Source organism: Streptomyces sp. NPDC005533 (assembly GCF_042871845.1).
Classification (GTDB): Bacteria; Actinomycetota; Actinomycetes; order Streptomycetales; family Streptomycetaceae; genus Streptomyces.
This window is the reverse complement of sequence record NZ_JBIAJH010000001.1, coordinates 81,235-195,866: the sequence shown is the minus strand read 5'-3', so window position 1 is coordinate 195,866 and position 114,632 is coordinate 81,235. Positions and strand designations below refer to the sequence as shown.

97 protein-coding genes and 1 riboswitch are annotated in these 114,632 nt (G+C 71.7%); of the genes, 39 read left to right on the top strand and 58 right to left on the bottom strand.

Translation table 11 applies throughout. The features are described from left to right. Positions 1–181: 181 nt before the first annotated feature. From ligA to ACFYP3_RS00860, 6 genes are all read right to left on the bottom strand, one after another. Positions 182–2,383: an NAD-dependent DNA ligase LigA gene (gene ligA / locus ACFYP3_RS00885; protein ID WP_388824676.1), complete on the bottom strand. Its 2,202-nt coding sequence runs from the start codon at positions 2,381–2,383 to the stop codon at positions 182–184. 30 nt (positions 2,384–2,413) lie between these two features. Continuing rightward, positions 2,414–3,397, bottom strand: coding sequence for a methionine synthase (locus ACFYP3_RS00880; protein ID WP_388824673.1), 984 nt, complete (start codon positions 3,395–3,397; stop codon positions 2,414–2,416). Then, a complete protein-coding gene (locus ACFYP3_RS00875) occupies positions 3,394–4,083 on the bottom strand; it encodes an SDR family oxidoreductase (RefSeq protein ID WP_388824670.1) in 690 nt (229 codons plus the stop codon). Before ACFYP3_RS00875 ends, ACFYP3_RS00880 begins: the two co-directional genes overlap by 4 nt. A 49-nt stretch (positions 4,084–4,132) precedes the next feature. After that, on the bottom strand, positions 4,133–5,083 hold the full coding sequence (locus tag ACFYP3_RS00870; protein ID WP_388824667.1) for a hypothetical protein: 951 nt from the start codon (positions 5,081–5,083) through the stop codon (positions 4,133–4,135). A gap of 2 nt (positions 5,084–5,085) precedes the next feature. Then, positions 5,086–5,430, bottom strand: coding sequence for a DUF1330 domain-containing protein (locus tag ACFYP3_RS00865; protein ID WP_388824664.1), 345 nt, complete (start codon positions 5,428–5,430; stop codon positions 5,086–5,088). A gap of 88 nt (positions 5,431–5,518) precedes the next feature. Beyond that, complete coding sequence (locus ACFYP3_RS00860) at positions 5,519–6,547, bottom strand: GlxA family transcriptional regulator (protein ID WP_388824662.1); 1,029 nt, start codon at positions 6,545–6,547, stop codon at positions 5,519–5,521. 136 nt (positions 6,548–6,683) lie between these two features. On the opposite strand from ACFYP3_RS00860, the gene ACFYP3_RS00855 reads away from it, so the two are divergent. Next, on the top strand, positions 6,684–7,607 hold the full coding sequence (locus tag ACFYP3_RS00855; protein WP_388824659.1) for an NADP-dependent oxidoreductase: 924 nt from the start codon (positions 6,684–6,686) through the stop codon (positions 7,605–7,607). Positions 7,608–7,643: 36 nt separating this feature from the next. Here the strand turns inward: ACFYP3_RS00855 and ACFYP3_RS00850 are convergent, their stop codons facing one another. Beyond that, positions 7,644–10,160 (bottom strand): helix-turn-helix domain-containing protein, encoded by a 2,517-nt coding sequence (locus tag ACFYP3_RS00850; protein ID WP_388824656.1) that lies wholly within the window; start codon positions 10,158–10,160, stop codon positions 7,644–7,646. 199 nt (positions 10,161–10,359) lie between these two features. On the opposite strand from ACFYP3_RS00850, the gene ACFYP3_RS00845 reads away from it, so the two are divergent. Beyond that, positions 10,360–11,133 (top strand): PE-PPE domain-containing protein, encoded by a 774-nt coding sequence (locus ACFYP3_RS00845; protein ID WP_388824653.1) that lies wholly within the window; start codon positions 10,360–10,362, stop codon positions 11,131–11,133. A 67-nt stretch (positions 11,134–11,200) separates the two neighbouring features. Here ACFYP3_RS00845 and mnmA read toward each other — a convergent pair whose 3' ends face one another. Beyond that, on the bottom strand, positions 11,201–12,334 hold the full coding sequence (gene mnmA / locus ACFYP3_RS00840) for a tRNA 2-thiouridine(34) synthase MnmA (RefSeq protein ID WP_388824650.1): 1,134 nt from the start codon (positions 12,332–12,334) through the stop codon (positions 11,201–11,203). Between the two features lie 69 nt (positions 12,335–12,403). Between mnmA and ACFYP3_RS00835 the strand changes: the two genes are divergently transcribed. Further along, positions 12,404–13,081 (top strand): N-acetylmuramoyl-L-alanine amidase, encoded by a 678-nt coding sequence (locus ACFYP3_RS00835; RefSeq protein ID WP_388824647.1) that lies wholly within the window; start codon positions 12,404–12,406, stop codon positions 13,079–13,081. On the opposite strand, the gene ACFYP3_RS00830 is transcribed toward ACFYP3_RS00835, so the two are convergent. From ACFYP3_RS00830 to ACFYP3_RS00780, 11 genes are all read right to left on the bottom strand, one after another. Continuing rightward, complete coding sequence (locus ACFYP3_RS00830) at positions 13,074–14,237, bottom strand: cysteine desulfurase family protein (RefSeq protein WP_388824644.1); 1,164 nt, start codon at positions 14,235–14,237, stop codon at positions 13,074–13,076. The genes ACFYP3_RS00835 and ACFYP3_RS00830 overlap by 8 nt on opposite strands. 161 nt (positions 14,238–14,398) lie before the next feature. Further along, the gene (locus tag ACFYP3_RS00825; protein WP_030708321.1) at positions 14,399–15,253 is read right to left on the bottom strand and encodes a thioesterase family protein; all 855 of its coding nucleotides are present in this window, start codon (positions 15,251–15,253) and stop codon (positions 14,399–14,401) included. A gap of 47 nt (positions 15,254–15,300) precedes the next feature. After that, positions 15,301–15,957, bottom strand: a complete 657-nt coding sequence (locus ACFYP3_RS00820) for a trimeric intracellular cation channel family protein (RefSeq protein ID WP_388824641.1) — start codon at positions 15,955–15,957, stop codon at positions 15,301–15,303. Positions 15,958–16,111: 154 nt separating this feature from the next. After that, positions 16,112–17,206, bottom strand: a complete 1,095-nt coding sequence (locus ACFYP3_RS00815) for an ABC transporter ATP-binding protein (RefSeq protein ID WP_388825217.1) — start codon at positions 17,204–17,206, stop codon at positions 16,112–16,114. Positions 17,207–17,214: 8 nt separating this feature from the next. Continuing rightward, positions 17,215–18,357: an ABC transporter ATP-binding protein gene (locus ACFYP3_RS00810; protein WP_388824638.1), complete on the bottom strand. Its 1,143-nt coding sequence runs from the start codon at positions 18,355–18,357 to the stop codon at positions 17,215–17,217. After that, positions 18,354–19,361 (bottom strand): ABC transporter permease, encoded by a 1,008-nt coding sequence (locus ACFYP3_RS00805; protein WP_388824635.1) that lies wholly within the window; start codon positions 19,359–19,361, stop codon positions 18,354–18,356. The genes ACFYP3_RS00810 and ACFYP3_RS00805 overlap by 4 nt, the downstream gene beginning before the upstream one ends. Before the next feature lie 141 nt (positions 19,362–19,502). After that, positions 19,503–21,200 carry an ABC transporter substrate-binding protein gene (locus ACFYP3_RS00800; protein ID WP_388825215.1) on the bottom strand — a complete coding sequence of 566 codons (1,698 nt, stop codon included), beginning with the start codon at positions 21,198–21,200 and terminating at the stop codon, positions 19,503–19,505. 131 nt (positions 21,201–21,331) lie between these two features. Beyond that, entirely contained in the window at positions 21,332–22,330 is a 999-nt protein-coding gene (locus tag ACFYP3_RS00795) for an ABC transporter permease (RefSeq protein WP_388824632.1), read from the bottom strand. Between the two features lie 436 nt (positions 22,331–22,766). Further along, entirely contained in the window at positions 22,767–23,507 is a 741-nt protein-coding gene (locus ACFYP3_RS00790; RefSeq protein WP_388824629.1) for an enhanced serine sensitivity protein SseB C-terminal domain-containing protein, read from the bottom strand. A 56-nt stretch (positions 23,508–23,563) separates the two neighbouring features. After that, complete coding sequence (locus tag ACFYP3_RS00785; RefSeq protein WP_388824626.1) at positions 23,564–24,298, bottom strand: enhanced serine sensitivity protein SseB; 735 nt, start codon at positions 24,296–24,298, stop codon at positions 23,564–23,566. Positions 24,299–24,427: 129 nt separating this feature from the next. Continuing rightward, complete coding sequence (locus tag ACFYP3_RS00780; RefSeq protein ID WP_388824623.1) at positions 24,428–25,096, bottom strand: AAA family ATPase; 669 nt, start codon at positions 25,094–25,096, stop codon at positions 24,428–24,430. Positions 25,097–25,301: 205 nt separating this feature from the next. Further along, positions 25,302–25,405: riboswitch (glycine riboswitch) on the top strand. Between the two features lie 140 nt (positions 25,406–25,545). Here ACFYP3_RS00780 and gcvT point away from each other — a divergent pair. The 5 genes from gcvT to ACFYP3_RS00755 all read left to right on the top strand — a co-directional run bounded on the left by gcvT (position 25,546) and on the right by ACFYP3_RS00755 (position 30,843). Continuing rightward, a complete protein-coding gene (gene gcvT, locus ACFYP3_RS00775; RefSeq protein WP_388824620.1) occupies positions 25,546–26,661 on the top strand; it encodes a glycine cleavage system aminomethyltransferase GcvT in 1,116 nt (371 codons plus the stop codon). A gap of 112 nt (positions 26,662–26,773) precedes the next feature. Next, positions 26,774–27,154 (top strand): glycine cleavage system protein GcvH, encoded by a 381-nt coding sequence (gene gcvH, locus ACFYP3_RS00770; protein ID WP_388824617.1) that lies wholly within the window; start codon positions 26,774–26,776, stop codon positions 27,152–27,154. Positions 27,155–27,169: 15 nt separating this feature from the next. Continuing rightward, on the top strand, positions 27,170–28,426 hold the full coding sequence (gene glyA / locus ACFYP3_RS00765; protein ID WP_388824614.1) for a serine hydroxymethyltransferase: 1,257 nt from the start codon (positions 27,170–27,172) through the stop codon (positions 28,424–28,426). 287 nt (positions 28,427–28,713) lie between these two features. Beyond that, the gene (locus tag ACFYP3_RS00760; RefSeq protein ID WP_388824611.1) at positions 28,714–30,096 is read left to right on the top strand and encodes an L-serine ammonia-lyase; all 1,383 of its coding nucleotides are present in this window, start codon (positions 28,714–28,716) and stop codon (positions 30,094–30,096) included. A 201-nt stretch (positions 30,097–30,297) separates the two neighbouring features. After that, entirely contained in the window at positions 30,298–30,843 is a 546-nt protein-coding gene (locus ACFYP3_RS00755; RefSeq protein WP_388824609.1) for a hypothetical protein, read from the top strand. 40 nt (positions 30,844–30,883) lie between these two features. Here the strand turns inward: ACFYP3_RS00755 and ACFYP3_RS00750 are convergent, their stop codons facing one another. After that, complete coding sequence (locus ACFYP3_RS00750; protein ID WP_388824606.1) at positions 30,884–31,528, bottom strand: dihydrofolate reductase family protein; 645 nt, start codon at positions 31,526–31,528, stop codon at positions 30,884–30,886. Between the two features lie 44 nt (positions 31,529–31,572). Beyond that, entirely contained in the window at positions 31,573–32,286 is a 714-nt protein-coding gene (locus tag ACFYP3_RS00745; protein ID WP_388824603.1) for a flavodoxin family protein, read from the bottom strand. An 81-nt stretch (positions 32,287–32,367) separates the two neighbouring features. Between ACFYP3_RS00745 and ACFYP3_RS00740 the strand changes: the two genes are divergently transcribed. Next, the gene (locus ACFYP3_RS00740) at positions 32,368–32,919 is read left to right on the top strand and encodes a PadR family transcriptional regulator (protein WP_388824600.1); all 552 of its coding nucleotides are present in this window, start codon (positions 32,368–32,370) and stop codon (positions 32,917–32,919) included. Positions 32,920–32,992: 73 nt separating this feature from the next. On the opposite strand, the gene ACFYP3_RS00735 is transcribed toward ACFYP3_RS00740, so the two are convergent. Next, positions 32,993–33,205: an EF-hand domain-containing protein gene (locus ACFYP3_RS00735; protein ID WP_365470001.1), complete on the bottom strand. Its 213-nt coding sequence runs from the start codon at positions 33,203–33,205 to the stop codon at positions 32,993–32,995. Between the two features lie 254 nt (positions 33,206–33,459). On the opposite strand from ACFYP3_RS00735, the gene ACFYP3_RS00730 reads away from it, so the two are divergent. Both ACFYP3_RS00730 and ACFYP3_RS00725 read left to right on the top strand, forming a co-directional pair. Next, positions 33,460–34,218 (top strand): tRNA-dependent cyclodipeptide synthase, encoded by a 759-nt coding sequence (locus ACFYP3_RS00730; RefSeq protein WP_388824597.1) that lies wholly within the window; start codon positions 33,460–33,462, stop codon positions 34,216–34,218. 148 nt (positions 34,219–34,366) lie between these two features. Next, complete coding sequence (locus ACFYP3_RS00725) at positions 34,367–34,750, top strand: hypothetical protein (RefSeq protein WP_388824594.1); 384 nt, start codon at positions 34,367–34,369, stop codon at positions 34,748–34,750. Between the two features lie 92 nt (positions 34,751–34,842). On the opposite strand, the gene ACFYP3_RS00720 is transcribed toward ACFYP3_RS00725, so the two are convergent. From ACFYP3_RS00720 to ACFYP3_RS00685, 8 genes are all read right to left on the bottom strand, one after another. Continuing rightward, positions 34,843–36,030 (bottom strand): YncE family protein, encoded by a 1,188-nt coding sequence (locus ACFYP3_RS00720; protein ID WP_388824591.1) that lies wholly within the window; start codon positions 36,028–36,030, stop codon positions 34,843–34,845. Next, positions 36,027–36,836, bottom strand: a complete 810-nt coding sequence (locus tag ACFYP3_RS00715) for a polysaccharide deacetylase family protein (protein WP_388824588.1) — start codon at positions 36,834–36,836, stop codon at positions 36,027–36,029. The genes ACFYP3_RS00720 and ACFYP3_RS00715 overlap by 4 nt, the downstream gene beginning before the upstream one ends. Before the next feature lie 409 nt (positions 36,837–37,245). After that, positions 37,246–37,758: an ATP-binding protein gene (locus ACFYP3_RS00710; protein ID WP_319723615.1), complete on the bottom strand. Its 513-nt coding sequence runs from the start codon at positions 37,756–37,758 to the stop codon at positions 37,246–37,248. A gap of 241 nt (positions 37,759–37,999) precedes the next feature. Continuing rightward, entirely contained in the window at positions 38,000–38,767 is a 768-nt protein-coding gene (locus tag ACFYP3_RS00705; protein ID WP_351294952.1) for an enoyl-CoA hydratase-related protein, read from the bottom strand. A gap of 86 nt (positions 38,768–38,853) precedes the next feature. Further along, positions 38,854–40,080 (bottom strand): Ig-like domain-containing protein, encoded by a 1,227-nt coding sequence (locus ACFYP3_RS00700; protein WP_388824584.1) that lies wholly within the window; start codon positions 40,078–40,080, stop codon positions 38,854–38,856. Positions 40,081–40,245: 165 nt separating this feature from the next. Beyond that, complete coding sequence (locus ACFYP3_RS00695; protein ID WP_388824581.1) at positions 40,246–40,953, bottom strand: L,D-transpeptidase family protein; 708 nt, start codon at positions 40,951–40,953, stop codon at positions 40,246–40,248. A 140-nt stretch (positions 40,954–41,093) separates the two neighbouring features. Next, positions 41,094–43,355, bottom strand: a complete 2,262-nt coding sequence (locus ACFYP3_RS00690) for a choice-of-anchor A family protein (RefSeq protein ID WP_388824578.1) — start codon at positions 43,353–43,355, stop codon at positions 41,094–41,096. A 135-nt stretch (positions 43,356–43,490) separates the two neighbouring features. Then, positions 43,491–44,711 carry an Ig-like domain-containing protein gene (locus tag ACFYP3_RS00685; RefSeq protein ID WP_388825212.1) on the bottom strand — a complete coding sequence of 407 codons (1,221 nt, stop codon included), beginning with the start codon at positions 44,709–44,711 and terminating at the stop codon, positions 43,491–43,493. 366 nt (positions 44,712–45,077) lie between these two features. Here ACFYP3_RS00685 and glgX point away from each other — a divergent pair, with 366 nt between their 5' ends. Beyond that, positions 45,078–47,291 (top strand): glycogen debranching protein GlgX, encoded by a 2,214-nt coding sequence (glgX, locus tag ACFYP3_RS00680; RefSeq protein ID WP_388825209.1) that lies wholly within the window; start codon positions 45,078–45,080, stop codon positions 47,289–47,291. A gap of 117 nt (positions 47,292–47,408) precedes the next feature. Beyond that, on the top strand, positions 47,409–48,131 hold the full coding sequence (locus ACFYP3_RS00675) for a CDP-alcohol phosphatidyltransferase family protein (RefSeq protein ID WP_388824575.1): 723 nt from the start codon (positions 47,409–47,411) through the stop codon (positions 48,129–48,131). On the opposite strand, the gene ACFYP3_RS00670 is transcribed toward ACFYP3_RS00675, so the two are convergent. Further along, positions 48,112–48,600: an adenylyltransferase/cytidyltransferase family protein gene (locus ACFYP3_RS00670; RefSeq protein ID WP_388824572.1), complete on the bottom strand. Its 489-nt coding sequence runs from the start codon at positions 48,598–48,600 to the stop codon at positions 48,112–48,114. The two genes, ACFYP3_RS00675 and ACFYP3_RS00670, sit on opposite strands and share 20 nt — an antisense overlap. A 165-nt stretch (positions 48,601–48,765) precedes the next feature. Between ACFYP3_RS00670 and ACFYP3_RS00665 the strand changes: the two genes are divergently transcribed. Genes ACFYP3_RS00665 through ACFYP3_RS00655 form a run of 3 tightly spaced genes read left to right on the top strand, consistent with a single transcriptional unit; the run spans position 48,766 to position 52,954 of the window. Further along, positions 48,766–49,977: a glycosyltransferase gene (locus tag ACFYP3_RS00665; protein ID WP_388825205.1), complete on the top strand. Its 1,212-nt coding sequence runs from the start codon at positions 48,766–48,768 to the stop codon at positions 49,975–49,977. Next, positions 49,974–51,719: a lipopolysaccharide biosynthesis protein gene (locus tag ACFYP3_RS00660; protein ID WP_388824569.1), complete on the top strand. Its 1,746-nt coding sequence runs from the start codon at positions 49,974–49,976 to the stop codon at positions 51,717–51,719. Before ACFYP3_RS00665 ends, ACFYP3_RS00660 begins: the two co-directional genes overlap by 4 nt. Beyond that, on the top strand, positions 51,716–52,954 hold the full coding sequence (locus ACFYP3_RS00655) for a hypothetical protein (protein WP_388824566.1): 1,239 nt from the start codon (positions 51,716–51,718) through the stop codon (positions 52,952–52,954). The genes ACFYP3_RS00660 and ACFYP3_RS00655 overlap by 4 nt, the downstream gene beginning before the upstream one ends. 92 nt (positions 52,955–53,046) lie before the next feature. Here the strand turns inward: ACFYP3_RS00655 and ACFYP3_RS00650 are convergent, their stop codons facing one another. Continuing rightward, a complete protein-coding gene (locus ACFYP3_RS00650; RefSeq protein WP_388824563.1) occupies positions 53,047–53,787 on the bottom strand; it encodes a hypothetical protein in 741 nt (246 codons plus the stop codon). 414 nt (positions 53,788–54,201) lie between these two features. Here ACFYP3_RS00650 and ACFYP3_RS00645 point away from each other — a divergent pair, with 414 nt between their 5' ends. After that, positions 54,202–55,059 carry a hypothetical protein gene (locus ACFYP3_RS00645; protein WP_388824560.1) on the top strand — a complete coding sequence of 286 codons (858 nt, stop codon included), beginning with the start codon at positions 54,202–54,204 and terminating at the stop codon, positions 55,057–55,059. On the opposite strand, the gene ACFYP3_RS00640 is transcribed toward ACFYP3_RS00645, so the two are convergent. The 3 genes from ACFYP3_RS00640 to ACFYP3_RS00630 form a co-directional block, all read right to left on the bottom strand. Then, positions 55,050–55,895, bottom strand: a complete 846-nt coding sequence (locus ACFYP3_RS00640; protein ID WP_388824557.1) for an aldo/keto reductase — start codon at positions 55,893–55,895, stop codon at positions 55,050–55,052. The two genes, ACFYP3_RS00645 and ACFYP3_RS00640, sit on opposite strands and share 10 nt — an antisense overlap. Beyond that, complete coding sequence (locus tag ACFYP3_RS00635; protein ID WP_388824554.1) at positions 55,829–57,040, bottom strand: JmjC domain-containing protein; 1,212 nt, start codon at positions 57,038–57,040, stop codon at positions 55,829–55,831. Before ACFYP3_RS00635 ends, ACFYP3_RS00640 begins: the two co-directional genes overlap by 67 nt. An 89-nt stretch (positions 57,041–57,129) precedes the next feature. After that, positions 57,130–57,285, bottom strand: a complete 156-nt coding sequence (locus ACFYP3_RS00630) for a hypothetical protein (protein ID WP_266782122.1) — start codon at positions 57,283–57,285, stop codon at positions 57,130–57,132. Positions 57,286–57,888: 603 nt separating this feature from the next. Here ACFYP3_RS00630 and ACFYP3_RS00625 point away from each other — a divergent pair. Beyond that, positions 57,889–59,247, top strand: a complete 1,359-nt coding sequence (locus ACFYP3_RS00625; RefSeq protein ID WP_388824551.1) for a hypothetical protein — start codon at positions 57,889–57,891, stop codon at positions 59,245–59,247. Here the strand turns inward: ACFYP3_RS00625 and ACFYP3_RS00620 are convergent. Together ACFYP3_RS00620 and ACFYP3_RS00615 are read right to left on the bottom strand one after the other, a co-directional pair. Beyond that, entirely contained in the window at positions 59,217–59,750 is a 534-nt protein-coding gene (locus ACFYP3_RS00620) for an NUDIX hydrolase (protein WP_388824549.1), read from the bottom strand. The two genes, ACFYP3_RS00625 and ACFYP3_RS00620, sit on opposite strands and share 31 nt — an antisense overlap. Before the next feature lie 145 nt (positions 59,751–59,895). Next, a complete protein-coding gene (locus ACFYP3_RS00615) occupies positions 59,896–61,419 on the bottom strand; it encodes a hypothetical protein (RefSeq protein ID WP_388824546.1) in 1,524 nt (507 codons plus the stop codon). 119 nt (positions 61,420–61,538) lie between these two features. Between ACFYP3_RS00615 and ACFYP3_RS00610 the strand changes: the two genes are divergently transcribed. Both ACFYP3_RS00610 and ACFYP3_RS00605 read left to right on the top strand, forming a co-directional pair. Beyond that, entirely contained in the window at positions 61,539–62,078 is a 540-nt protein-coding gene (locus tag ACFYP3_RS00610) for a WcaF family extracellular polysaccharide biosynthesis acetyltransferase (protein WP_388824543.1), read from the top strand. An 8-nt stretch (positions 62,079–62,086) separates the two neighbouring features. Continuing rightward, positions 62,087–63,202 (top strand): glycosyltransferase, encoded by a 1,116-nt coding sequence (locus ACFYP3_RS00605; RefSeq protein ID WP_388825202.1) that lies wholly within the window; start codon positions 62,087–62,089, stop codon positions 63,200–63,202. Between the two features lie 20 nt (positions 63,203–63,222). Here the strand turns inward: ACFYP3_RS00605 and ACFYP3_RS00600 are convergent, their stop codons facing one another. The 4 genes from ACFYP3_RS00600 to gmd all read right to left on the bottom strand — a co-directional run bounded on the left by ACFYP3_RS00600 (position 63,223) and on the right by gmd (position 68,369). Beyond that, positions 63,223–63,438 (bottom strand): DUF6458 family protein, encoded by a 216-nt coding sequence (locus ACFYP3_RS00600; RefSeq protein WP_030026053.1) that lies wholly within the window; start codon positions 63,436–63,438, stop codon positions 63,223–63,225. Positions 63,439–63,563: 125 nt separating this feature from the next. After that, positions 63,564–64,232 (bottom strand): hypothetical protein, encoded by a 669-nt coding sequence (locus ACFYP3_RS00595; protein ID WP_388824540.1) that lies wholly within the window; start codon positions 64,230–64,232, stop codon positions 63,564–63,566. Between the two features lie 101 nt (positions 64,233–64,333). After that, a complete protein-coding gene (locus ACFYP3_RS00590; RefSeq protein ID WP_388824537.1) occupies positions 64,334–67,111 on the bottom strand; it encodes a LamG-like jellyroll fold domain-containing protein in 2,778 nt (925 codons plus the stop codon). 244 nt (positions 67,112–67,355) lie between these two features. Beyond that, positions 67,356–68,369, bottom strand: coding sequence for a GDP-mannose 4,6-dehydratase (gmd, locus tag ACFYP3_RS00585; protein WP_388824534.1), 1,014 nt, complete (start codon positions 68,367–68,369; stop codon positions 67,356–67,358). Between the two features lie 251 nt (positions 68,370–68,620). Here gmd and ACFYP3_RS00580 point away from each other — a divergent pair, with 251 nt between their 5' ends. After that, positions 68,621–69,565: a GDP-L-fucose synthase family protein gene (locus ACFYP3_RS00580; protein WP_388824531.1), complete on the top strand. Its 945-nt coding sequence runs from the start codon at positions 68,621–68,623 to the stop codon at positions 69,563–69,565. Positions 69,566–69,595: 30 nt separating this feature from the next. Here ACFYP3_RS00580 and ACFYP3_RS00575 read toward each other — a convergent pair whose 3' ends face one another. After that, positions 69,596–71,071, bottom strand: coding sequence for a sugar transferase (locus tag ACFYP3_RS00575; protein WP_388824529.1), 1,476 nt, complete (start codon positions 71,069–71,071; stop codon positions 69,596–69,598). Between the two features lie 382 nt (positions 71,072–71,453). On the opposite strand from ACFYP3_RS00575, the gene ACFYP3_RS00570 reads away from it, so the two are divergent. Then, positions 71,454–73,727, top strand: a complete 2,274-nt coding sequence (locus ACFYP3_RS00570; RefSeq protein ID WP_388824526.1) for a M4 family metallopeptidase — start codon at positions 71,454–71,456, stop codon at positions 73,725–73,727. A gap of 128 nt (positions 73,728–73,855) precedes the next feature. Here the strand turns inward: ACFYP3_RS00570 and ACFYP3_RS00565 are convergent, their stop codons facing one another. Both ACFYP3_RS00565 and ACFYP3_RS00560 read right to left on the bottom strand, forming a co-directional pair. Then, complete coding sequence (locus ACFYP3_RS00565) at positions 73,856–74,500, bottom strand: hypothetical protein (RefSeq protein ID WP_388824523.1); 645 nt, start codon at positions 74,498–74,500, stop codon at positions 73,856–73,858. A 171-nt stretch (positions 74,501–74,671) separates the two neighbouring features. Then, entirely contained in the window at positions 74,672–76,222 is a 1,551-nt protein-coding gene (locus tag ACFYP3_RS00560; protein WP_388824520.1) for a DHA2 family efflux MFS transporter permease subunit, read from the bottom strand. A gap of 145 nt (positions 76,223–76,367) precedes the next feature. On the opposite strand from ACFYP3_RS00560, the gene ACFYP3_RS00555 reads away from it, so the two are divergent. Then, complete coding sequence (locus tag ACFYP3_RS00555) at positions 76,368–77,369, top strand: Lrp/AsnC family transcriptional regulator (RefSeq protein ID WP_388824517.1); 1,002 nt, start codon at positions 76,368–76,370, stop codon at positions 77,367–77,369. Positions 77,370–77,388: 19 nt separating this feature from the next. Here the strand turns inward: ACFYP3_RS00555 and glgP are convergent, their stop codons facing one another. Continuing rightward, entirely contained in the window at positions 77,389–80,025 is a 2,637-nt protein-coding gene (gene glgP, locus ACFYP3_RS00550) for an alpha-glucan family phosphorylase (RefSeq protein WP_388824514.1), read from the bottom strand. A gap of 636 nt (positions 80,026–80,661) precedes the next feature. Between glgP and ACFYP3_RS00545 the strand changes: the two genes are divergently transcribed. From ACFYP3_RS00545 to ACFYP3_RS00525, 5 genes are all read left to right on the top strand, one after another. Continuing rightward, the gene (locus tag ACFYP3_RS00545; RefSeq protein ID WP_388824511.1) at positions 80,662–82,656 is read left to right on the top strand and encodes a maltotransferase domain-containing protein; all 1,995 of its coding nucleotides are present in this window, start codon (positions 80,662–80,664) and stop codon (positions 82,654–82,656) included. Continuing rightward, a complete protein-coding gene (treS, locus tag ACFYP3_RS00540; RefSeq protein ID WP_388824508.1) occupies positions 82,653–84,383 on the top strand; it encodes a maltose alpha-D-glucosyltransferase in 1,731 nt (576 codons plus the stop codon). Before ACFYP3_RS00545 ends, treS begins: the two co-directional genes overlap by 4 nt. A gap of 155 nt (positions 84,384–84,538) precedes the next feature. Continuing rightward, positions 84,539–85,990 carry a phosphotransferase gene (locus tag ACFYP3_RS00535; protein WP_388824505.1) on the top strand — a complete coding sequence of 484 codons (1,452 nt, stop codon included), beginning with the start codon at positions 84,539–84,541 and terminating at the stop codon, positions 85,988–85,990. After that, positions 85,987–88,275 carry a 1,4-alpha-glucan branching enzyme gene (glgB, locus tag ACFYP3_RS00530; protein WP_388824502.1) on the top strand — a complete coding sequence of 763 codons (2,289 nt, stop codon included), beginning with the start codon at positions 85,987–85,989 and terminating at the stop codon, positions 88,273–88,275. Before ACFYP3_RS00535 ends, glgB begins: the two co-directional genes overlap by 4 nt. A 302-nt stretch (positions 88,276–88,577) precedes the next feature. Then, entirely contained in the window at positions 88,578–89,261 is a 684-nt protein-coding gene (locus ACFYP3_RS00525; protein WP_388824499.1) for a helix-turn-helix domain-containing protein, read from the top strand. A gap of 4 nt (positions 89,262–89,265) precedes the next feature. On the opposite strand, the gene ACFYP3_RS00520 is transcribed toward ACFYP3_RS00525, so the two are convergent. Both ACFYP3_RS00520 and ACFYP3_RS00515 read right to left on the bottom strand, forming a co-directional pair. Beyond that, positions 89,266–91,287, bottom strand: coding sequence for a hypothetical protein (locus ACFYP3_RS00520; RefSeq protein ID WP_388824496.1), 2,022 nt, complete (start codon positions 91,285–91,287; stop codon positions 89,266–89,268). Positions 91,288–91,518: 231 nt separating this feature from the next. After that, complete coding sequence (locus ACFYP3_RS00515) at positions 91,519–92,544, bottom strand: ATP-dependent 6-phosphofructokinase (protein WP_388824493.1); 1,026 nt, start codon at positions 92,542–92,544, stop codon at positions 91,519–91,521. A 224-nt stretch (positions 92,545–92,768) separates the two neighbouring features. On the opposite strand from ACFYP3_RS00515, the gene pta reads away from it, so the two are divergent. From pta to pyk, 3 genes are all read left to right on the top strand, one after another. Further along, positions 92,769–94,859 (top strand): phosphate acetyltransferase, encoded by a 2,091-nt coding sequence (gene pta, locus ACFYP3_RS00510; RefSeq protein WP_388824490.1) that lies wholly within the window; start codon positions 92,769–92,771, stop codon positions 94,857–94,859. Positions 94,860–94,904: 45 nt separating this feature from the next. Continuing rightward, positions 94,905–96,119 carry an acetate kinase gene (locus ACFYP3_RS00505; RefSeq protein ID WP_388824487.1) on the top strand — a complete coding sequence of 405 codons (1,215 nt, stop codon included), beginning with the start codon at positions 94,905–94,907 and terminating at the stop codon, positions 96,117–96,119. A 61-nt stretch (positions 96,120–96,180) separates the two neighbouring features. Further along, on the top strand, positions 96,181–97,614 hold the full coding sequence (gene pyk, locus ACFYP3_RS00500) for a pyruvate kinase (RefSeq protein WP_388824484.1): 1,434 nt from the start codon (positions 96,181–96,183) through the stop codon (positions 97,612–97,614). 175 nt (positions 97,615–97,789) lie between these two features. On the opposite strand, the gene ACFYP3_RS00495 is transcribed toward pyk, so the two are convergent. The 4 genes from ACFYP3_RS00495 to ACFYP3_RS00480 form a co-directional block, all read right to left on the bottom strand. Continuing rightward, entirely contained in the window at positions 97,790–99,073 is a 1,284-nt protein-coding gene (locus ACFYP3_RS00495) for a hypothetical protein (protein ID WP_388824481.1), read from the bottom strand. After that, on the bottom strand, positions 99,063–99,641 hold the full coding sequence (locus tag ACFYP3_RS00490; protein WP_388824478.1) for a DUF6114 domain-containing protein: 579 nt from the start codon (positions 99,639–99,641) through the stop codon (positions 99,063–99,065). The genes ACFYP3_RS00495 and ACFYP3_RS00490 overlap by 11 nt, the downstream gene beginning before the upstream one ends. Before the next feature lie 106 nt (positions 99,642–99,747). Further along, positions 99,748–100,395, bottom strand: coding sequence for a DUF6230 family protein (locus ACFYP3_RS00485; protein WP_388824475.1), 648 nt, complete (start codon positions 100,393–100,395; stop codon positions 99,748–99,750). A gap of 594 nt (positions 100,396–100,989) precedes the next feature. Continuing rightward, positions 100,990–101,994 (bottom strand): tetratricopeptide repeat protein, encoded by a 1,005-nt coding sequence (locus tag ACFYP3_RS00480; protein ID WP_388824472.1) that lies wholly within the window; start codon positions 101,992–101,994, stop codon positions 100,990–100,992. A 273-nt stretch (positions 101,995–102,267) separates the two neighbouring features. Here ACFYP3_RS00480 and ACFYP3_RS00475 point away from each other — a divergent pair, with 273 nt between their 5' ends. Further along, positions 102,268–102,888, top strand: a complete 621-nt coding sequence (locus tag ACFYP3_RS00475; RefSeq protein ID WP_388824469.1) for a TetR/AcrR family transcriptional regulator — start codon at positions 102,268–102,270, stop codon at positions 102,886–102,888. A gap of 73 nt (positions 102,889–102,961) precedes the next feature. Here the strand turns inward: ACFYP3_RS00475 and ACFYP3_RS00470 are convergent, their stop codons facing one another. The 4 genes from ACFYP3_RS00470 to ACFYP3_RS00455 all read right to left on the bottom strand — a co-directional run bounded on the left by ACFYP3_RS00470 (position 102,962) and on the right by ACFYP3_RS00455 (position 106,936). Beyond that, complete coding sequence (locus ACFYP3_RS00470) at positions 102,962–104,662, bottom strand: methylmalonyl-CoA mutase (RefSeq protein ID WP_388824466.1); 1,701 nt, start codon at positions 104,660–104,662, stop codon at positions 102,962–102,964. An 87-nt stretch (positions 104,663–104,749) separates the two neighbouring features. Continuing rightward, positions 104,750–105,079, bottom strand: coding sequence for a DUF3817 domain-containing protein (locus ACFYP3_RS00465; protein ID WP_030708204.1), 330 nt, complete (start codon positions 105,077–105,079; stop codon positions 104,750–104,752). Between the two features lie 75 nt (positions 105,080–105,154). After that, positions 105,155–105,664, bottom strand: coding sequence for a MarR family winged helix-turn-helix transcriptional regulator (locus tag ACFYP3_RS00460; RefSeq protein ID WP_388824463.1), 510 nt, complete (start codon positions 105,662–105,664; stop codon positions 105,155–105,157). 21 nt (positions 105,665–105,685) lie between these two features. Beyond that, positions 105,686–106,936 (bottom strand): MFS transporter, encoded by a 1,251-nt coding sequence (locus ACFYP3_RS00455; RefSeq protein WP_388824460.1) that lies wholly within the window; start codon positions 106,934–106,936, stop codon positions 105,686–105,688. Between the two features lie 94 nt (positions 106,937–107,030). On the opposite strand from ACFYP3_RS00455, the gene ACFYP3_RS00450 reads away from it, so the two are divergent. Beyond that, positions 107,031–108,029: a DUF5937 family protein gene (locus ACFYP3_RS00450; protein ID WP_388824457.1), complete on the top strand. Its 999-nt coding sequence runs from the start codon at positions 107,031–107,033 to the stop codon at positions 108,027–108,029. A 94-nt stretch (positions 108,030–108,123) separates the two neighbouring features. Next, a complete protein-coding gene (locus ACFYP3_RS00445; RefSeq protein WP_388824454.1) occupies positions 108,124–109,143 on the top strand; it encodes a glycoside hydrolase family 6 protein in 1,020 nt (339 codons plus the stop codon). Positions 109,144–109,226: 83 nt separating this feature from the next. Here the strand turns inward: ACFYP3_RS00445 and ACFYP3_RS00440 are convergent, their stop codons facing one another. Both ACFYP3_RS00440 and ACFYP3_RS00435 read right to left on the bottom strand, forming a co-directional pair. Further along, entirely contained in the window at positions 109,227–109,523 is a 297-nt protein-coding gene (locus ACFYP3_RS00440; protein ID WP_362800938.1) for an MTH1187 family thiamine-binding protein, read from the bottom strand. Then, positions 109,520–109,864 carry a DUF3817 domain-containing protein gene (locus ACFYP3_RS00435; RefSeq protein WP_388824451.1) on the bottom strand — a complete coding sequence of 115 codons (345 nt, stop codon included), beginning with the start codon at positions 109,862–109,864 and terminating at the stop codon, positions 109,520–109,522. The genes ACFYP3_RS00440 and ACFYP3_RS00435 overlap by 4 nt, the downstream gene beginning before the upstream one ends. Positions 109,865–110,052: 188 nt before the next feature. Between ACFYP3_RS00435 and ACFYP3_RS00430 the strand changes: the two genes are divergently transcribed. The 5 genes from ACFYP3_RS00430 (at position 110,053) to ACFYP3_RS00410 (ending at position 113,431) form a co-directional block, all read left to right on the top strand. Further along, a complete protein-coding gene (locus tag ACFYP3_RS00430; protein ID WP_030009698.1) occupies positions 110,053–110,691 on the top strand; it encodes an AIM24 family protein in 639 nt (212 codons plus the stop codon). Then, complete coding sequence (locus ACFYP3_RS00425; RefSeq protein WP_388824448.1) at positions 110,691–111,341, top strand: AIM24 family protein; 651 nt, start codon at positions 110,691–110,693, stop codon at positions 111,339–111,341. Before ACFYP3_RS00430 ends, ACFYP3_RS00425 begins: the two co-directional genes overlap by 1 nt. 11 nt (positions 111,342–111,352) lie before the next feature. Beyond that, positions 111,353–112,156, top strand: coding sequence for an AIM24 family protein (locus ACFYP3_RS00420; protein ID WP_365481062.1), 804 nt, complete (start codon positions 111,353–111,355; stop codon positions 112,154–112,156). Between the two features lie 64 nt (positions 112,157–112,220). Further along, on the top strand, positions 112,221–112,724 hold the full coding sequence (locus ACFYP3_RS00415) for a MarR family transcriptional regulator (RefSeq protein WP_362854713.1): 504 nt from the start codon (positions 112,221–112,223) through the stop codon (positions 112,722–112,724). 125 nt (positions 112,725–112,849) lie between these two features. Next, entirely contained in the window at positions 112,850–113,431 is a 582-nt protein-coding gene (locus ACFYP3_RS00410) for a PepSY domain-containing protein (protein ID WP_388824445.1), read from the top strand. Positions 113,432–113,495: 64 nt separating this feature from the next. On the opposite strand, the gene meaB is transcribed toward ACFYP3_RS00410, so the two are convergent. After that, complete coding sequence (gene meaB, locus ACFYP3_RS00405; protein ID WP_030708186.1) at positions 113,496–114,458, bottom strand: methylmalonyl Co-A mutase-associated GTPase MeaB; 963 nt, start codon at positions 114,456–114,458, stop codon at positions 113,496–113,498. Positions 114,459–114,632 lie beyond the last annotated feature (174 nt).

Sequence of the window (114,632 nt, the reverse complement as noted above, 5' to 3'; positions counted from 1 at the left end):
CGTCACCCATCCGATGATCCGACAGGTCACCGCCCTGCGACCAGCCTTGTACCAGCCGTTTACCACCGGCCTCCGCGCCTGGCGTACGCCCGCCCGTACGGCCGCACGCCACGCATCCGTTCGCCTTCGCTACTCCCCCTCGGCGATTCCCTTCTCGGGTATTTCCCGGTACCAGCCGGTACTACTCCCCTTCGCCCTCGCCGTCCAGCGGGAGCGCGGCCTCCCGCGCCGCGTCCGGGCCCTGCTCCAGCAGCACCGCGAAACCGGCGTCGTCGAGGATGGCCAGCTTCAACTGCACGGCCTTGTCGTACTTGGAGCCCGGGTTGTCGCCGACGACGACGAAGGAGGTCTTCTTCGACACGGAGCCGGTGACCTTGGCGCCGCGGCTCTGCAGGGCCTCTTTCGCGCCGTCCCGCGTGTGGCTCTGCAAAGTGCCGGTGACGACGACGGTCAGCCCCTCCAGCGGGCGGGGCCCCTCCTCCTCGGCGGAACCCTCCTCCTCCATCCGGACCCCGGCCGCCCGCCACTTGCGCAGGATCTCCTGGTGCCAGTCGACGGCGAACCACTCCTTGAGGGAGGCGGCGATGATCGCCCCGACCCCGTCGGTGGCGGTCAGCTCCTCCTCGGTGGCCTGCTCGATGCGCTCGATGGAGCGGAACTCCCGGGCGAGGGCCTCGGCGGCGACCGGGCCGACGTGACGGATCGACAGTCCGTTGATCACGCGGGCGAGCGGGCGCTCCTTGGCGGCCGCGATGTTCTCCAGCATCGCCAGGGCGTTCTTCTTCGGCTCGCCCTTCTGGTTGGCGAAGACTCTGACGATCTTCTCCTCACCCGTCTTCGGGTCCCGCTTGGGCAGACCGCTGTCCTGGTCCAGGACGTACGCCTTGATGGGCAGCAGCTGCTCGATCGTCAGGTCGAAGAGGTCGCCCTCGTCGAGCAGGGGCGGCTGCGCCGGCTCCAGCGGGCCGGTCAGCGCGGCCGCCGCGACGATGCCGAAGTTCTCGATGTCCAGGGCCTGCCGGCCGGCGAGGTAGTAGATCCTCTCGCGCAGCTGGGCGGGGCAGGTCTGGGCGTTGGGGCACCGGACGTCGATGTCCCCCTCCTTCATGGGCCGCAGCGCCGTCCCGCACGCGGGGCACTCGGCGGGCATCACGAACTCCCGCTCGCTGCCGTCGCGCAGGTCCACCACCGGCCCGAGGATCTCGGGGATGACGTCGCCCGCCTTGCGCAGGACGACCGTGTCCCCGATGAGCACGCCCTTGGCCTTGACGACCTCCTGGTTGTGCAGGGTCGCGAACTCGACCTCGGAGCCCGCCACCGTCACCGGCTCCACCTGCGCGTACGGGGTGACGCGCCCGGTGCGGCCGACGCCGACCTTGACGTCGATCAGCTTGGTGTTGACCTCTTCGGGGGCGTACTTCCAGGCGATGGCCCAGCGCGGTGCGCGCGCCGTGGAGCCGAGCCGCCCCTGGAGGGCGATCTCGTCGAGCTTGACGACGACGCCGTCGATCTCGTGCTCCACCGAGTGCCGGTTCTCGCCGAACTCCGTGATGAACGCGCGGACGTCGGCGAGGGAGGTGACCACCCTGTTGTGCCGGGCGGTCGGCAGGCCCCACTCGCGCAGCAGCTCGTACGCCTGCGACTGGCGCTCGATCTCGAAGCCCTCGCGGGCGCCGATGCCATGGACGACCATGTGCAGCGGGCGGCTGGCGGTGACCTTGGGATCCTTCTGCCGCAGCGAACCGGCCGCGGCGTTGCGCGGGTTGGCGAAGGGCTTGCCCTCCGCCTCCACGAGCCGCGCGTTGAGCTCCTCGAACTTCTCCATCGGGAAGTAGACCTCGCCGCGGATCTCGACGAGGGCCGGGATCCGGTCGCCCTTGAGGCGGTCCGGGATCTCGGCGATGGTGCGGACGTTGGGCGTGATGTCCTCACCGGTGCGGCCGTCACCGCGGGTGGCGGCACGGGTGAGCCGGCCGTTCTCGTAGGTGAGGTTGACGGCGAGGCCGTCCACCTTCAGCTCGCACAGGTAGTGGTAGTCCGAGGTGTTCACGTCCCGGGCCACCCGCTCGGCCCAGGCGGCCAGTTCCTCGTCGTCGAAGGCGTTGTCGAGGGAGAGCATGCGCTCCCGGTGCTCGACGGAGGCGAAGTCCGTCTCGTACGCCCCGGCCACCTTCTGGGTGGGCGAGTCGGGCGTGCGCAGCTCCGGGTACTGCTCCTCCAGCGCCTCCAGCGAGCGCAGCAGCGTGTCGAACTCGGCGTCGCTGACGACCGGCTGGTCGTTCACGTAGTACCGGAAGCGGTGCTCCTCGATCTGCTCGGCGAGCAGCTGGTGCTGCTCGCGCACCGCCGCCGGTACTGCCGTGTCCTGCTGTTCGGCTGCCATGCCGTGTCCTCCCGTGCCCCGTCTCGACCGTCACTCAGGGTTGTCGGCGAGCGACCTCGCCGCCCTGACGCAATGCGCCTGCACCGCGCGGGCGTAGGCGGGCGAGGCGCCCGCCAGACCGCACGAGGGAGTGACCACGACGGACTCCGCCAGAGTCCCCGGGGCCAGCCCCAGCCTGCGCCAAAGCTTCCTGACACCCATGACGCTACCGGCAGGGTCCGACAACGGGCCGTCCGTGCCCGGCACCACTCCGGCGAAGAGTTGCGCACCGCCTTCGACGGCCTCCCCGATGGCGTCATCCTCGCGCTCGGTGAGCAGCGAGAAATCGAACGACACGCCCGTGGCCCCGGCCCGCCGGAGCAGGCCGAAGGGGACCTCGGGCGCGCAGGAGTGCACGATCACGTCCCCGGCGTGGACGGCGAAGAGCTCGCGCAGGGTGCCCTCGACGACCTGCCGGTCGACGGCGCGGTAGGTGCGGTAGCCGCTCGCGGAGCGGACCCGGCCGAGCAGTACGGCCGTCAGGGACGGCTCGTCGAACTGCAGCACGATGTCGGCGCCGGGGATCCGCTTGCGCACGTCGGCCAGGTGGTCGCGCAGCCCCTCGGCCAGCGATCCGGCCAGGTCGCGGCAGGCGCCCGCGTCCTGGAGCATCGCCTCGCCGCCGTGCAGCTCCAGGGCGGCGGCCAGCGTCCACGGGCCGACCGCCTGGACCTTGAGCTTCCCGGTGTAGCCCTGGGTGAACTCCTCCAGGGCGTCGAGGTCCTCGCCGAGCCAGGACCGGGCCCGCTTGGAGTCCCGTCCGGGGCGGTCGCTGATCCGCCAGCCGCTGGGCTCGACGTGCGCGTACATGTCGACGAGCAGTCCGAGGGACCGGCCGATCATGTCGGCGCCGGGCCCGCGGGCGGGCAGCTCGGGGAGGTACGGGAACTCCTCGAAGGATCCGGTGACGGTCTTGGCGGCCTCGCGGGCGTCGCCGCCGGGCAGCGAACCGATGCCGGTGGCGCCGGCGGTCATCGGCCCGGCCTGACGCTCAGGTCGTTGACCTCGGCGTCGCGCGGCAGGTCGACGGCCATGACGATGGTGGTCGCCACCGACTCGGGGTCGATCCAGGCGGCCGGGTCGTAGGCCTTGCCCTCCTGGGAGTGCACCTTGGCCTGCATGGGGCTGGCGGTCCGGCCGGGGTACACGGAGGTGACGCGGATCCCGTGGGGCCTCTCCTCCGCGCGCAGCGCGTCGGCGAGGGCCTTCAGCCCGTGCTTGGAGGCGGCGTACGCGCTCCAGTCCGCGTGGGCGGTCAGGCCGGCGCCGGAGTTCACGAAGACGACGGTGGCCTTGGAGGCGCGCAGGGTGGGCAGGAGCAGCCGGGTGACCTCGGCGGGCGCGACGAGGTTGACGTTGAGCTGCTGGTGCCAGGTCTTGGGGCGCAGCTCCCCGACCGGTCCGAGGTCCACGATCCCGGCGACGTGCAGCAGGGAGTCGATCCGCTCGGGGATCGGCTGCTTGGAGAAGGCCCAGGAGAGCCGGTCGGGGTCGGCGAGGTCGCCCACGAGGGCGCGCGCCCCCGGGTACCGCTCGACGAGCTGCTTGCCGCGGGCGGCGTCGCGGGCGAGGAGGACGAGGTCGTCGCCGCGGGCGTGCAGGCGGGCCGCGACGGCCGCGCCGATGCCGGATCCGGCACCGGTGATCATGTGAGTAGCCATACCGCCCATGCTCGCACCCCTGGGCGTGCCCGGTGCCCGAAGCCCGAGGTCAGCTGCCGACGGCCGCCGCGTAGGCGCGTTCCACGGCGACGCGGGCGGCGGCCGCCTGCTCCTCCGTGACGGCGGGGGCGAAACCCCGGCCGATCACAGCGTGCGGGAGCGCCGCGGTGAGCCGGCCCCGCACGTCACCCCGCGGCCCGGCCCACCGCGCCAGCACCCGCTCGCGCACTTCGGCCAGCGCGTTCGCGCGGTCCGGCGCGGGCGGGGCGAAGCGGCCACCACAGGCCCTCTCGTGGTCGGCCCAGCGGTCCTCCCAGAACTCCACCGACCAGCCGGGCCAACGGGCGGCGAGGGTACGGCCGTGGGCCCGGGCCGTGTTCAGCCACCAGCCGACCCGGCGCCGCTCGGGATCCACGTGGATGCCGGCGTCCGCGCGCAGCCGGTGGCTCCCGTGGTCCGGGGCGTCCCGGAGCCGGTCCAGCAGGGCGGGCCCCTCCTCGACGGGGTGGGCGTCGATGTCGGCGAGCACATGGCAGCGGTCCGGGCCGATGGTGACCACGGCGACCAGCGGGTCGGGGTCCGCCAACTCCTCGTCGTCCGCTTCCAGCGCGGGGCCGGGGCACACGGCGGTGTCCGCCTCCTGCGGGTCGAGCCCGAGGTGGGCGCGCAGCCCGCTCTGGCCGTCGTAGAGCCAGTTCACCTCCCAGCCCGGCCAGGCGCACCGCAGCAGCTCCAGGGCGGCCGCCCGGGTGCGGTGGGGGGCGAGGGGCCCCTCGCCCGCGAAGAGCAGCAGGAGCCGGCGGTCCTCATCGGCGAGGACGCCGGCCTCGACCATGGCGTCGGGGTACCACCCCTCCTCCCTGGCGTGGCCGCGCAGGAACGGGAGGACCGCACCGGGCCCGGCCGCCAGGTCGAGTCCCAGGTCCACCGCGCCGTAGGAGGAGCGGTGGCGGGTGTGGCCCAAGGGGCCGGAGAGGACGAAGACGGCGCGGTTGCCCATGGTCAGAGGCCGGCTTCTGCGCGGAGGCGGGCCGCCGTCCTGGAGGCGTCGTAGTCGGCGGGGACGCCCTCCACCAGGACGACCTCGCCCGCGATGTGGCGGGTGCGCAGCGGGAGGATGGCCCGGTAGGCGTCGGAGGCGTACCAGGCGCGGGCCCGCTCGATGTCCGGGAAGCCGATCACGACGACGGTGCCGGGGAAGGGGCCCTCCACCACCTCGACCTGCTTGCCGTGCACGAGGAAGCGGCCCTCGAAGGGGTCCATGGTCGACTGGATCCGCTCGATGTACTCGAGGACGTCCTCGTTCATGGTCTCGGGGCGTATGTGGGCGATGGCGTACGCGGTCACGGTCTGCTCCCCTGTCGATCGGCCCGCCGGTCCGGGCCGTTGGTCCGATCCTGTCAGGGGCGGCCCGGGGCGGCGATTACCTCCGGGGTCATGCCGCCGCGGGCTGGAAGGTGCGCCGGTAGGCGATCGGGGAGATGCCGAGGGCGGCCCGCATGTGCTGGCGCAGGGAGCCCGCGGAGCCGAAGCCGGCGCGGTGGGCGACCAGGTCGACCGGCAGGTCGCTGGACTCCAGCAACTGGCGGGCCACTTCGAGGCGTTGGGCGGTGAGCCACTGCACCGGGGTCATGCCGACCTCGTCGCGGAAGCGCCGGGTGAAGGTGCGCAGGCTCATTTGGGCGTGGGCGGCCAGTTCGGCGAGGGTGACCGGTTCGGCGAGGCGTTCCAGGGCCCAGGCGCGGGTGGCGGTGGTGGTGGCCACGGTGGGTTCGGGCACCGGCCGGTCGATGTACTGGGCCTGCCCGCCGTCGCGCCAGGGCGGTACGACGCACATCCGGGCGGTGCGGTTGGTGATGGCCGCGCCGTGGTCTCGGCGGATCAGGTGCAGGCACAGGTCGACGCCGGCGGCGACCCCGGCGGAGGTCAGGACGTCGCCGTCGTCGACGAACAGGACGTCCTCGTCGACCCGGACGCGGGGGTAGGCCCGGCGGAACTCCGGCGCGAGGTTCCAGTGGGTGGTGGCGGGGCGCCCGTCGAGGAGGCCCGCGGCGGCCAGCACGTAGGAGCCGGAGCAGATGGAGACCAGGCGGGTGCCGGGGCGGATGCCGGCGATGGCGTCGGCGACGGCGGCCGGCAGCGGACCGCCGAGCGCCAGCTCGGGCATTGCGTGGGTGGGCGGGACGATCACGGTGTCGGCGGCGGCCAGGGCCTCGCCGCCGGCGGCGGGCTGGAGGGTGAAGCCGGAGTCGCTGAGCACGGGCCGGCCGTCGGCGGTGCAGACGACCACCTCGTACAGGGGCTCGCCCGCGTCGTCCACGGCCTGGCCGAAGACGCGGGAGGGGATGCCGAGCTCGAAGGGCGGGAAGCCCGGCAGGGCGAGCACCGCGACCAGGTGCCTGCCGTCCGGACCGCTCCCGGTCCGCCGGGTGGGTTCCGTGGGTTCCGCGCGTTCCTCGCTCATGGCCAGATCCTGTCACATGGTGGCCGTACGGCCAATACCGTGCGGGCGCTCGATGCCCGAATCTGGACCACGTCGCCGGGAAACGGCCCGGAAAACGACGCACTGACCGTAATGACATGGAATGAGGCAGACAGATATGCGCGCGATCGTCGTGAACGGGTGGGGCGGCCCCGAGACCCTGGTCGAGCGGGAGATCGAGCGGCCGGAGCCCGGCCTGGGCGAGGTCCTGGTCCGCGTCCACGCCGCGGGCGTCAACCCGGTCGACTGGAAGACCCGGGCCAGCGGCGCGCTGATCGCGTGGGGCGAGACCCCCGTCGTCGGCTGGGACGTCTCGGGCACCGTCGAGGCGGTCGGCCCCGGCACGACCCTCTACGCGCCGGGCGACGAGGTCTACGGGATGCCCCTGTTCCCGCGGCAGGCCGGCGGATACGCCGAGTACGTGACCGCCCCCGCCCGGCACTTCGCCCGCAAGCCCGCCACCCTCGACCACGTGCAGGCGGCCGCGCTGCCGCTGGCGGCGCTGACCGCCTGGCATGCGCTGGTGGACACGGCCGGGGTCACGGCCGGACAGCGGGTGCTCGTGCACGCGGCGGCCGGCGGCGTCGGCCACTTGGCGGTGCAGATCGCCAAGGCACGCGGCGCGTACGTGATCGGCACGGCGAGCGCGGGCAAGCACGCGCTGCTGCGCGAGCTCGGCGCCGACGAGGTGATCGACTACCGCACCACGGACTTCGAGGACGTCGTCTCCGGCGTGGACGTCGTGGTCGACGCCGTCGGCGGGGAGTACACGGGGCGCTCCCTGAAGGTGCTGAGGCCGGGCGGACACCTGGTGACCCTGCCGGGCCCGGACGGCATCCCCGCGGACACGGAGGGCGTGCACGCCTCCTGGGTCCTGGTGGAGCCCGACCTGCAAGGCCTGCGGGAGATCGCCGCCCTGGCCGAGCAGGGCCTGCTGAAGCCGCTCGTCGACACGGTGCTGCCGCTGGAGCAGGCCGCGAAGGCGCACGAGATCGGCGAGCTGGGCCGCACCACCGGCAAGATCGTCCTCACGGTCGCCTGAGCGGCGCGGTCCACCGCGGGACGGCCCGGGGCCGGGTCAAGGCCTCGGCCGTCCGCGCAGGTGCCGCTGGAGCCGGGCGTGGCGGAACTGGTAGACGGCGCCGACCTGGCGCAGCACGCCGCGCCGGTAGGCGTCCTCCAGGAAGGCGACGGTCGCCCAGGGCAGGCGACCGGTCAGCGGCAGCCAGACGCGGGCCAGCAGCACCCACTGGCCCCAGGCGGTGAACGCCAGGACGTAGGAGAGGGAGCCGGCCACCCCGCCCACCGCGCCGAGCGCGAGCCCGTCGGCCATCGGCCAGGTCAGGGGGCCGACGACGTCCTGGAGCAGCTCGGTCAGCAGCCGGCCGCCGAAGGCGATCACCACGGTGAGCATCGGCGCGAGCAACAGGGCCTGGCGCACCACGATGCTGCGGTTGACGGCGAGCAGGTCCGTCGGGGTGGCGGCGCGGCCCAGGTCGATGGGGGTCTCCAAAGTGGCCATGAGCCCGAGTACCAGCCCTCCCGCCAGGGCGAACGTGAGCCCGTACATCAGGCAGTTGACGGCCGTCGCCTTGATCACCGCGGGGTTGGCCAGCACCCCGCCGTACGTCAGCTGCGCGCCGACGGTGTAGGCGAGCCCGCACCCGAGGCCCATCACGCATCCGCCGAGCAGTCCGGCCGGTACGAGGGCGGCGACGCGGCGGGCGGACGGTCCGGCGGGCGGACGGCGGCGGCGGGCGGGCAGCCGAATCCGTACCCGGGACGGCTCGAACGCCCGGATCCCGAGCACGGCCACGAGTCCGTGGACCAGCCCGAAGGCGAGACCGACGGCGGGGCCGAACAGCAGCGCGTCCAGCAGGCCGCTACCGAGGGCGAAGGCGGCGCCGTGGCCCGCCAGCAGGTTCCTGGCGGGGAAGACCAGCCAGTCGGCTACCGCGGTGACCAGGGAGCAGGCGAGGACGACGGCGAGGATCCGCGAGGCGAGCGGCAGTGACTCGCGCAGCTGCCACCAGGCCAGGTCCTGGCCCTCGCGCCGCCCGGGCCGGTCCAGGTGCCGGGCGAGGTGGCCCAGGTAGTGCCGGGCGCGCTGCGGGTCCCAGGTGCGGGTGCGGCGGGCACGGCGGGCGCGCGGGACGGCCGTGGGGGGCGCCGCGTAGACGCTCGGCACGAACCCGGCCAGCAGGTGCTCCTCGATGGCCCCCGGGGTCGGGAAGCGGGCGGAGTCCAGCAGTACGGCCGGGTCCTGGGCCGGGGTGTCGCTGTAGACGGTCCGGGCGAGCAGGACCATCAGGGGGGTGCACAGCACGGCCGCGAGGCGGGCGCCGGGGGCGCCGTCCGGATCCGTGCGCAGCCGCTCCAGTACGGGGTCCCAGCCGGTGGCGGCCCGGCCGTCGGGGTCGGCCGGGGCGGTGGGGCGCGCGGTGCGGGGCAGGTAGTGGACCAGGTCGTCGGCGTTCAGGTCCAGCAGCTCGATGCCCGCGGTCCGGCGGAGCACCTCGACTCCGACGGCCTCGGCGAACTGCTCGGTGCGGCTGGTCAGGAGCAGCGGCAGCGCACTGGTGTTGAGTTCGCGCAGGGCGACGCCGAGCAGCCCGGTGGCCATCTCGTCGAACCCGTCCAGCACCGGCAGGACCCATCCGGCGTCGACGAGGGCGGCGGCGAGGGTGGAGCCGCCGGGCGCGCTCGCGTCGAGGTTCGGGTGGTCGCGCAGCAGCCGGGCGATCAGCCAGTCGCGCAGGGTGGTGCCGGTCGGGTCCCACGATCCCACGCTGAAGACCACGGGCACGGGCTCGCCGGGGGTGCGGGCCCCCAGGTGGTCGAGGACGAACCGCAGCACGAGGACGGTCTTGCCGGAGCCGGCCCGGCCGAGCACCACCAGCCGGCCGGAGCGGACGCGCCGGTAGGCGTCGGCGATGTCGGTGATGTCGGTGATGTCGGTGAGGCCGCCGTCCAGGGCCGGCTGCCCGTCGGCGGTCCCGGAAGCTCCGGCGGCTCCGGCTGCTCCGGAAGCGTCGCCGGCCCCGGGGGGCGTGCCGCTGATGTTGGCCCGGTGGTCGAGCAGTTCGGCGGGCGCGGAACGCCAGCGCACGGGCAGCGGGAAGGGGTCGTGGACGCGGCGCTGCTCCTCCTCGCGGATGCAGCGGCCGTAGACGTCGTGGGCGAGCGCCTCGGCGACCGCGGCCAGGGCGCCCCGGGACGTCGGCAGCGTCCCGGGGCGCCCCGGCCGGGCCGGTAAGGGAGCGGGCACGGAGGCGGGTGCGGGAGGCGGAGCCGCGGCCGCGGGGGGCGCGGGCGGCTCGCGCACGCCCTCCTGCGCGGCCCGCCCGGCGGCGGCCGGGCTGCCCCGGTGGGCGGCCAGCAGGTCCGTCCAGAGCTCGTCCCGGTCGCGCCTCAGCTCGTCGGCCAGTGCGTGCGCGACCTGCTTCACCGTTCCCATCCGGGCGTCGGTGGGTTTGCCGGTCTCCAGCCGGTGGATGGTCCGGACCCCGAGCCGGGACCGCTCGGCCAGCTGCTCCTGCGTCATCCCCGCCTCGTGCCGCAACCCGCGGAGCAACGCGCCGAACCGGCTGCTCACTTGTACGCCCTTTCCCCCGACGACGCTCCTGCCACCTGTGTCCGATGTCCTGCGGGATCCCGGTCAAACCACGGGGCACCACCGACCGGCCACATATGGCCGGTTGCGGGCATGGTCCGCCGACCAGCGCGAACACCACGATGAGTGCCTGTCGCCGCACCCGACGCGGCGCCGCCTCGACCCAGGGGAGTTGACCCGTATGTCCACCACGAAGCCGAGCAGGCTCACCCGTCGCCTCAAGTCCGTCGTCGCGTCGACGGCCTTATTGCTCGCCGGTGCCGTCGTCGCGCCGACCGGCGCACACGCCGCCCCGGCGAACCACTACTACATCGAGATCGGCGGCACCGGCGCGGCTGCGGACGCGCCCGGATGCACCACGAGCTTCGACGCCGCGAACAGGGATCTGAAGGGAGGCATCGCGATTCCGGTCTGCTATGTGGCCAGCGGCGGCCCCTTCGTCGGCAGCCACAACGAGCAGCCGGCCCCCTTCGCGCCGAGCTTCGGCGACAGCGTGAACCAGGGCTACTGGAACGCCAAGGCCGCCCTGGAGGACGCCTACCGGGCCGACCCGACCGCGACCTTCACCGTCGCCGGCTACTCCCAGGGCGCCTGGGTCGCCGACCTGCTGCTCCAGACGATCGCCGACAACGGCACCGAGGTGCCGCGCGAGCGGGTCGACGGCATGCTCTACTCCGACCCGATGCAGCCCGGAACCGGTTTCTGGCGCCTGGTCCCGGAGGGGGTCCTCATCCCCTTCGTGGCCTACTCCCCCGGTACCGGGCCGGAGGACTTCCCGGGCGTCCCCGTCCAGCGGCACTGCATCCGGACGGACGGGGTCTGTGACGCGACGTCCCTGGACTCCTTCCCCGGCTTCCTGCAGCAGCACCCGCGCTACTTCCGGGAGGGCGAGATCATCGCCACCACCCTCGTGCAGCACGGCGGCCGCGGCACCGTCTGGTACCCGGCGGCCTGATTCCGGACGGCACGACGTCGCGGCCCGCACTGGGGGGGGCCGCGGCGTCGTGCGTGAACGGGGCCGGTCAGACGGCGGCGGCGGCCCGCGTCGTGGTCGCGATGGTGGCGGAGCCGACCACGCGGGTGCCGTCGTAGAGCACGATCGCCTGGCCGGGGGCCACGCCGCGGACCGGCTCGGTGAAGGAGACGCGCAGCTCGCCGTCCACGACCTCGGCGAAGACCTCGGTCTCGCCGCCGTGGGCGCGCAGCTGGGCGGTGTACGTGCCCGGGGCGGCGGCCACGGCTCCGCACCAGCGGGGGCGGATCGCGGTGAGGGCGGTGACGTCCAGGGCCTCGACCGGGCCGACGGTGACGGTGTTGTTCACCGGGGAGATGTCGAGGACGTAGCGCGGCTTGCCGTCGGGGGCCGGGTGGCCGATGCGCAGGCCCTTGCGCTGGCCGATGGTGAAGCCGAAGGCACCCTCGTGGGTGCCGACCTTCTCGCCGGTCGCCCCGTCGACGATGTCGCCCTCGGCCTTGCCGAGGCGGTCGGCGAGGAAGCCCTGGGTGTCGCCGTCGGCGATGAAGCAGATGTCGTGGCTGTCGGGCTTCTTCGCGACGGCGAGGCCCCGGCGCTCGGCCTCGGCGCGGATCTCGTCCTTGGTGGTGAGGGTGTCACCGAGCGGGAAGAGCGCGTGGGCGAGCTGCTTCTCGTCGAGGACGCCGAGGACGTACGACTGGTCCTTGGCCATGTCGGAGGCGCGGTGCAGCTCGCGGGAGCCGTCCTCGTTCAGTACGACGGTGGCGTAGTGGCCGGTGCAGACGGCGTCGAAGCCGAGGGCGAGGGCCTTGTCGAGCAACGCCGCGAACTTGATCTTCTCGTTGCAGCGCAGGCAGGGGTTCGGGGTGCGCCCGGCCTCGTACTCGGAGATGAAGTCCTCGACGACGTCCTCGCGGAAGCGCTCGGCCAGGTCCCAGACGTAGAACGGGATGCCGATGACGTCGGCGGCGCGGCGGGCGTCGCGGGAGTCCTCGATGGTGCAGCAGCCGCGGGCGCCGGTCCGGAAGGACTGCGGGTTGGCGGAGAGCGCGAGGTGGACACCGGTCACGTCGTGCCCGGCTTCGACCGCGCGGGCGGCGGCGACGGCGGAGTCCACGCCGCCGGACATGGCGGCCAGGACGCGGAGGGGGCGGGCGGTGCGCGGCAGGTTCTCAGTCATAGCGCCTTCCAGGGTACGGGGGAACCGGCCGGGGTCACAGCGCGTTATCGGGTACGGGGGGTGGATCACATGACCGGGCTCGGGAACGAAAGAGCGAAACCGCGGAACCGGACCCGCAGGGCGGTGCTGTTCGGCGGGCTCGGGGTGGTCGCGGCGGCGGCGGTCGTCGGCCGCGACGAGATCGGCCGGGCCTGGTGGCTGATACCGGGCGTGGCCAAGCCGCGCAAGGAGGGCGAGATCGACCACGCGGGGGCGAGCTGGACCTCGGCCTCGCCCGCGAACTGGCGGATGGCGGACCGGCCCGACGACTACCGGGTGGACCGGATCGTCGTCCATGTCACACAGGGCAGCTTCGAGGGCTCGGTGCAGGCCTTCAGGAACCCGTGGCACCGGGCGTCGGCGCACTACATGGTGCGCGGCGACGGCCACGTGGAGCAGCTGGTGCGCGAGATGGACGTGGCCTTCCACGCGGCGAACCGCAGGATGAACGAGCGCAGCATCGGCATCGAGCACGTCGGCTTCGTGGACCGCCCGCAGGACTTCACGGACGCGATGTACGCGGCCTCGGCCCGGCTGGCGGCCGACGTCTGCCGTCGGTACGGGATACCGGCGGACCACACCCACCTCGTGGGGCACTCCGAGGTCCCGGGCGCCGACCACACGGATCCGGGCCCCCACTGGGACTGGGACCGCTACCTGCGCCTCGTCCGGGACGCCCTCGCGGCGGCCCCCGGGTCGGCTAGCTGAGGCCCGCCGTGCGGGCGCGTTCCACCGCGGGGCCGATGGCCGCGGCCACGGCCGCGACGTCCTCCTTGGTGGAGGTGTGGCCGAGCGAGAAGCGCAGGGTGCCGCGGGCCAGCTGCGGGTCGGTGCCGGTGGCCAGCAGGACGTGGCTGGGCTGGGCCACGCCGGCGGTGCAGGCGGAGCCGGTGGAGCACTCGATGCCCTGGGCGTCGAGCAGGAGCAGCAGGGAGTCGCCCTCGCAGCCGGGGAAGCTGAAGTGGGCGTTGGCCGGCAGCCGCCCGTCGGGGTCTCCCCCGAGGACGGCGTCGGGAACGGCCGCGCGGACGGCGGCGACGAGCTCGTCGCGCAGGGCGCCGATCTCGGTGGCGAACCGCTCGCGCCGCTCGGCGGCGAGGACCGCGGCCACCGCGAAGGCGGCGATGGCCGGCACGTCGAGGGTGCCGGAGCGGACGTGCCGCTCCTGGCCGCCGCCGTGCAGGACGGGTACGGGGGTCTGATCGCGGCCGAGGAGCAGCGCGCCGATGCCGTAGGGGCCGCCGACCTTGTGGCCGCTGACGGTCATCGCGGCGAGGTCGCTGTCGGCGAAGCGGACGTCGAGCTGCCCGAAGGCCTGGACGGCGTCGGAGTGCAGCGGGATCCCGTGCTCGCGGGCGACGGCGGCCAGTTCGCGGACCGGCATGACGGTGCCGATCTCGTTGTTGGCCCACATGACGGTGGCCAGGGCCACGTCGTCGGGGTCGCGCTCGACGGCTTCCCGGAAGGCGTCGGGGTGCACGCGGCCGTAGCGGTCCACGGGCAGGTACTCGACGCGGGCGCCCTCGTGTTCGGCGAGCCAGTGGACGGCGTCGAGCACGGCGTGGTGCTCGACGGGGCTGGCCAGGACCCGGGTCCGGCCCGGGTCGGCGTCGCGCCGGGCCCAGTAGAGGCCCTTGACGGCGAGGTTGTCGGCCTCGGTGCCGCCGGCGGTGAAGACCACCTCGCTGGGGCGGGCGCCGACCGCCTCGGCGAAGGCCTCGCGGGCCTCCTCGACGGTGCGGCGGGCCCGGCGGCCGGCGGCGTGGAGGGAGGACGCGTTCCCCGTGGCGGCGAACTGCGCGGTCATCGCCGCGGCGGCCTCCGGCAGCATCGGGGTGGTGGCGGCGTGGTCGAGGTAGGCCATGATCCCCCGATTCTACGAGCCCGCCGGTGCCGGTCCGCCCGGCGGGACCCCCGCCGTCTCCCGCGGCTGCGCCCCGGGCCCCGCGGCGCGGACGCCGGCGGGGCCGGAGGTGACCGGGAGGCCGCCGGGGCCGAGCGGTGCGAGGGGCGCGAGCGGCGTGTTCAGGAACGGAGCGCGCGGGCCAGTTGGCGGGACTGGGCGACCAGGTGGTCCGTCGAGTCCCAGACCTCGGCGTCCTCCTCCAGGAAGCCGCCGGCCAGGTTGCGGGTGGTGATGGCGACCCGCAGCGGGCCGGGGGCCGGACGGCGGCGGACGTGCGTGGTGAGTTCCACGGTCGGGGTCCAGGCCACCAGGCCGAGGTCGAAGGCGGTGGGCGGCAGCGCGTCCACCGCGAGGAGCATGGACAGCGGGTCGGCGTCGCGGCCGTCGGCCAGCTCGAACCACGCCCGCATCTCGCCCTTGCCCGAGGGGGCGCCGACGGCCCAGCCCGCGGTCGCCGGGTCCAGCCGGAGCCGGAGCCGGTCCACGATGGCGGAGCTGCCGGGGATCGGGGCCGGGCCGGCCTCGGGGCCGATGCAGTCCTCGTAGGCGGGCATGACGGGCGGCTCGGCGACCGTGCGGACGTCGTCCGGGAGGGCCGCGAGGTCGCCGTAGGAGGCGAGGACGCGGATGCGTTCGACCTCGGCGCCGCTCTCGTCGAACTGGAACAGCGAGGCCTGTCCGGTGGAGAGGGTGCGGCCGACGCGGACCACCTGCGTGCGGATCACGGCGGGGCCGGGCACGGAGGAGGTCAGGTAGTGCGCGGAGACGGTGAAGGGGTCCGGGTGCGGGAGGGCCGCGGAGAGGGCCCGGCCGACCAGGGCCAGCAGGTAGCCGCCGTTGACGGCGGCGATGATCGTCCACCCGGCGGAGAGTTCCGCGTCGTACACCCCGGGCTCGTCCGCGCGTGCGGTGATGCTGGTGTCGCGGTCGAACTCACTGTCGCCGATGGATGCCTTGGCAGCTGCGTGTGACATGAAAACGACGGTACACCGGGTAGCTACTAAGCGGTAGCTTTCTCTGGTTACGGCTCTTCGGCCACCGAAGAGCGCCGGTTCCAGGCCAGCGGGGCCCGCCAGTGGTAGCGCATGGCGAGGAGCCGCAGGACGAACGTGGTGACGATCGCCAGGCCGGTGGTGACCGCGTTGAGCGAGTCCAGGGCGATGAAGACGGCGACCATGGCGGCGCCGACGGTGGCGGGCACGGCGTACATCTCGCGGTCGCGCAGCAGCGAGGGCACCTCGTTGACGAGGACGTCGCGCAGGACGCCCCCGCCGACGGCGGTCGCCAGGCCGAGCGCGGCGGACGCGGTGAGGCCGAGGCCGTACTCGTAGGCCTTGGTCGTGCCCGTCACGCAGAACAGCGCGAGGCCGGCGGCGTCGAACACGTTGATGGCCCGGTTGATCCGCTGGACCTCGGGGTGCAGGAAGAAGACCAGCGCGGCCGCGATCAGCGGCGTGACGAAGAAACTGAGCTCGCCGAAGGCGGCGGGCGGCACCGCGCCGATGACGAGGTCACGGAAGAGACCACCGCCGAGGGCCGTGACCAGGGCGAGGACGGCGATGCCGAAGACGTCGAAGTTCTTGCGGACGGCGAGCAGGGCGCCGGCGGTGGCGAAGACGAAGATGCCGGCGAGGTCCAGCGCATGCTGGACCCCGGGCGGGAAGAGATCGTGGAGCACCGGCTCATTGTCGCCCCTCGCCCCCCGCCGGGGTGACGGGCGGGGGCCGGGTGCGGGCCGCAGGGGCGGTCCGGCCGGGAGACCCGGTGCTCCGCCCCGCACTGACTGCGCTCGCACGCCGGCGGGGCCGGGTCGTCCGGCCCCGCCGGCCCGGCTACTCCGTCGTCTTGACCACCGCGTCCGCCGCGCCGGGCAGGGGCTTGTCGCCCGGGGCCTGGTCGGGGGCGTTCTCCGGGTGGTGACAGGCCACCTGGTGGCCCGTCTTCAGCGTCAGCAGCGGCGGTTCCTGCGTCGTGCAGATCTGCGTGGCCTTCCAGCACCGCGTGTGGAAGCGGCACCCGCTCGGCGGCGAGATCGGCGAGGGCACGTCGCCCTTGAGCAGGATGCGCCCGCTCTTCGCGCCGCGGCGGCGCGGGTCGGGCACCGGTACGGCCGACAGCAGCGCCTTGGTGTACGGGTGCATCGGGCTCTCGTAGAGCGCGGTCCGGTCGGCCAGTTCCACGAGCTTGCCGAGGTACATCACGGCGATGCGGTCGGACACGTGCCGGATGACCGACAGGTCGTGCGCGATGATCACGTAGGTGAGGCCGAGCTCCTCCTGGAGGTCGTCCAGCAGGTTGACCACCTGGGCCTGGATCGACACGTCCAGCGCCGAGACCGGCTCGTCCGCGACGACCAGCTTCGGGTTCAGGGCCAGGGCGCGGGCGATGCCGATGCGCTGGCGCTGGCCGCCGGAGAACTCGTGCGGGTAGCGGTTGTAGTGCTCCGGGTTGAGGCCCACCAGCGACAGCAGCCGCTGGACCTCCGCCTTGAGCCCGCCCTCCGGCTGCACGCCCTGCAACTTGAAGGGGGCGCTGACGATCGTGCCGACCGTGTGGCGCGGGTTCAGCGAGCCGTACGGGTCCTGGAAGATCATCTGGATGTCGCGGCGCAGCGGCCGCATGGCCGAGGGCCCGAGGTGGGTGATGTCCTTGCCCTCGAACTCGATGGTCCCGCCCGTGGGCTCCAGCAGCCGGGTGATCAGCCGGCCCATGGTGGACTTGCCGCAACCGGACTCGCCCACGACCCCGAGGGTCTCACCGCGCCGCACCTCGAAGTCGAGGCCGTCGACGGCCTGGACCGCGCCGGACTGCCGGCGCAGCAGCCCCTTGTGGATGGGGAAGTGCTTGGTCAGCCCGGACACCTTGAGCAGCGGCCCGGGCTCCTCCGCCCGCTGCGCGGGGACACCGGGGGCGTCCGTCTTCTTCATGTCCTCGGTCACAGCTTCGGCGCAATCTCTTCGGTCCAGATCCGGGTCCGCTGTTCCGTCGACATGTGGCAGGCGGACCAGTGCTTGTGCCCGTCCTCGGTCAGCTCGGGCCGCAGGGTGCGGGTGATCCCGTCCTTGGGCACGTCGGCGTACGGGCAACGCGGATTGAAGGCACAGCCGCTGGGGATGTTGATGAGGCTGGGCGGCGAGCCCTTGACCGGGATGAGCCGCTCGGTCTGGTCGCGGTCGATGCGGGGCATCGAACCGAGCAGGCCCCAGGTGTACGGGTGGCGGGGTTCGTAGAAGACCTTCTCGGCGGAACCGCGCTCCACGCACCGGCCGCCGTACATCACGAGGATGTCGTCGGCCATCTCGGCGACCACTCCGAGGTCGTGGGTGATCATGATGACCGCGGAGCCGAACTCCTTCTGCAGGTCCCGGATGAGGTCGAGGATCTGCGCCTGGACGGTGACGTCGAGGGCGGTCGTCGGCTCGTCCGCGATGAGCAGCTCGGGGTTGTTCACCAGCGCCATCGCGATCATGGCGCGCTGGCGCATGCCGCCCGAGAACTCGTGCGGGTAGTTGTCCACCCGCTTGTCGGGCTCGGGGATGCCGACGCGGTCCAGCATCTCGACGGCCCGGGCGCGCGCCACCTTCTTGTTCACGTCGTGGTGGACCCGGTAGGCCTCCACGATCTGGGAACCGATGGTGTAGTAGGGGTGCATCGCGCTGAGCGGGTCCTGGAAGATCATCGCCATCTCACGGCCGCGCAGCTTGCGCACCTCCTCCGGGTGGGCGGAGAGCAGCTCCTTGCCGTCCAGCCAGACCTCGCCCGAGAGGGAGGCGCTGGAGCGGCCGCCGTTGCCGACGCGGTGCAGTCCCATGAGGGCCAGCGAGGTGACGGACTTGCCGGAGCCCGACTCGCCCACGATGCCGAGGGTCTTGCCCTTCTCCAGCTGGAAGGAGAGGCCGTCGACCGATTTCACCAGGCCGTCGTCCGTGGGGAAGTGGACCCGCAGGTCGCGGACGTCGAGGAAGGCCCCGGGCGCGCCGGATGCCGCTGCGGTGGCGGTACCGGTGGCGGTTTCGGTGCCGGTGCTGGTTTCGGTGCCCTGGCCGGCACCGCTGACGGGCTTCGTCGGGTCGGTCACGACAGCCTCACCCTCGGGTCGATGATGGCGTAGACGAGGTCGACCAGCAGGTTGCACAACACGATGAAGAACGCGGCGAACAGGGTCACGCCGAGGATCTTCGGAAGGTCGTTGACCGCGATCGCCTGGTAGGCGTACTCGCCGACCCCGTGGTACGAGAAGACGGTCTCGGTGACGATGGCGCCGCCGAGGAGGAGTCCGAAGTCCATGCCGAAGATGGTGATGATCGGCGTCAGCGCGGACCTGAGTCCGTGCCGGGTCACCACCACGCGCTCCCGCAGGCCCTTGGCGCGGGCCGTCCGGATGTAGTCCTCGCTCATCGTCTCCAGCATCCCGGCCCGGGTGAGGCGGGCGTAGAGCGCCGAGTAGAGGAAGGCGAGGGTGCACCAGGGCAGGACGAGCGCCTGGAACCAGCCGGCCGGGTCGTCGGAGAAGTCGACGTACACGTTGGTGAAGATCGGCCAGTTGAAGACGAACAGCGCCAGCGACAGGACGCCGGTGAAGAACATGGGCAGCGAGACGCCGGCCAGCGCCACGCCCATGGCCACGCGGTCGAAGAGCGACCCGGGGCGCAGGGCGGAGACGACGCCGGTGGTCACACCGGTGACCAGCCAGACGAAGGCCGCGCCGAAGGCGAGGGAGGCCGTGACGGGCAGGCGCTCCAGCATCTGGGGCCAGACCTCGACGTGGTCCTTGAAGGAGTAGCCGAGGCAGGGCGCGTGGCACTGGGAGGGCTGCGGGCCGAAGTTGAACTCGCGGCCGACGAATATCCCCTTCAGGAACTCCCAGAACTGGTGGTGCAGGGGCTGGTCGAGGCCGAGGTTCTGCTTGACCGCGGCGATCGACTCCGGTGACGGGTTCTTGCCGATGTACTGGGTGGCAAGCGAGTCGACGGTTCCGCCGGCCAGCCTGGGCAGCAGGAAGAAAATCGCAAAGGTGATCGCGCTGACGACGAGCAGCAGGGCCACCGCGGCGATCATCCGCCGGACGATGTACACAAACACGAGGGTCGGCTTCGGCGTCCGCCGGCCCGTACGGCCCCCCGGTCGGGGGAGCCGCACGAGCCGGCGTGCACTGCTGCCTTCACCTGCCTTCCACGGTTCTGGCAGATCGGGCTGAAGGGTCGGGCCTTACGGGGTTCGGACTTACTTGAGGCCGACGTTGAGGTAGTCGTACTGGCCGCTCCAGGCCGGGTTCGACACCGCGTTGGTGATCTTCGGCGAGCGGTAGTGCAGCACCTTGAAGTAGGTCAGCGGCACGATGACCGCCTCGTCCATGACCTTCTTGTCGATGTCGCCGTAGACCTTCTCCCGCGCGGCGGGGTCGGTGTTGGCGATGTTGTCGTTGAGCATCTTGTTGATCTCGGGGTTGTTCAGCTGCGACAGGTTGGTGTTGCCCGTCTTGCCGATCGCGTCACCGTGGACGACCTGCTGGAGGAAACCGAAGCCGGTCGGCCAGTCGGCACCCCACTGCATCATCATGAGGCCGATCTTGTTGTCCTCGGTGAACTTGGGGACGCCCGCGTAGTCACTGAAGTACTTGCCGGCCGGGTACTGCTGGATCTTGACGGTGATCCCGACCTTCTTCAGCGAGGCCTGGATGGCGGTGGCCATGTCGACCTCACCGGCACGGTCGTTGCGGGCCGTGATGATGGTCTCGAAGCCGTTGGGCTGGCCGCAGGCGGTCAGCAGCTCCTTGGACTTGGCCTCGTCACCCTTGTTGTCCGGGGTCTTGTACGTGTCGAAGTCCACGTGGCCCGGGATGTCCGTCGGCAGCACCGTGCTGGCGATGGCGCCGCGGACCGGTCCGCCGAACGCGGTCTGCACCGAGACCTTGTCCACCGCGTACTGGACGGCCTTGCGGCACTCGACCTTGTCGAAGGGCGCCACCTTGGTGTTGATCGCCATGTAGACCAGGCGACCGCCCTGCGCGTTGTCGGTGTTCGGGTCCTTCGAGCTCAGCAGCTCCGACTGGGTCTGCTGGGCGACGCCGTTGCCCACGATGTCGATGTGGGAGTTGCCGGCCTTCAGGTTGGAGTCGATCGTCTCCTGGTTGACCTTCAGCTTGACGACGATCTTGTCCGGCAGCTGCTTGCGGAGCGGGTCGTTGCCGGCGTCCCAGTTGGGGTTGCGGACCAGGACGGCCTGCTTGTCCTGCTCGTAGCTCTCGAACATGTACGAGCCGGAGGACATGATGTGCTTGACGTAGTCCGCGCCGTCGTCCTTGGCCTTCGGCACCGGGGCCGACTGCGGGTTGGCCAGCAGGTAGTCGAACTCCGCGAAGGGCTGCTTGAGCTTGAAGACGATGGTGTGGTCGTCCGGGGTCTCGATGGACTTCAGACCCTCGTCGCTCTTGTCCTTGTACGGGCCTTCGTACTTCGGCTCGTTGTCCTTGAGGTACTGGGCCAGGTAGCTCGGGCCGTTGGAGTGGACGTCACGGGCGAAGTTGCTCCGCTCGACGCCGTACTTGACGTCCTTCGAGGTGACCTCGGTGCCGTCGCTGTACTTCACGCCCTTGCGGAGCTTGTACGTCCAGGTGGCGCCGCCGTCGCTCGCGACGCCCAGGGACTCGGCGAGGTCCGGCACGACCTTGTTGCCCTCGGCGCCCGGCGCGGGGGCGAAGGTGGTCAGCGGACGCGCGTACAGACGGCTGAAGTTGAAGACGAAGCCGTAGTACGTGTTGCCCGGGTCGAAGGAGTCGGGCGTGTCGGACGCCTCGTAGACGAGCGTCCCACCCTTCTTGTCCGAGGTGTTGACGACACCCGTGACGGCGGCGTTGGCAGCGGCGGCCTTGCCGTCGCCCTCACCCGTCTTGTCCCCGCCGCTGCACGCGGAGGCGCCCATGGCGATGCTGATGGCGGCCACGAGCACCGCAGCTGATCTCGACCTGCTTTTCATGGTGGAGTTAAGCCCCCTGATTCAGAGTGGAGTGGTGATGGGGTGGGCGGTGGCCCGGCCGCGCCCGAGGAAACGGTTCAGCGGCGGCTCTTGGGGTCCAGGGCGTCCCGCAGACCGTCGCCGAGCAGGTTGAAGGCGAGCACGGTGATGAAGATCGCCAGGCCCGGCACGACCATGTACATCGGGTCGACCTTGTAGTACCTGACGGCCTCGCTCAGCATTCCGCCCCAGGAAGCCTGCGGGGGCTGGATACCGACGCCCAGGAAGCTCAGGGACGCCTCGAAAAGGATGTTGGTGGGGATCAGCAGGGTCGCGTAGACGAGGATCGGCGCCACCAGGTTCGGAAGCAGCTCCCTGAAGACGATGAACGGGCCCCGCGCTCCCAGGGAGCGCGCCGCGTCGACGAACTCCCGTTCGCGCAGCGACAGCGTCTGGCCGCGCACGATGCGTCCGATGTACGGCCAGCCGAAGAAGCCGATCACGAACACCAGCACGCTGATGTGGAGCGGCAGCCCCTCCAGTCCGAAGGCGCCGCCCTGCAGCGCGGCCGAGATGGAGATCGCGAACAGCAGCAGCGGGAAGGCGAGGAAGGTGTCCATCATCCGGCTGATGACGGTGTCGGCCCAGCCGCCGTAGTAGCCGGCGACGACGCCCAGCACCGAGCCGATGACCACGGACAGCAGGGTCGAACCGAAGGCCACGAGCAGCGACACCCAGGAGCCCTCCAGGATGCGGGTGGCGATGTCACGGCCGAACTTCGGCTCCACGCCCAGCGGGTGGGACCAGCTGATGCCGCCGAAGGAGCCGACGGGAGTCGCGAGCGACGGGTCGATCAGGTCCTGGTGGAGGGCGTCGGGATCGAGGCCGAAGACCGCCTGGATCGGCTGCGAGAGAACGGCCAGCACGACCAGGAAGAGGACGACGATCCCGCCGGCCATCGCGACCTTGTCCCGCTTGAGGCGGGTCCAGGCGATCCGGCCGAGCGAACGACCCTCAATCGCCCCTTGCTTCGCCCCGTCCGGGCTGGCGCCGGGCTGGAGCCCCGCGGGCCCGCTGGTCTCGGTAGGTGCCGTCATCGTGGTGGGGACCCCTCTCGGCCGGCTGGTGGCCGGCCCCTGCCAGCCGCTGTGACGGCTTGGTTCACATCGTGTCGCGGTTGTCGCTGGTCGTCGGCGGTCCGGCGCTACGGAACCGGTCGCGAAATGCGGATGAAGAGTGGGCACCCGCTGGTTGGGCCCTCTCAGTGGGGGGAGTCTTCAACGGTCTCTCGATCACCCGCCAGACCCGACGGTGATGTGATGCGCAACCGTGATGTGACGAGTCGACTTCCGTTATCCGAACGGCGCACCCGCCTCAGCGGTTCAAGACCTCATGTTCGGCGCGGAACGGACATCCGTCCCAACTGCCCTTTCGGACATGGATCTTGGGTTTATTCCGTGGATATGCGGAAGGCCGCACCCATGGGTGGGGTGCGGCCTTCGTGGGGGATGTCTCGATATGCGGAGGGACGGATCAGTACGCCGGGGCCTGGCCCTCGCGGTCGTAGAAGGGGCGGGTCTGCGCGCGCAGCCACATCGCCACCGGGTCGTGTTCGTCCGCCAGCGCGACCGTGCACACCGGGACGCCCTCGGGGACCACCCCGACGGACTGGCGCATCATCTCCCGTACGGATTCCAGCGCGGGCGCGGAGGCGTCGTACAGGTCGAGACCGACCGCGAGGTACGGGGACCCGAGCGCGGGCTGCACCCAGGCGCGGCGCAGCGACCGGACGGCGGGCGTGCGGTGGGCGTGCTGGGTCAGCAGCCCGTAGAACTGCGGGAGCTCGATCGACGGCTCGGAGAGCCGCAGCGGGCCGGCCGGCATCCGGTCCAGGCCGGTGGCGATGCGGCGCAGGTCGGCCCAGGGAACGCCGAGGCCGCCGCCCGGAGCGTGCGGGTTGAGCCACAGGCCCCAGCGGTCCGGGTACAGGGCGCGGGCGATGTCCCGCCCGGTGACCACCTCGAAGCCCCGGTTCCAGCCGCTGGCGGCCAGCTCCTGCGGGGAGGTGACGCAGGGCGCGTACCCGAGGCCGTCGACCTCCATGCCGCCGTACTGGGCGTCCGGGGAGCCCGGCTGGCCCTGCCAGAGCAGCATCCAGAGCCGCCCCTCGGCCAGGGCGTGCAGGAGCGACTCGTAACTCTCATAGCGCCCGGGGGTCACCTGGCGCATCATGTGCTCGACCTGCCCGGCCGCGGCCGTGCCTGACGCACTCACCCGGTACCCCTCTTCGTCCGCCCGTCGTCCACGCGTGCCCCTCAGCTTAAGCGGCCCTACGGGAGGTAGAAGGGGCGTACGCGCTCACGAATCCAGTCCGTGACCGGGTCCTGGGCGGCGTCCAGCAGGATCAACTGCACGGGCCACGGCGGCGGGACGCGCGTCAGCGCCCGTCCGAGGGCCTCCATCGGGGCCTCGCGCATCTCGGGTTCCCATCCCAGCAGGCGGACACCGATGAACAGCTCCGGCGCACCGCCCTCGACGCTGGCCAGGCAGCGGTGCGCGGCCGCGACCACTCCGGTGGCCCGGAACTCCTCGGCCGCGGCGGCCAGGAAGTCCACCGGGTCCTCCTGCCAGTCGGGCTCGTAGAGCCGGACGCGGCCGCCGGTGGAGGGGCCGTCGAGGGGGGTCCGGCCGGTGCGGCAGAGCTCCGCCACGGCGGGCGGGGGGAGCGGGACGCCGACGGCGCCCTCGGGATTGACCGCGATGCCGAGCTGCGGGGGCAGGCCGCGGGCGAACTCCACGGCCGGGGCCACGGCGAAGTCCATGCCGGGGCCGACGCACGCGAGGAACTGGGCCTCGGAGCTGTAGACGGGGACGTAGGCCGCGCCGTCGATGTCCATCGTGGGCAGGGTGAGGTCGGCCGAGTCCGGGCCGCCGCCACCGGGCAGGGGCACCCATACCTGGCTGCGCCCGAGCACCTCCAGGATCCGCCCGCCGGCGTCCGGCTGCCCGAGCGCCGCCCCGAGCACGTGCTCCAGCTCATTCCCCGGCCAGCCGCTGCCCTGCATGTCCCGTGCCTCCGTGATCCCGCCGCGTGTCGCCCCGCAGGGTACCGGCCCCGCGCGCCGCCCCACCGCCGGGGCCGGGATTCGGCCTGGCCCGCGGTCGGGGCGTGGGGCCCGGGACGGAGTCCGGGCTCAGCCGTGGAAGGCGATGCCCGTCACCGCGGCAGCCGAGCGGCGGTCCAGCAGGGTGACGGAGGCGCAGCCCCGCGGGGGACGGCCCGCCTCGGCCTCGCGCAGGAGGCGGCCCACCGCGCCCCGGTGGCGGGCGAAGGCGTAGGCCGAGACCCGCCGCCCCCGCGCGGCCTGCCCGGAGAGGGCCTCCGCGGGGCTGCTGTCGAGGAGGAGCAGGTGCAGCGCCCGCCCCCGGCGCCGCGCGGCCGCGCCGAGCAGCCCGCGCACCCAGCTCTGCGTACCGCAGTCGTGGACGACCACGGAGGTACCGGAGCGCAGGAGCCGCCACAGCCCCCAGTAGTGCGCGGCGCGCACCAGCGGCCGGTACGCGGCGTACGGCAGGGCCGCCGGCATCCGCCGTTCCCAGCGCTCCCGGGTGTCCTGGGAGTCGACGGCGCCGCCGTCGGCCGCCGCCCGCTTGATCAGGGTGCTCTTGCCGCCGCCGGGCAGGCCGGACACCACGACGATGTCCCCGCCCGCGAAGGCGAGCCGCTGCGGGCCGCGCACCCCGGGTCCGCGCAGGTCGCGTACGGAGCCGGTGCGGGTGTCCGCCGGACGCTCGCGCTCGCGGTCCCGTCCGCGCGCCCCGCGCTGCGCCGGCACCGCGTCCACGGTTCCCGTCGTCGTCACCGCTCCGAATCTCCGCACAGTGTTCGCCTCCCCCGAATCGGGCCACAGGACCCTTGCCCACTGAGTGTAAAGAGACGGTAATCCGGCATCCCCGGTTCCGGGCCGCCCGCTCGGGGTACCGTACGAACTTTCGGACCCCTCCGCCCGATCACGGGCATGGCGTGCAATGATGTGCGCCATCTGGACCAACTGCATACCGGCCGCTTGAATCCGCGCGGGAGAGTCCCGGCACGCCGCAAGGCCGTGCGCGGGCGCCGAAGGAGCAAGATCCTCCCTTGAATCTCTCAGGCCCCGTACCGCGTGGATGAGGCAGATCTGAAAAGCGAGCTGCTCGACAGCTCCACCCAAGGTGCAAGCCGAGGAACTCTCGGCGAACCTCTCAGGTTCCGATGACAGATGGGGAGGACCCTCCTCGTCATGTCATGCCCTGGGACTCGGGAGCCACACCCATGAGCACTGCCCCCCGTCTGACCGCCCTCGATGCGCTGCACCGCTCGCTCGGTGCGACCATGACCGACTTCGCGGGCTGGGACATGCCGCTGCGGTACGCCAGCGAGCGCGACGAGCACAACGCCGTGCGCACCAAGGCCGGCCTCTTCGACCTGTCCCACATGGGCGAGATCACGCTGACCGGCCCGGAGGCCGTCAAGGCGCTGGACTACGCGCTGGTCGGCAACATCTCCACCGTCGGCGTCGGCCGCGCCCGCTACACGCACATCTGTCAGGAGGACGGCGGGATCGTCGACGACCTGATCGTCTACCGCCTCGGCGAGACCGAGTTCATGGTCGTCGCCAACGCCTCCAACGCCCAGGTCGTCCTCGACGCCCTGACCGAGCGTGCCGCCGGCTTCGATACCGAGGTCCGCGACGACCGCGACGCGTACGCGCTGCTCGCGGTGCAGGGCCCGGAGTCCCCCGGCATCCTGGCCTCCCTGACGGACGCCGACCTGGACGGCCTCAAGTACTACGCCGGTCTGCCGGGCACCGTCGCGGGCGTGCCCGCGCTGATCGCGCGTACGGGCTACACCGGCGAGGACGGCTTCGAGCTGTTCGTCGCTCCCGAGCACGCCGTACAGCTGTGGGAGGCCCTGACCAAGGCCGGCGAGGGCGTCGGCCTGGTGCCGGCCGGCCTGTCCTGCCGCGACACCCTGCGCCTGGAAGCGGGCATGCCGCTGTACGGGCACGAGCTGACCACCTCCCTCACCCCGTTCGACGCGGGGCTGGGCCGGGTCGTGAAGTTCGAGAAGGAGGGGGACTTCGTCGGCCGCGCCGCGCTGGAGGCCGCCGCCGAGCGCGCCGCCACGAACCCGCCGCGCAAGCTGGTCGGTCTGGTCGCCGAGGGCCGCCGCGTCCCGCGCGCCGGCTTCCCGGTCGTCGCCGACGGCCAGGTCATCGGCGAGGTCACCTCCGGCGCCCCGTCCCCGACGCTGGGCAAGCCGATCGCGATGGCGTACGTGGACGCGGCGCACGCCGCGCCCGGCACCTCCGGCGTCGGCGTCGACATTCGCGGTACGCATGAGCCGTACGAGGTCGTGGCGCTGCCGTTCTACAAGCGGCAGAAGTAGCTCCGCACACGGCCGAGCCGTGCACGAGCCGTACGGGATCCCCGTCCGGCAGTGTCTCGGTACCCGAGACCACCGTTCGTATCCACTCCCCCGCATCCAGGAGAATCAGGCCATGAGCACCCCCGAGAATCTGCGTTACACCAAGGAGCACGAGTGGCTGTCGGACGCCGTCGACGGCGTCGCGACGGTCGGCATCACGGAGTTCGCGGCCAACGCGCTCGGTGACGTCGTCTACGCCCAGCTCCCCGAGGTCGGCGAGAGCGTGACCGAGGGCGAGACCTGTGGCGAGCTGGAGTCGACGAAGTCGGTCAGCGACCTGTACTCCCCCGTCACCGGTGAGATCGTCGAGTTCAACCAGGACGTCGTGGACGACCCGGCGCTCGTGAACACCGCCCCGTTCGAGGGCGGCTGGCTCTTCAAGGTGCGCCTCTCGGAGGAGCCGAAGGACACGCTGTCCTTCGAGGAGTACGCCAAGCTCACCGCCGGTAACTGACCCCAGGGGACCCTGATGTCTGTACTGAACACCCCTCTTCACGAGCTCGACCCGGACGTCGCCGCCGCCGTCGACGCCGAGCTCGTGCGCCAGCAGTCCACCCTGGAAATGATCGCGTCGGAGAACTTCGCTCCGGTCGCCGTCATGGAGGCCCAGGGTTCGGTCCTGACCAACAAGTACGCCGAGGGCTACCCGGGCCGCCGGTACTACGGCGGCTGCGAGCACGTCGACGTGGTCGAGCAGATCGCGATCGACCGCATCAAGGCGCTGTTCGGCGCCGAGGCCGCGAACGTCCAGCCGCACTCGGGTGCGCAGGCGAACGCCGCCGCGATGTTCGCGCTGCTGAAGCCGGGCGACACGATCATGGGCCTGAACCTGGCCCACGGCGGTCACCTGACCCACGGCATGAAGATCAACTTCTCCGGCAAGCTCTACAACGTGGTCCCGTACCACGTCGACGAGACCGGCGAGGTGGACATGGCCGAGGTCGAGCGCCTGGCCAAGGAGTCCAAGCCGCAGCTGATCGTCGCCGGCTGGTCCGCGTACCCGCGCCAGCTGGACTTCGCCGCCTTCCGCCGCATCGCGGACGAGGTCGGCGCGTACCTGATGGTCGACATGGCGCACTTCGCCGGCCTGGTCGCCGCGGGTCTGCACCCGAACCCGGTGCCGCACGCCCACGTGGTCACCACCACCACGCACAAGACCCTCGGCGGTCCGCGCGGCGGTGTCATCCTGTCGACGCAGGAACTGGCCAAGAAGATCAACTCCGCGGTCTTCCCCGGTCAGCAGGGCGGCCCGCTGGAGCACGTGATCGCAGCCAAGGCCGTCTCCTTCAAGGTCGCGGCCTCGCCGGAGTTCAAGGAGCGCCAGGAGCGCACCCTGGAGGGTGCGAAGATCCTCGCCGCCCGCCTGGTCCAGGACGACGTCAAGGCCGTGGGCGTGGACGTCCTCACCGGTGGCACCGACGTGCACCTGGTCCTGGTCGACCTGCGCAACTCCGAGCTGGACGGCCAGCAGGCCGAGGACCGCCTCCACGAGGTCGGCATCACGGTCAACCGCAACGCCATCCCGAACGACCCGCGGCCGCCGATGGTCACCTCGGGTCTGCGGATCGGTACGCCGGCGCTGGCCACCCGCGGTTTCGACGCCGAGGCCTTCACCGAGGTCGCCGAGATCATCGCGCAGGCGCTGAAGCCGACGTACGACGCCGAGGCCCTGAAGGCGCGCGTCTCCGCGCTCGCCGCGAAGTTCCCGCTGTACCCGTCGCTCTAGGCAACGGCTTGGGAAGGCCCGGCCTCGTCTCGCACAGGCCGGGCCTTTCCCGTGGTCCGGGGTGCGGTCCTCGACGTCGGGGCCGCGAAAGCCGCCGTACAGGTCGGCGTCACCGGGCCCCGCACGAACTGACGTACGCTGATGAACCGGGCAAGGGCGCCCACGAGGTGATCTTTGCCCGCAATCCCTGCAAAGTCCGCCCCTCCGTCGGCCGCCTCGCTACGCTGCGAGCGCGACTGGACGGTCCGTTCCCCGCCACCGCGGGGATGACCCGGGAGACCGCCAACGTGGCCATTTCCGTTTTCGATCTCTTCTCGATCGGCATCGGTCCGTCCAGCTCGCACACCGTCGGTCCGATGCGGGCCGCCCGCATGTTCGTGACGCGGCTGAAGAAGGACGGCGTGCTCGCCCAGACCGCCGCCGTGCGGGCCGAGCTCTTCGGCTCCCTCGGCGCGACCGGCCACGGACACGGCACCCCCAAGGCGGTGCTGCTGGGCCTGGAGGGGCACTCGCCCCGCACGGTGAACGTCGAGACGGCGGACGACGAGGTCGAGCGCATCCGCAAGAGCGGCCGGCTGCGGCTGATGGGCGCGGAGATAGGCGACGTCCACGAGATCGACTTCGACGAGCCGAACCAGCTGATCCTCCACCGCCGGCGCTCCCTGCCGTACCACGCGAACGGGATGACCCTCTTCGCGTACGACGCCGCCGGCGCCCCGCTGCTGGAGAAGACCTACTACTCGGTCGGCGGCGGCTTCGTCGTGGACGAGGACGCGGTCGGCGAGGACCGGATCAAGCTCGACGACACCGTGCTGAAGTACCCCTTCCGCTCCGGTGACGAGATGCTGCGCATGGCCCGGGAGAGCGGCCTGTCGATCTCGGCGATGATGCTGGAGAACGAGAAGGCCTGGCGCACGGAGGAGGAGATCCGCGAGGGCCTCCTGGAGATCTGGCGCGTCATGCAGTCCTGCGTCTCGCGCGGCATGTCCCGCGAGGGCATCCTGCCGGGCGGTCTGAAGGTCCGGCGCCGGGCCGCGAACACCGCCCGCAAGCTCCGCTCCGAGGGCGACCCGCTGGCGCTGTCGATGGAGTGGATCACCCTCTACGCGATGGCCGTGAACGAGGAGAACGCCGCCGGCGGCCGGGTGGTCACCGCCCCGACGAACGGCGCCGCGGGCATCATCCCGGCGGTCCTGCACTACTACGTGAACTTCGTGCCCGGCGCCGACGAGGACGGCGTGGTCCGCTTCCTGCTGGCGGCCGGCGCGATCGGCCTGCTGTTCAAGGAGAACGCCTCGATCTCCGGCGCCGAGGTCGGCTGCCAGGGCGAGGTGGGCTCGGCCTGCTCGATGGCGGCCGGCGCGCTGGCCGAGGTCCTCGGCGGCACCCCGGAGCAGGTCGAGAACGCGGCCGAGATCGGCATGGAGCACAACCTCGGCCTGACCTGCGACCCGGTCGGCGGTCTGGTGCAGATCCCCTGCATCGAGCGCAACGGCATGGCCGCGGTCAAGGCCGTCACCGCCGCCAAGATGGCGATGCGCGGCGACGGCACCCACAAGGTCTCCCTCGACAAGGTCATCAAGACCATGAAGGAGACGGGCGCCGACATGAAGGTCAAGTACAAGGAGACCGCCCGCGGCGGCCTCGCGGTCAACGTCATCGAGTGCTGATCACCGACGGCTGACGGCTGACGGCTGACGGAAGGGGCCCGGCGCGTGCGCCGGGCCCCTTCTCCGTCCGCCGGCGACGCCGACGCCCGGCCGGACCGGGACGGGGACGAGTGCGGGCACGAGGACGGGAACCGCGGGATCCGCTCGTGGCGTCCTCAGCTGTGCCACCAGTCCCCGTCTCTCAGGAATCGAGGGGACGTCATGATCCACGCACGTCTCCGGCAGATCGTGGCCCTGGCCTCCGGCGCTCTGCTCGCCGCCTGCCTCTCCTTCGCCGCACCTGCCTCGGCCGCCACGTCCACCGCCACCGCCCCTACCACCGCCACCGCCACCGCCACCGCCACCCAGAGCCAGACCCCGCTCGTCGTCGACGCCCGCTGGGGCGGGCACGCCACGTACGACCGGATCGTCATCGACCTGCAGGGGTACGTCCCCGAGGTGACCGTCACCCCCGTCCCGCAGCTGTTCTACGACGGGTCCGGCAAGCCCGTGCCGCTGGCCGGGACGTACTTCCTCCAGATCCGCTTCCACCCCGCCGCCGCGCACGACGACGCGGGCGGGAGCGTCTACCACGGGCCCAAGCTCCAGAAGATCTACCTCGGCAAGCTCAAGGGCCTCGCCCTGACCGGCGACTTCGAGGGGTACGTGACCCTCGGCGCCGCCTTCGACACCGTGCCGTACTACCGCGCCTACACCCTGCACTCCCCGGAGCGCTTCGTCGTGGACGTCTCGCACGTCACCCGGTGACGAGCGCAGTCGGCGCCGGCGGCGGTGACGGCCCGGGCCGTCACCGCCGCCAGAACAGGTGGTGCGTCACACCGCTCGGGCTGGGCACCACGTCGAGGTGGAACCGGTCGAGGAGCTCCTCGGGCGAGTCCCAGAGCCGTACCCCGGCCCCGATCTCCACCGGTGCGACCACCACGTGCAGCGTGTCGACGAGGTCCGCGTCGAGGAACTCCCGGATGGTGGTGGCCCCGCCGCCGAGCCTGACGTCCCTGCCCCCCGCCGCCTCCCGCGCCGCTGCGAGGACCGTGGCCGGGTCGGCCGAGACGAAGTGGAAGGTGGTGTCGGAGAGCGTGAACGACGGCCGCTCGTGGTGGGTCATGACGAACACCGGGGTGTGGAACGGGGGCTCGTCGCCCCACCAGCCGCGCCAGTCGTGGTCGGGCCAGGGCCCGCGCTGGGGCCCGAACTTGTTGCGGCCCATGATCTCGGCACCGATGTCGTGCGCGAAGTCCCGGGTGAAGTAGTCGTCGAGGCCCCGGCTGCCTCCGGGGTCGGTGCGGTGGGGCCAGCTCGCCGTGGCCCCGGCCCAGGCGAACATCTCCCCGGGATCGGCGTCGCCGAACGGCCGCTCCAGGCTCTGGTGCTCACCGGCGGCGAATCCGTCGCGCGAGACGGTGAAGTTCTGGACTCTCAGCAGTTGTTCCACGGCTTCCTCCTGCCTTGTCGACGAGGACGGTACCGGGACCGGGCTCAGCGGTGCTCGGGGTTGGGGAAGTCGAAGCGGCAGCCGGCGTCCCAGAGCGAGCGCTGGTTTCCGTGGGCCGGGATGCCGCCGGAGCGCTTGAGCAGGGCGGCCAGGTGCATGAGGTTCCAGGACATGAAGGTGGTGTTCCGGTTGGTGAAGTCGTTCTCGGGACCGCCCGAGCCGGGGTCGAGGTACGAGGGCCCGGGGCCGGCCTCGCCGATCCAGCCCGCGTCGGCCTGCGGTGGGATCGTGTAGCCGAGGTGCTGGAGGCTGTAGAGGACGTTCATCGCGCAGTGCTTGACCCCGTCCTCGTTGCCGGTGATCAGCGCGCCGCCGACCCGCCCGTAGTAGGCGTACTGGCCCTGCTCGTTCAGGAGGGAGGAGCAGGCGTAGAGCCGTTCGATGACCTGCTTCATGACGGAGCTGTTGTCGCCGAGCCAGATGGGGCCGCAGAGCACGAGGATGTCGGCGTCCATGATCTGGCTGTAGAGGACCGGCCACTGGTCGCTCTCCCAGCCGTGGTCGGTCATGTCCGGCCAGACGCCGGTCGCGATGTCGTGGTCGACGGCCCGGATGAGCGAGGTGCGGGCTCCGGCGGCTTCCATGACCGCCCGGCTCCTGTCGATCAGGCCCTCGGTGTTGCTGGTCTCGGGCGAGCGCTTGAGCGTGCAGTTCACGTACACGGCGGTGAGGTCTGGGTACTCGAAGTCGGCGGACACGCCCCCAGCCTGTGGACCGCCGGGACCGTCCGCCAGCCGACGGCGGCCGAACGGGGGTCGCCGCAAACCTAGGATGGCGCCATGTCCCTCCCGCACGCCATCCTCACCGCCCTCCTCGAGAAGCCCTCGTCCGGGCTGGAGCTGACCCGGCGGTTCGACAAGTCGATCGGGTACTTCTGGTCGGCGACGCACCAGCAGATCTACCGCGAGCTCGGGCGGCTGGAGGAGGCCGGGCTGATCCGGGCGCTGCCCAGCGAGGTGCCCGTGCGGGGGCAGAAGAAGGAGTACGAGGTGCTGCCCGACGGCAGTGCGGAGCTGGCGCGGTGGGTCCGCGAGAGCCAGGACCCGAAGCCGATGCGCGACCCGCTGCTGCTGCGGATCCGCGCGGCGGGCGTGGTGGGGCCGCAGGGGCTCGGCCCGGAGCTGCGGCGCCATCTGGACCTGCACCGGCGCCGGCTGGCGCAGTACGAGGCCATCGAGGAGAAGGACTTCCCGCCGGAGCGCGACGCCGTCGAGGACCGGCTGCGCCGGCTCGTCCTGCACGGCGGGATCGCCCTGGAGACGTTCTGGCTGCACTGGCTGGAGGAGGCCCTCGCGGAGGTCGAGGACATGTCGTCCGGGCCGGAGGCCTGACGCGGACGCACGCGCGCTCCCGCCCCGGCCGGCGGCGGGCCGGGTGCGCGGGGCGGGAGCGGGCGCGGAGGGACTACTTGTTCAGGGAGGCCCAGAACTCGTCGAAGCTGAGCAGGCCGTCGCCGTTCTCGTCCTTGGCGGCGATCACGGCGTCCGCGACGGCGGCGGTGACGAACGGGTCGCCCATGGCCGCCATGGCCGCCTTGAACTCCTCGGCCGTGACGAAGCCGTCACCGTTCACGTCGAACTTGCCGAACGTCGTCCGTGCGCTCTCGATGTCCGCCACTGGGTGTACTCCTTCTTGATGCCTGTTGACCGGCTCAGGGTAGCGGTCCCGCCGGGCGGGCCCCGCCGCGGGTCCCGTTCGGACGACAGAAAGAAATTCAATTACCCTTCCACAATGCGGAAGCGATAATTCCAGCCAACAAATCCGGCCCGCTCTTGTCACGCTCCGGGGCCACGGCATAACGTAACGGCATTGCCGCCACACCAGGAGCGCAGGGCTCCCAGGGACAAGCGGCAACAAGGGCGTTCACACAGGTGACGATCACAGCCGGCGCATCATTCGAAGTCCTGCCCTTCACCCGTACCTGCCGCCACATCCGGGAAGACGGCGACCACGTGCTCATCGGGGTGAGCCCCGGAAACAGCTACTTCAGTTCCGAGCGCGTCGCCGGCCTCGCCCAGTGGGCCACGACCTGCTTCGCCCAGGTCGACTTCGTCTACGCCGACCTCCACGTGGACCGGATGTTCGCCGCCTTCGGCTACACCCGCGAGCACGCGGAAAAGCGGGCCGCGAAGGAAATCAAGGCGGTCCGGCGGCGGATCCTCAAGGGCGTGGAGGGGTCCGGACCCGGACGGGCCGATATCCGCGTGCGCGCCTTGTCGGAGTTCCAGTCGAACCCCGTTTACCAACTGCTCCACCGTCGGATCCTGCATTTCCTGGAAACCGATGACGAATTCCGCAAGGGCTGCAAGGAGATGGCCCTGCACTTCGTCGGGTCCAAGGTGCCGGAAGGTGAATCGATCACGGACGAACAGTTGCAGGTCTGCTTCGATTACCTGGCGGCCGAGCTGCCGTTCTTCGTGGACACCCCGAGCATTCTCGACGTGCCGTCCTCGGTGGCGGCCTACCACGTCAGGATGCCGCTGACCGATGTCCTCTTCGCACGCGGCGGGGGCCTGCGCGCGACCCGCAACCAGGCGTACGCCGTCGTACGGCCCGAGCCCGCCGCATCCGAAAGCGCCACGGACCACGCACCGACCGGGGGGACCGCCGATGAGCGTCGAGCAGCTTGAGGACCGGGAGGACCGGGAGAGCCGGGAGGCCCGGCCGACCTCCGGGCGGGGTACGCCGACCCCTTCTCGGCGGCCCTGCACTGCCAGGTGCTCGGGGTCCCCTTCGCGGGCTGGCGCCGGCTGATGTCGGGGCTGGGCCTTCGCCTTCATGACCGCGCGCGAGCCGTTCGCCGACTCGGCCCTCAACTGGTACAAGGACGTGGGCTACTTCGCCGAGCGGCTGGGCGTCCAGCTCGCGCCGGCCCCCGAGGAGCGTACGGGGCTCCTCGGCAGGTTCGCCGGGCTGAAGGAGGCGGACCCGGAGTCGGCCCACCTGAGCGACGACATGTTCGCGACGGTCGCCGTGTCGCTGTTCGGCGCGGGCGCGGTCTCCACGTCGGCGTTCCTGACCCTCGCGGTCCTCGCGCTGCTCCAACGGCCGGAGCTGATCGGCCGGCTGCGCGGGCTGCGCCTCGCGGTGCCCGCCGAGAACCTCGTCTGGCGCACGGGCTTCATCAAGCGGCTTCCGGAGCTTCTTCCGGTCGCCTGGTAGTCCGTGGCCCGACGGGCCGGCGGCGGTGTCCCGGGAGTTGTGGGAGCCCCCGGGGCACCGTCGTCACATCCTTCGGCCGATGGGGGCGTCGGCTACCGGAAGATCCCGGTGTGGCCGAGCGAGTAGCGGCCGGGCTGCGGGTACACCGCGAGACCGTGCGGTCCACCGCCGACCGGGATCCGGGCGAGCTGCTTGCCGGTCGCGGTGTCGATCGCGTACACCTCGGAGTTGTAGCGGCCCGACAGCCACAGCACCTTGCCGTCGGCCGAGACCCCGCCCATGTCGGGGCTGCCGCCGTCCGGCAGGGTCCACTTCTTGGTGAGCTTGTTCTGGGGGAAGTTGTAGACCGAGATGGTGCCCTCGCCGCGGTTGGAGACGTACATCTCCTTGGAGTCGCGGCTCACGTACAGGCCGTGGCAGCCCTTCCCCGTGGGCAGCAGCTTGGGCGTCTCGAACTTGTCACCGCTGAGCACCCACATGCCGTGCGCCATCATGTCCGCGACGTAGAAGGTCTTCCCGTCCGGGGAGACCTTGACGTCCTGCGGCATGGCGCCCTCGAACGGCAGTTTCTGCTGGCCGATGACCTCCATCCGCTCGGTGTCGACCTTCAGCAGCTCGCCGGAGAACTCGCAGCTCACGATGAAGTAGCGGCCGTCGGCGGAGAAGTCCGCGTGGTTGACGCCGTAGCAGGTGACCGGGACCGTCTTGACGCGGTCCATGGTGTGCGGATCGCGGAAGACCAGCTCCTTGTCCATCGAGGCCATGACGATGGCGTACTTGCCGTTCGGCGTGAAGTACAGGTTGTACGGGTCGTGCACCTCGACGGGCTTTCCGGCCTCGCCGGTGGCCGGGTTGATCGGGGTGAGCGTGTGGCCGCGGTTGTTGTTGACCCACAGGGTCTTCATGTCCCAGGAGGGCACCACGTGCTGGGGCTGGACGCCGACCGGGATGGTGTCGATCACCTGGTAGGTGACCGGGTCGATGACGGACACCGTGTTGGAGGTGGTGTTCGGCACGTAGACGCGGGACGGGAAGTCCTTGACCACCGGGGAGAGCTTGTTCGGCCGGTCCGCCGCGTAGACGTCGTTCGGATCGAGGAGCGGCGGCATGCCGGGCAGGCCGGGCGGGAGGGCCGGCACGGCCTTGACGGGCTTGGCCGGGCCCTTGGTGCCGAGCGCCTCGGCGGGCCCCTTTCCGGCTGCTCCGCAGCCGGCCAGGGCGGCGAGGACCAGACCGGCCAGCAGCACGGTGACCTTCCGGGGAAGGCGGGTGGTGGTCATTGGGTCAGCAGCTCCGTGGTGGTCACCGCGCGCAGCTTGCGGCGCGCGAGTTCTTCGAGGAGGGGGGGCATCGCGTCGACCGTGTCCGCGTAGCCGAAGTGCAGGCTCACCACCGATCCGCCTTGGATCGTCCCGGTGACGGTGCGGATGACGGCCGCGGCGCCGGGCGAGGTGAAGTCGAGGGAGTCCACGTCGTACGAGAGGACGTGCGGGTAGCCGGCCCGCTGGGCCAGTGTCCGGACGAGCGGGGTCGCGTACTGGGTCTGGGAGGGCCGGAACCAGGTGCCGATGGAGCCGGTGAGCCGTTTGAGCCGCTGGGCGCAGCCGGTGATCTCGGCGTAGGCCTCCGCTTCGGGCAGGTCGTTGAGCGCGAGGTGCCGCTGGGTGTGGTTGCCGAGCTCGTGACCGCCGTCGAGGATGCGGCGGGCCATGTCCGGGTGGGCGTCGAGCCAGGTGCCGATCGCCAGCACGGTGACCCGCGCGCCGCCGCGTTCGGCCTCGGTCAGGACCGCCCGGGCGATGGCCGGGTCCCCGTTGCCGTGGAAGGTGAGGGCGACCCGGGGGCGGTCGCGCGGGCCGTGGCCGATCTCCACGGGCTGCCCGGGGAACCGGCGCGGGGCGGCGGCGGCCGCCTTGGCGGGGCGGTCGGGTCTGGCCGGACCGGGGGGCGGGGCGGAGGAGGCGGGGGCGGGGCGGCCCGGTCCGCAGGCGGCGGTGAGGCCGGCCGCGGCGGTCGCGGCCGCCCCGAGACCGGCCGCACGCAGGGCCCCGCGCAGGGCCGCGCGGCGGCCTGGTTGTGAGAGCACCTGCCCATTTAAGGGGTGGATGACCCGGAAGGTAATGATTGACCCAATTCGGTACGTCTACCCGAAGGGGCTGAACGGGTGGCCGATCCTCTATGTGATCAACGATTTACTCAGAGGTTCCGATAGTTATTCATAGATTGCGAGGCGAGTGGCCCATCTCACCTAGGATTTAGCTAGAAAGTCTTATGATTTGCACACTTATGTCCAAGTAGGGACTTTTGGCGTTTGGACCCTCGTCTGCCATAGTCGGAACCACGGCTTCCCCATTGACCCGAGCGAAGTCGCCACGCCGAGGATCACACCCCCTTCGATCCTCGGCGCACCCATGAAGCCCCCACACCGCCCCACCACGGCGAGCCGGGGGCTTCAGGCATTTCGTCGGCGCTCAGGCGCTCAGGCGCGCAGCCACTCAGGCGTTCTGGCGGTCGGCGACCCGCATCTCGAACCAGGTGATCTTCCCGCGCGGCAGCAGATCGGCGCCCCAGCGGTCGGACAGCTTGTCGACGAGGAAGAGGCCCCGGCCCGTGGTGTCGAGCTCGTGCACCGGCATCAGGCAGGGCAGTCCGCGCGAGGGATCGCGCACCTCCACCCGGATCCAGCCGCGCCGCCGCAGCATGCGTAACCCGAAGGAGCGGGCCCCGGTGTGCCGCACCGCGTTGCCGACGAGCTCCGAGACCAGCAGGACGGCGTGCTCGGCGATCTGCGGCGAGAGCCCCCACAGGCGGATCACCACGCACTGGGTGAGCCGGCGCGCCGTGCTCGCCGACTCCGGCATGGACGGCAGCGTCACTTCCGCCTCGGCCGGATTCCCGTACAACTCCAGCGCCTTGAGGCCCTGTTCGTCCTCAAGGGCCGCCGTGAGCCGTACCGCCGAAGCGCTGCCGCGCTGCCGCGGCTGTTCCACACCCTCCAGGCCCGCCATGCACCCATCATGGACGGCCGGCCTGCCCCTCCGGGCCGTTCCAGAGGAAAACACCCCCCGGATTCAACGAATCCAAGGGGGTGCCCCGTCATATGCGGGAGGCAACAAAAGTGCCTCCCTACCCAGTTTGACCTGCGGTGACACACCGCAGGGAAACGATCACGTTGAGTGGATCACCGTGGGGGCTTAAGACTGCCTTAAGGCCTGGCTAATCCACCCCCAGGGAGGACCGGCGCCGCGCTCAGACGAACTTCGCCTTGCCCGGGCCCTCTTCGACGAAGCTGCGCATGCCGCGCTCCCGGTCCTCGGTGGCGAACAGGCCCGCGAACCAGTTGCGTTCGATGGTCAGACCGGTGTCGATGTCGGCCTCCAGACCGGCGTCCACGCACTCCTTGGCGGCGCGCAGCGCCATCGCCGGACCCTGCGCCAGCCTGGCGGCCCAGGCGTGCGCCTGCTCGTACACCTCGGCGGCGGGCACGACGCGGTCGACCAGGCCCAGCGTGAGCGCCTCGTCGGCCTTGACCATGCGTCCGGTGAAGATGAGGTCCTTGGCCTTCGACGGGCCGACCAGCCGGGAGAGCCGCTGGGTCCCGCCCGCGCCCGGGATCAGGCCGAGCAGGATCTCGGGCTGGCCGAGCTTCGCGTTGTCGGCGGCGATCCGGTAGTCGGCGCACAGCGCGAGCTCACAACCGCCGCCCAGCGCATAGCCGGTGACGGCCGCGACGACCGGCTTGGGGATGCGGGCGACGGCGGTGAAGGCGTCCTGGAGCGCACGGGACCGGGCGACCATCGCCGCGTGGTCCATCGTCTGCATCTCCTTGATGTCCGCGCCCGCCGCGAACACCTTCTCGCCGCCGTAGATGACGACGGCGCGGACGTCGGCCCGGTCGGTCGCCTCCACCGCGAGCTCGCGCAGCCGGTCCTGGGTGGCGATGTCCAGGGCGTTCATGGGCGGCCGGTCCAGGCGGATGGTGCCGACGCCTTCGGAGACTTCGAGAGAGATGGTCATGCGGGCCAGGTTAGCCGCGGTTAACGCGAGCCGGCCCGGTGCTGTGTGTCACAGCACCGGGCCGGCTCACGGGGTACGGGACCCGCTTACTTGATCCACTCCGCCCAGTCCATGTTCCAGCCGTTGAGGCCGTTGTCCGGGGCGATCTGCTTGTCCTTGGAGTTCTTCACGATGACCACGTCACCGATCATGGACTCGTTGAAGAACCAGGCGGCGGGCTGGTTGCCGTCGCCGGCGCCGCGGACGTCCTTGAGGCCGACGCAGCCGTGGCTGACGTTCTCCGAGCCGAACGTGCCGGAGGAGGCCCAGTAGTTGCCGTGCACGAAGGTGCCCGAGTTCGACAGGCGCATCGCGTGCGGGACGTCGGAGATGTCGTACTCGCCGCCGAAGCCCACGGTCGCGCCGTTCATCCGGGTGACCTTGTACTTCTCGCTGATGACCATCTGCCCGTTGTAGGTGGTGGTCGAGGGGGCACCCGCGGTGATCGGCAGGTTCTTGATGACCTGGCCGTCGCGGACGACCTCCATGTGCTTCTCGCTCGCGTCGACCGTGGAGATCTGGGAGCGGCCGATCTTGAAGGTGACCGTACGGGTCTGCTTGCCGTAGACGCCCGGGCGGCCCTCGACGCCGTCGAGGGCGAGCTTCACGGTGACCGTGGTGCCCGCGGCCCAGTACTTCTCGGGGCGGAAGTCCAGGCGGTCGTTGCCGAACCAGTGGCCCTCGACCGGCACGGCCGGTTCGGCGGTCACGGTGATGGCCTTCTCGACGGCCTCGGGGTTGGTGATCCCACGGGAGAAGTTGATCGAGACCGGCATGCCCACGCCGACCTCCGCGCCGTCCTCCGGCGTGTAGTGGCCGACGAAGGTGTTGGTCGGCGTCAGGGTGGTGAAGGTGGTGTCCTTGGCGGACTCCCGGCCGGCCTCGTCCTTGGCGACCGCGTGCACCTTGTACTCGGTGGCGGAGGCCAGGTGACGGGCCGGCTCCCAGCTGGAACCGTCGTCGGCGAGCTTGCCCTCGACCGCGTTGCCCTTGGTGTCGGCGACGGTCACCGTGGTGAGCTTGCCGCCGCTGCTGGAGATCTTCAGGACGCCGCTGGTGGCGACCTCCTTGGCCCCGTCGTCGGGCTTGACGCTGACGACTGCCTTCGAGGCCTCGGTCCCGTTCTTGGCGCCGCCCCCGGCGTTGTCGCCTCCGCCGCCGCTGCCGTCACTCCCGCCACCGCCGCTGCACGCGGTGGTGAACAGCAGGGCCGCCCCCAGCAGAAGGGCCGGCAGGCCGGTGCGGGCGCGGCCGCGTATCGGCTGCAGGTTCACTCTTGTTCTCCCCATGTCCCCCGCGCGCGGACAGTCGCGCGCTTGTCGACAGGAAATCACATGGGCGGATCACGATGAGCCACGGTCTTGTCACCGTTCCGTCCCAACATGCTGATCAGCGGCCGGGTCGGTCGTCGGGGACGGTCTGCGGGAGGGTGGCGGGGGTCAGTCCTCGGTGCCCGGCTTGGTGCCCCACACGTACACCGCGTCGCCCTCGGTGAGGAGGTCCCAGAGGCGCGCCGCGTCCGGTTCGGTGAGGTTGACGCAGCCGGCCGAACCGCTGCTCCCGTAAAGGGAGTCGGGCGTGCCGTGCAGGGCCTGGCCCCCGTCGAAGAACTGCGCGTAGGGCATGGGAGCGTCGTACAGCGTGGAGACGTGGTCCTTGCTGCGCCAGTACACCTCGTGCCAGCCCGGCCGGGTCTCCTCGTAGTCGCGGCCGGTGCGGATGGGAACGGGCGGGAAGACGACGCGCTCGCCCCGCTGCACCCACAGGAGCTGACGGTCCATGTCCACGCACGTCACCCGGTGTTCGCGGACGGGGCAGTCGCCCGCGGCGTCGGGGTCCGGGCGGGCGGTCACGACGAGCATCGTGCGGTAGGTGGCCAGGCCCGCGTAACCGTCCGCGGGGTCGACGCCGTTCGCGCGCTGGAAGGCCCGGACCGCGGCGCAGTCCGCCGGGGACTGCACCCCGTCGACGGGCCGGCCCAGGTGGCCCTCCAGCTCCCGCTGGTAGGGGCCGGTGCCCGCCGCGCACGCGCCCTCCGGTTCCGCCGGGACGGCGGCCGCCGCGGACGGGTGCAGGGCCGCCAGGGCGAGCAGGGCGCCGACCGCCGCCGCCCGGACTGCCGGGCCGGTCCCCTGACGTGCGGCCATCGGCGCCTCCTCGGGCCTGCGGACTTGACGGTCGCAGCCCAGCCAACCCGCGGGGCGGGGGTCCGGCGCGCGCTGATGCGCCGGCGGGGTGAGGAGCTCACTCCACCGGCGCACCGGATCACGCTTCCACCGGGCCGGCGTCAGGCCCGGGGCCCCTGGGCGTCCTTCGGGTGCCCGGGGTGCCCGACGTCCTTCGGGTGCTTCGGGTACCGGCCCTTGCCGTGGTCGCCCTTGCCGTGATCACCCTTGCCGTGGCCGTGGTCGCCCTTGCCGTGACCACCCTTGCCCTTGCCCTTGCCGTGGCCGTCGCGCTCGTTCTGCAGGGTGACCACGAGCCGGCCCTCCGGCGTGGCGCCGTCCAGCCGGAGCGGTCCGGTCACCCGGTCCGCCGGCAGGGCGTAGCCCTCGGGCACCGCCGTCTCGACCAGGTAGTACCAGCCTTCGGGGAGCGGGCCGAAGTCGCAGACCCCGCCGCGGTCCGTGGCGCAGCCGTCGGCGACCCGCCGGTCGGCGTTGATGCCGCGCGTCTGGAGCCCGGCGGTGTCGTTGGTCTCCTGCCACAGCTCGAACACCGCGCCGCGCAGCGGCCGTCCGGTCTTGGCGTCCTGCTTCACGATCCGGATGGAGCCCTCGTCCTCCTCGCTCCGCGCGTTCGGGACGGCGACCTCGATGCCGTCCGTCACGTCGCCCTCGTCCAGGTCGAAGCGGGTGACCGGGTCCGCGGGCGGTTCGTAGCCGGCCGGGACGGCGGTCTCGCGCCAGTAGTACGTCCCGCCGACCGGCAGCTCGACGGTGCAGGTGCCCCGGGCGTCGGTCTCGCAGGCGACGTCCAGCAGGGTGTCGCCCCCGGGTGTGACGGGCTGGAGCCCCTCGATGGCGTTGCTCTCCCGCCACAGCTCGAAGCGTGCGCCGGGCAGGGGCCGGCCGGTGGCCGCGTCGGTCTTGCGCAGCACCACCCGCGCGTCGTCCGGCGGCTGCGGGGTCCGCCGGTTGTCCGCCTCGTACCGGACGCCGGCCGCGGCGTTCTCGGCGGTCAGCGTCACCGTGTGGACCCTCTCGGCCGGCAGCTCGTAGCCGGGGGGCGCCTGCGTCTCGCGCCAGTAGTACGTGCCGAGCGCGACGGTCTCCTCGCAGAGTCCGCTCGCCCGCGTGGTGCACTCGGCGACGCGGGTGTCGGCGTCCGCTCCGCCGCCGGTCTGCAGGCCGGCGGTGCCGTTGGTCTCCCGCCACAGCTCGAAACGGGCCCCGGCGAGCGCTGCGCCCGTCGCCCCGTCCCGCTTGAGGACCGAGAGGGAGCCGGTGACCGGGGCCGGGCCCGCGCAGTCGGGCAGGTCGCCGTTGAAGGGGTAGGCGTGGAACTCCTGGCCGCCGCCCCCGGCCGTCGCGCTGCCGTGGGTGACGGATCCGGTGGTGAGGAAGCGGCCGTTGATGCCGGGCAGCGTGACCGTGGTCTCGGAGGTCTGCTGCCCCATCAGGAAGCTGCCCTGGAACTGGCCGCCGCCGGTCAGGCGCACGGTGGTGGCGTCGGGGAAGTTCCACAGGAGGCGGTCGCGGTAGGCGTTCAGCGGGTCGGTGTCCTGGAGGCCGCCGCTGTAGGTGTTGATCGTCCGGTCGGTGCCCAGGACGTTCACCAGGACGGTGGCGGTGTCCGGGATCCGGGCGAACCGGATGCCCTGCTGGCCGCCCCCGTCGCCCACCAGGTCCGCGTTCACGTTGAAGACCTGGAGCGGGGAGGATCCGTCGCCGGTGAAGACCGTCTCGTAGCGGTTGTTGACGGCGGTTCCGGTGGCCGGGCGCGGCTGCCCGTCGACCCGGGCGTAGCACTGGCTGGCGGCGCTGAGCCGCTCGCGCAGTCCCGCGTACGGGGTGACCGCGTCGGGGTCGTGGACCAGGCGGCCGGACACCCTGCCGGTGACCGGGCCCGCGTGGCGGACCACACCGCCGTCGGCGAGCAGGCGCTCGTCCGGGGGGACGGTGATCGCGCCGCCGGTGGTGAGGAAGTCGGCTCCGTCCGGCGGCGGCACGAGCGATCCGGCGCCGACGATCCCGACGTTGTAGCGGCTGTCGCCGCCCGCCGCCTTGTCCTGGTCGAAGTCGCCGAGGACGACGAGGCGGCCCTCGGCCTCGGAGGCGCTCCCCCGGACCCGGAAGTCGCCCCCCGCGAAGATGTTGATGCCGTTGTCCCGGCCCCGCAGTACGCCGTCGCTGTGGATGGGCGGGTACGGGTCCGGGCAGCGGCCCGGGACGCAGGGGCCCAGTCCGTCGGGCAGCGGGGCCCGGGCGGCCGCGGCCGGCCGGCCGGCGCCGGGGCCCGCGCCCGGGTCCGCGGCGAGGGCCGTGGGGGCCGCGGCGGCCAGCACGGCCCCGATCGCGAGCCCGAGGGTCCAGTTCCTTGCTGACATGACGCTCCGTCCGTTCCCGGCTGCCCTGATTGCCCTGACAGGCTGGGGGCCGGGCGTCGGCGGACGGGGCTCGGACACTCTCCGCTACGTCATTCCGATCACACGAGTCACCCGTACGGCGTCGCCGTGCGGTGTTCAGACGATGGCGGAGCCGGCGACCCAGTCCGCCCAGGACATGTTCCAGCCGCCCAGGCCGTTGTCGGGGGCCACCGTCTTGTCCTGTGAGTTGACGACCTCCACCACGTCGCCGATCAGGGTCCGGTCGAAGAACCAGCCGGCGGGGGTGTCGGAGCCGCCGCCCTTGTCGTCGCGCAGGCCCACGCAGCCGTGGCTCACGTTGGTCGTGCCGAAGGTGTCGGGGCTGGACCAGTAGTTCCCGTGCAGGAAGGTTCCCGAGGCGGTGAGCCGCATGGCGTGCGGGACGTCGGGGATGTCGTACTCGCCGCCGAAGCCGACGGTCTGGCCGTTCATCCGGGTGACGTCGAAGAGCTCCATCACCACCATCTTCCCGTTGTAGGTGGTGGTCTTGGGCGCCCCGGCGCTGATCGGCAAGGTCGACAGCAGCTCCCCGTCCCGGCGGACCTCCATGCTGTGCGTGGCGGCGTCCACCTTGGAGATCTGGGAGCGGCCGACGGTGAAGGTGACGGTCTTGGACTGGATGCCGTACGAACCGGCCGCGCCCTCGACGTCGCGCAGGTCCATCTTCACGGTGACCTTGGTGCCGGACTTCCAGTACTCCTTGGGCCGGAAGTCGAGCCGGTCCTTGCCGAACCAGTGGCCGACGACCTGGACGGCCGGGTCGGAGGTGACGGTGATGGCCCGTTCCACTTCCGCGCGGCGTTCGATCGCGCGGTTGAACTTGAAGGAGACGATCATGCCGGTGCCGACGGTGGAGCGGTTCTCGGGCTTGAAGTAGCCGATGAACCGCTCCTCGGGAACGTAGGTGGTGAAGGTGGTGTGCCGGGCCTGGCGGCGGTTGTGGCCGTCGAGGGCGACGGCGTCCACGGTGTACTTGGCCGCGAGCGCGAGCCGGCCGGAGTCGAGGTCGGGGCTCCAGCTGAGTCCGTCGTCGGCGATGGCGCCGGGGACCTCCTCCTGCTGCGCGTCCTCCACCTTGGTGACGACGACCCGCTCCAGCCGGCCCTCGGGCACGCTGACCACCAGCCGCGCGTCGGCGGGGACTCCCTTGGCGTTGTCGTCGGGGGTGATGCGGATGGCCTCGTCCGGCGAGCGGGGTTTGCCGGGCAGCTGGATCTCGACGGGCGATTTGCCGTCCTTGGTGCATCCGGCCAGCCCGCCCAACAGGCCCGCCCATGCCGCCACGGCGGCCAAGCCCGCCCCTGCCCGCCTCGTCAGAAGTGTCACGATCCCTCCAACGACGCGGCCCCTCCGGGGGAAACGTGGGCGCGCGCGACGTTCCGGGCGGAACAGTCCGGGCAGAACAGTGTGAAGGACCAGACGGGGGCGGGCCCGGGCCGGGACGCCGGGGCCGCACTCCCCACCCCCGCAGGTACCCAGGAGCCGTGGAGGCGGGCAGTGTCGAGCGCAGCCGAGCAAGAGGCGGTGGAAGCCGTCGGCAACGCCGTCGATGCGGTGCGGGGCGGCCAGACCGCGCCCGCACCGCGGGTCGACGGACATCCGAACGGCCATCCGAACGGTCGGCCGAACGGCCATCCGGGCGGCCATCCGAACGGTCAGTCGAACGGCCAGGTCAAGGGGCAGGTGTTACGCGTCCACACGCGCCCGGGGCCACCGGTGTGGCCGGGGTCCTCGCATCCCCTGGGGGCCCGGTTCCACCAGGGGCCGGAGGGGACGGCGGGCACCAACTTCGCCCTGTGGGCGCAGGGCGCGGAGGCGGTGGAGCTGTGCCTGTTCGACTCCGAGGGCGGCGAGACGCGCTGCCCGCTCACCGAGCTCACGCACGAGATCTGGCACGGTTTCGTGCCGGGCGTGCGCCCCGGTCAGCGGTACGGGTTCCGGGTGCACGGGCGCTGGGACCCCTGGACCGGCGCCCGGTTCAATCCGGCGAAGCTGCTCCTGGACCCGTACGCGCGGGCCGTCGACGGGGACTTCACCCTGCCGCCGGAGGTGTACGGGCACGTCCGGGACTGGCCGCAGCAGTACATCGCGGACACCGTGCGCGACGACCGGGACTCGGCGCCGTTCGTCCCGAAGGGCGTGGTCGTCCACGATGACGACGACTGGGCGGACGACGTCCGGCCGAAGACCCCGTGGGCCGACTCGGTGATCTACGAGCTGCACGTGCGCGGGTTCACGATGCGCCATCCGGGTGTTCCCGAGGAGCTGCGCGGTACGTACGCGGGGCTCGCCCACCCGGCGGCGGTGGAGCACCTGACGAAGCTGGGGGTCACGGCAGTCGAGCTGCTGCCGGTGCACCAGTTCGCGCACGAGGACCACCTGCTGCGCCGGGGGCTGCGCAACTACTGGGGCTACAACTCCATCGGCTACTTCGCCCCGCACGCGGGCTACTCGGCGTCCGGGACCGCCGGGCAGCAGGTCGGGGAGTTCAAGCGGATGGTGCGGGCCCTGCACGCGGCCGGGATCGAGGTGATCCTCGACGTGGTCTACAACCACACGGCGGAGGCCGGTGAGCTGGGTCCGACCCTGTCGCTGCGCGGGATCGACAACCGGGGTTACTACCGGCTCCAGTCCGACCAGCGCCGCTACGCCGACTACACGGGCTGCGGGAACACCCTGCACGCCGGTCGCCCGCACGTGCTGCGCCTCATCACGGACTCGCTGCGCTACTGGGTGACGGAGATGGGGGTGGACGGCTTCCGCTTCGACCTGGCGGCGGCGCTGGCCCGTTCGATGCACGACGTGGACATGCTGTCCCCGTTCCTGGCGGTGATCGCCCAGGATCCGGTGCTGCGGCGGGTGAAGCTGATCGCCGAGCCGTGGGACGTGGGTTCGGGCGGCTACCAGGTGGGTGCGTTCCCCCCGTTGTGGACGGAGTGGAACGACCGCTACCGCGATGCCGTACGGGACTTCTGGCGGGGCGCGCTGCCCGACGTACGGGACCTCGGGTACCGGCTCTCGGGGTCGAGCGACCTGTACGCCTGGGGCGGCCGGCGCCCGTACGCCTCGGTGAACTTCGTGACCGCGCACGACGGTTTCACCCTGCGGGACCTCGTGTCCTACGAGCGCAAGCACAACGAGGACAACGGTGAGGCGAACCGGGACGGGACCAACGACAACCGCTCGTGGAACTGCGGGGAGGAGGGCGGGAGCGAGGACGCCCGGGTGGCCGCGCTGCGCCGTCGCCAGCTGCGCAACCTGCTGACCACCCTGCTGCTGTCGACGGGGGTGCCGATGCTGGTGGCGGGCGACGAGTTCGGGCGCACGCAGGGCGGCAACAACAACGCCTACTGCCAGGACAACGAGACGGGGTGGGTGGACTGGTCGCTGCTGGAGGACCCGGCGTGGCGGGAGCTGTGCGCGCTGACGCAGCGGCTGATCTCGCTGCGGCAGGCGCATCCGGTGCTGCGGCGGCGGGCGTTCTTCTCGGGGCGGCCGCAGGGGGCGGACGGGCTGCGGGACCTGGCCTGGTTCACGCCGGCGGGCACGGAGATGACGGAGCGGGACTGGTACGCGCCGGCCGCCGCGCTGGGGATGTACCTGTCGGGTCGGGACATCCCGGGCCGTGACGAGCGGGGCCGGCAGGTGACGGACGACAGCTTCCTCGCGCTGCTGCACACCGGGGACCGGCCGCTGGCCTGGGTCCTGCCGGGGGCGCCGTGGGCCCAGGCCTACGAGCTGGTCCTGGACACCTCCCTGGAGGACCAGTCCGAGGCGCCCCGCACCCGTCACCGCGGCGGGGGGACCCTGACGGTCCCGGCCCGCTCGGTCCTGCTGCTGCGGGTCTGCGGGTCCGCGGGCGGGGGGCCGTCCGCGGGCGGGGGGCCGTCCGCGTGAGGTGGCGGCGGCCCGCGGCCCGGCGCGCCGCCGCCTCCGGAGGTGACCGGACACCCGGAAGGGCTCTCCCGTTCCCCCTGCGATGATGTGTTCGACATCTTTCTGAGGGGGTCCTGCATGGGCAGAGTCAACACCGCGCTGCAGGAACTGCGCGGGGCGCAGAAGTCGGCGAAGGGGGTGTCGCTGTATTCGCGGTTCGTCAACCGGCCCGCCGGGCGGTACCTGGCCGCCGGTTCGTACGCGCTCGGGCTCACCCCGAATCAGGTGACGCTGGTCAGCGCCGCCTTCAGCTTCGCCGCCGTGGCGGCGGTCGCCCTGTGCGCGCCCTCGTGGGCGCTGGGGATCGCGGTGTGGGCGGCGCTCGCCGTCGGCTTCGCCTTCGACTCCGCGGACGGGCAGCTGGCCCGGCTGCGCGGGGGTGGCAGCGCGGCCGGCGAGTGGCTGGACCACGTCGTGGACGCGGCCAAGCTCACGGCGCTGCACGCGTGCGTGCTGATCGCCTTCTACCGGTTCCCCGAGGAGTACGGGACGACGGCCGACGGCTGGCTGCTGGTGCCGCTGGGCTTCCAGTTCGCCGCCGTCGTCACCTTCTTCGGCGGGCTGCTGACGGAGAAGCTCAAGCCGAAGCCGGCCCCGGGCAGCCCCGCCGCGGCCCCCTCGACCGTGCGCGCGGTGGCCCTGCTGCCCGTGGACTACGGGGTGTTCTGCGTGGTGTTCCTGCTGCTCGGCGGCGGGAGGCTGTTCGCCTGGGCCTACGCCGGGCTGGGCGTGGTCGCCGGGCTGTTCCTGCTGGCGTTCCTCGCGAAGTGGTTCCGGGAGCTCAGCGCCGTTCCCCGGTGACCTGACCGGGGAGGGCGGCAGGTTCCGCGAGCGCGTCCAGCGCCCGGCGCAGCTGGGTGCTGGACGTGTGCACGGTGTAGGGGAAGTAGACGACGTCGACGCCGTGGGCGGCGAAGTCCTTCTCCAGCCGCTCGCCCTTGGGCGTGCCGCGCCAGTCGTCGCCCTTGAAGATGACGTCGAAGCGGACCTGCTTCCAGGTCTCCACCTTGTCCGGGACGGTCTCCACGAAGGCGGCGTCCACGTACTTCACGCTGCGGACGATCTCCAGCCGCTCGACGAGCGGGATCATCGGGCGGCGCCCCTTGGCGAGTTCGGCCATCTCGTCGGAGACCACCCCGGCGACGAGGTAGTCGCAACGGCTGCGGGCGTGGCGAAGGATGTTCAGATGCCCGATGTGGAACAGATCGTAGGCTCCCGGTGCGTAGCCGACTCGGTACGGTCTACGCGCCGGCGCGCCAAAGTCGGACATGTCGAGCTCCGTCATCTGTTATCCCCAGCGGCCGCACCCCCCGGTGCAGCTGATAAGCAGACAATAGCGTGCACGTTCCGCGGCACGCGGGTGAACGAATAGGGTGACGTGCGCATCATCCAGGGGAAGAGGGGACGCTCGGTGTCCAGATCCGGTCAGCGGCGCATGCTGCTGGTTTCCACCAATTACGCTCCGGAGCACGCGGGGATCGGCCCGTACGCCACCCAGATCGCGGAGCACTGGGCGGATCTCGGCCACGAGACGCACGTGCTGGCGGGCATGCCGCACTACCCGGCGTGGTCCGTCGAGCCGGAGTACAAGGGGGCGCTCCAGCGCACGGAACGGCGCGCGGGTGTCACCGTCCACCGGCGGGCGCACACCGTGCCGCCGCGCCAGACCGCCGTGAAGCGCGCGCTTTTTGAAGGATCGATTCTGCTGCACGGCGCCGTGGCCCCGCCCCGGATGCCCAAGCCGGACGCGGTGCTCGCCCAGATGCCCAGCCTGGCCGGCGGGGTGCTCGCCGCCCGGCTCGCGGCCCGCTGGAAGGTCCCGTACGTCCCGGTCGTCCAGGACCTGATGGGCGCCGCCGCCGCGCAGAGCGGGATCAGCGGCGGGGACAAGGCAGCCGCGATCGCCGGCCGCGCCGAGGCGTACGCCCTCAAGCGCGCCACCCTCGTCGGCGTCATCCACGAGACCTTCGTGGACCGGGTCGTCGGCATGGGCGTGGACCCGGGCCGGATCCGCCTCGTCCCCAACTGGTCGCACGTGGCGGTGCCCACCAAGCCGCGCGGCGAGACCCGCCGCCACCTCGGCTGGGGCCCCGGCGAGACCGTCGTCCTGCACTCCGGGAACATGGGCCTCAAGCAGGGGCTGGAGGTCCTCGTGGGCGCCGCACGGCTGGATCCGAATGTCCGCTTCGTACTCATGGGCGACGGCAGTCAGCGCGCCGCGCTCGCCGATCTGTCGGCCGATGTACCGAATCTGGACATCATCCCCCCTGCCGCGGACGGCGAGTTCCCGGATATCCTCGCGGCGGCGGACGTACTCGCGGTCACGCAGCACGCTGCCGTGCTGGACATGAGCGTGCCGTCGAAACTCACCTCCTACTTCCAGACCGGCCGCCCCGTCGTCGCCTCCGTGGCGGCGGAGGGCGGCACCGCCCAGGAGGTGGAACGCTCGGGCGCAGGGGTGCTCGTACCGCCGGAGGACCCCGAGGCCCTGCTGAAGGCCGTACGGGCCCTGGCCGAGGACCCGGAAGGCGCGGACGCACTGGGAGCGGCCGGACCCCGCCACGTGGCGGCCCATCTGAGCCGTGAAGCGGGCCTGGCCCGCATCGACGCACTGATAGACGAAGCACTTGGGGGACCCCGGCCGTGATCGAGACGAACCGCCCTGCAGCGGCACCGGCCGACGACGAACCGGATCTCCTCAGAGACCAGTTCCGGCAGCTCCTGCGCTACCGCAGGCTCATCGGCGCGGGCATCGGCATCGGCCTGCTGGGCGGCGTCTACCTCGGCATCTCCACGGCCGACACCTACGTCGCGACCGCCGACGTGGTGCTGCGCGCGCCCACCGACGACCCGTTCAACCCGAGCCTCGCCCCCGACAAGGCGATCAACATCGGCTCCGAGCGCCAGGTCGCGCTCAGCTCCTCCATAGCCAACGAGGCGGCGAAGAAGCTCGGCGTGTCCGCCTCCGGCTTCGCCGCCCTGCGCAGCGGGCTGCAGGTCACCAACCCGCCGCAGACCATGGTGCTGCGCTTCACGTACACGGCGTCCTCCCCCAAGGAGGCCGCCAAGCGCGCCAACGCGATGACCGAGGCGTACCTGCTCAAGCGGCAGGAGTCCCTCGACGCCACCCGCGACAAGATGGTCAAGGGCTACAAGGAGCAGCGCGACCCGATCGCCAAGCAGCTCGACGAGCTCTCCAAGGAGATCGCCCGGATGCCCGCCGGGGCCGGGCGCGACGCGGCGAGCTCCGCCAAGACCGACCTGCAGAGCGAGGTCGGCGGCTACAACACCAAGATCACCAAGCTCGAAGCCCTCGACATGACCCCGGGCCGCGTCACCAGCGCCGCGACCGCGCCCCCCGGAGCCGACGGCCCCGGCATCCTCATGTCCCTCGCGCTCGGCGCCGCCGTGGGCCTCGCCCTCGGCCTGCTGGCCGCCTGGGTCCGGCTCGTCTTCGACCCGGCACCGCGCTCCGAGGGCGACGTGGCACGGGCCCTGCGCGCGCCCGTACTCGGCTACCTGCCCCGGGACCGGACGGGCGGCGGACCGCTGCTCGCCGCCGGCGAGGCCGATCCCCGCCTCGCCGAGGAGTACCGCTCGGTGGCCTTCCGGCTCGCCTACGACTCCCGTTTCGCCGACCGGCGCCGGCTGCTCGTCGTCGCCCCGCGCGGCAGCAGCGAGACGGCCGCCGCGGTGGCCGTGAACCTCGCCGCCTCCTTCGCGGAGACCGGCAAGGACGTCCTGCTCATCGAGGCCGACCTGCGCACCCCCGTACTGGCCAGCCAGCTGCCGACGGACGCCGGCGGCCGGCCGCGCTGGAGCCAGACCCCGGGCGGCCAGAAGGGCGGCGGACGGCACTCCGACTCCGAGTGGCCCGACGGACGCCAGCTCGTCGTGGACGCCGGCGAGTCCGGCTCCTTCGACCTGATCCCCGGCGAGCGGGCACGCAACGTGCCGCGCGCGCTGACCTCCCCCCGCGCCACCCGGCTGATCTCCGAGGCCGACTCCCCCAACGCGACCGTCGTCGTGCTCGCGCCGCCCGTGCTGTCCTACGCCGACGCCCTCGCCCTCGTCGACCGCGTCGACGGCGTCCTGGTCGTCTGCAACCCGCGCGGCGTCCACCGCACCGACCTGTCCCGGATCCGCGAGCTGATCAGCGGCGCCGGCGGCACGGTGCTCGGCGCGGTGCTGCACGCCCCGCTGCCCGGCGAGAAGCGCGGCCGCGGCAAGGACAAGATCCCGGCCCCCGCGCCCGCCGCCGGTTCCCCGGCGGGCGGCCCGCAGGCGCCGCAGCCGATCGCGTACGAGGTGGCCGAGCCCGAGCAGCACATCCCGGGTGACGGCACCGACACCGTCGCGCTGCGCACCGTGCGCATGGGCCGCAGATGAGCCGACGCGGCCTCGCCGCCGTCGCCTCGGTCCTCGACCAGGCCGCCTCCAGCGCCACGAACATCCTGGTGCTGGTGCTGGCCGCCCGGCTGTCCTCGGCAGCCGGGTTCGCCGACTTCTCGATGGTGTACGTGACCTTCAGCGTGCTCCTCGGACTGAACATGGCCTACGTCGGCCAGAGCCTCGTCCTGGAGAAGGGCGAAGGGCTCGGCGCGATGTGCCGCTCCGCCGCCGGCTTCACCGGGGCCGCGTCGGCCGCGGTGGGAGCGCTGCTCGTGGTGGTGGGCCTCGCGCTCCCCGCGACGCCCGGCCGGGCCTTCCTCGCGCTGGGCCTCGTCCTGCCGTTGGTGCTCCTCCAGGACGGGCTGCGCTACTGCTTCTCCGCGCTGCGCGCCCCCGCGCGGGCGCTGGCCGCGGACGCGCTGCGGCTGGTGTGCGTGGTCGCGGCGCTGGCCGTGCAGCCCGAAGGGGCCTCTGCGGGGCGGCTGGTGCTGGTGTGGGGCCTCTCCGCGGTGCCCGCGCTGGGGCTGGGGCTGTGGCTGCTGCGGCCGTACGGCCGCGGGGCCCGGGGCGGTCTCGCGGGACTACGACCGTATCTGCGCCGCGGTCACCTCGGGCAGCGGTTCGTGGTCGAGTTCGCGGTGGGCAACGGCTCCAGCCAGCTGGCCGTACTGGGCCTCGGCGTCTTCGCGACCCCGCTGGCCGTCGGCGCGCTGCGGGGTGCGACCACCCTCTTCGGGCCGCTGAACGTCCTGTTCAACTCCGCGAACTCCTTCGGGCCGCCGGTCCTCGGGCGGCTCGGCGGCAAGCGGGCCACCGTGCGGGCGACCGCGCTGCTCGGCCTGGTCCTGGCCGCGCTGGGCGCGGGCTGGGGGGCCGTGCTGTACGCGCTGCCCGAGCGGGTGGGCCGTCAGCTGCTCGGCGACACCTGGGCGGCGACGGCCGCGCTGCTGCCGGCGACGGGGGCGCAGTACGCGGTGATGGGGCTCGGCACCTGTGCGCTGCTGACCCTGCGGGTGCTGGCGCCGAAGGCCACGCTCTCCCTCCAGGTGGTCTTCTCGCTGCTGTCGGTGGGGCTGCTCCTGGGGGGCTACGCCGTGTGGGGGGTGGCGGGCGCCGCCTGGGCCCTGGCGACCGGCTCCACGCTCAAGGCCCTGGCCGCGTGGTGGCGGGTCGCCCGGCTGCCCGGTGCCGTCCCGGCGCAGGCCGAAGCCGCCCCGGTATCCGCGGCCTGACCCGCTGCGCGGAGCTCTGCCGCCCCGACCCCTTCTCCGCTTCCCGGCCGCCGCCCGGACCCGGTCCTCAAACGCCGGACGGCTGGCCCTTTTCAGGAGTGGGGAGATCGGTTGAATCCGTCGGGCAGGGCCCAGTCTGGGTGGTAGGTGATGACCCGCTCGTACGCCGCCTGGAGGCTATGGCGATCAGACTTCCCGCTGAGGGCCACAGAGAAGAAGGCATGCCGAGCATCCGACGCCTCCTTGACTCGGCGAGCATTCAAGACGGCAAACTCGCCGATCCCTACGCCGGCTTCGAAGGAGCCCTTCATCGCGATCTTCACGCACTCGAAGAGGTAGTCCTCACCGCCGCAAGCTTCCAGCTGGCCCCTTCGCGCAAGCTCGGCTGCTACGTCGTGAAGCCCAGTGGGCTTGCCAGCCTGGTGCAGGCCGATGATGGCGCTGTGGATCGCACCGTTCCGACTCAATCCACCGAGCGCCAGTCCGTAGGAATGCTCATTCGGCTCTGGAGTGTCCGAGGCTGACTCTGCATCTGAAGCGGCATCCCAAAGACTCTTGAAACGGTCGACCTCCGCTTCCTCTGCCAGCTTTGGTCGCGCAGCCTTGGCCAGTTGCTCGACAACCACCTCCACGACGCCCCAGGCAGGAAGCTGGGGCTTGATGAAGGCGTGGTGGATCTTTGTGTGGCTCGCAGCCTTCTTGACCGCTCGTTGCAGTTCACGGGCAGAGGGATGTCCTGCCTTGCGGTGGAGGGCATGGAGTTCACTGTTGAGGGTGCGGAGGGGCCCTACGGGCAAGGTCGGTTTCGTCCAGCGGCCCACAGCAACCTCCATCCGAGCACTCTGATGACCTGATGGTGTCAGGAAGCGTCACGGCTTGTCAGGGAAAGTGAGAGCTTGCCGTGCGCCTGTCAGGAGACGTAAATACCTCTGCCGAGTCTCTCAAGCTGCTGTTCACGCCAACGTTTGGAGTCTTTGTGGAGCAAATCAGCACTCGCACGCTTCTACTCGCAGTCGTAGGAGCCTTGACGGTCTACGTCGCGCTACGGAACCCGCCACTAGGAGCTGCGCTTGGCGTCGGCGTCCTGGTCGTTGCCTTTCTCCACGACATCCTGAATCGGTAGGTGCGTCGTGTCAGCCCTCAATCGCCCCCTCCAAGAGCGGGGTTCTTGTGCTCTGCCGTTGACGAGCGGGTCGTGTCGGCGGGCCCTCTCCTGTTACGGTCATCCGTTCGCCGAGGAGGTCATCATGACTGTTTCGCTGCCCGTCGCTGCCCGAGTGGACCTGCGCCGTCGGCCGGTCGAAGACGTGCTGGAGCGCGTGGAACGGGCCCTCCACGCGCGATTGGATCGGCAGGCGTTGGTACGTAAGCGCCGTTCCTTGGGTGGCCGTACGGAGCGGGGTACCTGGGTGCGAATCGAGCGGCGGGGATTCGAGCGGATCGGCCCGCAGGGCTGGAACGGGACCGAGGCCGCCGCCGTGCTGCAAGGGGTCGCGATGCCCGAGTGGTACCAGGGCGTGGCGTGGCGCGAGCCGGGTGAGCCGGTGATGTGGCGCGCGGATGAGCTGGAGCTGCTTGCGTCGCCGTCTGTCGCCAAGGGCGCCCTGGTGCTCGAAGACCCGGGCCTGCCGGATGCGTGGTGGGCGGAGCTGAATGCCTCGCTGGACGCCCTCGGGGGCCAGCAGACGCCGCGGATCGCGACGCCGGACACGGTGACGATCACCCAGGAGCAAGTGACGCAGACACTCCGTGAGGTCTTCCCAGACATTGCAGATACGCGCATCGAGCGGTGGGCGCCGGCTCATGCGGATCTGACCTGGGCCAACGTGATGGGACCGGAGTTTTCCATCATCGACTGGGAGGACTGGGGGATGGCGCCCCGGGGCCTGGACGCCGCAACGCTGTGGGGCAACGCGCTGGCCGTCCCGGCGCTCGCGGACCGCGTCCACCTGGAGCGGCGTGCGGACTTGGAGAGCCGGGACGGCAAGCTGATGTCGCTGTTCTTCCTGTCGAAGATCGTCGGACCCCACGCGTACGAGGAGGATCCGCTGCTGGTGCCGGCCCGCAAGGAGGCCGAGCGCCTGGTGGCTGAGCTTCAGCGCTGACGGTGCCCATGCAGGGCGCGCAGGTACTGACTGACGGCGGTGGTGTCCACATCCGCGCCCAGGGCCTGGACCAGCTCGGCCAGGTGACCGGGGTTGTCGGTGCCGGCGGCCACTGCGGCCGCACTCGGTAGGTGAAACGCCGTACGGAAGGCTGCCTGCACGTGGGACAAGCCATCGTGGGGCGGTCGAAGGAAGGGGCGAGGGTCGAAGTCCTCCCAGACCTTCCCGTTGCCACCCCCGAAGGGGCTCATGCCCCAGGTCTCGCCCGCCTGCCAGACGCTGCGTAGAACGGCCGTGGTGTCGAGGAGGTCGATGCCCACGAGGAACCCGGCCCGGACCATGAGGACGTCCGGAGACGGCAGGTCGTCCACCCCGACCATGCCGAGCGGCCGGGTGTCCCAGGAAGACACACCCCATGTGCCGCACAGGCCCTCGCGGGCCGCGTCGACCAGGGCGGTGCAAGCGCTGCCGAGGAGGGCGTGGCCATCGGCCGGAGATAGGCTCGTGAGGCTCCGTTCGGGGTTGTGGAGGAGCACGGTGTCAGGTTCTCTGCCGAGTTCCCGGGTCGCCTTCTCAATGGCCAGGCGCAGCCGACTTGGATCGAGGGAGTGCTCAGCGCCCCCGGCGCCCGGGAAGAAGCCCACCTTCGTGGACAGGGCGAACTTCGGCAGCAGATCAGCAGCCGTCTCGGCCAGCACCGCGTGCGAGCGGAAGCCGAGGTAGGCAGCCGCGGTGTCCAGGGAGGTGACGCCGAGGTCGAGTGCGGCCGTCAGGATGTCGCGGTGGTGACGAGACCGGTGTAAGCCGAGGACAAGGCGGGGGTCAGCTCCGTGCACAGTTCCTCCTTCAGCAGGATCTCGGCGAGCTGTTCCACGTCCAGGCCGGTCTTCTCGGCGGCGTCGGCGATGTCGACGGGGTGGCCGCTCAGCAGCAGGGCGAGCGCGGGGTACGCCTTTCCGGAGAAGGAGACCTTCTTGCCTGCCGCGAGGACGTCCACGGTGTCGGCGTGCTGCTCGATCACGGGCTCGAAGTCGGTGACGCACACGACGGCCGCGGGCTTTCCGAACAGGCCGGTGGCCGGGACATGCCGGGCCGCCAGGCGTTCCCGCTCCCGGGCATCGAAGAAGTCCTGCGGAGTCAGCTTCGTAGCCATCTCGGCAACGGCGTCGGCCAGGAGCCGCTGCTGCCCCTCCCACTGGCCAGGGGAGTTCCAGCGGTCCAGGTCGTACCGGAACAGCTCCTGCGTGCGGGCTTGGTCGGCGAGCCAGGCCAGCCAGTTCACGCCGACGCGCTTCACGATGCCGAAGGTGGCGTGCAGGCTGTAGCCGTCGCCCTGGTCGTCCCGGGTGGCCTGGTGCCAGAAGCCGCGGGGGATGTGCATCACGTCGCCGGGCTCCATGACGCCCTGCCACACGATCTCTTCGCCGGGCTCGGAGTTGGGGGCGGAGTCGCGGTACATCGGAGCCTTGCGCGAGGCATCGCGGACTTCCCAGCTCTTGCGGCCGGCGAGCTGGACGATCACGACGTCGTGATCGTCCCAGTGGAGCTTGAAGCCGCTGGCGTCCTGGGTGGTCAGGTAGGCGTTCACCTGCACCAGCTCACGGGCCCACCACTGGAGCGCGCGGCAGGTGGCTTCCATGGCCGGGTCGAAGAAATCGACCTCGTCCAGAACCATGGTGCAGCCCTCGCGCATCAGCGCGCCGACACGGTTCATGTCGGCCATGGGGATGGCTTGTCCCCGCCGAGTGACGGAGGGGTGGATGTAGCGGCCGGGGTGCAGTTCGGCGCCGTCCTGGAAGATGCGGAACTGGGGGGTGGTGACGCTGCGGCGCATCACCAGGTCCAGCAGCTTCTTGGGGGTGAGCAGGCGATCGAGCAGATCAAGATCCTCGATCGTTCCCCGGGTAAAAGCGGCTCCGAGTTCCCGGGGTCCGTCCCAGCCGAGGGCCTTCTCCATCGCGGTGACGAAGTGGTGGTCCATGTGTTCCTCCGGTCTGCGTCATGGGCGTGAGGCCGGGGGCCCGCCGTGGTTGACGAGCCCCCGATCGGTGCTGTGGCGTGCTGGTGGTGCTACTCCTGCGGGAGGTTCAGGCCGTCGCGGTTCTCGCCGTCGTCCCCCGCGGAGGTGCCGGTGGAGTCGGACTCCGCCGCCGCGGCGGTGAAGCGGTCCTGGACCTTGATCAGGCTCTCGACGCCGACCAGCAGGTCTTCTTTCTGCGCTGCCATGTGTGTCTCCATTTCCTGGAAGTCCAGGGCCGACGGGTGCCGGCCCAGCCCCGATGGGGCATACCTCACCAGCCCTTTTGTTTCCGGGCCGGGGAGGAGACAGGGGGTGTGAGGCCAGCGCCAGCCGCACGGAGCTCGGCCATGTACCTGGGGATCCCGATCCACAGGGGCATTCACCGTCGGGAAGTGATCACTACGTCGCGACCGGGGTGGTGTTGGATGCCAGCCGACGACGACGTCCGCCACAGCGCGGGCACTTGCACGGCGGGTAGCGGCCGGGGTTGGAGAGGATGTCGAACGGGTCGCCTTCCAGGACCCGCGTGCTCGGCGACCACGTCCGGCCCGAGTCCCGCGATACCCGGATGCTCATCCGGACGCGGGGATCTGTGCCCAGGTCAGGGGCCTTTCCGAAGACCGTTCGTTTTGTGTCAGGAGTGCCCGCCGATTCGTTCGGGGTGGTCGTCCTCGGTCGCTTCGCCATGTCCAGAAGCATCGCGATCAGGACGAGGGGCCAGAAAGGCCCAGCGGATTACCCAACTTGGATAGCATCACCGTCGGTTAAGACCTTGAAGCGATCCGTGTTCTTCCTCCGGAGCGTGCCCGATGCCCGAGTCACGTCGCACGAAGGAACTACCGACACGTCTGCTCACCGATCCCGAGATGATCGACGCGTGCCGCGTGCGCGACTTCGCGATTGTCTTTCGCCTCGTCAAGGCTCGCGCAGGCATCTACCCGTCGATGATCGCGCGCCATTGTGACTTGACGCCGAGCCGCGTGGGGGAGGTGATCGCGGGCCGGCGGCAGCTACTCCACATGGACGTGATCGAGCGGATCGCCGACGGGTTGCGCATCCCGGGGCACATGCTCGGGCTGGCCCGACGGGAGTGGGAAACGCCGGTTGCGCTTGCCGTGGCAGAGCGAGAGCCACCGGAGTCGGTGAACCCTCCTGCCGGGCTCAGGCCGCTTGCGGCCTTACCCGGGGTGGAGGTCGACAGCATCCTCGCCCTGGCTGCCGGTACCAAGCCGAGCCCGTCCACTCTGCAGGCGCTCCGGTCCTCGATCGAGGACTACTGGCGACGCGACGACGAGCATGGAGGGGAGAGCCTTCGACCGGCTGTCGTCGGCCAGCTGCGATACGTCGAAGGGCTGCTGAAGGGCCGGCGGCCGACGCCGATACAGAACGGCCTCTACGGCATCGCGGCGGAGCTGGCGCGGCTGACGGGTTGGACGTACTTCGACGCCCGCCAGTACCAGCAGGCCCGCGCGTACTTCTCGGAGGCCCTGCAACTGGCCAGAGAGATCGACGACCATCCGTTCATGGCCAACGTGCTGGCCTGCATGAGCCTGCAAGCGACCTACCAGGACAAACCTGCGGACGCGCTTGCGCTGGTGTCTGCTGCCCAGGACCAAGCCCGCGCCGCCACCGGGGTGACGCCGAGAGTACGGGCGATGCTGGCCATGCGCGAAGCCTTCGCCCACGCGACCTTGGGGGACCGGAAGGCGACGCACAACGCGATCTCCGAGGCTCACGGTCAGTTCGAGCGCGTCCACGAGGGCGACCCGGACCCGGCATGGGTGATGTACTTCGATGAGCAGAAGCTCATCGTGGACACCGGCATTGCGCACGGGCGTCTTGGCGAAGCCGCGATTGCCGAACCGCTGATCGCGGATGCGCTGGCGCGGGAGGATCCTGCGAACCAGCGCGGCCGGGCGTTCCATGCCTTCTGGTTGGCCCGCACGCAGCTCCAGCGGGGCAAGCTCGACCAGGCGTGCCACACGGCGACAGAGGCCCTGGTGCCTGCCGCGGCGGTGTCGTCCGAGCGGGTGGCCGGGCACCTTCGCGAGTTCTACGAGCAGCTCGCGCCCCATCGCGAGGTGCCGGCCGCGGTTGCCTTCGAGGCACGTCTACGAGCGATGCTTCCCCCGCCGGGTCAGCGGACCCCTTCGTCCATCAGGACGTAGAGGAGGCCGACCAAGGAGCCACTGCTGACGATCTCGCGACGGTCGATCATGCCCCGGATGTTCGCCAGCGGGATCCACTCGACGCGGTCCGACTCGTTCTTCTCGGTCGGCGGCCCGTCGTACGTCGCACCATCCGCGCGGAACAGGTGGTGCTGGGAGTCCGTGATGCCGTTCGCCGGTTCGGCGTAGATCAGCGGCTTCATCGGGCCCGGACGCCAGCCGGTCTCTTCGAGGACTTCACGGGCGGCAGCCTCACCGGGGGTCTCGTCCGCTTCCACCAGGCCCATGGGTAGCTCCCACGCCCATGCGTCCGTGATGAAGCGGTGACGCCACATCATCAGGACCTCTTGGCAGTCGTTGAGCACGGCGGCCACGGCCAAGTGGCGGAGCTTGACGACGTGGTGTTCCCAGCGGTGGCCGTCCGGCGTTTCGATGTCGGTGAGCCACAGGTTCACCCACTTGTTCTCGTAGATCGGACGTTCCCCGTGGATCTTCCACTGCATCGCTGCGGCCCCTCTCGATCGGCCTCCAGCATCGCAGACTCAGGTTGAGCCGCGGCCGGGTTCCGAGCAATTCACGTCACAGTGACGAATACGAATAGCTCAGCCGCTGCGCCGGCATTTGAGGCGCGGACCCCGGCGCGGAGCGTCAGCGCAGGGTGGTGGACTTGTCCGTGCGGTGGGTCGCGACCAGCGCGAGGCACAGGGCCGCGATCGCGACGCGCCCCGACGCCTGGAGCAGCGGGCCGCGCAGCAGGATGAAGGAGTAGCCCGCGACCAGCGGGACGACCACCGAGATCAGGCTGCCCGGCGGCGACCTCCGCGTGGCCCGTTTCGCGTAGCGCCTGTCGACGCGCGCGGCGGCGTACCCCATGCCCAGCAGCCCCGCGCCCATGCCCAGCGGGCCGAAGTCGAGCCACAGCTCCGCCCAGATCGGGGAGGAGAGGTTGGTGTTGACCGTGCCCATCCACTGGCCGACCATCACGCCGGTGTCCCGCGGCTTGCCCGGCCACACCGAACGCGGCACCGCGAACAGGATCGAGCCGGCCAGCTGGCGTCCGTAGAAGTGCCCGGGGCCCGACTCCGAGAACGTGATGGTGTTCGCGAACATCCCGATCTGGTCGTAGTCCTTGAGGGCCATCGGCTCCAGGAAGGACGTGGTCTCGACCGGCCGGTAGTTCTTCTCGTCGTACCGGAAGCGGTCGGCGAAGGGGAAGATCAGCAGGGCGACGACCACCGCCATCGACAGCGCGACGCGGTACATCGCCGCGCTCACCGGGAAGACGGTGAACAGCATCGCGAACATGACCGTCAGGAACCAGTACCGCGGGTTCGAGATGGGGTTGTTGACGATCAGGTTGAGTCCGGCGAGCGCCCCCCACGTGACGAGGATGGACACCTTGCGGCGGGCGAACTTCGAGGTGATCAGCCAGCGGGTGTGGAGGAGCAGGGCGAGCAGGGCCGGTACGGTGCCGAAGCCGCGCAGCAGGGCCTGCCCGGCCTGGCCGTCGCCGTTGGAGACGCCCGCCTCCTCGATGCCCGCGATGATCTCCTGGCGGCTGGAGAAGAAGACCGCCGGGCCGCCCAGCTTCATCACGAAGGCGGCGCTGCACAGGAACGAGAGGACCGTGAGGAGTTGGAGCCGGCGCCGGTGCGCCATGACGGGCCTGGACTCCTTCTGGGAGCCGCCCGCGCGTCCGGCCGGCCGGTGCCGGGCCAGCAGCACGCCGACGTCGAAGGCGGTGCAGCCGAGCAGCACGAGCCCGATGGCGATCGTCAGGTCGGAGCGCGGGCCGACGACCGGCGTCGGGACCTGGCCGAGGACGGCCTGCGCGAGCGGGGCCACGCCCATGGCCATGTAGACGAAGAGCCAGAAGGAGCCCTGGAGCAGCTTGCGGCGGCTGGTGAGCACCATCGCGGAGAGCCGGGCGCCCGCGTACATGGTGAGCAGGAGCTGGAGCCAGAAGGCCGCGTCACGGACGCCCGCGCCCGTCTGGGCGGCGACGAACAACGGCAGGAAGACGGTGAATCCGAGCGCGAGCGGCACCGACAACGCGCGCGAGAGCAGGGTGCGCGGGAGGGTGGCCCGGCCCCACAGGCTCTCGTCCTCGAAGGGGGACGGGACGGGCTGCTTCGCGGGCGTTGCGGGGGGTTTGCGTATGTCCGTCGTCACTGCCGCCCCCACCCGATGTGCCTGGTCCGCGCGCAGTCTAGTCTGAGCGGGCCACGCCCGGGGAGGCGGCGGCCGGGGTCCCCCGGGACGGAGTCCGGGGGCGCAGATGGGGGCGACAGTTGCGGGACCTTCCTTCCTTCACGCTGGCCGGATACGACAAGGGCCGCGGTCTGCTGTCCCAGGCGCTCTGGTTCGCCGTGATGAACACGCTGTTCATGAGCTGGTTCTGCCCGGCCCGGCTGCGGGTGGCGCTGCTGCGGGCCTTCGGGGCGAAGATCGGCGAGGGCGTGCTGATACGCCACCGGGTGCGCGTGCTGTGGCCGTGGAAGCTCACCGTCGGGGACCACACCTGGATCGGTGAGGGCGCCTGGCTGCTGAACCTGGAGCCGCTGACCATCGGTTCGCACGTGTGCCTCTCGCAGGAGGCCATGCTGTGCACCGGCTCGCACGACCACCGGGCCGCCGACTTCCGCTACCGCAACGCGCCCATCACCGTCGAGGACGGCGCCTGGGTGGCCGTACGGGCGACCGTGCTGGCCGGGGTCACGGTGGGCCGCTGCGCGGTCGCCGGGGCGGGCTCGGTCGTGTACACGGACCTGCCGGAGCTGACCCTGCAGACCCAGGACGGGCGGCGCCGCCCGGTGGAGGAACCCAAGTGAGCCCCTCGATGCGCGTGCTGCACGCCGTCACCCTGCACTCCCCCTCGCACGCCTTCGGCGGGCCGGTCCGGGTCGCGCTGAACCTGGCGAAGGGGCTGCGCGCCCGGGGCCACGAGGCGCGGCTGCTCGCGCTGGGCGAGGGCTTCGACGAGTGGCCCACCTCCGTGGAGGGCGTACCGGCGAAGCTGTTCCCGGCCCGCCGTCTGCTCCCCCTCGGTTTCAGCGGGATGACCTCGCCGGCGCTGCTGGCGTCGGCCGGCCGGCTGGTGCGCGACGCCGACCTCGTCCACGTCCACCTGGCCCGGGACCTGGTGACCCTGCCGGTGGCGCTGGCGGCGCTGCGGGCGGGCAAGCCGCTGGTGCTGCAGACCCACGGGATGGTGGACCCCAGCGAGAAGCTGCTGGCCAAGGTGCTGGACGCGGTGGCGGTGCGCCGGCTGCTGCGCGGCGCGGACGCGCTGCTGTACCTGACCCCGCACGAGCGCGAGGGCCTGGACGCGGTGGTGGGCGCACCGCTGCCGAACGCGGTGCGCCTGGTCAACGGGACCCCGGCGCAGGAGGAGCGGCCGCCGCTGGCCGGCCCGCCGCGGATCCTCTACTCGGCGCGCCTGCAGGCCCGCAAGCGGCCGGTGGACTTCGTGGACGCGGCCCCGGCGGTCCTGGCGGCGTGTCCGGACGCGCGCTTCGTGGTCGCGGGTCCGGACGAGGGCGAGCTGGGGGCCGTACGCGCCCGGATCGGGGAGCTGGGCCTGACGGACCGGTTCACGGTGACGGGGGCGCTGTCCGGCGCGGAGGTCCTGACGGAGCTGCGCCGGGCGCACGTGTACGTCCTGCCCTCGGTGGACGAGCCGTTCCCGATGTCGGTGCTGGAGGCGCTCTCGGTGGGCGTCCCCTCGGTGGTCACGCACTCCAACGGCCTGGCCCGGGACGTCGCGCGGGCCGGTGCGGGGCACGCGGTGGATCCGGGTCCGGCGGGCCTCGCCGCGGCCGTACTGGCCCTGCTGGACCCGGTCGCCAACCGGGAGGCCTCGCTGTCGGCCCGCAGGCTGGCCGCGGACTCCTTCTCCATGGACGCGGTCCTGGACACCCTGGTGCCGGTGTACGAGGGCGCGCTGCGCGGGTGAGGCGAGGCCCCGCCGCGGCGTCAGATGACGTCCCGGCGGTGCTCCTCCACGACCGGTATCGCGCCCGCGGCCCGGCGCCGCTTGTAGATGCTGGTGTAGACGGCGAGGCCGATCCCGCCGACCGCCATCATGATCAGGCCGACCAGGTCGAGGTTGACGCTCTCCATCTCCCAGTCGCTGGCGAAGGTGAGGATGGCGCCCACCACGATCAAACCGATGCATCCGCCGATGCCCATGTGTCCGCCTTCCGCCGTTGTGGCTGTGACCGCGCGGATACCCGGGTCCGGGACACGAAAACGCCCCCGGGGGCCGGGAGTCCGGTCCTCGGGGGCGTGTCCTGCGCCGGCGGCGTGCCGCGGTGCTACGCGGGGATCCAGGCGTAGCAGCCCGAGGAGTTGAACTCCGCCGTGCCCGCCGGGATCGTCGCCGTGATCTTGTCGCCGGCCTTGAGCGGGGCCTCGGGGCCCGAGGCGAGGACGGAGCCGTCCTTGCCCTTGGCCTCCCAGGTGCAGTTCGTGGCCTGGGTCAGCGCCCGGTAACCACCCGCCGCGGGAGACTGCTTGGGGCCTTCGGCGAAGCCCTTCGCCGCCGCGTCGAGGATCGGCTTCTGGTCCGGGCACAGGTACGTGATCGCGTCCTTGGCGCCGGGGATCTCCCCGGTGATGACGGCCCCGGTCGCCGCGTCCTTGTCGTGCTTCGCGGTGCGCGCCACCCGCTGACAGGCCTCCTGGCCGGTCTGCAGGACGGCCGCCGGGTCCGTCTTCTCCGGGACCCGCCCGCTCAGGTACTTCTTCTCCTGCGCCGTGAAACTGCCCGTCTTCGGGGTGAGCTTCGTGTCGGGCAGGACCGGGCCCGTCGGCTTCGCGTCGGCCGCGGGCTCCGCCGCGGCCGGGGCGTCCGCGGGATCGGGGGCCGCCGACGAGGCCGGGGGCTTCACCTTCGCCTCGGAGTCGTCACCGCCGGAACTGCAGGCGGTCAGGGTCAGGGCGGCGGTCAGCAGGACAGCGGCCGCCGCGGAGCGTCGGTACATCGGATGGCTCCCGTACTACTTACAGGGGTGGGACGGGCGAGCGGGGCCCGGCCGGGTAGCGCCGGGCCCCGCTCACCGTCAGGCGGTTGCCTGGAGGGTCGCTACTTCGCGCCGAAGGTCAGAACCAGCTGCGGGGTACCCTCCGCCGCCGTGGACTCCGCCGACCAGATCCACAGCGGGTCGGTGCCCGTGCTCGTCAGGCCCAGGCTGTAGCTGCCGCCCAGCACCGCGGAGAGCGCGGTGGTGTCCAGCTCGACGCTGTGCACCGCCGAGCCGTCCGGCACGCCCGCGAGGGTGCCGAGCGGGGTGGTGCCGAGGGTGGGCTTGGTGTTGAAGGTGGTGCCCGCGCCGCTCCAGGTGCCGGTGACCGGGACCACGGAGACGGTGTCGGCGGTGCCGGCGCCCGTCTGCGTGGAGGTCTTGATCTGCAGCGAGGCGGACTTCAGGACCTGGCCGGCCGGGGCGGCCGGCAGGTTGAAGCGCAGGTACGTCTCGTACGCCGAGGTGCCGCGCACCGCGAGCGAGGTGGACGTGCCGTAGGCCGTGCTCGGGGCGCCCTGGTTGATGTAGGTGTCCTCGGTCGCCTTGACCGCGGAGACCGAGTCGGTGGGCGCCTTGGCCAGGTCGAAGTGGTTCTTGACCTGGGCCTGGGTGAGCGCCGTCGGGTAGACGGCCGTCTCGTCGAGCTGACCGGCGAAGAAGTTGCTCGTCGGGCGGGTCGGCCAACCGGAGAGGTTGTCGCCGCCGGCGTGCCAGTAGCCCGCGTAGGTGCTGGTGCTGGTGGCGTTCAGCGAGCCCTTGTTCTGCCCGTCGACGTACAGCGTGATGCCGCCGGGGCCCTGGGTGCCGACCACGTGGTGCCACTTGTTGTCGTTGTACGTCTCGAACAGACCCGTGGAGACGGTCCGGGCCGAGCCGTTGTAGACGCCGAAGACGAGGCGACCGGTGTTGGTCATGTAGATGTGGCGGTCGTTCGAGCCGCTGCTGCGCGTGGTGTTGTTGCCGAAGCCGATCAGCTTGCCGCCGCGCGTGGTGTTCGTCTTGAACCAGGTCTCGACCGTGAAGGTGTTGCCGACCGACTGGCGGCGGTCGCTGTGCACGAGCTGGCTGGTGCCGTTGAAGCCCATCGCCGTGCTGGCGCCGGAGACCGCGCCGGGCGTCTGGCGCAGGGCCGGGGCGTTGAACTGCACACCGCTGGTGTTGCCACCGGTGGAGGAGTCGGCCACGTACGGGCTGACGGAGTCGTCGTAGCGCCAGTACAGGTCGGCGCCGTCCTGGCGGACCTGGTTCGGGTACGTCTGGACCGAGGTCGGGATCGTCACCGAGGCGACGGCCGACAGGGCGCTGGTGTTGCCCGCGTCGTCGGTCGCGGTCACGCGGTAGGTGTACGTCTGGCCGGCCTTGACCGTGGTGTCGTTCCAGGAGGCCTGCGGGCGCTGCCACTCCAGCGAGCTGGCGGTGACCGTCGCGGCCGGGGTGGCCGAACCGTTGCGGTAGATGCGGTACGTCAGCTTGCTGTCGTCCGCGTCGTAGCTGGTGCGCCAGCGGACCTGGGCCTCGCCGGGCTTGACGCTCGCGGCGCTGGCCACCGGGGTGGTCGGGGCGCCGATGTCGCCGGTGGAGGCGAAACGGGTCAGGCCCTGCTGCGCCTTGCCGTTGATGAGGGTGAACTCACCGCCGACCCACAGGTACTTGACGTCGTTCTTGTCTGCCACGGCCATGACGCGCGGGCCGATCCCCTCGCCGAGGCCGTCGTTGGCGGTGGGGTGCCAGCCGAGCTTGCCGGGGCCGCGCACGAAACCGTCGACGGGCGCGGGGGCGGCGCCGTCGTGGTTGGTCGGCTGGGCCAGCAGGAAGTTCCGCTTGCCGTCGGGGAATTCCAGCTCGGTGGAGCAGTCGTGCGCGTGCGAGGAGCTGTAGAGCACTCCCTGGTACGGCAGGACGAACTGGGTGGCGCCGAGGCAGCGGTCGCGCCACTTCTCGGTGAAGTCGCTCAGGCGCAGGCCGATGCGACCGTCGAAGACGCCGCCGCCGGAGCCCTCGTGGCCCGTGTAGAAACCGGTGTCGTCGGTGGAGATGTCCTTGACGACCGAGTTCGACGGGATGTTGGTGTAGGTCTTGGTGACCGCGCCGGTGGTGGCGTTGACCACGGCCAGCGCGTGGCTGTTGGAGCCGTTGACCGTGAAGAAGTCGCCGCCCAGGAGGACGTTCTTGCCGTCGGGTGTGACCTCGACGGCGCGGCCCGGCTCGTCGACGTTGGCGACGAAGGGCTTGAGCGCCCCGGTGCCGGCGTCCACGGCGGCGAACCGCTCGCGGGTCTGCCCGTCGACGGCGTTGAAGTCGCCGGCGGCGTACAGGGTGTCGTCGGTGACGGCGAGCCCGCGCACGGTGGCGGGGAAGCCGGGGTGGAACGATGCCTTGGGGGTGCAGCTCTCGATGTCGATCGCCGCGAGGCTGGAGACCGGGGTGCCGTTGACGGCGCCGAAGTAGCCGCCCGCGTACAGGGTCTTCTTGTCCTTGGAGACGACCAGGGTGCGCACGGTCGCGGTGCCGTCGCCGATGGTGAAGGCGAGCTTGCAGGAGGTGGGCTTGCCCGTCGCGGCGTCGAGCGCGACGAAGTTCACGGCCTCCTGCTCGGCGCCCGCGGCGCCCTCGGGCGGACGGACCGCCGAGAAGGTGCCGCCGGCGAAGACAGTGCCGTTCGCCTGGGCCATCGCAAAGACGATGCCGTCCGGCTGCCAGGTGGGCAGCTCGTCGGCGGTGAATGCCACCGGCGGGGTGATGGCGGACGCCTGAGGCATCAACACCAGGCCTATGCCGGTGCCGGCACCGGCCAGTGACAGGACGAGGGCAGCAGTCAGCCCTCTGGATCTACGCATGAGCCCCCCAGGGCAATTGCCCGGTTTGATGGCTGGAACTATCCGAACAGCCATATGTACGGGCGCAGACTAGGGCTCACGCGAGGGCCTGGTCACCCCTCTTGACCCATTGCATACCAACTTGGAATCAACGGCTCGGCATCGAGGGTGCACAACGGACATATGACAGGTTTGAACCGGTCATACCCGCGGGGAAGTGCGCGAATGACCGGGACACGGCAAATCGTAGGGGAAATATAAGGCTTCAGCGGTCGATGCGGACCGTCACGCCCGCGAGTTGGTCCTCGACCTGGCGAATGTCGGAGTCCACCATGATCTGCGCCAGCTCCGCCACCAGGACCGACGGCTTCCAGCCAAGCAGGTCATGGGCCTTCGAGGCGTCGCCGATGAGGGCGTCGACCTCGCTGGGGCGCTCGTACTTGGCGTCGTAGCGCACGTGCTCGGTCCAGTCGAGACCGGCGTGCGAGAAGGAGGACTCGACGAACTCGCGGACGGTGGCGGCCACACCGGTGGCGACGACGTAGTCGGTGGGCTCGTCCTGCTGGAGCATCCGCCACATGGCGTCGACGTACTCGGGGGCATAGCCCCAGTCGCGCACCGCGTCGAGGTTGCCGAGGTAGAGGTGGTCCTGGAGACCGGCCTTGATGCGGGCGACCGCGCGGGTGATCTTGCGCGTCACGAACGTCTCGCCGCGGCGCGGGGACTCGTGGTTGAAGAGGATCCCGTTGACGGCGAACATGTCGTACGCCTCGCGGTAGTTCACCGTGGTCCAGTACGCGAAGACCTTCGCGGCGCCGTACGGACTGCGCGGGTGGAAGGGGGTGCCCTCGTTCTGCGGGGGCGGGGTGGCTCCGAACATCTCCGAGGACGAGGCCTGGTAGATGCGGGTGTCGACACCGCTGGCCCGGATGGCCTCCAGCAGCCGCAGCGCGCCGAGACCGGTCACGTCGCCCGTGTAGAGCGGGGCGTCGAAGGAGACGCGGACGTGGGACTGCGCGCCGAGGTTGTAGACCTCGTCGGGGCGTATGTCACGGAGCAGGTTCACCAGCGCGACGCCGTCGGAGAGGTCGGCGTGGTGCAGGACGAAGGACCGGTTGGCCGTCTGCGGGTCCTGGTAGATGTGGTCCACCCGCTCCGTGTTGAAGCTGGAGGACCGCCGCACGAGCCCGTGCACCGTGTAGCCCTTGGAGAGCAGGAGCTCGGCGAGGTACGAGCCGTCCTGCCCGGTGACGCCGGTGATCAGTGCGGTCTTGCCCATGCGGTCCCCCTGGGGATGGTTTCGGTCAGTTGTGTGAGCGGGGCGCCCCCACCCGTTCGCGGTCCCGGGGGACTGGATGCGTACCGTACACGCCCGGTCCAGCCGCCTTTGCGGCGGATTCCTCCACGCCCTTCGCACACGGCCCGCACACCTTCGCCACCGGGGCCCGTGCGGGTGCGGGCGGCGGGACCGGGCCCGCGGGGGCCGGACCACTGCGCCCCGCGCGGGAGCGGACTGGCATCATCGGCGGTATGACAAGTTCGCTGCCGCTCCTGCCCCCGCACGCCCGCGTCTTCGTCGCGGGCCACCGCGGCCTCGTGGGGTCCGCGGTCGCCCGGCGGCTGACCGCCGACGGCCACGAGGTGCTCACCCGGGGCCGGGCCGACCTCGACCTGCGCGACGCGGCCGCCACGGGCGCGTACCTGAAGGACGTCCGCCCGGACGCCGTCGTGCTGGCCGCCGCCAAGGTCGGCGGGATCATGGCCAACAGCACCTACCCGGTGCAGTTCCTGGAGGAGAACCTCCAGATCCAGCTCAGCGTCATCGCCGGCGCGCACGCGGCCGGTGTGGGCCGGCTGCTGTTCCTCGGCTCGTCCTGCATCTACCCGAAGCTGGCCCCGCAGCCCATCCGCGTGGACGCCCTGCTGACCGGCCCGCTGGAGCCCACCAACGAGGCCTACGCCCTCGCGAAGATCGCCGGCATCGTCCAGGTCCAGTCGTACCGCAAGCAGTACGGGGCCTCGTACATCTCGGCCATGCCCACGAACCTCTACGGCCCGGGCGACAACTTCGACCTGGAGACCTCGCACGTCCTGCCCGCCCTCATCCGGCGCTTCCACGAGGCCGCGGCCGAGGGCCGCGAGGAAGTCACCCTGTGGGGCTCGGGCACCCCGCGGCGGGAGTTCCTGCACGTGGACGACCTGGCCGCCGCCTGCGCCGTGCTGCTCGGCGGCTACGACGGCGACGAGCCGGTCAACATCGGCTGCGGCGAGGACCTGACCATCAGGGAACTCGCCGAGACGGTCGCCGAGGTGACCGGCTTCCGGGGCCGCCTCGCCTGGGACACCTCCAAGCCGGACGGGACCCCGCGCAAGCTGCTGGACGTCGACCGCCTGACCTCGCTCGGCTGGAAGCCCGCCGTCCCGCTGCGGGACGGGATCGCCGCCACGTACAAGTGGTGGCGCGAGCAGAGCTGATCGCACGGGCGGCCCCGGTGTTCCGGTGCCTCAGTACGCTCCGCGGCCGTCGACGACGGCGCGGAGCGTGCGGCCCATCACGTCGACGTCGCTGGTGAAGGACCAGTTGTCGACGTACTGCAGGTCGAGCTGGATCGTTTCGTCCCAGGACAGGTCGGACCGCCCGCTGATCTGCCACAGCCCCGTCATCCCGGGCCGCACGGTGAGCCGGCGCAATTCGACCTCGTCGTACTGGGCCACCTCCTCCGGCAGCGGCGGGCGCGGGCCGACCAGCGACATGTCGCCCGTCAGTACGTTGACCAGCTGCGGGAGTTCGTCCAGCGAGGTGCGGCGCAGCAGCCGGCCCACCCGGGTCACCCGGGGGTCGCGGCGCATCTTGAACATCAGGCCGTCGTTCTCGTTCGCCCCGGACAGCTCGGCCTTGCGGGCGTCGGCGTCCATCACCATCGTGCGGAACTTCCACATGACGAAGGGGACCCCGTCACGGCCGATGCGCTGCTGCCGGTAGAAGGCCGGACCGCGCGAGCCGAGGCGGATGGCCAGCACGATCCCGAGGAAGACCGGCGCGAGCAGCAGCAGCCCGACCGCGGCTCCCACCCGGTCCAGGACCGACTTGAGCAGGGTCTGCATCCCGCGGCTGACGGGCGGCGCGACCCTCAGCACGGCGAGCCCGCCCGCGGAGAGGGTCTCCAGCCGCTTGACGGAGACCTCCACCAGCCCGGGGAAGATGGCCAGTTCCAGCCCGGCGTCGTGCAGGGCCCAGGCGACGCGGCGCAGCCGCTCCCCCGTGATCCGCACACCGGGGGCCACCAGTACCAGGTCGGCGTGGTGGCTGGCGACGGCGCCGAGCACGGCCGCGGAGTCGCCGGCCGGCGCCTCGGGCATCGCCTCGTCGAGCCGGGCCGCCACGGGCACCCCGCTGGAGAGCGCACCGGAGCCGACCGGGACCACGCCGACGACCACGTACGGGTGGTCGGTGCGGGCGGCGAGGTGCGCGATGACGTCCTCGGCGGCGTCGGGCTCGCCGACGACGAGGACCCGGCTGACGGCCTGGGCTTCGCGGCGGGCCGCCGAGAGGTGGCGGTAGGTCAGTTTGTGGCAGGCGACGGTGATGAGGAGGGCCGGCAGCAGGGCGCCGAGGGCGGACAGGCGGGGGGTGGCCTCTTCGGTCACCACGCGGGCCACGGCCAGCACGCCGATGAGAATCAGCCAGTCATGGACGACGGGGAGCACCCCGCGCGACTCCCCGAGCGCGCGTGCCGTGTACCGCCGGCGCAGCGCCTGTACCCCGGTCCACGCCACGGCGGCGGCCAGGGCGCAGTAGAGGGGCCGGACCTGCTGTGCGGCGTCGAAGACGAGCCCTACGGGAAGGGCGGCGCCGAAGAAGTCGGCGGCGACGGCGGCCGGGCGGTACCAGCGGGCCTTGTCTCCGTGGCGGCGGGCGGACCCGACGGACTCATGGGCCGTCCCGGCCACTCTTTGCGCAGGAAAATGGACATGCCTCATGGGCCCCCCTGGCACGTGGTCTATGACGTTGGCGGGTGTCCATGGCTTCCCCTGGCAACGGACATCTGCCGCACCGGGAAACAGTACGACAAACACCCGTACGGTAAACGCCGTTTGGGTCAACGCAGCCTCTTGTTGCGCAAGTGTTAGCAACCGGTATCAGCCGTTCCGGAAGCCGGACACCCTGCATCGCACACGAAGGTGAATGGTCCGGATACCGGATACGTATCTTCGAACAACGAACCGTTTCCGGCCAACCTTTTGACGCGCCCCTGACATCTAGTCCGCCAAGTGGCAATCTTCGACCGTTCATCGCACCAGCCCTGTTCTGCCCGGAGGCCCACCCAGCCATCCGGAACCCCCCTTGCAGAAGGAGTCTGCGTTGAGGTCCACCCCCCAGAGGCGTGCCACCGCGGCCGGCGCGCTCGTTGCCGCGGCAGCCCTGCTCGCCGTAGGCATACAGACCGGCACCGCCACCGCCGACGCCACCGCGTCCCAGGCACCCAAGGCCGCCCAGCCCAATCCGGGCGCGGCCAACCGCGTACTCAGCGCTTCGGAGCGTGCGACGCTCCTCGCCGAGGCCAACTCGACCACCGCGCAGGCTGCCAAGGCCCTCGGCCTCGGTAGTGGCGAGCGACTCGTCGTCCGCGATGTCGTCCAGGATGCGGACGGCACCACGCACACGACGTACGAGCGCACCTACGACGGCCTCCCCGTGCTCGGCGGTGACCTCACCGTGCACGCCAAGGGTGGAGTCACCAAGAGCGTGACCAAGGCGACCAACCACGAGATCAAGGTCGCCGACACCGACGCCACGGTCACCCCGGCGGCCGCGGAGAGCCAGGCGATCTCCGCAGCCGGCGCCGAGGGCTCGAAGGATGCCAAGGCCTCCAAGAACGCCCGCAAGGTGATCTGGGCGGCCGAGGGCGTTCCGGTGCTCGCGTTCGAGACCGTCGTCGGCGGCCTCCAGCACGACGGCACCCCGAACGAGCTGCACGTGGTGACCAACGCCAAGACGGGCGCCAAGATCACCGAGTGGCAGGCCATCGAGACCGGCACCGGCAACACCATGTACAGCGGCCAGGTGACCCTCGGGACCACCCAGTCGGGCAGCACCTGGAACCTGACCGACGCCGCGCGCGGCGGCCACAAGACGTACAACCTCAACCGCGGCACCGGCTCCGGCACCGGCACGCTCTTCTCCGGCCCGGACGACATCTGGGGCAACGGCACGCCCTCCAACCTGGAGACGGCCGGTGGTGACGCCCACTACGGCGCCGCCGTCACGTGGGACTACTACAAGAACGTGCACGGCCGCAACGGCCTGCGCAACGACGGCGTGGCCCCGTACAGCCGGGTCCACTACGGCAACGCCTACGTCAACGCCTTCTGGAGCGACTCCTGCTTCTGCATGACGTACGGCGACGGTGAGGGCAACAACAAGCCGCTCACCTCCACCGACGTGGCCGCGCACGAGATGACCCACGGTCTGACCTCGGTCACCGGCAACATGACCTACAGCGGTGAGCCCGGCGGTCTGAACGAGGCGACCTCCGACATCATGGCGGCGGCCGTCGAGTTCTACGCCAACAACCCGCAGGACGTCGGCGACTACCTCGTCGGCGAGAAGATCGACATCAACGGCGACGGCAGCCCGCTGCGCTACATGGACAAGCCGAGCAAGGACGGCTCGTCCAAGGACTCCTGGTACTCGGGCCTCGGCGGCATCGACGTCCACTACTCCTCGGGCCCGGCCAACCACTGGTACTACCTGGCCTCCGAGGGCTCCGGCGCCAAGGTCGTCAACGGCGTGAGTTACGACTCGCCGACCGCCGACGGCCTCCCGGTCACCGCGATCGGCCGTGACGCCGCCTCGAAGATCTGGTTCCGCGCGCTGACCACCGGTCTGTTCAAGTCGAACACCAACTACGCGGCGGCCCGCACGGCCACCCTGCAGGCGGCGGCCGACCTGTACGGCGCCGGCTCGGCGACCTACAACAACGTGGCCCACGCCTGGGCGGCCATCGCCGTCGGATCGCGCCCCGCGCCCAGCGGCGTCTCGGTCACGGCGATCCCGAACCAGACCACCCAGGTCAACACCGCTGTCAGCCTGCAGGTCCAGGCCACCAGCACCAACCCGGGTGCGCTGAGCTACGCGGCGACCGGCCTGCCGGCCGGCCTGTCGATCAACTCCTCCACCGGCCTGATCTCGGGCACGGCCACCACCGCGGGCACGTCCAACGTGACCGTCACGGTGACCGACTCGCAGAGCAAGACCGGGACGACGTCCTTCACCTGGACGGTCGGCACCTCCCAGCAGAACGTCTTCGAGAACACGAACGACTACCAGATCGCGGACAACGCCACGGTCGAGTCCCCGCTCGCGGTGACCCGCACGGGCAACGCCCCGAGCACGCTGAAGGTGGACGTGAACATCGTCCACACCTACGTCGGTGACCTGGTGGTCGACCTGGTCGCCCCCGACGGCAGCGTGTACAACCTGCGCAACCGCACCGGCGGCAGCGCGGACAACATCGTCCAGTCCTTCACCGTGAACGCCTCCTCCGAGGTCGCCAACGGCACCTGGAAGCTCCGCGTCAAGGACGCTGCCAGCCTGGACACCGGCTACATCAACAGCTGGAAGCTCACCTTCTGACCCCGTCGGGGCCGCGTGAGCAGGAGCTGAACAGATAGACACGGGGCCGCCCGGGAGAAGACCTCCCCGGGCGGCCCTGTCCCATGGGCCCCGCGCCGGGCCCTGTCCCGGGTCGGCGGGCCGGCAGGTCAGCCGAGGGCGCGGAAGACCCGCTCGATGAGGTCTTCCTCCTGCTCTCGCTCGTCGCCGCGGGCCTGGTCGTCGCGGGCCTGGTCGCCGCCGCCGTTCCAGTCGCCGCGGCCCTGGTCCTCGCGGGCCTCGTCCTCACGGGCCTCGTCCTCGCGGCCCTCGTCCTCACGACCCTGGTCGCCGCCGTTGTTCCAGTCGCCGCGGCCCTCGTCCTCGCGGCCCTGGTCGCCGCCGTCGTTCCAGTCGCCACGGCCGTCGTTGTCGCCGCGGCCGTCGTCACCCTCGTGCACCGGCGTGAAGTAGGCCGAGACGACCCTCACCCGGTTCACCTGCCGGTCCGGGCCCAGCGTCGCCACCTCCTCGCCGGAGCAGCTGCGGTTGTCGAAGAGGTGCGCCCGCGACCGCGTGTTGTTCTGCACGGCGACCGCGGGCCTGTCCCGGGAGGTGCGCGTGAGCACGTAGCAGGTGTGGTTGTTCGCAGGCCTGATCTGGCCGATCTCCTCGACGTCGTCGTCGTTGACGAAGCGGTAGTTCAGCGTGCCGAGCACACGGTCGTCGTGGTCGTCGGCCAGCGACGGGCCGGCAGTGGGCAGGACGAGCGCGAGAGCGCCGACGAGCACGGCGGCGGTGGTACGAAGACGCATGGGGAAATCCGTTCCTCGGGTCCGCGGATGCCGGGTCCGGTGGCATCCGCGGGCAGCGTAGGAGCGGAGGAGGTAGCTGAAACGATTCGGCATGCCCAGTACGTTCGAAGGTTCACCCGTGAGGTCCCAGCGGTACGGGCTCCTTCCGCACCCCCTCGGCCCCGCACGGGCTCAGTTCCGTACGGCTTGCGCCCCCGCCGGCCCGTGGGCCCCGGTGGACTCCGTGCGGGGCCGCGGGAGCGGGGCGGCGGCCGCCGGGGCCCCGCCGCGGAGCAGGAGGAAGACCGCCAGCGCGCCGGCCAGCCCCATCGCGGCCGAGACCAGGAACGTCTCGCGCAGACCGCTCGCGAAGGCGGCGTCCACCAGGCCGGTCAGCGCCTCGCGGGCCGCGCCCGCCGGGGCCTCGGCGAGCACCTGCCCGGCGCCACCGGAGGCCAGCGGCTCCGCCAGCCCCCGGCCGCCGTCGCCGAGCCCGGAACGCAGCCCCGCGTGGAAGACCGCCCCGAGGACGGCGATGCCGAGGGCGGTGCCCAGCTGGCGCGCCGTGTTCAGGGCGCCGCCCGCCATGCCCGCCCGGGCCGGGGCCACGGCCCCCATCGCCGTGGCGGCCAGCGCCGGGGTCGCGGCGCCCACCCCGACACCGGTCACGAGCAGCCCGGGCACCAGGGCGGTCCAGCCGTCCCCGGCGTCGAGCATCCAGGCCTGGAGCAGCGCGCCGACGCCGATCAGCAGCAGCCCGCCGCCGATGGTCAGCCGGGGCGGTACCCCGTGCAGCAGCCGGCCGGCCACCGCGGCGACGACGAAGCCGGCCGCGCTGAGCGGCAGCAGCACCAGGCCCGCGCCGACCGGGCTCATCCCCTCGGCGGACTGCAGCCACAGGGAGACGTACATGAGGTACGAGAACGCGGCCCCGGACAGCAGCAGTCCGGCGGCCATGACGGCGACGAAGGTGCGGCTGCGGAAGAGCGAGAGGTCCAGCATCGGGCGGGCGCTGCGCAGTTCCACGAGGACGAAGGCGGCGAAGGCGGCCACGCCCAGGCCGAGCAGGCCGAGGGTGGTGGGCGAGCCCCAGCCGTTCTCGCCCACGCGGATCACCGCGTACGTGACGGCCGCGGCGCCCGCCGTGAAGGTGGCCATGCCGGGCAGGTCGAGGCGCCCCGCGTGCGGGTCGCGCGACTCGGCCACCGCCCTGACAGTGACGTACACGGCGAGCGCGCTGACGGGCAGGTTGATGAAGAAGATCCAGCGCCAGCCGAAGTTCTCGGTGAGCAGCCCGCCGATGATCGGCCCGGCCGCTGCGGCGGCGCCGTTGACCGCGCCCCAGACGCCGAATGCGACCCCGCGGTCGCGGCCCTGGTAGGACGCGCTGAGCAGGGCCATGGTGGTGGCGAACATGGCGGCTCCGCCGACGCCCTGGACGGCGCGGAAGGCGATCAGTTCGGCCGGGCCGGTGGCCAGCCCGCAGGCGAGCGAGGCGGCGGCGAAGAGCCCGAGCCCGATGAGGTAGACGCGGCGGCGGCCGATCCGGTCGGCGAGCGAGCCCGCTCCGAGCAGCAGGGCGGCCAGCGCGAGGGCGTAGACGTCCATCACCCACTGGAGACCGGCGAAACCGGTGTGCATGTCGGCGGACATGTCGGGCAGGGCGACGGTCACGATCGTGACGTCGACCAGGAGCATGAAAGCGCCGAGGCAGACGGCCGTCAGGGGCAGCCATTTGCGCATGGGTGTTCTCCTCAGGATTGCGCAGGGGCGGGGTCGCGGGCGGATCCGCGGTGACCCCAAGGTCCCACCGCCCAGGGCCCGCCCCCATCCAGCGGCCCGCTTCCGCCGGATTTCCGTCATCGACACCCCTGTCATGATGGAAACCATGACCGACACGCAGCTGGACGCCCTCGACCAGTCCCTGGTGCACGCCCTCGTGATCGACGGCCGGGCCCCCTTCAGCCGGCTCGCCGAGGTGCTGGAGGTCTCCGACCAGACCGTCGTACGCCGCTACCGGAGGCTGCGGACCACCGGTCTGGTGCGGGTGGTCGGGCTGCCGCAGGGCAGCCGCGTCGGCCTGTTCGAGTCCTGGCTGCGGGTGCAGTGCGCCCCCGACGCCGCGCTCCCGGTGGCCGAGGCGCTCGCCCGCCGCCCGGACATCGCGTGGGTGACCCTGAACTCGGGCGGCACGGAGGTCCACTGCATGACGCGGGCCCGCACCCGCAGGGACCGGGACGCCCTGCTCTTGGAGAAGCTGCCGCGCACCCGGCGGGTGACGGGCATCAGCGCCCACACCATCCTGCGGAAGTTCTTCGGCGGGCCGGACTCGTGGGCGGGCGTGGAGGCGCTGCGCCCGGATCAGATCGCGGCCCTGCACCGGCCAGAGGCCCCGCCCGCGCCGGACCGGTACGCCCTGGACGAGACGGAGTTCGCGCTGCTCGCGGTGTTGGGCCGGGACGGCCGCGCCGGGTATCCGGAACTGGCCCGCGCCACCGGGCTGTCGGAGTCGACCGCCCGCCGGAGGGTGGAACGGATGCGCGATCTCGGAGCCCTCTTCTTCGACGTGGAGTTCGTCCCCTCCCTCTTCGGCTACGAGGCCGAGGCGACCATGGTGCTGACCGTCCCGCCGGCCCGGCTGGCGGAGGTGGGGGCCGCACTGGCGAGCCACCACGAGGTGCCCTTCGCGGCGGCCGTGACCGGGGCGGCCTCCTTGATGGCGGTGGTCGTGTGCCGGGACACCGACGCGCTCTACACCTACCTGACCGAGCGGATCGGCGCGGTGGACGGCGTGGGGCAGGTCGAGGTGATCCCGGCCCTGCGCAGCGTCAAACGGGCCGGGATGCTCGTGGAGGGCGAGCGGCTGGTCGATCCGCCGCCCGCCCCCTGAAGCGGTACCGCGGCGGCGCCTACCGCAGCAGTACGCCGCCTCCCGCGTCCGTGTCCACCGGAGCCGCGACCAGGCCCAGTTCGGCCGGGGTCGCCAGCAGCGGGTGCGCGGGCAGGATCCGCACCGTGTAGCCGAAGGGCCCCGTACGGTCGAGGGCGAGCGGGCCCTCGTAGACCCAGCGACCCTCCAGGTCGGGTCCCGCGGCCGGCTTGAGCGGGAAGGTCCGCCCGTCCCGGATCACGTCCTGCGCGTCCACCCGGCCCGCGAAGGCCTGGACCTCCACGTCCTCGGGCGCGAGGGCGTCCAGCGACACCTGCACCCGCAGGGTGAGGGTGGACCCCAGCTCGGCGGTGCCGTTCACGGGAGCCGCGGCCAGCGCCTCCACGTGCTCGACGGAGACCCGCGGCCAGGCCGCCCGGACCCGGCCCTTCCACCACGCGAGGTCGCGCGCGGCCCCGGCGTCGAGGGCCCGGTGGGCGAGGGCGGCCGGCGCGTACAGCCGCTCCACGTACTCGCGCACCATCCGGCCCGCGAGCACCTTCGGCCCCAGCGAGACGAGCGTGCGCCGGACCATCTCGATCCACCGCACCGGCAGCCCGGCGCGCCCGGCCCGGTCGTAGAAGCGGGGGGCGACCCGGCCCTCGATCAGCTCGTAGAGGGCGCTCGCCTCCAGGTGGTCCCGCCGGTCCTCGTCCGCGCCGAGCCCGTCGGCGGTCGGGATGGCCCAGCCGAAGTCCGGCTCGAACCACTCGTCCCACCAGCCGTCCAGCACGGACAGGTTGAGGCAGCCGTTCAGCGCGGCCTTCATCCCGCTCGTCCCGCACGCCTCCAGCGGCCGCAGCGGGTTGTTCAGCCAGACGTCGCAGCCCGGGTAGAGCTTCTGCGCCATGGCCATGCCGTAGTCGGGCAGGAAGACGATCCGGTGCCGCACGCGCGGGTCGTCCGCGAACCGCACCAGCTCCTGCACGAGCCGCTTCCCGCCGTCGTCGGCCGGATGCGCCTTGCCCGCGACCACGATCTGCACCGGCCGGTCCGGGTCCAGCAGCAGCCTGCGCAGCCGGTCCGGGTCGCGCAGCATCAGCGTCAGCCGCTTGTACGAGGGCACGCGCCGGGCGAAGCCGATGGTCAGCACGTCGGGGTCGAGCACGGAGTCCACCCAGCCCAGCTCCGCGGCGGCGGCCCCGCGCTGGAGCCACGAGGCCCGCAGCCGGTCCCGTACCTCCTGGACCAGCTGCTCCCGGAGCACCCGCCGCAGGTCCCAGACGTCCTGGTCGGGGATCTCGGCGACGGCGTCCCAGCGCTGGGAGCCGCCGACCGACAGGGCGTCCTCGGTGCGGCCCGCGCCGATCTGGCGGACGCCGAGCCGGACCACCTCGGGGGCCACCCAGGTCGGGGCGTGCACCCCGTTGGTGACGGAGGTGATCGGCAGTTCGGCCGGGTCGAAGCCGGGCCACAGGCCGGCGAACATCTCCCGGCTGACGGCGCCGTGCAGGGTGGACACCCCGTTGGCGCGCTGGGCCAGCCGCAGTCCCATCACGGCCATGTTGAAGACCCCGGGGTCGCCTCCGGGATAGGTCTCGGCGCCGAGCTCCAGGATCCGCTCGACGGGGACGCCGGGCAGTTCCCCGCCGTCCCCGAAGTGCCGGGCGACCAGGGCCCGCTCGAAGCGGTCGATGCCGGCCGGGACGGGGGTGTGCGTGGTGAAGACGGTACCGGCGCGCACCGCCTCGACGGCGGCGTCGAAGCCGAGCCCCTGCTCCCGTTCCAGTTCCCTTATGCGTTCGAGCCCGAGGAAGCCGGCGTGGCCCTCGTTGGTGTGGAACACCTCGGGGGCGGGGTGGCCGCTGAGCGCGCAGTACAGCCGGACGGCGCGGACACCGCCGATGCCGAGGAGCATCTCCTGGAGCAGCCGGTGGTCGCTGCCGCCGCCGTAGAGCCGGTCGGTCACCTCGCGGGCGACGGCGTCGTTGTCCTCGACGTCGGAGTCCAGGAGCAGCAGCGGCACCCGCCCGACGCGGGCCTGCCAGATGTGCGCGTGCAGGGCGCGGCCGCCGGGCAGGGTCAGCGAGACCCGGGCGGGGGTCCCGTCCTCCTGGCGGAGCAGGCCGAGCGGGAGCTCGTTGGGATCGAGTACGGGGTAGTGCTCCTGCTGCCAGCCGTCGCGGGAGAGCGACTGCCGGAAGTAGCCGTGCCGGTAGAGCAGTCCCACCCCGATGAGCGGGACGCCGAGGTCGCTGGCGGCCTTCAGGTGGTCCCCGGCGAGGATGCCGAGGCCGCCGGAGTACTGCGGCAGGGCGGCGGTGATCCCGAACTCGGGGGAGAAATAGGCGATGGCGGCGGGCAGTTCCGCGCCGTTCTCATGGCTCTGGTACCACCTCCCGCCGTTGACGTAGTCGTCGAGGTCGGCGGCGGCGACGGCGAGCCGCCGCAGGAAGCGGCGGTCTGCGGAGAGTTCGGCGAGGCGGGCGGCGGAGACGGCGCCGAGCAGCCGGACGGGGTCGCCACCGGCGGCCTGCCAGCCCTCGGGGTCGACGGATTGGAAGAGTTCACGGGTCTCGGCATGCCACGACCAGCGCAGATTGCGCGCGAGGTCGGTGAGCGGCAGCAGGGTTTCCGGGAGGACGGGGCGCACGGTGAATCGACGGATAGCCTTCACACGTTCCACCTTCGCAGGGGATTGCGGATCGGAGCGGCCGCACCACGCTGTGCACCCGCGCATCACCCCGGGAAGGCTAGCGAGGCCCGCGTGTTCCGGCCATGGCGCCTGCGGCGGCGGCCGGCCCCCCGCCTCCCGCCCCCTGCCGGTGCCCGCGGGTCCGGACCGGACCCCTCCCCCGCCGTGCACAACCCGTTCGCCGGGGTATCCGCGTACGGAGGCCCCGTCTCCCGGCCACTCGTTCGGGCGGTCCGGAAGGGGCCCGGGAGACCCGTGGGACGGGTGGTGTCGGCCCTACGTCACCTAGTACCGGCCGACTTGACGGAGCCCCGCCGGGATGTCGATGCAGGGCTTGGTAATACCCGCTCCACTACGTACGAGTAGTTAACCGAGCGCGCGGATTGGGCGGGACGAGAGTGGGAAGGGCTCCCCGGGTACACGTCGTACAGCACGAGGCACCCGCCCACAAACCCTCTCCCCGCCACCCGAGTGAACGCGGACAGGAGCGGCCATGCCCGCAGCCCAGCCGTCTTCCGAGCGGCTAGAAACAGAGCGAACAGAGCGTGCACTACCAGTCGTGACTCCGACTGGCCTGTTGTCACCGAGCCCTGCGAACTGCCCCCAGGTGATCCCATCATGATCGGTCGCATTCCCGTGCTGGACGTCCGCCCCGCCGTCGACTGCGGCGCCAGACCCGCCAAGGCGGTCGTGGACGAGGTCTTCGAGATCTCGGCCACCGTGTTCCGCGAGGGCCACGACGCCGTCGCGGCCCACATCGTCCTGCGCGATCCGAGCGGGCGGCTGCGGCCCCCCGTACCGCTGCGCGAGCTCGCCCCCGGCACGGACCGGTGGGGGGCCCGCGTCTCCGCCGACGCCGAGGGGAGGTGGACGTACACCGTCGAGGCGTGGAGCGACCCGGTGGCCACCTGGCGGGCCCACGCCGCCATCAAGATCCCGGCCGGCATCGACACCGGGCTGATGCTGCTGGAGGGCGCCGAGCTCTACGAGCGGGCCGGGGCCCGGATCACCAAGCGCGACGGCCGCGAGGCCGTGCTGGCCGCCGCCGAGATCATGCGCGACGAGGACCGGCCGGCCGCCGAACGGTACGCCGCCGCCCTCGACCCCGCCGTGGACACGGCGCTCGCCAAGCGCCCGTACCGTGAGCTGGTCACCGCCTCCAAGCCGCTGCCGCTCCTCGTCGAGCGCAAGCGGGCGCTCTTCGGCTCCTGGTACGAGATGTTCCCGCGCTCGGAGGGGGCGGTGCTGGAGCCCGGCGAGGCGCCGGTCAGCGGCACCTTCCGGACCGCCGCGGAGCGGCTGCCCGCCATCGCCGCGATGGGCTTCGACGTGGTCTACCTGCCACCGATCCACCCGATCGGCAGCACCTTCCGCAAGGGTCCGAACAACACCCTGTCCGCGGGGAGTTGGGACCCGGGCGTGCCCTGGGCGATCGGGTCGACCGAGGGCGGGCACGACGCCGTCCACCCCGAGCTCGGCACCATCGAGGACTTCGACGCGTTCGTCGCGCGCGCCCGCGAGCTGCGCCTGGAGATCGCGCTGGACTTCGCCCTCCAGTGCTCCCCCGACCACCCGTGGGTGGAGAAGCACCCGGAGTGGTTCCGCCACCGGGCCGACGGGACGATCGCGTACGCCGAGAACCCGCCGAAGAAGTACCAGGACATCTACCCGATCCACTTCGACACCGACATGGCCGGCATCGTCGAGGAGACCTGCCGGATCCTGCGGTACTGGATGGACCACGGGGTCCGCATCTTCCGCGTCGACAATCCGCACACCAAGCCGGTGGTCTTCTGGCAGAAGGTGATCGCGGACATCAACAAGTCCGACCCCGACGTGATCTTCCTGGCCGAGGCCTTCACCCGTCCCGCCATGATGCGCGCGCTCGCCGCGGTCGGCTTCCAGCAGTCGTACACGTACTTCACCTGGCGCAACACGAAGGCCGAGCTGACCGAGTACGTGACCGAGCTGTCCGGCACCACCTCGGCCTCCGTCATGCGGCCGAACTTCTTCGTGAACACCCCGGACATCCTCCACGCGTACCTGCAGGAGGGCGGCCGTCCCGCCTTCGAGGTGCGGGCGGTCCTCGCCGCCACCCTCTCCCCCACCTGGGGGGTCTACGCCGGCTACGAGCTCTGCGAGAACACCCCGGTGCGCCACGGCAGCGAGGAGTACCTGAACTCGGAGAAGTACGAGTTCCGGCCGCGGGACTGGGAGGCCGCCGACCGCGAGGGCCGCACCATCGCCCCGCTGATCACCGCCCTGAACCGGATGCGCCGCCGCAACCCCGCGCTCCAGCAGCTGCGCGACATCCACTTCCACCCGACCGACAACGAACAGGTGATCGCCTATTCGAAGCACGCCGGAGCCAATTCCGTACTGGTGGTCGTCAACCTCGATCCGCACCACACCCAGGAGGCGACGGTCTCGTTGGACATGCCGGTACTCGGCCTCGACTGGCACGGGTCCCTCGCGGTGCGCGACGAGCTCACCGGCGAGACCTATCACTGGGGCAGGGCGAACTACGTGCGCCTAGAGCCGGGCCGAACGCCCGCGCACGTGCTGGCCGCTCTGCGACCGTCCCCGCCCACCGGAGGGTCACCCACCACATGATGATCAACGATCCCGTCCACGACACGTTCGAGGACACCCCCGCCAAGGACCGCGATCCCGACTGGTTCAAGCGGGCCGTCTTCTACGAGGTCCTCGTCCGCTCCTTCCACGACAGCAACGGCGACGGCGTCGGGGACCTCAAGGGGCTCACCGCCAAGCTGGACTACCTCCAGTGGCTCGGCGTCGACTGCCTGTGGCTGCCGCCGTTCTTCGCCTCGCCCCTGCGTGACGGGGGCTACGACGTCTCCGACTACACCTCCGTGCTGCCGGAGTTCGGCGACCTCGCCGACTTCGTGGAGTTCGTGGACGCGGCGCACACCCGCGGCATGCGGGTGATCATCGACTTCGTCATGAACCACACCAGCGACCAGCACGACTGGTTCCAGCAGTCGCGCAAGGACCCGGAGGGCCCGTACGGCGACTACTACATGTGGGCCGACAACGACAAGCAGTACCAGGACGCCCGCATCATCTTCGTCGACACCGAGACCTCCAACTGGACGTACGACCCACTGCGCAAGCAGTACTACTGGCACCGCTTCTTCTCGCACCAGCCGGACCTCAACTACGAGAACCCGGCCGTGGTCGAGGAGATCATCTCCGCGCTGCGGTTCTGGCTGGACCTCGGGATCGACGGCTTCAGACTCGACGCGGTGCCCTACCTGTACGCCGAGGAGGGCACCAACTGCGAGAACCTCCCCCGCACCCACCGGCTCCTGAAGCGGGTGCGGGCCGAGATCGACGCGCACTACCCCGACACCGTGCTGCTCGCCGAGGCCAACCAGTGGCCCGAGGACGTGGTCGACTACTTCGGGGACTTCGCCAAGGGCGGGGACGAGTGCCACATGGCCTTCCACTTCCCCGTCATGCCACGCATCTTCATGGCGGTGCGAAGAGAGTCCCGCTACCCCGTCTCGGAGATCCTGGCCAAGACGCCGGCGATCCCGGACCGCTGCCAGTGGGGCATCTTCCTGCGCAACCACGACGAGCTCACCCTCGAAATGGTCACGGACGAAGAGCGCGACTACATGTACGCCGAGTACGCCAAGGACCCGCGGATGCGGGCCAACATCGGCATCCGGCGCCGCCTCGCCCCGCTCCTGGACAACGACCGCAACCAGATGGAGCTGTTCACCGCCCTGCTGCTGTCGCTGCCCGGCTCGCCGGTGCTCTACTACGGCGACGAGATCGGCATGGGCGACAACATCTGGCTGGGCGACCGCGACGGCGTCCGCACCCCGATGCAGTGGACCCCGGACCGGAACGCCGGTTTCTCCTCCTGCGATCCGGGCAGGCTCAATCTGCCGGTCATCATGGACCCGGTCCACGGGTACCAGGTCACCAATGTCGAGGCGGCCATGGCGTCGCCCTCCTCACTGCTGCACTGGACCCGCAGACTGATCGAGATCCGCAAGGCCAACCCGGCCTTCGGACTCGGTTCGTACACCGAACTGCCCTCGTCCAACCCGGCAGTGCTCGCGTTCCTCCGCGAGTACGGGGACGACCTGGTGCTGTGCGTGCACAACTTCTCGCGCTTCGCGCAGCCCACCGAGCTGGATCTTCGGTCGTTCAACGGACGGGTCCCGGTGGAGCTCACGGGCGACGTGCGCTTCCCGCCGATCGGTGAGTGGCCGTACCTGCTGACCCTGGCGGGACACGGCTTCTACTGGTTCCGGCTGCGGACCGAACAGCGCGGCGAGCAACGCGGCGAGCAACGCGACGGTTAGCGGGCCGGTGGAGGGGCGGGCAGCTCGAATGGGTCAATCGCCCGCCCCTGTACGGACCATCCTGACCCGACACTCGCACATGCCGGATAAGCAACTGCCGCGCATCCGGGACACTCTGCGCATTCTGTGACGGCCCGGGGAAAGGACGCGACGCCATGTCGGAGGCTGCATCCGCCCGGAGCCGGCTGACGGCCGACCGGGCAGCCGGGATCGCCCCGCTGGAACCGATGCTGAGAGCCTGGCTGCCCGCTCAGCGCTGGTTCGCGGGCAAGGGCCGCACCATCAGCAGACTCAGGACCGTCTCGGCGGCCGAGCTGCTGCCGCCGGGATCCACCCCCGGGATGCTGCACCTGCTCCTCGACGTCGACGGGGACTGCTACCAACTGCTGCTGGGCATCCGCCCGTCCTTGCCGCCCGCGCTCGCGCCCACCCTGATCGGCCACGCCGAGGACGGCCCGTACGCCGGCCGGGTGGTCTACGAGGCGCTGGGCGACCCGCGGCTCGCGGCCATGCTGCTGGAGCGGCTGCGCTCCCCCGGGGTGCTCGGCCCGCTGCGCTTCGACCGGGACCCGGCCACGCCGATCCCGGCGGGGCTCTCGCCCCGGCCGCTCTCCGGAGAGCAGACCAACTCATCGTTGATCTACGGAGATTCGTTCATCCTGAAGGTGTTCCGCCGGGTCGGCCCCGGGGTCAACCCGGACCTGGAGCTGCCCCGGGCCCTGGCCGCCGCCGGCTGCGCCCGCGTCCCGGCCCCCGTCGCCTGGTACGAGGCCGAGCCGCCCGGGAGCGAGCCGCTGACCCTGGGCGTGCTCCAGCCGTACCTGCGCGGCTCCGACGACGGCTGGCAGCTCGCGCTGCGCCGGCTCGGCGCCGGGGACGACTTCACCTCCGAGGCGCACGCACTCGGCCGCGCCACGGCGGAGGTGCACAGCGCGCTCGCCGCCGCCCTGCCCACCGTCGCGCTCGGCCCGGAGCAGACCGCCCGGCTGGCCGCCGGAATGACCGCCAGGCTGGCCGCGACCGCCCGGGAGGTGCCCGCCCTGCGGCCCTACGAGGCGGGGCTGCGGGGGGCCTTCGACGCCCTGGCCGCCTCCCGGGGGGCGGGGGTGCCCGCCCAGCGGATCCACGGGGACCTCCATCTGGGTCAGACCCTGCGCACCCTCGACGGCAGCTGGTCGTTGATCGATTTCGAGGGCGAACCGGCCCGGCCGCTGGCCGACCGGCGCCGTCCCGAACCGGCGGTCCGCGACATCGCCGGGATACTGCGCTCCTTCGACTACGCCGCCCGCTCACACCGGCCGTTCGCCCCCACCTGGGCGGACGACTGCCGGGCGGCCTTCTGCGAGGGCTACGCCCGCACCACCGGCCGGGACCCCCGCGAGGACCCCGTACTGCTGCGGGCGTACGAGACCGACAAGGCGGTGTACGAGGCCCGGTACGAGTCCCGGCACCGCCCCGACTGGCTGCACGTCCCGATGGCCGCGATCCGGCGGCTCTCGGAACCCTCGCGGCCCGCGCACCGCGTGCCGCCGACCCCGCCCGCCCCCGGTTCCATCTCCCCGCATCCCCATCCCCGCCCGAAGCCCCCGAGGAGGCCGCTCGCGTGAGCGCCGCACGACAGCCGTCACCGACCGTCCGCGACGAAGCCGTACCCGCCCCGGCGGCGGCGAAGAAGCCACGCGCACCCCGGGCCCGCCGCGCCACTCCCGCGCGCGGGGTCCGGCCGGCGCCCGCGCTCGGCGGTGACGAACGGGCCCGGCTGCTGGAGGGCCGCCACCACGATCCGCACGGGGTGCTGGGTGCCCGCACCGCGCGGGGCGGGGTGGCCTTCCGCGTGCTGCGCCCCTACGCCAAGGCGGTCACCATCGTCGCCAAGGGGCTGCGGGCCGAGCTCTTCGACGAGGGCGACGGGCTGTTCTCCGGGCTGCTGCCGCTGACCGGCGTGCCGGAGTACCGGCTGCTGGTGACGTACGACAGCGACGAGATCGAGGTCCACGACCCGTACCGGTTCCTGCCCGCCCTCGGCGAGCTGGACCTGCACCTGATCGGCGAGGGCCGCCACGAGCAGCTGTGGACGGCGCTCGGCGCGCAGCCGATGGAGCACCAGGGCGTGGCCGGGACCCGGTTCACGGTGTGGGCGCCGAACGCCCAGGGGGTCCGCATCGCCGGGGACTTCTCGTACTGGGACTCCGTCGCCTACCCGATGCGCTCGCTCGGCGCGAGCGGCGTGTGGGAGCTGTTCCTGCCCGGTGTGGGCGCCGGTGCGCTCTACAAGTACGACATCACGCGCCCGGACGGCAGTCACACCCTGCGCGCCGACCCGATGGCCCGGTCCGCGGAGGTCCCGCCGGCGAACGCCTCGGTGGTCACCGCCTCCGCCCACGTGTGGCAGGACGCGCAGTGGATGGCACGGCGCGGTGAGCGGCCGCCGCACCAGGCCCCCTTCTCCGTGTACGAGCTGCACCTGGCGTCCTGGCGGCCCGGGCTCTCGTACCGGCAGCTCGCGGAGCAGCTCCCCGCGTACGTCAAGGAGCTGGGCTTCACGCACGTGGAGATGATGCCGGTCGCCGAGCACCCCTTCGGCGGCTCCTGGGGCTACCAGGTCACCGGCTTCTACGCGCCGACCTCGCGGATGGGCACCCCGGACGACTTCCGCTTCCTCGTCGACGCGCTGCACCGGGCCGGGATCGGGGTGATCGTCGACTGGGTGCCCGCGCACTTCCCGCGCGACGACTGGGCCCTCGCCGAGTTCGACGGACGCCCGCTGTACGAGCACCAGGACCCGCGCCGGGCCGCGCACCCGGACTGGGGGACGCTGGAGTTCGACTACGGCCGCAAGGAGGTCCGCAACTTCCTCGTCGCGAACGCCGTGTACTGGTGCGAGGAGTTCCACGTGGACGGGCTGCGCGTGGACGCGGTGGCCTCGATGCTCTACCTCGACTACTCGCGCGGCGAGGGCGAGTGGACGCCCAACGAGCACGGCGGGCGGGAGAACCTGGACGCGGTGGCGCTGCTCCAGGAGATGAACGCGACGGTGTACCGGCGCTGCCCGGGCGTCGTGACGATCGCGGAGGAGTCCACGGCCTGGAACGGCGTGACGCGCCCGACGGACTCCGGCGGGCTCGGCTTCGGCCTGAAGTGGAACATGGGCTGGATGCACGACACCCTGCGCTACATGTCGAAGGAGTCGGTGCACCGCAAGTACCACCACCACGACATGACCTTCGGGATGATCTACGCCTTCAGCGAGAACTACGTGCTGCCGATCTCGCACGACGAGGTGGTGCACGGCAAGGGCTCGCTGGTGTCCAAGATGCCCGGGGAGGACTGGTGGCAGAAGCGCGCCGCGCACCGGGCGTACCTCGGCTTCATGTGGGCCCACCCGGGCAAGCAGCTGCTCTTCATGGGGCAGGAGTTCGCCCAGGGCTCGGAGTGGTCCGAGATGTACGGGCCGGACTGGTGGCTGCTGGACGACTCCTACGCGGCGGCCGGTGACCACCGGGGGGTACGGAACCTGGTGCGCGACCTGAACCGCACCTACACGGCGGCGCCCGCCCTGTGGGAGCGGGACACCGTGCCGGAGGGCTTCGCCTGGGTGGAGGCGGACGCCGCGGAGGACAACGTGTTCGCCTTCCTGCGGTACGCGCAGGACGGTTCGCAGCTGCTGGCGGTGTCGAACTTCTCGCCCGTGGTCCGGCACGGCTACCGGATCGGGGTGCCGGAGGAGGTGCCGCTGTGGCGGGAGGTCCTCAACACCGACCTCCAGGTGTACGGCGGCAGCGGCGTCCACCACACGCAGCCGCTGCGGGCGGAGCCGGTGCCGGCGCAGGGCCGTCCGGCCAGCCTGCGCCTGACCCTCCCGCCGCTGGCGACGGTCTGGCTCCGGCCCTAGCGGGTGAGTGACCCGTCGTACCGCGACGGGGCCCTCGCCACCCCCGTGGGCGAGGGCCCCTCCTATGACACGTACGGAATAGGTGTCCGGTTCATCTTGTGTGGAGGGTGTGACGACCCTTGTGTCGGCGGGCATTGGCTGGAACCGTACCCACATCAAAGGATCTTCGAGCGCGCCGATTACCGGACAGTCGCCCGGAAACCCGACGAAAGCCCTTATCTTCATAGGACTTTCCTACGAGGTATGGGCTTGTTTGTTTGGTCTGTAGGCGCCGTCGCCCGGCCACTTCTACGGTGTGCGGTGTGCACTCCAGCCCACCTTTCAATGCCCCCGCCGCGCGTCGTCTGCGCGCGGCCCTGGGCATGGCTCCCGGACATGTCGCCTACGGCCTGCGCGCCCAGTACGGACTCGTCGTCGCGCCCGAGACGGTGATGGCCTGGGAGCGTGGCGAGATATCACCCTCTTCGGTCGAACTCACGGCGCTCGCGGGCGTGCTCTGGTGCGCTCCGGGGGAGCTGCTCGCCGAGCCGGTCACCCTGCGGGAGCACCGGATGTCCCGGGGTCTCGCCGCGGACGAACTGGCCCGGCGGATCGGCCTGGAGACGAGCTCGTACCAGAAGATGGAGGACACCGGGCGCTGGCGGGGCAACGAACGGCAGTCCGCCGCCCTCGCCTCGGTGCTCGGTCTGACGCTGGCCCAGTTCGTGACGGCCACCGGCAAGCACGAGGAGCTGGCCGACCTGCTGCGCAGTGCGGTGACCACGCGCTGGCAGGCGTACGTGAAGCCGCTCGGCAAGCTGCTGCCGATCCCCAAGGCCAACCTGGAATGGGTGCTGGAGCAGCTGCACGGCGACTACCAGTCGCGCATGGTGGCGACGCTCAGCTGGGGCGGCGGCGGGGGCGAGGCCGGCAGCGGCGACGCCGGCCGGGAGTTCCTCGTCGAGATCGTGGACCGCTTCTGGCAGCTCGCGGGTGGCACGAGCTAGGCCGCTACCCGGGCAGCGGCGCGTGGACCACGGTGGCCGCGGTGCCCGCGGCCGCCAGGTCCCTCCTGAGCCGGTCGGCGGTCTCCCGATCGCCCACCAGGACGGTCGGCGGGGTCGGGCACGCGGCGATCGCGGTCTTCAGGTGACCCAGGGAGGCCCGGTACTCCTCCTCCCCGGCCGTCGCGGGTCCGCCGACCTTGACGTAGAAGACCTCGTACAGCCCGACCATGTTGCCGGCCTGCCGGGTGAGGATCTGGGCGAGGAAGGTCGACCTCAGGTTGAGGTAGGCGTCGTTGCCGTACAGGGCGATCACCGGGGAGGTGACGCCGGGCAGGTCGCGCCCGGTGAGGGCGGCGGCCGGCGGGCCGATGTCGCCGCTCTTCGCCTCGCCCCGGCTCCACTTGAGCAGGGGGCTGCCGTACCAGGCCGAGGGGTGGCCCCAGCCGGAGGGCACGCCCCACTGGACGCCGCCGAACAGCGCCAGCGCCGCGGCCGCCGCGAGGCAGGAACGCAGCAGGAGGTCCGCGCGGCGGCGCAGTGCGGGGCCCGTCGTCCCGCCGGCGGGCGGCAGCATCAGTCCGATCAGGCCGAGCGAGAGCAGGGCGATCACCAGCCCGGCGGCGGTCAGCTTCTCGAAGTAGTACGAGTAGTAGCCGATGGTGTGCTTCTGCCAGGCGCCGAAGACGCCGATCAGCGCGGCCGCGCCGAGGAGGAGGGCCAGCAGCGTCCGGCCGGTGCCGGTCCGGCGGTTCACCGGGAGGGTGGTCGCGACCACGGCGAGCAGTCCGAGCCCGATGAACACCGGGCGGTCGGGGATGACCATCGGTCCGGCCAGGTTCGAGGTCTTGGCGACGTCCAGCTTGGTGAGGACGGAGAAGGCGCTGGGCAGTCCCGCCACGAGCGTGGCGGCCGCCAGGGCGCCGAGGACCGGGATCCACCGCCCGGCGAACCGGCGGCGGTGCACGAGCAGCACCGCGACCAGCGCCATGCCGACGAGGGCGCCGTAGAGGTTGTACACGTACGTCACGGCGATGAGGCCGGCCGCCGCGAGGAGGACGAACTCGGTGCGGCCCGCCGCGGGCCGCACCAGCAGGGCCAGGGCGACGGCCAGGAACAGCAGGCCGATGGTCTCGGAGTCGAAGCCCCGCTCGATCAGCTCCGCCATCGATCCGGACATCATCACGGCGGCGGCGGTGGCACAGACCGCGGCCGCGCGCCAGCCGCGCAGGCGGGGGCCGCCGATCCAGCGGGCGGCCCAGACCAGCGCGCCGCAGAACAGTGCGTAGGCGGCCAGGACGTAGAGGAAGTACCGGTTCGTCATGGCGAGGGCGGAGCCCGCCTCGGCCGAGGAGGTCACCAGGGCGTCGACCCAGGCCAGCAGGAAGTGGGAGCCCTGCGGGTAGACCGCCTCGGACGGCGTCATCATGTACGTCCGGGCGGCGTCCTGGTGGAGGAAGGCGTAGCCGCCGACCTGTCGGATGCCGGTGAAGTACGAGAAGTGCCCCATCCGGTCCTCGGACGTGACGAAGTAGGCCAGCCTCTCGGCGGCCGACTTCCCGGCCACCGGGTGGTGGACGTAGTGCCAGACCACGGCGACGGTGGCGGCGACCAGCGCGTCCGAGCCGCGCAGGCGCAGCGGGAGGCGCGGCCGGCGGCGGGCCAGCCAGCCGGACACGGAGGCGACCGTCAGCAGCAGGCCGGCCCCGGGGACGGGGGCCAGGCCCCACGGCCAGACGGAGAAGAGCAGGCCGAAGCCCATCACGGCGCCGCAGAGCAGGAAGGCCGCGACCACGAGACGGTCGAGCAGTCCGCCGCCGACCCGGATCAGGGCGGCGATCGTCAGGACCAGGACGGGCAGGAGCAGCACGTCGAGGGCGACGGCGTGGAGCAGCAGCGGCACCGCCCAGGACGCCGCGAGGGCCGCGGCGAGGACGACGGGGCTGCGCCGTGCGGCGGGGCCGGTGACCCGGGGTCCCGGTGGGTTCTCGACCGGTTCGGCGGTCCGGACGGCGGAGCTGGTCGCCACGGGAGGGGGGCACCTTTCCATCGAGTGCGTGCGAGTGGTGGAGGGGGCCCGGCGTACGGGCCCGGTCCGTCACGCGACTCGGCCGGCCGGTCCCCCGGCCGGAATCCTAACCAGCGGGTCCGGTGCGGGCGGGCGCGGAGCGGCCCCGGAGCACCGGCTCCGGGGCCGTCCGGCGGGAAAGCGGGGCGGGAGGTCCCGGCCCGGGAGGGGCGCAGGTCCCGGCCGGGCGGGTCAGAAGACGGACTCCGCCTCGTACATGCGGTCGTCGGGGACCGTCTTCAGCTCGGTGGTCGCGGAGGCGAGGGGGGCCATCACGATGTCGGTGCCGCGCAGGGCGGTCATGTTGCCGTAGTCGCCGCGGTGGACGGCCTCGACGGCATGCCAGCCGAAGCGGGTCGCGAGCACGCGGTCGTACGCGGTGGGCACGCCGCCGCGCTGCACGTGGCCGAGGATGACCGGGCGGGCCTCCTTGCCGAGGCGGTGCTCCAGCTCGACCGCGAGGCGGTTGCCGATGCCGGCGAAGCGCTCGTGACCGTACTGGTCGATGGCGCCCTTCTCGTACGGCATGGAGCCCTCGGCCGGGTGCGCGCCCTCGGCGACGCAGATGACGGCGAACTTCTTCCCGCGGGAGAATCGTTCTTCCACCATCTTCACCAGGGCGTCCACCTCGAAGGGGCGCTCCGGCAGGCAGATGCCGTGGGCGCCGCCGGCCATGCCGGACTCCAGGGCGATCCAGCCCGCGTGGCGGCCCATCACCTCGACGACCATCACGCGCTGGTGGGATTCGGCGGTGGTCTTGAGGCGGTCGATGGCCTCGGTGGCGACCATGACGGCGGTGTCGAAGCCGAAGGTGCGGTCGGTGGAGGAGATGTCGTTGTCGATGGTCTTGGGCACGCCGACGACCGGCATCCCGGCGTCCGACAGCATCCGGGCGGCGGTCAGGGTGCCTTCGCCGCCGATCGGGATGAGGGCGTCGATGCCGTAGCGCGTCGCCAGTTCGGCGGCGTTCTCGGCGGCCTCGTGCAGGCGGGCGCGCTCCATGCGCGCCGAGCCGAGGATCGTGCCGCCACGGGCGAGAATGCCACTGACGGCGTTGATGTCGAGGGGGCGGAAGTGGCCGTCGAGGAGGCCTTTGAACCCGTCCTCGAAACCGATGACCTCGTCCCCGTGCCCGACCAGGGCGCGGTGTACGACCGACCGGATGACAGCGTTGAGCCCCGGACAGTCGCCGCCCGCGGTGAGAACTCCGATACGCATCGTGCTGTGTCTCCTGCCGTACCTGTGAAGGGCGTAATGGTGAAGCCTGTCCGATTGTTCCACGGGCCCGGGGTGCCGCGCGTCCTGTGCCGCTCCGGTTCCCGGGCCTTTCGACCCTCCTGGCCAGGGCCTTTCCCGGAGGGCGCCCTATCTATTGGCAGAGGTATTGTCAAGGGGTCGAGCCAGACCAATATGACATCCACAGCAGGGGACGGAGTGCGGGCGTGACGCGCAGCGTGTACGTGACCGGTATCGAGCGGGGCGACGGCCGCCAGGTCGTCGAGCTGGGGATCATGGAGCTCCTGACCCGGCAGACGGGCCGGGTCGGCGTCTACCGTCCGTTGCTCCACGACGGACCGGACCGCCTCTTCGAGCTCCTGAAGGCCCGCTACCGGATCGAGCAGGACTCCGCGACCGCGTACGGCATGGAGTACCAGGAGGCCTCGGCGATCCTGGCCGAGAAGGGCACCGACGAACTCGTCTCCCGGCTGGTCGACCACTACCACCGGGTGGCCCGCGACTACGAGGTCATGCTCGTCCTCGGCACCGACTACGCGGAAACCAACCTCCCGGACGAGCTGGCGCTCAACGCCCGCCTCGCCAACGAGCTGGGCGCGCTCGTCGTCCCCGTCGTGGGCGGCACCAAGCACCACGCCGAGGCGGTCCGCGCCGAGGCCCGCAACGCCTACCGCGCCTACGAGACCCTCGGCTGCCACGTCGTCGCCATGGTGGTCAACCGGGTGGCCCCGGAGGACCGCGACCTCATAGCGGAGCGACTGGCCGCCCGGCTCCCCGTGCCCTGTTACGTGCTGCCGGACGACAAGTCGCTCTCCGCCCCGACCGTCGCCCAGATCACGCGGGCGCTCGGCGGCGAGGTGCTCCTCGGCGACGAGGCCGGGCTGGCCCGCGACGCCGTGGACTTCGTCTTCGGCGGCGCCATGCTGCCGAACTTCCTGAACGCCCTGACCCCCGGCTGCCTGGTGGTGACCCCCGGCGACCGCTCCGACCTGGTCGTCGGCGCGCTGGCCGCGCACACCTCGGGCACCCCGCCGATCGCCGGCGTGCTGCTCACCCTGAACGAGCGGCCGAGCGCGGAGGTCCTGGCCCTCGCCTCGAAGCTGGCCCCGGGCACGCCCGTGGTGTCGGTGGCCGGCAACAGCTTCCCGACGGCCGCCGAACTCTTCTCGCTGCAGAGCCGGCTGAACTCCGCGACCCCGCGCAAGCTGGAGACCGCGCTCGGCCTCTTCGAGCGGCACGTGGACACCGGCGAGCTGCGCGACCTGCTCTCGGTGGCCCGCTCGGAGCGGGTCACGCCGATGATGTTCGAGCACGAGCTGCTGGAGCGGGCCCGCTCGGAGCGCCGCCGCGTCGTCCTGCCCGAGGGCGCCGAGGAGCGGGTGCTGCGCGCCGCGGACGTGGTGCTGCGCCGGGGCGTCTGCGACCTGACCCTGCTGGGTGACGAGCAGGCGATCCTGAAGAAGGCCGGCGACCTCGGTGTCGACATCTCGGGCGCGCAGCTGATCGACCCGGCGACCTCTCCCCTGCGGGAGGGGTTCGCCGAGTACTACGCCCAGGTGCGCGCCCACAAGGGCATGACCGTCGAGCTCGCCAACGACGTGGTCACCGACGTCAATTACTTCGGCACGCTGATGGTCCAGCTGGGCCTGGCCGACGGCATGGTCTCCGGTTCGGTGCACTCCACGGCGGCGACCATCCGCCCGGCCTTCGAGATCATCAAGACCAAGCCGGAGGCGTCCATCGTCTCCTCGGTCTTCTTCATGTGCCTGGCCGACCGGGTCCTCGTCTACGGCGACTGCGCCGTCAACCCGGACCCGAACGCCGAGCAGCTCGCCGACATCGCCGTCCAGTCGGCCGCCACGGCCGCCGCCTTCGGCGTCGACCCGCGGATCGCGATGCTCTCGTACTCGACCGGCACCTCCGGTTCGGGCGCGGACGTCGACAAGGTCCGCAAGGCCACCGAGATCGTCCGGGAGCAGCGCCTCGACCTCCAGATCGAGGGCCCGATCCAGTACGACGCGGCCGTGGAGCCCTCGGTCGCCGCGACCAAGCTGCCCGGCTCGCAGGTGGCCGGCCGCGCGACGGTGCTGATCTTCCCCGACCTCAACACCGGCAACAACACGTACAAGGCAGTGCAGCGTTCGGCGGGCGCGGTGGCGGTCGGCCCGGTGCTCCAGGGGCTGCGCAAGCCGGTCAACGACCTCTCGCGCGGCGCGCTCGTGCAGGACATCGTCACCACCGTGGCCATCACCGCGATCCAGGCGCAGGGCGGGCCGTCGTCCGCGGCCACCGCCTGACCCCCTCCCCCACCCCACCGCCCGAGACAAGGAAAGACCCCCATCGTGACCGCATCGCGCGTACTCGTCCTCAACTCCGGCTCCTCGTCGGTCAAGTACCAGCTCCTCGACATGACGGACCGGTCCCGCCTCGCGGTCGGCCTGGTGGAGCGGATCGGCGAGGAGACCTCGCGGCTGGTGCACGAGACGCTGACCGGGCCCGGCGCCGCCGGTGGCGAGCGCGAGCAGCTCGGCCCGATAGCGGACCACGAGGCCGCGCTGAAGGCCGTGGCCGCGGAGCTCGCCGCCGACGGGATGGGCCTGGACTCCCCCGAACTGACCGCGGTGGGGCACCGGGTGGTGCACGGCGGGACGCGGTTCACCCAGCCGACCGTGATCGACGACGAGGTGCTGGCGGAGATCCGGAACCTGATCCCGCTGGCCCCGCTGCACAACCCGGCGAACGTGATGGGCATCGAGGTGGCGCGCTCGCTGCGCGCGGACGTCCCGCAGGTGGCGGTCTTCGACACCGCCTTCCACTCGACGATGCCGGAGTACGTGGCGCGGTACGCGATCGACGCCGCGACGGCCGACGCGTACTCCATCCGGCGGTACGGCTTCCACGGCACCTCGCACGCCTACGTCTCCCGGGCGACGGCCGCGCTGCTCGGCAGGCCGGTGGAGGACGTGAACGTGATCGTGCTGCACCTGGGCAACGGCGCCTCCGCCTCGGCGGTGCGGGGCGGCGTGTGCGTGGAGACCTCGATGGGCCTGACGCCGCTGGAGGGTCTGGTCATGGGGACCCGTTCGGGCGATCTCGATGCGGCGGTCGTCTTCCACCTGGCGCGGGTGGGGGGCCTCTCGATGGATGAGATCGATTCGCTCCTGAACAAGAAGAGCGGTCTGCTGGGCATGTGCGGCGACAACGACATGCGCGAGGTGCTCCGGCGGGCGGGCGAGGGCGACGAGGTGGCGAGCCTCGCCTTCGCCGCGTACGTCCACCGGTTGAAGAAGTACATCGGCGCCTACTCGGCGGTCCTGGGGCGGGTGGACGCGGTGGCGTTCACGGCCGGGGTCGGCGAGAACGCCCACCAGGTGCGCGAGGCCGCGCTGGACGGCCTGGCCGAGCTGGGTCTGGCGTTGGATCTGCAGGCCAACGCGGCGCGCTCCCGGGAGCCGCGGCTGGTTTCGGCGGAGGATGCACGGGTGGCCGTGGCGGTGGTCCCGACGGATGAGGAACTGGAGATCGCCACCCAGGCGTACGCACTCGTTACTCAGTAGTCACTTGGACTTTCCACCAGACGGAATATTCCGCTACGAAACAAACCGATAGGATCCAGTCATGCGCCGTTCCAAAATCGTCTGCACGCTGGGCCCCGCCGTCGACTCGTATGAGCAGCTGAAAACGCTCATCGAGGCAGGTATGAACGTGGCCCGATTCAACTTCAGCCACGGATCCCAGGCAGAACACCAGGAGCGGTACGACCGCGTCCGGCAGGTCTCCGAGGACACCGGGCGCGCCGTCGGCGTCCTCGCCGACCTCCAGGGCCCGAAGATCCGTCTGGAGACCTTCGCCGAGGGTCCCGTCGAGCTGGTGCGCGGTGACGAGTTCACCATCACCACCGAGGACGTCCCGGGTGACAAGTCCATCTGCGGCACCACCTACAAGGGTCTCCCGGGCGACGTCGCCAAGGGTGACCAGATCCTGATCAACGACGGCAACGTCGAGCTCCGGGTGACCGAGGTCGAGGGCGCCCGCGTCCGCACCATCGTCATCGAGGGCGGTGTCATCTCGGACCACAAGGGCATCAACCTGCCGGGTGCCGCCGTGAACGTCCCCGCCCTGTCGGAGAAGGACGTCGACGACCTGCGGTTCGCCCTGCGGATGGGCTGCGACATGGTCGCCCTGTCCTTCGTCCGCGACGCCAACGACGTCAAGGACGTCCACAAGGTCATGGACGAGGAGGGCCGCCGGGTCCCCGTCATCGCCAAGGTGGAGAAGCCGCAGGCCGTCGAGAACATGGCGGCCGTGGTCGACGCCTTCGACGCGGTCATGGTGGCCCGTGGCGACCTCGCCGTCGAGTACCCGCTCGAGAAGGTCCCGATGGTCCAGAAGCGGCTCATCGAGATGTGCCGCCGCAACGCCAAGCCGGTGATCGTCGCGACCCAGATGATGGAGTCGATGATCACCAACTCCCGTCCGACCCGCGCCGAGGCCTCCGACGTCGCCAACGCGATCCTCGACGGCGCGGACGCGGTCATGCTGTCCGCCGAGTCCTCGGTGGGCGCCTACCCCATCGAGACCGTCAAGACGATGTCGAAGATCGTCATGGCGGCCGAGGAGGAACTCCTCTCCAAGGGCCTCCAGCCGCTGGTCCCGGGCAAGAAGCCCCGTACCCAGGGCGGCTCCGTCGCCCGCGCGGCCTGCGAGATCGCGGAGTTCCTCGACGGCAAGGCGCTCATCGCCTTCACCCAGTCCGGGGACACCGCCCGCCGTCTGTCGCGCTACCGCTCCACCCAGCCGATCCTGGCCTTCACCACGGACGTGAACACCCGCAACCAGCTCTCGCTGAGCTGGGGCGTCGAGTCGTACGTCGTCCCGCACGTGGACAACACCGACGCGATGGTCGACCTCGTGGACGGCGAGCTGCTCAAGCTCGGCCGCTACAACGAGGGCGACACCGTGGTCATCACCGCCGGCTCGCCCCCCGGCGTCCCGGGCACGACCAACATGGTCCGGGTCCACCACCTGGGCGGCGACGCCGGCCGCGACTGACGCCGCCGCACCGCCTGAGGCCCGAAGCCTGAACTCTGCCGCACAGAGACCGAGGGCGGCACCGCGGATCCGATCGGGATCCGGGGTGCCGCCCTCGGTGTGTCTCCGGGTGACCGTGTTTCCAGGTGACGGTGGTCCGGGTGGCGGTGGTCCGGGTGCGCGCTGCCGTACGGGACTACTCCGGCGGGCCGATGTAGTTCTTCAGGCCGGGGACGGTCAGGGTGCCGCCGAACTGGCCCGCCTGGACGACCTTGACGTTCGTGAAGAACGCGAAGGGGACGTTCAGGGGCGGCGGGCTGTTCGGGGTGAACTCGATCGGGATCAGCCCGAAGAGGTTTCCCTTGAGGCTCTCGGTGTACATCGTCACCGTGCCGCCGCGGATCTTGGACGTGGAGCCCGGACGGGACTTCAGGTGGGCGACCTTCCCGTCCTTGCCGACGGTCTGGTACAGGTCCTTGATGTCCAGCGAGTCCGCGGTGAACTTCAGGACCTTCTTGATCTTGCCGCTGCCCGTCTTGACCTCGACGATGCCGTGGTAGTCCAGGCCGTAGAGGGTCAGCAGCGAGCTGTCGAGGTACCAGGGCTCGTCCGGCAGGAGCGGGATGCCCTGCTCCAGCTCGGCGTCGGCCAGTGCCTTGGCGTCGTAGGTCGGGCAGGGGAAGGGCTTCTTCCCGTCCGGGTCCGCCGACTCCTCGGGCTTGGCCCCGTCCTCTGCCTTGTCCTTGTCCTTGTTCTCGCGCTCGCCCGCCTTGCCCGTCTCGTCCTTCGGGGTCTTCGCGGTGTCCTTGACCTCGTCGGACAGCTCCGAGACGTCGACGCCCGCCTGCTTCGCCGCGTCCCGGATCGCGTCCGCGGCCGGGTCCGGGGTCGGCTTGGCGGTCGTGGAGGGCGTGGGAGTGGGCGTCGGGGTCGTCTTCGGCAGGCCGTCCTTGAGGGGCCGGCCGAGCTCGTCGACGAGGCCCTTGAGCGCGTCGCCGACACCCAGCGGGTCCAGCGGGTTCGTGCTCTTGGTCGGCGTCGGGGTGGCGGCCGGGGCCGGGGCAGTCTCCTGCGTCGCCGGGGGCTTGGTCGCCGACGGCGAGGCACTCGTCTTCGGCTTCGGCTTCGCGGCCGCCGACGCGGACGGCGAGGGCGTCGCGCTCGGCGAAGTGCTCGGCGAGGGCGTCGTCGACGGCGTGGGGGACGGCGACTTCGACTCGGACTCCGCGGGTTCGTCGGACCGCGTGACGCACGGGCCGGGCGCGAAGGGGATCTCCTGGTCGTCGGCCACGGCCAGCTTCGGCGCCATGCCCATCCCGACGAACACGGCCGTCGGCATCGCCGCGAGCGCCATCGTCTTGCCGACGGGTATCTGGATCTTGTTCAGCAGCGACTTCCTGGGCGCCGCGTGGCGCGGCCCCTTGGTCTCACGGGACTCTGCGCCTGGGGCCACGCCCCGCTGCGTCTCGTCACCCCGCACTGTTCCTCCCGCCATCGGCGTGGGCAGTCGTCTCGCTCGCGTGTGCCGTATCCGTCTCGCGGGGCCCCGGAATGCCGTGGATGCCCGCCGGCGCCTGCGTCTTGCCCAGGTCCACCGCGGCCGCGGCCGGCTGCTGGTCCGCCGGCGCCTCGTCCACCGGCTGACCGGGGGCCCACGACAGCGCGAGCGCGCCGCCGAGCAGGGAGAGGATGAATCCCGCCCCGAAACCGCCGAGGTTGGAGACCGGCAGCGACACCAGGGCCAACAGGATCGCGGCCACGCCGGCGAAGACGCGGATGGTCTGCTGGAACCACAGGGCGAGGCCCAGCGTGATCAGCAGTACACCGATGATCAGTGCGCCCGCGCCGCCCGTGGTGGCCATCGCGAGGCTGACGTTGCCCAGCCGGAGGTCCGCGTACGGGAAGTACGCGATCGGGAAGCCACCGAGGAGCGTGAACAGCCCGGCCCAGAAGGGACGGCGACCGCTCCAGGCATGGAAGTGGTAGTACACCACGGTGAGCCAGGCGTCGTCTTCCGAGCGAACGTAAACCGGGGCCTGGGGGTTCATGGACAACAGCTCCCTGGAAACGGTGGTACGGAGAAATCTGTGGAGCCCGCAAGCACGGGCGGCGACGGCAGCCGCCGCCCGCCCTTGCGGTCCCGCATCAGGACGGTCAGTCCTGGACGTCCTTGTCCTGGTAGCACGGCTGGTCGCCGCCCAGCAGGCGCAGCTTCAGGTTGGGCAGCTTGAAGGTGCCCGCCGTGGTCGCCCACGCCTTCTGCTTGACGTTCGTCAGGACGGCCCGGTCGGCGCGCTGCGAGAACGCGTACGGGCTGGCGACCGTGCCGGCCTGCGGCTTGGTCTTGTGGCTCGCGTCGCCGACCGCGACACCGATGTCCAGGTTGGTGAACTCGGCGTCGGTGTCGAGCTCGGCCACATCCAGGTAGATGTTGCTCGCCTCGGCCGGGGTGCCCTTGTGACCGGTCTTCAGCTGGAGCGTGATGTTGCCCAGCGGAGTCGGGGTGACCAGGGACTGGCACATGTTGGTGATCTTGGCGTTGCTGAACCCGGAGATGGTGACCGGGTGGTGCTGCGCGTTGCCCTTGAGGTCGTGACCCTCGGCGATACCGCCGTACTGAATGAGGTTCTGACCGTCGAGCTTGTCGGCCGAGACCTTGAAGTCCTGGCCGGAGACGCTGAACGACGCCGCGAGGGCACCCTGCGCCAGACCCACACCGACCGCGGCCGTGGCCGCGATGCTCGGCACCATGACGAGCGCGAAGCGCTTCCATCTGGTCCCGCCACGAACCTGAGAACTCATTTCGTTCCTCCTTCTCGGACGTACATCTCCGGTCCGGGCCGTGCCCGTCCTGGGATGGGAGAAGTGCTACGTCCTCGGGAAGGAGCGCAGGCGGCCCGGGCCGCGGCTGTGCCACGTCCGAAACACCGGCGATCACCCCCGAGCGACAACCACTGGGCCACGCGTTCGCGCAACCTGGAGGACAGGCCCCGCCGGTGTGGCAGGAACCCCCCTGTCCCACGGCCGGTGCCACTGCCACAGGCCGACTCGGTGGGGACCCTTCACCGCGGCTCCGAGTGAGCGGCTCTGCGGGAAGGACCGAGCGTCGCCGATCGTGGTCCATTACCGGCCGGGGCACAAGGGGGTTCGTTACTGGCGGGTAACGGCCAGATAACCTGAGTGCGACCTGTCGCGGTCGGGCAGCAACACAGGGTGTTACCCAGGGCCACGACAGAACGGTGGAATGGTGAACACACCGGACAGTTCACAGGGTTCGATTTACTGCGAGTAACAGCGGCCGCGATTACCAAGTTTTGGCAAAGCGCGGCCGCTGTTTATCTACGTGTCAACAAATCGTCGGCCGCCCGGAGCGGGCCGTAGCGGGTCGGATCAGGCCTAGAAGAGCACCCGCGCGAGCGCCGTGCGCGCCGCGGACACCCGCGGGTCGTCGGCGCCGATGACCTCGAACAGCTCCAGCAGCCGCAACCGCACGGCGTCCCGGTCCTCACCGAACGTGACGCGCACGGTGTCCACCAGGCGCCCGAAAGCGTCCTCGACGTGACCGCCGACCAGGTCGAGGTCGGCCGCCGCGATCTGCGCCGCCGGGTCCTTCGGATTCTCGGCCGCCGCGGCCCGCACCGCCTGCGGGTCCATGTGCTGGACGCGGGCGAGGAGCTCGGCCTGGGCCAGACCCAGCTTGGCCTCGGTGTTGGCCGGGTCGTCCGCGAGCACGTTCTTGTACGCCTGCACCGCGCCGCCCAGGTCACCGGCGTCCAGCGCGACGACGGCCGCCTCCAGCAGGGCGTCGTACGGGCCGGCCGGGGCCTCGGCCTCGGCGTCGGCGGCGGCCGGAGCGGCCCCTTCCGCGTTCGGGTCCACCTCGATGCCGATGATCCCGAAGCGCTCCTCGGCGACCTGCACCAGCTGGGCCAGGGTCTCGCGGATCTGCTGCTCGGGGGCGACGCCCTGGAAGAGCGGCAGCACCTGACCGGCGACCACGGCGAAGACGGCCGGGATGCCCTGGATCTGGAACTGCTGCATCAGCATCTGGTTGGCGTCGACGTCGACCTTGGCCAGGACCAGGCGACCGTTCGCCTCGACGGTCAGCCGCTCCAGCAGCGGGCTGAGCTGCTTGCACGGCTCACACCACTCGGCCCAGAAGTCCAGGACGACAGGGACCTCGGCGGAGAGCTGGAGCACATCGCGTTCAAAGCCGGCCTCGTCTACGTCGATGACGAGCGCGGACGGCGGCACCGCGCCGGCGGCGGGCGCTGCGCCACCCTGGCCGGCCTGGCGCGCCGCTTCGGCGCGGGCCTGCTCGGCCTTGGCCTTGGCCTCGCCGGCCGCCTTCACCGCGGCGAGGTCGACGACGCCGCTCATGGACATGTTTCTGGGCTGCATGCGTACATCCTCCCCCGTGTGCGCGCGCCGACGAAAAAGATCGCGTGAATTGGCCGTGCCGGCCGTCTGCCGCGATCGTGGTGCCGGTCCTGATACTGGTCGTGGTGCTGATCGGCGCCGGGTCCCCACCTGGCGCCTGTAGCCCTTCGCGTGGTTGTCGCTCTTACGCTACGAGCCGTAGCGTAACTCCCCCGGCGGCCGTCCGGGTCCTTTCGCGTCCCGTGATCTGAACCACAGCGGCCGCGTCGGCTACCGGCGGGTATGGTCTCGGCCATGCGCAACCCCAGCCCCGGCCGCACCGGTCGTCCCCGCAGCGCCGCAGCGGACACCGCCATCCTCGCGGCGACCCGGGACGCGCTGGTCGAGCTGGGCTGGTCGAAGCTGACGATGGGCGACGTGTCGGCCCGCGCGGGGGTCGCCAAGACCACCCTCTACCGACGCTGGGCCGGCAAGAACGAGCTGGTCGTGGACGCGGTGGCGGAGCTCTTCGACGCGCTCGAACTCCCGGACCGGGGCTCCCTCGAAGCCGACATCGAGGACGTCGTCCTGCAGTTCGCGGCGCTGCTGCGGCGCCCGGAGGCCCGTACGGCCCTGATGGCGGTCGTCGCCGAGTCCACTCGCGACGAGGCCCTGCGCGACCGGATCCGGTCGGCGATCGTGGATCGGCAGAAACGTCTCGTCGTACTGGGCCGCGAACGGGCCCAGGCCCGCGGTGAGCTCCCGTACGAGGAGGACGAGGCCCTCGCGGACCGCACCACGGACCTGATCTTCGACGTGATCGCGGGCACGGTGGTGCACCGCGCCCTGGTGAGCTCCGAACCCGTGGACGAGGTCTGGGTGGCCACCTTCACGGCCCTCCTGATGCACGGCCTGCGCGGCCCCGCCGCGGCCTGAGCGGCGAAACGGCCGGCCGCGGCGCTCTTGCGGGGCGCCGCGGCCGGCCGTTCTCACGCTGTGCGGCAGGGCGTCAGAAGCCCGGCGGCTCCGTGTAGGTGCCCCACTCGTCGCGCAGGACGTTGCAGATCTCGCCCAGCGTGGCCTCGGCCCGCACCGCGTCCAGCATGGCCGGGATCATGTTCGACCCGTCGCGGGCGGCGTCGAGCATGGCCTTCAGGGAGGCGGTGACCCTGGCGTCGTCGCGCCGGGCCTTGCGCGCCGTCAGCTCCCGTACCTGGACGGTCTCCACCTCGTGGCTGACCCGGAGGATCTCCAGGTCACCGGTGACCGACCCGTGGTGGACGTTGACGCCGACGACCCTCTTGTCGCCCTTCTCCAGCGACCGCTGGTACTGGAAGGCCGACTCGGCGATCTCCCCGGTGAACCAGCCGTCCTCGATGCCGCGCAGGATGCCCGAGGTGATCGGCCCGATGGGGTGCTGCCCGTCCGGGTGGGCGCGCAGGCCGCGCTCCTTGATCTGCTCGAAGATCTTCTCGGCCTCGGCCTCGATGCGGTCGGTGAGCTGCTCCACGAACCAGGAACCGCCCAGCGGGTCCGCGACGTTGGCGACGCCGGTCTCCTCCATCAGCACCTGCTGGGTGCGCAGGGCGATCTCGGCCGCCTGCTCGCTCGGCAGGGCGAGGGTCTCGTCGAGGGCGTTGGTGTGCAGGGAGTTGGTGCCGCCGAGGACGGCCGCGAGGGCCTCCACGGCGGTGCGCACGACGTTGTTGTACGGCTGCTGCGCGGTCAGGGAGACGCCGGCGGTCTGGGTGTGGAAGCGCAGCCACATCGACTTCTCGCTCTTGGCCCCGTAGACCTCCTTCATCCAGCGCGCCCAGATGCGGCGGGCGGCGCGGAACTTGGCGATCTCCTCGAAGAAGTCGAGGTGCGCGTCGAAGAAGAAGGAGAGGCCGGGCGCGAAGGCGTCCACGTCCATGCCGCGCGAGAGGCCGAGCTCCACGTACCCGAAACCGTCGGCGAGGGTGTAGGCGAGCTCCTGCGCGGCCGTGGCCCCGGCCTCGCGGATGTGGTAGCCCGAGACGGACAGCGGCTTGTAGGCCGGGATGCCCTTCGTGCAGTACTCCATCAGGTCGCCGATGAGGCGCAGGTGCGGCTCCGGTTCGAAGAGCCACTCCTTCTGGGCGATGTACTCCTTGAAGATGTCGGTCTGGAGCGTGCCGTTGAGCACGGCGGGGTCCACGCCCTGCCGCTCGGCGGCGACCAGGTACATGCAGAAGGCGGGCACGGCGGGGCCCGAGATCGTCATCGAGGTCGTGACGTCGCCCAGCGGGATGTCCTTGAACAGGACCTCCATGTCGGAGGCGGAGTCGATGGCGACCCCGCAGTGCCCGACCTCGCCCAGCGAGCGGGGGTCGTCGGAGTCGCGCCCCATGAGGGTCGGCATGTCGAAGGCCACGGAGAGCCCGCCGCCGCCGGCGGCCAGGATCATCTTGTAGCGCTCGTTGGTCTGCTCGGCGTTGCCGAACCCGGCGAACTGCCGGATGGTCCAGGTCCGCCCCCGGTAGCCGGTGGCGTGGAGCCCGCGGGTGTACGGGTACTCGCCCGGCCACCCGATGCGCTCGAAGCCCTCGTACGCGTCGCCGGGCCGGGGCCCGTAGACCGGCTCGACCTCGTCGCCGGAGAGCGTGGTGAAGTCTGCCTCGCGCTTGCGGGCCTTGTCATAACGGGCCTGCCAGCGACGGCGGCCTTCCTCGATGGCGTCAGCGTCCATACCCATGAATTTACTAGGACGTCCTAGTAAATGTCGATGGCAAACCCCCGGGGACCCGCCCCGGGGGTGGGTGACGCTCGCCTCGTATCAGGCCTTGGCGGTCGCCAGCGAGTCGCTGACCAGCGGTTCCACCTCGGCGCGGACCTTGCGCTCGACGAAGAAGGCGGCCAGCGGAATCGTGCCCGACACGAGCACCCAGAGCAGCTTGCCGAAGGACCACTTGGCCTTGGAGCCCAGGTCGAAGGCGAAGACCAGGTAGATCATGAAGAGGACGCCGTGGGCCTGCGAGACCGCGAAGGTCAGGCCGGCGCCGGTGTCGAAGCCGTACTTCGCCACCATGCAGGCACAGAGGATCAGGAGCATGACCGCGGTCACGTAGGCCATGACGCGGTAGCGGGTCAGCACGCTTCGTTTCATGCGGACGAGCCTAACCGTCCGTTTTGCTCGATCTTGACGCGGCCCCGGTGAGCGCGGGACGGGCCCGGGTCCGCCTCAGGACTCCTCGAAGTCCGCGGCGGCCACCCGCAGCGGGCGCAGCAGCGCGAAGATCTCCGCGCACTCCTCCGCGTCGTAGGCGCCGAGGCCGAAGTCGATCGCCATCAGGTCCTTCGTGGCCGCCTCGACCACCTCGCGGCCCTTCTCCGTGATGGAGGCCAGGGTGCCGCGGCCGTCGTTCGGGTTGGGCCGCTTGTCGACCAGCCCGGACCTCACCAGCCGGTCCACGGTGTTCGTCACCGAGGTCGGGTGGACCATCAGTCGCTCGCCGATCTTCGACATCGGCAGCTCCCCGGCCTTGGAGAAGGTGAGCAGCACCAGGGCCTCGTAGCGCGCGAAGGTCAGCCCGTACGGCTTGACCACGGCGTCGACCTCGCCGAGCAGGATCTGGTGCGCCCGCATGATCGAGGTGATCGCGGCCATCGAGGGCACGGGTCCCCAGCGCTGCTGCCAGAGCTCGTCGGCGCGGGCGATGGGGTCGAAGGGAAGGCTGAGCGGCTTGGGCACGTCTCCGACCCTACCGGGAGGTCACTTCGCGGCGGGGGCCGTCTCATCCTTCAGTCCTCCCTCCTGCCGGGCGGCGGCCCGGAGTTCGGCGAGGAGCAGCAGGACGACGGTCGTGCCGAGGATCCCGGACCCGGTGACGACCGCGTGCACCGGCAGGAACTCGGCGGCGAGGCCGGCCAGGGCCATGCCCACGCCCTGGAGGGTCATCAGGCCGGTGCTGAGCAGGGTCATCGCCCGCCCGCGCAGCTCCTCGGGCACCACGTCGACGTACCACTGGTCCAGCCCGAGGGTGTAGGCGTGGGCCAGGCCGGCGAGCAGCAGCGCGGCCGCCAGGAGGGGCACGCCCGGCCGTCCGGCGAAGAGCAGGAGCGGCAGCGGACCGGCGGCGGCGAACGGGGCCACGATCCGCGATCGCGTGCGGGCGGTGAGGGCGGAGCCGGCCCAGAGCTCTCCGGCGATGGTTCCGACGGGCATCGCGCACATCAGCAGTCCGAGGACCGCGGTCCCGGCGCCGATGCCGTCGACGTAGGGGGCGAGCAGCGCCTCGGGCACCACGAGGAAGACGGGCGGCAGCCAGAAGAGCAGGGTGAGCGCGCGCAGCCGGCGCCGGCCGAGGACGGCGCGCAGTCCGGCGAGGGGGGAGGTACGCGTACGGGCGGGCCGGGTGCGGGTGCCCAGGCGCAGCAGCAGCGCGGAACCGAGGAATCCGGCGGCGGTGAGGGCGATGGCCCCGCGCGGCGCGAGCACGGTGAGCAGCAGTCCGCCGAGGCCGAAGCCGACGAGCTGGGCGCTCTGGGCCACCATGCGCATCAGCGAGCGGCCCAGAACGAAGGTGTCGCTGGGGCCGAGGATGTCGGCGAGGGAGGCGTTGCGCGTGCCCTGGAAGAGCGGTGCCACGAAGGCCATCGCGCAGCGCAGGGCGAGGAGCACGGCGACGGGCGTGCCCGGCAGGATCATGGCCGCCGCGCAGGCCGCGCAGACGAGGTCGCAGGCGACGAGCACCCGTCGGGCGGGGTGCCGGTCGGCGATCCCGGCGAGCAGCGTGCCGCCGAGTGCGTACGGGAGGAAGCCGAGGGCGAAGGTGAGCGCGCTCATCAGGGGTGAGCCGGTGGCGCGGTAGACGAGCACGGTGAGGGAGATCTCGGCCACGACGACGCCGAGTACGGACAGCAGGTGGGCGGCGAAGACGGGGCGGAACTCCCGAGTCCGGAAGACGGAGCGGTAGCCCGGTCGCGGCGTGGACCGCCCGGGTGCGTGGGTGTCGGCTGGCATGGGGTCCAGCGTCCGCGCCGGGGCCGCCGCGCCCCAGAGATTCGCGCGTACGCGAATATCGAGGCGACGCACACGTATGGGGAGGGGGGCCGGGATGGGCCTGCACCATCGCTTCGGACACCGGGACCTGCTGCGGTGCCGGTTCGCGCTGTCGCCCGCGTGGGAGACCCAGGAGGCGGTGCGCACCCTGAACCGGCCGGACCGGCAGGGCTACCACCTGCCCTGGCTGCGGCAGATCCGGGCCGCCGCCGACGGGCTGGACCTGCGGCCGCTGTGGCTGCTGATGCCGCGCCGGGGGCACAGCACCGACTTCATCAGCCCGCCGCCGAGCGGTCCGGGAGTCACCTTCGAGGAGGAGCTCGCCCTGATCCGCGCGGCCGATCCGGCCGCGGCGCGCGAGGACATGCGCAAGGCCCTGGCCTGTACGCCGGGCGCGCTCGACAGCGCAGCGGGCCGGGCCCTGCTCGCCGATCCCGCGCGGTCGGTGCGGGAGCTGGCCGATCTGATCGAGCGGGCCTGGAGCGTCCTGGTCGAACCGCACTGGCCGCGGCTGCGGGCGCTGCTGGAGGCCGACGTCCTCTTCCATACGCGCCGCCTCGCGGCCGGCGGCCTGGAGTCGCTCTTCGACGGCCTGCACCCCGACCTCTCGTGGGACGCCGCCTCCCTCACCCTGACCATCGAGCGGCCCTCGCACCACGAACGCGTCCTGGGCGGCCAGGGCCTCGTCCTCGTGCCGAGCGCCTTCGTCTGGCCGCAGATCGCAGGTGGCTTCGACCCGCCCTGGCAGCCGACCGTGGTCTACCCGGCCCGCGGGATCGGCGCCCTGTGGACCCCGGTTCGGGAGGACACCCCGGCCGCGCTCGCCCGCCTGCTGGGGCGGGTCCGGGCCGACGTGCTGTGCGCGCTGGCCGAACCGTCCTCCACCACGGCACTGGCCCACCGGCTCGGCCTCGCCCCGTCCACGGTCTCGGCGCATCTCACCACCCTGCACGCGGCGGGGCTGCTCATCTCCGCCCGCCGCGGCCACCAGGTGCTCTACGAGCGCACCCCGCTGGCCATCGCCCTCGCGAGCGGCGACCCCACGGTGTCGTAGGCGACGCCCCCACGGTGTCGCAGGGGGGCGGCAACTGACCGTTATGTCACGATATTCCGGTCCGCTGCCCGCCCCTTCGTCCCGAGGAAGCCGGATGCCCTCCGCCGCCCCCAGCCGCCGCCTCCCCTCCGTCCTCGGTCTCCTCGCGCTGCTCGCCGCGGCGCCGGCCTGCTCGGGCGGGCCGGGACCCGCGCCGGGGCCGCCCGCGGCCGCCCCGCCGGCGGGGGCCCCCGCCGCGTCCCCGTACTGGGTCGACCCGGGGAACGAGGCGGCCCGGCAGGTCGCCGCCTGGGAGGCGGTCGGCCGCAACAGCGACGCCCAGGTGATGCGCAGGATCGCGGACCGGCCGACGGCCCTCTGGGCGCCCGGCGGTGACCCGGGACCCGAGATCCGCCGGGCCGTGACGGGAGCGCGGGCGGCCGGGCGGACCCTGCTGCTCGTCGCGCACCACCTCCCGTACCGCGACTGCGGGCAGCCACCGGCCGGCGGCGCTCCGAACGCCCAGGCGTACCGCACGTGGATCGGCGCCTTCGCCGACGGCATCGGAACCGCCAAGGCCGTCGTCATCCTGGAGCCGGGCGCCCTCGCGCAGACCGTCGACGGCTGCACCCGGGCCGAACACCGCAAGGAGCGCGAGCGGTTGCTCTCCGAGGCCGTCGACCGGCTCAAGCGGAACCGGAACACCAAGGTCTACCTCGACGCGGGCGATCCCGCCTCGGTCAAGGACCCGACGGACCTCGTGACACCCCTCGCCAAGGCGGGCCTGGCGCGCGCGGACGGCTTCGCCGTCAACGTCTCCGGCTTCCAGCCCGACGCGGCCGCGCGGGCGTACGGCGCCAGGATCTCCGAGCGGACGGGGAACAGACACTTCGTCATCGACACCGGCCGCAACGGCGACGGCCCGCTGCCGGGCGACCCCGCCCGGGCCCGGTGCAACCCGCCGGGCCGCGCCCTCGGAACCCCGCCGACCGACCGCACGGGCGACCCGCTCGTCGACGCGTACCTGTGGGTCAAGCCCCCGGGCGAGTCCGACGGCACCTGCCGCGGCGGCCCGAAGGCCGGCACCTGGTGGCCCTCCTACGCCCTGGGCCTGGCCCGCCGGGCAAGGGACTGACCAGCCCCGCCCCTCCCGCCCCGCGCGGACGCGCCCCCGGCCACGAAGGCCGGGGGCGCGTCACGGGGCGGCTGCCGGGCGCCTCAGCCCCCGGCGAGGTGCCGCTCGACCGTCTCCACCTTCGACGTGATGCCGTCGCTCACGCCGGGCCGGATGTCGGCCTTGAGGATGAACGAGACCCGCGGCGCCCGCTCCTCGACCGCGGCCACGGCGCGCCGGACCACGTCCATGACTTCCTGCCACTCACCCTCGATGGTGGTGAACATCGCGTCCGTACGGTTCGGCAGTCCGGACTCGCGGACCACCCGGACCGCGTCGGCGACGTACTCGCCGACCTCTTCACCGACCCCCAGCGGGGTCACCGAGAACGCGACGATCACGCCTGCGCCACCTGTCGCGCGCGGGCCGCCACCACGCTGTCGGCCTCTTCCCGCTTGAGCAGCTTGTCGCCGTACAGCCCGCCGAAGGGCACCAGCGAGAGGGCGAAGAACAGCAGGACCCTCTTCACCGGCCACTTCGCCTTGGTCCAGACGTCGATCAGGAGGACCAGGTAGGCGAGGAACAGGATCCCGTGGATGGCTCCGAGCGGCAGCACCAGGTAGTCGATGTCCGAGATCCGGCTCAGCAGGGAACCGAAGATCAGCAGGGCCGGGAACGACAGCGCCTCCGGAACGGAGATGAGGCGCAGCCGGTGCAGGGCGGAGGCGGTCTTGATGTCCACGTTCAACCTTCGGGGTGGAGGCCTGGGTCGGTTCCAGTGTCTCAGCCGCTTTGCGGGATCTTGACCCGGCCCCTCCCCCGCGCGGCGGGCCCGGATCGCCCCGGCATCACCCCCGATATCGACCAGGTGTGGCATATATCGGCCACGGGGCCCTGTTCGGGTTCGCCCGCTGCCGATAACGTCTTCCCGTGGCTCAGTTCCGACTCCAAGGCAGCAAGGTGCTGGCCGTCGACCTGACCGGGGACGCCGTGAAAGCGAAGAACGGCTCCATGGTCGCGTACGACGGGCAGATGGCCTTCAAGAAGATGACCGGCGGCGGCGAAGGCCTCCGCGGCATGGTGACCCGCCGGCTGACCGGCGAACAGATGACGGTGATGGAGGTCCAGGGGCACGGCACCTGCTTCTTCGCCGACCGCGCCAGCGAGATCAATCTGGTCAATCTTCGCGGCGAGAAGCTCTACGTCGAGTCCAGCAACCTGCTGTGCACCGACGCCGGTCTGCGGACCGGCACCACCTTCACCGGCCTGCGCGGCGCGACGACGGGCAACGGCCTCTTCACCACGACCGTCGAGGGCTCCGGCCAGGCGGCCATCATGTCCGACGGTCCGGCGGTCGTGCTGCGCGTGAGCGCCCAGTACCCGCTCTCCGTCGACCCGGGGGCGTACATCGCGCACACCGGCAACCTCCAGCAGTCCTTCCAGTCCGGTGTGAACTTCCGCACGCTGATCGGCGAGGGTTCCGGCGAGGCGTTCCAGATCCGCTTCGAGGGCGAGGGCCTGGTGTACGTGCAGCCGAGCGAGCGCAACACCGTCGGGGGCGACATCTGATGCCGTTCCGCGAGATCAACTCGAAGATGGTCGAGGCGCAGGTCGTGCCGGGCCAGAAGATGTTCAGCCAGCGCGGCGCCATGCTCGCGTACCGCGGCGAGGTCTCCTTCACCCCGAGCCTGACGGGCGGTCAGGGCGGGGTCATGGGCATGATCGGGCGCCGGGTGGCGAACGAGCAGACCCCGCTGATGTCGGTCGAGGGCAGCGGCACCGTGATGTTCGGCCACGGCGGCCACCACATCCAGGTGATCAACCTGACCGGCGAGACCCTCTACGTCGAGGCCGACAGGCTGCTCGCCTTCGACGGCACCCTGCAGCAGGGCACGATGTTCATGGGCTCCCAGGGCGGCGTCATGGGCATGGTGCGCGGTCAGGTGACCGGCCAGGGTCTGTTCACCACCACCCTCAAGGGCCACGGCTCGGTCGCCGTGATGGCCCACGGCGGGGTCATCGAGCTGCCGATCACCCCTCAGCGCCCGATCCACGTGGACCCGCAGGCGTACGTCGCCCACCACGGCGACGTGCGCAACAAGCTCTCCACCGCGCTCGGCTGGCGGGACATGGTGGGCCGCGGCTCGGGTGAGGCGTTCCAGCTGGAGCTCTCCGGCCAGGGCGCGGTGTACGTACAGGCCTCCGAGGAGAAGCTGTGAACTTTGGCCCTGTGACCGGCGGACCCGGCGGACCGACGGTCTTCGACCCGTACACGCTGCCCTCCGACGACAACGTGAACGCCTACACCTTCTGCGTGGAGCTCAAGGGGAGCCAGTGGTTCCTGCAGAAGGGCAAGATGATCTCGTACTACGGGCGCATCGAGTTCAACGGCATCGGCAACGGGCGCTTCGACCGCCTGCTGCGGACCAGCTTCCACTCCCCGCTGCACGCGAGCGACTGGGTGGTCGCCGAGGGCTCGGGCAAGATGCTGCTGGCCGACCGGGCATTCGACGTGAACTCGTACGACCTGGACAACGGCAACCTGACGATCCGGTCGGGCAACCTGCTCGCGTACCAGCCCTCGCTCGCCCTGAAGCAGTCGATCGTCCCGGGCTTCCTGACCCTGATCGGAACCGGGAAGTTCGTGGCGGCGTCCAACGGTCCGGTGGTGTTCATGGAGCCGCCGCTGCGCGTGGACCCGCAGGCGCTGGTGGGCTGGGCGGACTGCCCCTCGCCGTGCCACCACTACGACCACGGCTACATGTCGGGCGTGCTGGGCGGCCTGCGCTCGCTGACCGGCATCGGGGGCAGCTCGGGCGAGGAGCACCAGTTCGAGTTCGTCGGGGCCGGGACGGTGCTGCTGCAGTCGTCGGAGATGCTGATGGCGGAGCAGGCGGTCGGCGCGGTCGGCGCGGGCGCGGCCACGGGCAACGCGCAGGGCGTGCCGGGGGCCGGCCAGGGCCCGATGGGGCAGCTGGGCGTGCCGCGGATGCCGGGACAGCTGGGTGATCTCCAGCGCCGCCTCGGACTGTGATACCTCGGACCACCCATATTTGTACGTAATTCAACTTTTTAGGTAGAGTTCATTCATGGAGACCATGGAGACCGAGACGGCCACCCTCCCCCAGACTCCGTCCGGGGGGACCCCCTGGCTGACCGACGCCGAGCAGTGCGCATGGCGCACCCACCTGGACGTCAGCAGACTGCTGATGCACCAGCTGGAAAAGGATCTCCAGCCCTTCGGACTCACCAACAACGACTACGAGATCCTCGTGAACCTCTCGGAGTCGCAGGACCACAGGATGCGGATGAGCGACCTCGCCACCGCCACCCTGCAGTCCAAGAGCCGGCTGTCGCACCAGATCACGCGCATGGAGACGGCGGGGCTCGTGCGCCGGGTGAACTGCGAGTCCGACCGCCGCGGCCTGTACGCGGTGCTCACGGACGAGGGCATGGAGACGATGCGCAAGGTCGCCCCGCACCACGTGGCGTCCGTCCGCCAGCACTTCATCGACCTGCTGCCGCCGGAGGCCCTGGCGGCGCTGCGCGCCTCGCTGACCCCCGTGGCGGAGCACCTGCGCGGCACCCGCGGCAAGGTCTGAGGCCGGGGCCGGGCCGTCCGGACCGCGCGCACTCGTCGCGCCCCGGACGGCCATCGGCCTCACAATGGCGGGGAACGCTCGCTGCCGGCCCTTGCCCGTCGGGCCGGCCTGAGGAGGTCCAGCCCATGAAGCGCAACGTGTTCGTCTCAGCCGCCGCGTCCGTGGTCCTGCTGACCGCGGCCCCCCTGGCGACCGCCGCCACGGCGTCCGCCGACCCGGCGAGAACCGTCCCCGCATCCGCCGCCGCCCGGGCCGACGTCTCGGCCGAGCAGGCCATCGCCGCCGCCCTCAAGAACTATCCGGGCGTGGTCGAGTCCCTCGACCGGGACGGCAACATCTGGCACGTGGACGTGATCACCAAGGACGGAAAGGGCCACGCCGAGCTGGAGGTCGACGCCGCCACGGGCAAGGTCTCCCGGCAGAACGTGGACAACGACGAGAACCCGGGCGAGCACAAGGGTCTGCTCGCGGCCAAGGTCACCGCTGCGCAGGCCGCCAAGGCCGCCGTGGCCGCCCACCCGGGCACGACCTGGACCGTCGAGTGGGACTCCGACGACGACAGCGGCAAGGCCCCGTACTGGCACGCCGAGGTCAAGGGCTCCGACGGCAAGACCTGGAACGCGTCGGTGGACCCGACGACCGGCAAGGTCACCGCACAGACCGACTCCGACTCGAACTCCGACTCGGACTCCGACGACGACTCCTGACCCCCGGCCACCGGCGGGGAGCGCCGCACGCGCTCCCCGCCGGACCGTGGGCCGGGGCGGGGGCTCAGGCCTCCGTCAGCGTCGCCAGCAGGGCGTCCGCGGCCGCGTACGGATCCAGCTCGCCCACGGCGACCCGCGCGGCCAGCGCGTCCAGGTGCGCGTCGCCCCGCAGGTCCGCCATCCGCGCCCGCAGGGCCGTCACGGCGATGGTCTCCACCTCACGGGCGGCCCGCGCCGCGCGCCGCTCGGCCAGCACCCCCCGCTCGTCCATCCACGCGCGGTGCTTCTCCAGCGCCTCGACCAGCTCGTCGATGCCCTGCCCGCGCGCCGCCACCGTCTTGACGATCGGCGGCCGCCAGTCCTCCCGGCCCCGCGCCTCGCCCAGCCCCAGCATGTGGTTCAGCTCCCGGGCCGTCGCGTCCGCGCCGTCCCGGTCCGCCTTGTTCACCACGTACACGTCACCGATCTCCAGGATCCCCGCCTTCGCGGCCTGGATCCCGTCGCCCATCCCGGGGGCCAGCAGCACCACCGAGGTGTCGGCCTGCGAGGCGATCTCCACCTCCGACTGCCCGACGCCGACCGTCTCGACCAGGATCACCTCGCAGCCGGCCGCGTCCAGCACCCGGATCGCCTGCGGGGCGGCCCACGCCAGCCCGCCCAGGTGCCCCCGGGTCGCCATGGAGCGGATGTACACGCCCGGGTCCGAGGCGTGGTCCGACATCCGCACCCGGTCGCCGAGCAGCGCCCCGCCCGAGAAGGGCGAGGACGGGTCGACGGCGAGGACGCCGACCCGCTTGCCGGCTTTGCGGTACGCGGACACCAGCGCCGAGGTCGAGGTCGACTTGCCGACGCCCGGCGATCCCGTCAGCCCGACCACGTACGCCCCGCCCGTGAGCGGGGCCAGCGCGGCCATCACCTCCCGCAGCTGCGGGGACGCCCCCTCGACCAGCGAGATCAGCCGGGCCACCGCTCTCGGCCGGCCCTCACGCGCCTGGGCCACCAGCTGGGGGACGTCCACCGCCGTCATACGTGCTGCGCTCCTCGGTTCTCGTACGGGTACGGGTGCGGGTACGGCCGGGGGGCCGGGGGCCCCCCCTCGGGGCCCCCCGGGCCCCCCCGGGCGAAAATTGGGCCCGGCCCCACAGGGGGGCGGCCAGCGGCCCCGCCCCCCCCCCCGCCGCCGCGCCCCGCGCCCCCCCCC

Coding starts and splice junctions, on each gene's coding strand:
- ligA (WP_388824676.1), bottom strand. CDS start 2,383: ATGGCAGCCGAACAGCAGGACACGGCAGTACCGGCGGCGGTGCGCGAG.
- ACFYP3_RS00880 (WP_388824673.1), bottom strand. CDS start 3,397: ATGACCGCCGGCGCCACCGGCATCGGTTCGCTGCCCGGCGGCGACGCC.
- ACFYP3_RS00875 (WP_388824670.1), bottom strand. CDS start 4,083: ATGGCTACTCACATGATCACCGGTGCCGGATCCGGCATCGGCGCGGCC.
- ACFYP3_RS00870 (WP_388824667.1), bottom strand. CDS start 5,083: ATGGGCAACCGCGCCGTCTTCGTCCTCTCCGGCCCCTTGGGCCACACC.
- ACFYP3_RS00860 (WP_388824662.1), bottom strand. CDS start 6,547: ATGAGCGAGGAACGCGCGGAACCCACGGAACCCACCCGGCGGACCGGG.
- ACFYP3_RS00855 (WP_388824659.1), top strand. CDS start 6,684: ATGCGCGCGATCGTCGTGAACGGGTGGGGCGGCCCCGAGACCCTGGTC.
- ACFYP3_RS00845 (WP_388824653.1), top strand. CDS start 10,360: ATGTCCACCACGAAGCCGAGCAGGCTCACCCGTCGCCTCAAGTCCGTC.
- mnmA (WP_388824650.1), bottom strand. CDS start 12,334: ATGACTGAGAACCTGCCGCGCACCGCCCGCCCCCTCCGCGTCCTGGCC.
- ACFYP3_RS00835 (WP_388824647.1), top strand. CDS start 12,404: ATGACCGGGCTCGGGAACGAAAGAGCGAAACCGCGGAACCGGACCCGC.
- ACFYP3_RS00830 (WP_388824644.1), bottom strand. CDS start 14,237: ATGGCCTACCTCGACCACGCCGCCACCACCCCGATGCTGCCGGAGGCC.
- ACFYP3_RS00825 (WP_030708321.1), bottom strand. CDS start 15,253: ATGTCACACGCAGCTGCCAAGGCATCCATCGGCGACAGTGAGTTCGAC.
- ACFYP3_RS00815 (WP_388825217.1), bottom strand. CDS start 17,206: ATGAAGAAGACGGACGCCCCCGGTGTCCCCGCGCAGCGGGCGGAGGAG.
- ACFYP3_RS00800 (WP_388825215.1), bottom strand. CDS start 21,200: ATGGGCGCCTCCGCGTGCAGCGGCGGGGACAAGACGGGTGAGGGCGAC.
- ACFYP3_RS00795 (WP_388824632.1), bottom strand. CDS start 22,330: ATGACGGCACCTACCGAGACCAGCGGGCCCGCGGGGCTCCAGCCCGGC.
- ACFYP3_RS00785 (WP_388824626.1), bottom strand. CDS start 24,298: ATGCAGGGCAGCGGCTGGCCGGGGAATGAGCTGGAGCACGTGCTCGGG.
- gcvT (WP_388824620.1), top strand. CDS start 25,546: ATGAGCACTGCCCCCCGTCTGACCGCCCTCGATGCGCTGCACCGCTCG.
- gcvH (WP_388824617.1), top strand. CDS start 26,774: ATGAGCACCCCCGAGAATCTGCGTTACACCAAGGAGCACGAGTGGCTG.
- glyA (WP_388824614.1), top strand. CDS start 27,170: ATGTCTGTACTGAACACCCCTCTTCACGAGCTCGACCCGGACGTCGCC.
- ACFYP3_RS00755 (WP_388824609.1), top strand. CDS start 30,298: ATGATCCACGCACGTCTCCGGCAGATCGTGGCCCTGGCCTCCGGCGCT.
- ACFYP3_RS00740 (WP_388824600.1), top strand. CDS start 32,368: ATGTCCCTCCCGCACGCCATCCTCACCGCCCTCCTCGAGAAGCCCTCG.
- ACFYP3_RS00725 (WP_388824594.1), top strand. CDS start 34,367: ATGACCGCGCGCGAGCCGTTCGCCGACTCGGCCCTCAACTGGTACAAG.
- ACFYP3_RS00720 (WP_388824591.1), bottom strand. CDS start 36,030: ATGACCACCACCCGCCTTCCCCGGAAGGTCACCGTGCTGCTGGCCGGT.
- ACFYP3_RS00710 (WP_319723615.1), bottom strand. CDS start 37,758: ATGGCGGGCCTGGAGGGTGTGGAACAGCCGCGGCAGCGCGGCAGCGCT.
- ACFYP3_RS00705 (WP_351294952.1), bottom strand. CDS start 38,767: ATGACCATCTCTCTCGAAGTCTCCGAAGGCGTCGGCACCATCCGCCTG.
- ACFYP3_RS00695 (WP_388824581.1), bottom strand. CDS start 40,953: ATGGCCGCACGTCAGGGGACCGGCCCGGCAGTCCGGGCGGCGGCGGTC.
- ACFYP3_RS00690 (WP_388824578.1), bottom strand. CDS start 43,355: ATGTCAGCAAGGAACTGGACCCTCGGGCTCGCGATCGGGGCCGTGCTG.
- ACFYP3_RS00675 (WP_388824575.1), top strand. CDS start 47,409: ATGGGCAGAGTCAACACCGCGCTGCAGGAACTGCGCGGGGCGCAGAAG.
- ACFYP3_RS00670 (WP_388824572.1), bottom strand. CDS start 48,600: ATGTCCGACTTTGGCGCGCCGGCGCGTAGACCGTACCGAGTCGGCTAC.
- ACFYP3_RS00665 (WP_388825205.1), top strand. CDS start 48,766: ATGCTGCTGGTTTCCACCAATTACGCTCCGGAGCACGCGGGGATCGGC.
- ACFYP3_RS00655 (WP_388824566.1), top strand. CDS start 51,716: ATGAGCCGACGCGGCCTCGCCGCCGTCGCCTCGGTCCTCGACCAGGCC.
- ACFYP3_RS00650 (WP_388824563.1), bottom strand. CDS start 53,787: ATGGAGGTTGCTGTGGGCCGCTGGACGAAACCGACCTTGCCCGTAGGG.
- ACFYP3_RS00645 (WP_388824560.1), top strand. CDS start 54,202: ATGACTGTTTCGCTGCCCGTCGCTGCCCGAGTGGACCTGCGCCGTCGG.
- ACFYP3_RS00635 (WP_388824554.1), bottom strand. CDS start 57,040: ATGGACCACCACTTCGTCACCGCGATGGAGAAGGCCCTCGGCTGGGAC.
- ACFYP3_RS00630 (WP_266782122.1), bottom strand. CDS start 57,285: ATGGCAGCGCAGAAAGAAGACCTGCTGGTCGGCGTCGAGAGCCTGATC.
- ACFYP3_RS00625 (WP_388824551.1), top strand. CDS start 57,889: ATGCCCGAGTCACGTCGCACGAAGGAACTACCGACACGTCTGCTCACC.
- ACFYP3_RS00620 (WP_388824549.1), bottom strand. CDS start 59,750: ATGCAGTGGAAGATCCACGGGGAACGTCCGATCTACGAGAACAAGTGG.
- ACFYP3_RS00605 (WP_388825202.1), top strand. CDS start 62,087: ATGCGCGTGCTGCACGCCGTCACCCTGCACTCCCCCTCGCACGCCTTC.
- ACFYP3_RS00600 (WP_030026053.1), bottom strand. CDS start 63,438: ATGGGCATCGGCGGATGCATCGGTTTGATCGTGGTGGGCGCCATCCTC.
- ACFYP3_RS00595 (WP_388824540.1), bottom strand. CDS start 64,232: ATGTACCGACGCTCCGCGGCGGCCGCTGTCCTGCTGACCGCCGCCCTG.
- ACFYP3_RS00590 (WP_388824537.1), bottom strand. CDS start 67,111: ATGCGTAGATCCAGAGGGCTGACTGCTGCCCTCGTCCTGTCACTGGCC.
- gmd (WP_388824534.1), bottom strand. CDS start 68,369: ATGGGCAAGACCGCACTGATCACCGGCGTCACCGGGCAGGACGGCTCG.
- ACFYP3_RS00580 (WP_388824531.1), top strand. CDS start 68,621: ATGACAAGTTCGCTGCCGCTCCTGCCCCCGCACGCCCGCGTCTTCGTC.
- ACFYP3_RS00575 (WP_388824529.1), bottom strand. CDS start 71,071: ATGAGGCATGTCCATTTTCCTGCGCAAAGAGTGGCCGGGACGGCCCAT.
- ACFYP3_RS00565 (WP_388824523.1), bottom strand. CDS start 74,500: ATGCGTCTTCGTACCACCGCCGCCGTGCTCGTCGGCGCTCTCGCGCTC.
- ACFYP3_RS00560 (WP_388824520.1), bottom strand. CDS start 76,222: ATGCGCAAATGGCTGCCCCTGACGGCCGTCTGCCTCGGCGCTTTCATG.
- ACFYP3_RS00555 (WP_388824517.1), top strand. CDS start 76,368: ATGACCGACACGCAGCTGGACGCCCTCGACCAGTCCCTGGTGCACGCC.
- ACFYP3_RS00545 (WP_388824511.1), top strand. CDS start 80,662: ATGATCGGTCGCATTCCCGTGCTGGACGTCCGCCCCGCCGTCGACTGC.
- treS (WP_388824508.1), top strand. CDS start 82,653: ATGATGATCAACGATCCCGTCCACGACACGTTCGAGGACACCCCCGCC.
- ACFYP3_RS00535 (WP_388824505.1), top strand. CDS start 84,539: ATGTCGGAGGCTGCATCCGCCCGGAGCCGGCTGACGGCCGACCGGGCA.
- ACFYP3_RS00515 (WP_388824493.1), bottom strand. CDS start 92,544: ATGCGTATCGGAGTTCTCACCGCGGGCGGCGACTGTCCGGGGCTCAAC.
- pyk (WP_388824484.1), top strand. CDS start 96,181: ATGCGCCGTTCCAAAATCGTCTGCACGCTGGGCCCCGCCGTCGACTCG.
- ACFYP3_RS00490 (WP_388824478.1), bottom strand. CDS start 99,641: ATGAACCCCCAGGCCCCGGTTTACGTTCGCTCGGAAGACGACGCCTGG.
- ACFYP3_RS00485 (WP_388824475.1), bottom strand. CDS start 100,395: ATGAGTTCTCAGGTTCGTGGCGGGACCAGATGGAAGCGCTTCGCGCTC.
- ACFYP3_RS00480 (WP_388824472.1), bottom strand. CDS start 101,994: ATGCAGCCCAGAAACATGTCCATGAGCGGCGTCGTCGACCTCGCCGCG.
- ACFYP3_RS00475 (WP_388824469.1), top strand. CDS start 102,268: ATGCGCAACCCCAGCCCCGGCCGCACCGGTCGTCCCCGCAGCGCCGCA.
- ACFYP3_RS00470 (WP_388824466.1), bottom strand. CDS start 104,662: ATGGACGCTGACGCCATCGAGGAAGGCCGCCGTCGCTGGCAGGCCCGT.
- ACFYP3_RS00465 (WP_030708204.1), bottom strand. CDS start 105,079: ATGAAACGAAGCGTGCTGACCCGCTACCGCGTCATGGCCTACGTGACC.
- ACFYP3_RS00455 (WP_388824460.1), bottom strand. CDS start 106,936: ATGCCAGCCGACACCCACGCACCCGGGCGGTCCACGCCGCGACCGGGC.
- ACFYP3_RS00450 (WP_388824457.1), top strand. CDS start 107,031: ATGGGCCTGCACCATCGCTTCGGACACCGGGACCTGCTGCGGTGCCGG.
- ACFYP3_RS00445 (WP_388824454.1), top strand. CDS start 108,124: ATGCCCTCCGCCGCCCCCAGCCGCCGCCTCCCCTCCGTCCTCGGTCTC.
- ACFYP3_RS00425 (WP_388824448.1), top strand. CDS start 110,691: ATGCCGTTCCGCGAGATCAACTCGAAGATGGTCGAGGCGCAGGTCGTG.
- ACFYP3_RS00415 (WP_362854713.1), top strand. CDS start 112,221: ATGGAGACCGAGACGGCCACCCTCCCCCAGACTCCGTCCGGGGGGACC.
- ACFYP3_RS00410 (WP_388824445.1), top strand. CDS start 112,850: ATGAAGCGCAACGTGTTCGTCTCAGCCGCCGCGTCCGTGGTCCTGCTG.
- meaB (WP_030708186.1), bottom strand. CDS start 114,458: ATGACGGCGGTGGACGTCCCCCAGCTGGTGGCCCAGGCGCGTGAGGGC.